Below are 109868 nucleotides of genomic sequence, written 5' to 3' on the forward strand. Positions count from 1 at the left end.
TGCCGAAGCGCCTCAGCGAGGTGGTGCTCACCTTCAGGGAGGCACCGGTGCATCTCTTTGATGCCGCCGGCGGAGGGCCAACCGCTAATCAATTGGTGTTGAGAATTCAGCCGGATGAAGGTGCTGAATTCCGTTTTGAAGTGAAGTCTCCAGGTTCCGGCATGCGCAGCCGACCTGTGGAGATGGAATTTTCCTACGACGAATCATTCGGAGAGCCATCCGATGAGGGCTATGTGCGTCTGCTAGCCGACGCCATGCTCGGCGATCCCACGCTGTTCACTCGCAGTGATGAAGTGGAAGCAGCCTGGCGTCTCTACACCCCTCTTCTGGAGCTGATTGAAGACAGCCCCTGGCAGCTGCCGATTCACCCCTATGAATCAAGAACCTGGGGACCTGCTGCATCCGATGCCCTCCTTGCCCGTGATGGCTTGCTCTGGCGACGTCCATGACCAGATCCGACTGACCACACCTGTCCCAATCAACCGGCTGCACCATGTCCCCCCAGCTCACACTTCAAACCCCTCTCGAACTGCCGCCCTCTGAGGTCCCCGGCTATCTCGAACAACTCTGGTCGCGGGATCAGCCCAACAACCTCGGTGCCCACACGTTCTGCCTGCTAATCTGGCAACCGGCCTGGGTTGAGCAACAGCTGGTGCGCACCGGCCGCCTGGATGGCCCGATCACTGGCGTGCAGAGATCGCAGCTGATTGCAGCAGGACGTCAGTCCGTCGTGGATGGAGATCTGCCCATCAGCACACCACCGCTCACTGAAGCAGTGGCGACGTGCCTCGGCCAGATGGACGGGGGACATACCAGTGAGGATCTGAGAGGCCAGCATGTTGATGCCGCTCTCAGCAATCTGCGCCCGCGGCGCCTGATCACCCTGGCGCCCAGCCTTGATTCCGAACAGCCGCTTGAAACGCTTGTGGCTGCCTACTGTCCGCTTCCGGAAGAAGGCGGTGGAACTGTTGCCTGCGGGGATGTGGTGGTGTTGCGTGGAGGCAAGCCTGCCCTTCAGGAGGGTCTCGCGATCCTCGATCCTCTGTTGCCAGAGGAACTGCCCGCCTGGGTGTGGTGGAACGGAGCCCTTGATGAAGCCCCGGAGCTCCTGCAACAACTTGCCAGCTCACCGCGCCGTCTGATTCTCGATTCCGCCCTGGGAGAACCTGGCTTCTGCCTCAACCTGTTGGCCTCCAGAATCGAAGCGGGGCAGGCAGTCAACGATCTGAATTGGCTGCGCCTTGGCAGCTGGCATCAGACCCTCGCCATGGTCTTCGATCCACCGCATCGCCGCGATGCCCTTGGCCATGTGGTTCAGCTCGACATTGATGTCGAAGGCGACCATCCAGTTCAGGGGCTGCTGCTCGGATCCTGGATCGCCGACCGCCTTGGATGGGAGCTGCAGCACACCCAGCGCAACCCTGACCAGAGCATCAGCGCGAACTTCAAGCGCACTGATGGAGCTGATGTTCAGATGCGCGTGTCGCCAGTGCCGATGGGGCAACCCAGCATTCATCCTGGTCAGATTGTGGGACTGCGCCTGATCTGCAAACCAGACAATCAGCCTCCGATCTGCGTGATTCTCTGCGCTGAGTCCGGGGGCTGCATGCGACTCGAAGCTGGTGGAATGGCCAGCATGGAGTTGATTGAAGAGGTCGTTCCAGTGCAGCATTCCCCAGTCGAGGCGGATGTGTCTCGCCAACTGGAAGGCGGCCATGACTCCACCAACCCTCTGCTGACTAGAGCGGCCCCGCTGGCTGCCAAGCTAATCAGCTAATCCCCCGCTGAGCGGGAGCTCTCCTGTCGCTCCGCTCCAACCCTCTCCGCTCACACCATGGCCTGCGTGATCGCTGCTCCGGCCAGCGGCAGCGGAAAAACCCTGCTCAGCCTCTGCCTGATTGCCTGGGCCCGCCAACTTGGGCACAGAATTCAGCCCTTCAAGGTCGGCCCCGACTATCTCGATCCGCAGCTGCTCTCGTTAGCGGCGAACCAGCCCTGCCGAAACCTTGACCTGCCTCTATGCGGCGAGGAGTGGGTTCAACTCAGCTTCAACGGTTATGGCGGGCGTTGTGACATGGCCCTGGTTGAAGGCGTGATGGGCCTGTTCGATGGCATTGGATCCAGCTCCGAGGGGAGTACTGCCGATGTAGCTGTGAGCCTGGGCCTTCCGGTGGTGCTGATAGTGGATGCTGGAGGTCAGGCCCGATCTCTCGGCGCACTGGTTCGAGGTTTTAGAGATCTTGATCCACGCCTCAATCTTGCTGGCGTTGTGCTGAATCGAGTGAGCAGTCCCAGGCATCGGGAGCTACTTGAGGAGGTGCTCACGGACATCGGTGTGCACTGCCTGGGCTGCCTGCCCGGGGATCCCAACCTGGAGCTAGCAAAACGACATCTCGGTCTTGCTCCCGCCCATGAGCTGAGCTCCCTACAACAGCGACTGGGGCGCTGGGCAGCTCTGGCGGAGCAGCACCTCAACATGGGAGTGTTGGCTCCTCTCCTGAAAGCACCAAGGCCTGGCCCGGACCCGATTCGGCATGTCCTGTCTCCAGCGCTGGAGACATCACAGCAACAATCATTGCCCGTGGCCGTCGCACAGGATGAGGCTTTCCACTTCCGCTACCCCGAGATGCAGGAGTGCCTGGAGCTTCTGGGGATGCCAGTGCTGCCCTGGAGTCCCTTAAGCGATACGACTCCACCAGCAGAAGCGACCGGCCTAATCCTGCCCGGGGGATTTCCAGAGCTGCATGCAGACCAGCTGAGTGAATGCAAAACAACCTTCTCAGCCCTGCACGCATGGATTCGCGACAAGCCGATCTACGCCGAATGCGGAGGGATGCTGCTGCTAGGTCGAGGCCTGGCCGATCCGGACGGAACACTGCATGCGATGGCTGGTCTCCTGCCGTTTGAAGCCAAACGAGGACGGCTGCAGGTGGGCTACCGACAGCTGGAGGCTCGAACCGACAGCCTGCTGCTGCGTCAGGGTGAAAGGCTTAGAGGCCATGAATTCCATCGCTGGCAACTGTGCCGTGAATCGGATGAAAGCGTTGGCAGCTTTGGGCCGCTGTGGCAGGTTGAAGGTTGGAAAGTTGAGCGAAGAGCTGAGGGATGGAACCTGCCCAATCTCCACGCAAGCTGGGTCCACCTCCACTGGGGCGGATCCTCGACGATCCCCTGCAGATGGCGCGCCGCGCTCGGCTTCGCAGCGAAGCGGAACGTCGCCGCTTTGTGACCCGCCACACCCGGCAGAGATCGGCCACTCTTCAGGAACGCTGGCGTTTTCTGGTGGAAGGAACCGTTCAAGGTGTTGGTTTTCGGCAGGCCTGTCGTCGACGGGCTCTTGAACTGGGCCTCAGCGGCTGGGTCCGCAACCTGGATGACGGCAGAGTGGAAGTGCAAGCCGAAGGTGATCAGCTCCCCCTCAACGAGCTGAGGCTTTGGTGTGAACAGGGTCCCAGCGAAGCGAGGGTTCGTCTTGTTCGGCCCTGCCAGATGCCGATCACCGGTGCCGACTGGTTCGAGATCCGCCACTGAGAACCTTTTGGCAAGAGGTTGCTTGCGAAGCCAAATCAACTCCTGATGGTCACAATCTCAGCAGAGACGGCTGTTTCCGGCCATGAGCAATCAACGCCAGCTCTGGCTACTTCGCCATGGAGCCACCGAGTGGGCTCGCACCGGACGTCACACAGGCAACACCGACATCCCTCTACTGCCAGAGGGAGAGGAGGAAGCCCGGCAACTGGCTCCTGTCTTAAGCCAACAGCATTTCGCGGCTGTCTTCAGCTCACCTCTTCAACGTGCTCGGCGAACCTGCGAACTGGCAGGGCTAGGCGCAAGCATGACCGTGATGAAGGAGTTGCTGGAATGGAATTACGGAGATTACGAAGGAATCACCACCTCTGACATTCAGCGCAAGGTGCCGGCGTGGAATGTGTTCACCCATGGCTGTCCGAATGGTGAAGACGCTGAAGCCGTGCAAGAACGCTGTGAAACCGCGATACGGCTTGCCATGGAATCGCCCGGAGATGGAGACGTTGCACTATTTGCCCATGGACATCTTCTACGGGCCTTGACCGGGACCTGGCTTGGCCTGGGAGCCGTGGGCGGCAAGCTGCTGATGTTGAGCACCGGAAGTCTCTGTCTGCTCGGTTTCGAGCATGGAAATCATGCGATCGTGCGCTGGAATGCGCCCGCTGACGGCCGGTTCTGATGAGCGACACAACCCTCTGGGCGGAACTGCTGGCCTATGGCACCGGCATTGGGCTGTCGCCGATTCATATCGCCGTTCTCTTGCTGCTACTCCTGGGCCCGAATCCCATCAAACGAGGCGGATGGTTCGTCGCAAGCTGGGTGATCACCACACTTCTTGCCGCCACGCTTCTGGTCACTGTCGGCCATTCCCTTGTGCTGGATATGAGTCATGGCTCCCATCACCGCACGGGCCTGGATCTGCTGGCAGGCGGAGCGCTGGTCGCCATCGGCGGACGGGAACTGATCAAATCCTTCACCGAAGGTTCGGAGCCGCCGGTCTGGACCAAAGGCATCGACCGTTTCCTGGCCATGCCGCTGCCGCTCCTGTTGTTGCTGGGTTCCGTCGGCGAAATCATTAGCCCCGACGACATCGTGCTGTTCGCCAAGTCAGCTGGAGTGGTTCTGTCCGCGCAGTTGCCCACCTGGCAGGAAGCAGTCGGTCTGATTGCTTTCACAATCGGAGCCAGCCTGTTTCTGCTCACTCCTTTGGTTGCCGTTGTGATCGGCCGCGACAAGGTCGTTCCACTTCTCGAGAAAGGGAAAGAGCTGCTGTTTGCCAGGGGAAGTCTTGTGGTTGGTGGGGTCAGCCTGGGGCTGGGGATCTACCTGGGATGGCAGGGCATAAGCGGACTAACAGCGATCTAATCCGCATCGCGAGCCTTTAAAAGGGTGGCCATCACCGATTAGCCAATCCCGCGTAAAGCCTTGCTCCAGGTGGCTGCATTGCGTTGGCTATCACCCACTAGGTACACCCCATGCCTGGCACGACTGACTGCCACATAAGCCAGCTGTTGATGGAACACCTGCCTCTCTGGTGCAAGACGTTCAAGGCTGCGAGGGAACACATCATCAGCAACAAAAACCTCACCAAAGCTGCTGCCCTGACTTCGATGCACCGTGAGCACTGCAGCAGGTCCAAGTGATGCAAAAGCATCCCTCACCAGGAAGTAACGGCGCCAAAGCGATCGCCCGCCACGTTTCCCGGCGTTCCTGGCTTCCTGAGCCAGACGCCTCAGCAGTGCATCCAGTTGCTCCCTCGCCTGACTGCCGATAGGAGGCTGAAGGCGCAGCTTGAGCTCAAGCTCGCCACTGCGAACCTTCGCATTGAGGGTCTCAATCACGGGCACGCCCAGTCCGGCCAACGACAGCTGCGCTTCACCAGCGACACCGAACTCCGCCAGATCGCAGCGTTCCGGAGACACGTCTTCAACCACGAGTTCTCGGTTGGAACCCAACACCAGATCGGGTTCCTCACCGGTCTCCCCTCCGTCACTGGAGGCCGGTGCCATCACCGCAGTGCGCGTGATCAACACCTCGCCTGGCAGCACAGCCATCTGATCAGCCATCTCTCCATGAATGGCCCTGCGGGCATGGGGCACCAACGCTTCCAGGCGGCGATTGGTGTAGCAGAGGATTCTCGCCGCATCGGGGTTATCGCAGGCCGCAGCACGGCGCAGACCCTCCTGAGCACGCGATAACCAGTCACCTCGACTCAGCACTCCCACCTGACCGAGATCCGAGCGAACAGGAGGCAACAGCGGTGGTACTTCGCAGGGCAAGCGACCATCGCGCAGACAACTGGCCAGTTGCAGGACAGGGCCCTGGTGACGAACAACCTCACGCAAGCAGGCGGAAACAGCACGATTCATGCCAAATACCGGGCTTTCGCTTTCACCCACTGGTGGCAACTGGGCTGGATCACCCACAAACACCAGTCGCGTTTTAAAAGGGTGGGCACACTGCAAGGCAATGGAAAGCAGGGAGCTGTCGACCATCGAGGCCTCATCGACCAGCACCAGTCCGAGATGCTCCAACGCTCCGGCCGTTTGTTCAGTGGATTCGCACAGCTCCCGATCACCCTGTCGCTTGAGCTTCAGACGCAACAAGCGATGAATGGTGGAGGGGTACCAAGTGGGCTGAAGGCCTTCGAGGTTGAGTGCCTGACGTAAAACCCCGACAGCCTTGTGGGTTGGAGCCACAACGGTCCAGCAGAGACCGCTGCTTTCCACTTGCCGCAGCAGGCGCATCGACAGGAAGGTCTTGCCACTGCCAGCAAAGCCACTGAGGACGAAGGGAAGACCAGCGTCCTGCTGTTGCAGCCAGTCGGAGAAAGCCTCTGCGGCCTGGTGTTGATCCTCGGTGAGGCTCAATTCAGCGTGAGGGAATGACGTCAACCCAGAGCGTTGGTGATCAGTTGCGTCAATTGAAGCGGCGATCCCAGAAAATTGAGGCCAAGCAAGGCAATCATCGGGCCGAGCAGGCTCCCAACCAGCACTTCCTTTCGGGAATGTCCAAGTCGTTCTTTGAGTGGTTTCTCAAAGGGTGTCTGCCAGAGAGATTCCGGTAGAGCATTGAGCCTTTCAGCGGTGAAACCGGCGGCACGCCTCACACCACTGGCGTCGTACATCACCACGAACGCCACAGTGGCGGCCAGGGCAAAAACGGATGATGCGAATCCCTCTTGCCAACCCACCGCCGCGGCCGTTCCGCTCACCAGTGCTGCATGGCTCGATGGCATACCACCGGTTTCAATCAGCACCGCAGGCCTCCAGCGGCGAAAGACGATGAGTTCAATCACCAACTTCGACAGCTGAGCCAGACCACAAGCTGCAAGACCCCAGGCCAGGACTCCATTATCAAGAATCTGCAGGGGGATACTGAGAGAGACGTCGTCCATCGTCAACGGTCCCGACTGGCCACGTAATCGGCCAAAGCCAGCAGAGGTTGAGCCTTATTTTTCCAGGGCTCCAGGGCAGCTTTAGCTTCTCCCACCAACTCGAGGGCGCGGGTTCTCGAAGGCTCCAGACCGATCAGCTTGGGATAAGTGGTCTTGTCTGCTAGAAGGTCCTTGCCCGCCGTCTTGCCCAGCACCTCACTGCTGGCAGTGACATCAAGAATGTCGTCCACAATCTGGAACGCAAGGCCGATGCCATTGGCATAGGTGCGCATGGCCTGAACTTGGGCATCACTGGCACCACCGATCAAGGCACCGGTCACCACGCAGGCCCTCAGCAAAGCAGCGGTCTTGTGCAGATGGATGTATTCCAACGTCTCCAGGTCGACCTGTTTGCCTTCGCATTCGAGATCAACCACCTGTCCCCCTACCAGACCAGGCGCTCCGGAGACCATGGCAAGTTCTCCTACCACCTTCACCAACCTCTCGGCAGGCACATCGGCACTGCGCACCGACACCATCTCAAAAGCACGACTGAGCAGCGCATCTCCGGCGAGGATCGCCATGGCATCGCCGTACACCTTGTGATTCGTCGGCCGACCTCGCCTGAGGTCGTCGTTGTCCATCGCCGGCAGATCGTCATGGATCAACGACATGGTGTGAATCATTTCGACCGCGACGGCCGTGGGCATGGCCTTTGAGGAATCTCCACCCACCAGCTCACAGGCCGCAAGACACAAAATCGGTCGTAATCGCTTTCCCCCCGCCAGCAGGGAGTAGCGCATCGCTTCCCTAAGAGATTCTGGCCGCTCAGGCCCCATCGAGGCGTCCAAAGCAGCTTCGACGCGCTCGCGAGACTGATTCAGATAAGCCTTGAAATCAAAGCTCTGCTGGGGCTCACCCGGCGGCGGAACGCCTTCAGGGCTAGTCGCCGTGGCGGTCATGGGGAGCGCAACGCTGGGCGAATTCTGTCAGGCCGGCGGGCACGCAAGCACCATCAGATGATCAAGTCAGCCAGATCGTGATCGACCCCGTGGCGACGGCACCAGGCCACAACAGTGTTAACCAGAAGCATCGTGACGGTCATGGGACCAACGCCTCCGGGCACGGGCGAAAGCGCGGCAGCAATGGGCTCCAACTCTGCTGCGATTACATCTCCACAGAGTCCGCCCTCAGGACGCCGATGGATCCCAACATCCACCACGACCGTGCCTGGGCTCACATGCTCTGCTCCAAGCATTTCCGGACGACCGGCCGCCACCACGAGAATCTCTGCCTGACGCGTCAGAGCAGCAAGATCTCTCGTTCGTGAGTGGGCAATGGTCACCGTTGCGTTCGCGGCCTGCAGCATCAGAGCCATGGGCTGCCCCACCAAAATGCTGCGGCCGACCACCACGGCACGACGGCCCGCAGGATCGATATCCGCACTGCGCAGCATCGCCATCACACCGGCAGGAGTACAGCTCCGGGGGCCCTGTTCGCCCTTGAGCAACCGGCCAAGATTCAGCGTATGCAGACCATCGGCATCCTTTTCAGGATCAATCGCAGCCAACAACGGTATTTCATCCAATCCCTGCGGGAGCGGAAGCTGCAACAGGATCCCGTCCACCCTGTGATCAGCATTTAATGCACGGATCGCCTGCAACACCTGATCAGGCGAGGCATCTGCTGGAAGGTGAGACCCATAGCTCTCAACACCGACACGGGCACAGGCCTTTTCCTTGTTGGCCACGTAGACCGCACTGGCAGGATCATCACCCACTCGCAAAACAGCCAAGCCCGGCGGGCGACCGGCAATCTGGATTGCAGATTGGACCTGAGACTGCAGCCGCAGCTCGAGTGTCTTGGCCAGGACCTTGCCATCCAACCTGAGGGCCATTGCCATCTGATGTATGTGAATCCAGCATGCCGCTCCGGCAGAGCTAGCGTTTGTGCTGAATGCTCCCGGCTGACTTGCGTTCGCATCGCCTTGCACGTCTCTGGAGGTCCTGGCTCAGGAGCGAATCACCTCGCCGCCCGGTGCTGCGCTGGAACAGGTTGCAGAAAGCCACGCTGCTGATCCTCTGTGTTCTGGTGGCGCTGGTGTCCAGCTGGCCCTGGCTGGTGGAACCCGACCTGCGACCAGGCCTGGCCGCTCCCTTTGATGCAGAGGCCCCCAAGGACGCCAGGGTTGTGGACAGCGAAGCCCTGGAGCAGAGGCGCTCAAGCCTGGGATCCAGCACCTTCGTGCAGGTTCTGGACCCTCAGGAAAACGAGCAGATCCGCATGAGGCTGGAGCGACACCTCAGCGAATTGGAACGGGTCGCGAACAGCATCGATGCCGAGCGAATCGGACCTGTGAACCTGTCTCTCAACGAGCAGCAATGGCTGGAGAAACGAACCCAGGATGAGCGTCGGGATTGGGATATGGCTCTTCGCCGAGCGCTCGACAGGATGCTCAGTCAGGGGCTTGTCAACACCCTGGCACTGGAACAGCTCCAACGGGCCAGCGATCTGCAGCTCGAAGACCTCAATCAAGGCACGCCAGCGGGCCGCAGTCTGGGCAGCAAGGTGCTGACCACAACGCTTCAGGGCGCCAGCAACCTTCAGACCGATCCACTGCGAAGCCAGAGACTGATCGAGGAGCTGATCACCCAACAAGGAATCCCCACCATTGAAGTCAATCGCGGCGATCTGATCACCCGCAAGGGCGAGTCGATCAGCTCACAGGCCTACGACGTTCTCGATTTCTTCGGAATGGTGAATCGCCGGCCGAAGCTGGGGATCTGGTTCACCCGTTTCACAGAAGCACTGGCCAGCTGTGGGGTTCTGCTGCTGGTCATGCGCCGCGAACGTCCCTGCCTGGAGGCACCCCATGGCCTGCTGGCCTTGGGTCTGTTGCTGCTGGGTCAGGCCTGCAAACTCTGGTTTGGTGCTTCGGTGAGCCCCCTGGCAGTGATCGTGCCGCCCACCCTTCTCCTGGCTCAGGGCCTTGGCACAACCAGTGCATTGGCCTGGATGGCTGTGGCCAGTCTTCTCTGGCCAACCCCAGTGACTGGCCTGGGGGAAGGGCGCCTGCTGATTGCCGCTGCCACAGCCACCGTCGCTGCATTGCAAGCAGGTCGCTTGCGCAGCAGAGCACAGTTGCTGCAACTTGCCGTCTTGCTGCCGCTGGGTGCATGGCTGGCCGAACTGGTGTTGATGAACCGAGAGGGCCAACCGCTTGCTGGGTCATGGATCCGCTTGCCATCCGATGCCGGGGAACTCGCCTCGGAAGCCTTGCTGCTTGGGCTGGCAATGATGCTGGCGATCCTGGTCATTCCTCTGCTGGAAAGCTCCTTCGGGTTGCTGACAAGAGCACGCTTGATGGAACTTGCTGATCAGGAACGCCCGTTGCTGCGGCGGCTGTCTTCAGAAGCCCCAGGCACCTTTGAGCACACCTTAATGATCTGCGGCCTGGCCGAGGAGGGTGCGCGCTCGATCGGCGCCGATATCGACCTGATCAGGACAGGATCTCTTTATCACGATGTGGGCAAGCTTCATGCTCCCAACTGGTTCATCGAAAATCAAACCAGTGGAGAAAACCCACATACTCGGCTCAACGACCCTTTGGCCAGTGCAGGAGTCCTCCAGGCCCATGTGGATGAGGGGTTGAAACTGGCACGACGACATCGGCTTCCTCGCCCGATTGCAGACTTCATTCCTGAGCATCAGGGCACCTTGCGAATGGGTTATTTCCTGCATCAGGCCCGGCAGCAGAATCCCGACATCTCCGAGAAACGCTTCCGCTATCACGGACCGACGCCGCGCTCTAAGGAGACCGGAATCATGATGCTGGCGGACGGCTGCGAGGCTGCATTGCGGTCACTGCCGCCGGACACGAGTGATCAGGAAGCTCGTGACACGGTCAAGCGGATTGTTGAGGCGCGCATCAGCGACGGACAACTCAGTCAGAGCAGCCTCAGTCGGGCCGAACTGGAACTGGTGATGCATTCGTTCGTCCGTGTGTGGCGAAGAATGCGTCATCGCCGCATTCCCTATCCCATTCCCGCAAAGCGCAGCTTCTCCGCTTGAGCCCATTCAGCCTGAGCCCAGTTCGGGAGTGCAGAACGCACACGCACCCGTCGCTGGTCATAAGGGTCCTGAAAACTCAGCGCGTAAGCATGCAGATGCATCGGCCCCTGAAGGTCGGAAGCGGTATAGATGCGATCAGCGCGGATAGGAGCCCCCACAGCAGCCAAATGCGCCCGCAACTGATGGGATCGGCCAGTCAGAGGGCGCAACCACAAACGTGTGCAATCGGTTGACTGCGTCCACTTGCGCCAAAGCGTGCAACAGGGCTTGCCCTCCGGATGCGGACCATACAAAGGCGGCTGGCGCTGCAGCCTGGCCAGGGGCAGATGAATGCTTCCCCGTCGTCCCAACAACGGGCTGACCACATCAGCGAGATAAAGCTTGTGAACTCTGCGGGCAGCAAACAGAGCACTGAGCGATCGCAGGCTGCCCTGATTTCTGGCCACAAGAACGAGTCCAGAGGTCTCCCGGTCGAGACGATGCACCAAGCGAAGCTCAGGGCAATCGTCCTGGAGTCTCGTGATCAAGGAATCACGTTGATGAGACCCCAGACCGGGCTGACTCAGCAGGCCGGCTGGCTTATCGACCACCAGATATTGAGGGTGCTCGAGCAAGAGAGCAAAGCCCGCGAGCTGAGGAACAGCTGCTGCCAAGGCTTCAAAGCCTGACGCCACGTCGATGGGCAGGGCGGCACCAATAGATCAGCGCCAGCACATTGATCAACCCGAGCACGACAGGACCCAATCCCATGGTCTGCGGCTCAAGCCCCAGGACCAGGCGAACAAGGCCATAGGGTATGGCCCCGGCAAGACTCATGGACAGGGCCACGATGGCCAGAATCACACCCCAGCGTCGCTGCGCCAGCAAGCCTGCTGAGGCCACGATGCCCACGATCGCAGCCGGCCAAGCCAGTGAGAAGGCGAGGCTGATGTTGGTGATAGCAATGCCGGAAGAGGATCCTTCTCGAAATGCCAGCAGACCGATCACAGGCAGAGCGATCAGGTTGGCCACCAGGCCGAGCCAGGTCATCAACCAATAGCCGTTGAGCCGCGGACCCATGGAGAGATGCCACACATCTGCACACCGTAATGTCCGTGCCCTATCCACCTAAACCAGTTCACTGCTCAGGGAGGAGAACCAAGAACATCAAGCGGTTGAGCAACCTTGCGATGACTCAGACGGTCAGCACAGAAACTGCGAAATAGGGCTTCTACCTCATCGGGGGGCATCCCTTGCACAAGCCGTGCCTCGATTTCATCCCGACGCTGCGACTGGTGATAGAGACGCAGCTCCTGGAAGGTTGTTTGGGATTGAGATTCGATGCGCGCGAGGGCATTGCCGACCTGGTGATCCGCGAGCAAAGGCCCGCCATGACAGTGCTGCATCACATGGGCCGACTCGTGGGCAAGAACGACCCAAACCTGCCTTGGATCGTCCTCGATGTTGTTGGCACATATCAGCAGGGCATTTCGGGGCGCATGAAAGGCACCCAGAAGGGCGGACGGACAATCTTTGGCCACAAGGGTGTGGGTTCCTGCCCGGCGGATCAGAGCGGCGTAGCTTCCGATGCGATCCCAGGTCTCAGCCTTTGACGATCCGGCGAAGAACGGAGCAAACAGAGTGAGGGCAAGCGCAGCGAAAGCACGCACTCGAGCCGACGGAGCCAGACCCAGCAAACCAACGTCTCCAGCTTCTGGTCTCATTCAAGACACACTGGATCAAATTGGCATCCCTTCTGCCTGAATTCAGGGCATCAGGCGATTCACACTGCCCACTTTGTCGCGAAATGACTGAACGCGATCAATCCGTGTATTGACGCGAAGCGTGGAGTGAATCCGCTGCACGCCCTCTTGATGCAAGCGCGCATGACAGGCCTTCACGCAAGTGAAGACGTCATCCCACTCTCCTTCGATGGCCGTGCCGTCGGGGCCGAGCTGATGCTCAAGCCCGGAAGCCTTGATCACCTCTTGACACAGAGCAATCGAAGGCCCTAGCGACACGCCGACCCCAAGCGGAACCAAACAAAGATCAACGCTTACCCGCATGAGTCAAACAGCCAGCTTCAGTCATGGTTGATCGAGATCAGGCCAGAGTGCAAACGCTGACAACCCTCTCAAAGCACCGAGGCTCCGCTTCACGATTCCAAAAGGCAGGCAATGGGGTAGCCAAGGGTGCGCCATTCCCCGCAACGGGTTTGCACCTCTAAAGCGATTCCTCGCTGAACCACCGACATCGAACGCCCCTGCCCAGCACACCAGCGACTGGCTGCCGCTTCCGCAGCAGCAATGGATTCATAGGGAGCGTCTAAAACCGGATGCGGCTGCCCGTCCAATGCCACAAGCCTGTAGAGAGGGCAGCCGAGCTCAGGCATCTGTCCACTTTTGCATCTGTCTACAGTGTTCCACGCCGTCGAGCGACGCGCCATCACGAAGTGTTTGCCCAGCCCTCCTTGCGCGATGCCAAGTCAAGCTCTCACTGACGCTTATGCAGAACTTCTGAGTCGCGCTCCTGCACCTCTGTTCGCCCGAGCAAGACAGCTCTATCTCAACAAATACTGCCTGGATGGGCGGAACAGCCAGAGTCCTTTGCGCCTTTTCGTGGTGCAAGAGACCCTCGATGAACGGGTGGAAGACGATGAGGAGGCAGGCCCTCTCGGCAGGGTTGTCACCCTTCAATCCAGCTCGACGCAGCTGGCGATCGTTCACTGGCAGCAGGACGAGCCCCCAGAGCAAACACTGATTGAGACCTACCTTCAGCAGAGCTGGCAACTCCAGCCCTCTCAGCTCTCTCCAGTTGAAGAACGCTGGTTCCGCAACGGTGGATATCAACTACGGATGACCTTGCAGGAACCACTGACATGGGTCCGGAGCAGCCGATATCAAGACACCGACCCTTAGTCCCGCAAAGGAAAACCCACGAAAAGCTGAAGTCACCGTCACCAGCTGCACAAAGCTGGCTAGGCAGAGTTCAGGACTCGCAGAGATTTTGATGAGATCATCACTCCTTGAGCGGTATGTTCTGCGCTATGCGAGCACGGGTCATTACCTGCGGGTCAACGACGAAAGCCAGGAAATTGAACGCAGCTCCAGCCCGGATTCAGCTTGGGAATTTCATACTCATGAAGGAGCCGTCACGCACGCACTCTGGATTGGAGAAGTGTTTGGTCAGACGCCCGACGTTGTGAAAATGATCTAAATGTGACTGAAAATAAGATCGAGACAAGATACGGCGACCTCACTCAGTCCGTCGCCTGAATGACTTATTCTAGACCAATTCAAGTGTCTTCAACACCGCGATTCAGAACAGCACGCATATATTTTGTGGGCAAAAATGAGACCGCAATCTTCTCTTCAGTCAACCCTGGATAAAATGCCTGAGGCGCCTTGACTCATCAGCCATACGCCTTTGCAGCTCCGCAGAGGGTGCAGCGGAATCTTCTCTTAACTGAGCGTTGATCACATCATCTTCGGTAATTGAAAGGCCGCGCTCACGGCCGAGCTCGATCAAGGTTTCAACAGACACTGGCTCTGAGAGGCGCTGCGCCAGCTCCTGCTCCTCAAGGCGTTGCTGGAGAAGGGTATCGAGATCCTGAAGAGACATGAACAGCAGCGTGCAGTGATCACAATCCCATTCCACCAGACCATTGCTAGACATCGCGAAGGACTTTTTTAAAGACCATGAGGACCATTCGTTTCACGATTGCTCTGCTCGGCCTCAGTGTTGGCCTGATCAGCCTTGAAGCCGGCTTATCAGCGGCACAGGCTGGTTGCAACTTCCTCCCCCCTGTCGGAGGCAATGGCAGCAGCAACATCGTTAAAAAACGGGTCAGCAGAGAGAAGCTGATCGGCCGCACCAACTGGAACACTGACTTTGCCGTCAATGCTCCTTACAGCAGCTTCAAGCTTTTCTTCACAGCCGACTCCACAGCCAGCGGAACTTATCCCGTGGAAGCATTCCTGAAATTCACTGACGGCAGCAATCTGCGCGTGGTGAAGGAATCCATGACTCCACCAATCGGCACAGGCAAGCAGTTCGGACCATTCACAGTTCCCCAGGGCAAACAGGTCAACCAGGTGAACTTCAAGATCGGTGCAGGCAGCGATCCCAACTCAACGGGATTCAGCTACCGCATTTCCGTTCAGGGCTGCAACTGAGCCATCCCAAAGAGCAATGCGCGATCGACTCTGGATCATCATCCCCGCAGCTGGATTTCCATTCCTGCTGGTGCTGTTCATTGTTCTCTGGCAGTCTCTGCAAAAACAAAATCGCACCGTTCAGGATCTGGTGAAGCAGCTCGAGGAAATCGAACGTTTCGAGCTGCGTGACAGAGAAGGAAACCGCGAGCTGATTGAACAGCAGCTTGGTGTTCTGCAGACTCGACAACAAACGCTGCAGAGACAGATCAGAAATCTGGAGAGCTGGCAGCGTGCTTCCGGTGATCGGGAGCGGGCCCTCTGGAACAGGCTCCAGGCACCGTTCCCAGCCAATCCGGATGTCGACCTTCCAGACAACCGGGACATTGAGCGAACAGCACCACCCGAACAGCCCTCATCGCAACAGCGAAGCATCAGCCCTTGACGGCATCACCGCTGGCGCTGGGGAGAATGAAGCGCTGCAAAAGGATGAACAGCAGCAGCACGGGAAGGATTGAAACCACGGATCCTGCGGCCACAATTCTCCAATCAAGGGAAAAACTGCTGGCCAGCTGCTGCAGACCCAGCGGCAGCGTGAACAGCTGAGGATCATCGAGGATCACAAGTGGCCAGAGGAAATCGCTCCAGGTTCCGATGAACACAAACATGGCCAGGGTGATCAGATCAGCTCGCGCAGCTGGGATCATCACGTTCCACCACTCGCCGAGCTTGCCGCAGCCATCCATGCGGGCAGCTTCCTCCAGCTCAGCTGGAACCCCGAGAAAGCTCTGACGAAGCAGATACAAGCCGAAAGCGGTTGCGGCCTGAGGAATCACGAGAGCCATCAGGGTGTTGCGCAAACCCAGCTGCACCATCAGCAGATAAAGGGGGATCATCACCACCTGAAACGGGATCAGGATGGTGGCGACAACCAGCCCCAGAACCAATCCACGCCCTGTGAAGCGCATGCGCGCTAGGGGATAAGCAGCCAGGGAGCAAAACAGCAGATTGGCCACCACAGCCAACAGGCTGACCACGGTGCTGTTTAAGAGATAACGCCCAAGAGGGTTGTCTCGAAACAGCCTTCCATAGGCGTCAAGACTGGGTTGCGAGGGCAGCAGGGCAGGGGGGCTGGTGAAAATATCCTCCGCAGGACCCTTCAGTGACGTGCTGACCAACCACAGAAGGGGCACGAGCACTAACAGTGCCAGCAGAATCAGCATCAGAAGCTGGAGCAAAGCCCCGGCACGAAGCCCAGCTTTGCTAGCTGGGTCTCGAGTGACGGAGGACTGCATCAGATCAGAGGGTGGGGCGGGCATCCAGAGGTGCGGTGTCCCTCTGGGGATGCAAGGCCGGTTGTGCAGACCCAGCAACCAGACGATTCAGAGCATTAACGAAGGCCTGAGCCGCAGCCACAACCACGTCCGTATCAGCGGAATGGCCTGAATACAACTCACCATCGCGGCGCAGCCTGATGGTCACCTCACCGATGGCATCAATGCCTTCGGTCACAGATTTCACGGAGAACTCCACCAGTTCGTTGGGCACACCGGCCAGACCGTTGAGTGCTTGACACACCGCATCGACTGGACCGGTGCCGATGGATGCCATGGTCTGTTCCTTGCCATCCTCATCCGCCAAGGTGACCGTGGCGGTAGGGCTGAGACTGCTGCCGCAACTCACCTGCACCAGCTTCAGCTGATAGCGAGCCTCCGGCTGCTGAACCTGCTCACTGACAATGGCTTCGAGGTCGCGATCGGTGATTTCGCGCTTGCGATCGGCAAGGTCCTTGAAACGAGCGAAGGCATCATCGAGATCCTCACGGCTGAGGTCGTAGCCCAACTCTTCCAGACGCGCTCGAACCGCACTGCGACCACTGAGCTTGCCAAGGGAAATGCGGTTATCACTGAGCCCGACCGTGCGAGCGTCGACAATTTCGTAAGTCAGCCGGTTCTTGAGAACACCGTCCTGGTGGATCCCCGATTCATGGGCAAAAGCATTCGCGCCCACGATCGCCTTATTGGGCTGCACCACCATGCCGGTGAGATTGGAAACCAGACGTGAGGTTTTGGTGATCTCCTCAGTGCGCACCGCCGTGAGTGGAGTCGGCGAGTCTGCATCTCGGCCAAAGAAGGGATTGAAATAACGGCGGCGCACATGCAACGCCATGACCAGTTCCTCAAGAGCAGCATTACCGGCTCGCTCACCAATGCCATTAATCGTGCATTCCAGCTGTCGCGCACCGTTCTTGACAGCCTCCAGAAAATTGGCGACGGCAAGACCAAGATCGTTGTGTCCATGAACGGACAACACCGCCTCGCCCATGTTGGGAACATGGCGATCAATGCCCGAGATCAGCTCTCCGAACTCGGTTGGAGTGGTGTAACCGACCGTATCAGGAATATTGATGGTGGTGGCGCCGGCAGCGATCGCTGCCTCAATGACTTCGTAAAGGAATTCAGGGTCACTGCGTCCTGCGTCTTCGCAGGAGAACTCAACGTCATCGACCAGGGAATGGGCGTAAGCCACCATGTCCGGGACGATGGCCAGCACCTCCTTGCGACTTTTGCGCAGCTTGTGCTCAAGGTGAATATCGCTGGTTGCAATAAACGTATGAATACGTCTCCGTGGTGCCGGAGCCACCGCTTCCGCGCAGGCCTTGATGTCGCCTTTCGACGCCCGCGACAGCCCGCAGATCACTGGCCCGTGTTCTCCACCGACCTGCTGGGCAATGCGCTGGACAGCTGCGAAGTCCCCAGGGCTCGCAAAGGGAAAACCCGCTTCAATCACATCGACGCCCAGTCTTGCCAGCTGCTGCGCGATCGCCAGTTTCTCCTCCAGGTTGAGACTGGCTCCCGGTGATTGTTCACCATCCCTGAGGGTGGTGTCGAAGATCAAAACGCGGCCTGGGTCGTGGGCCATGGCAAAAGCCTCGACGCGATTTAGTCGGAATGACTATGGGTAAACCCACTCTAAGCGAGTCAACCAGTGGCAATCTTGTAGAACCCGCCCGGAATCCCGGTACATTCACACGATTGATGGGACGGAAAAGTGGCCAACGGGGCACTGGCTCTTGTTCTGCACGCCCATCTGCCGTTCGTCCGCGGCGCGGAAGCTCACTCGCTTGAAGAGGACTGGTTCTTCCAGGCTCTGGTCGAGTGCTATCTGCCCCTGCTGGAGACGCTCGAGCGAGCTGCTGCCGATCCGAGGCAGAGCCCACAGCTGACAATGGGGCTGTCGCCGACGCTGCTGTCACTACTGGCGGATCCCACTCTCAGACAGCGTTTTCCCGCCTGGATTCAAGCGCGACTCAACCTGTTGCACCATGCCCCGGCTGACCGACGAGCAGCAGCGGAGCATCTGACCAGCAGCTTCCAGCGCCACCTCGCAGCCTGGCATCGCTGTGATGGCAACCTGATTCCGCGCTTCTCAGAACTCCAGCGCCAGGGCGTTCTCGATCTGCTCACCTGTGGGGCGACCCATGGGTATCTACCTCTACTGAGAGAGCACCCAGAGGTTGTGCGTGCTCAGTTGCGAACTGCCGTTAGAGAACACCACAGATTGCTGGGAGAAAGGCCTCTCGGCATCTGGCTGCCCGAATGCGCTTACTACGAAGGACTGGATCGCTGGATGCGCGATGCAGGACTGCGCTACGCCGTTCTCGATGGCCACGGACTTCTGCATGCCCAACCCCGCCCGCGTTATGGGGTGTATGCGCCGATTGTGAGCCGTCAGGGAGTGGCCTTCTTCGGTCGCGACAGTGATGCCACTCTTCCAGTCTGGTCAGCCAAGGATGGCTATCCAGGCGATCCCTGGTATCGGGAATTTCACCGAGATCTGGGTTGGGATTTGCCAGCAGAACAGATTGAAGCCATGGGTCTGCCAGCCCAGCGTCCGTTGGGACTGAAATTGCACCGCGTCAGCGATCCTGCAGGTGGCCTGGATGGCAAGCAGCCCTATCAGCCCGAACAGGCTCTAGGGCGCACCCGTGACCATGCCCAGCATTTTCTGGAGGGCCGTCGGCGGCAGCTCGACAAGCTCAGCGACGGGATGGCCATCGAACCTCTGCTCGTTGCTCCCTTTGATGCCGAGCTTTTCGGCCACTGGTGGTTTGAAGGTCCAGGGTTTTTGGCAGAACTGTTCCGACAGGCACCAGAAGAGAACATCCGATTCACCAGCCTGCGTGGTGTGTTGAACGCTCAACCGAATCTTCAGATGTGCGATCCCTGCCCCTCCAGCTGGGGTAGGGGTGGCTTTCACGATTATTGGCTCAACGAAACCAACGCCTGGATCATTCCTGAATGGAGCCGAGCAGGTCGAGTCATGGTGGATCGCTGCAGCCGCGGTGTGGGCAGCGAACTGGATCTTCGTCTATTGCATCAGGCCGGGCGGGAACTGCTGCTTGCTCAGTCGTCGGACTGGAGTTTCATTCTCAGGGCAGGCACCACAACGGAACTTGCCCGAGAGCGCATTGAGCGTCACCTCGAACGCTTCTGGCGCTTGATCGCCGCAATCGAGCGGCGGGAGCAACTACCGGAGGGATGGCTGGAAGAGCTGGAGGAGGAAGACGCACTTTTCCCATTGATTCAGCCGACTGACTGGAGCCGCCTTAACGCCTGAAGCCTGGAGCCTGCCGCTGCGCGGCTCCTAGCACAAGACCTCGCCTGAGTTCCCATGGGGACAGGGCAAACAGTCGCAACATCACGCCCATCAGGCGGGGCAGCGGCAGGGTGTTGGTCAGAAAGCCGAACCAGTCTTCTCTTTCCAGGGAGAAAAAAGTGGAGAAATGGGTCCGAAGCAGCCTTTCGTTGAATCCCATCAAACGACCGAGCCCGAATTGATACAGCTGATGGCGCAGCACCAGCTCCATTGGCCAGAGCCCCTGCCAGCCACGCCGCGCAAGATCGGCTGATCCCAGCGATGGATCCGCCAGAGCTGCTGTGAGGGCATCCGCCAATCCAGGGCCACGACGCAGCAACGCACCCACCATGTAGCCCGACGCCGGATGCACCATGCTCGCCGCACCACCAAAGGCCAGCACCGGCTGGCTGCGATCGGGCAGCGGCAGATTCATGGGGAAGAGGCAGAACTCCTCATGGATGACCTCAGTGATCTGAACTCCACGGTGATCAAGTCGTTGTTGCAGACGCTGCTTGAGAACGTCGTAGGGAACCGCCGGTGCCAAGGCGAGCGAAGTTTCCTCAACAAAAAACACGCCATCGCCCAGATCCATCGCATAGAGAAATGTGGGCGGCTCGAGGCGCTGCTCCTCACGGAGGTGTTCACAGCGGTAGTCCATCAGCACAAAGCGGCCCGGTTCAATCGGAGGCTTCGAGAAACGGCCCACCACGCCATAGGCCGCTTGACCCGCCACCGGCCCCTGATCAGGACGGCGAATGTGCGGACTGCTGGCACCGGATGCATCAATAACAATTCTGGCCTTGCGCACTTCGCCGGAGGCGCAGCTCACCAGGGTGTGCTCTGATCCTGCTTCGACCCGTTCGGCGGAGTCCTGATGCCAAGTCACCCCTTGAGCCCGATCGAGCCAATAGCGCTGTAAGGCAGCCCGATCGAACAAGCAGTAGTCGATGCCGTGAACCAGAGGTTGATCTTCAGCCTCCGAACCACCAGCTCCGAAGAAGCTGACCGTGTCGCTCCAGCGATGCTCAATCAGGTGCTCAAGGTCGAGGACCTTCAACTCATCCACCCAGATGCCGTAGGTGTTGGGCCATGCTGCATCCACGGGCTCGAGAGCAATGCCCTCCACAGCAACTCCGCGCTGGTGAAGCTCGGAAGCAATGCAGAGGGCGGCTGGAGCGCCGCCAATGACCAGCACATCAGCGCATCGAGCCAAGGTCAGCTATCCGCCGGCGCACTCTCAGAGTTGACGTCGACAGCCTCACTGGAATCAGAGTCGGCTGAGGCGTCATCAAGCTCATGCGTCTCGGCTTCCGGGGGAACAAGCACCACCTTGAGGAGGCGATCACCCTTGTCGAGCTTCTGAAGGCGAACGCCCGTGGCTGCTCGTGATTGCTGAGGAATGGCATCGGCACTGGTCCGGACGATCACCCCTTTTTCACTCACAAGCAGTAACTCTTCACCGGCTCCAAGAACGCTCAGACCCACCAGCTGATCGGCATCGGTGCGGAATTTCATGGCCCTTAGACCCATTCCAGCTCGCTTCTGCAGACGGAATTGGGTCACCGGCACTCTCTTGCCAAGGCCCGCTGCCGAGGCCACGAGGACCCAGGGACCCTCACTGGCTGGGGTGCCTTCGTCATCACCGTCGTCGGAGCTGGCAGCGATCTGATCGGCCAGCTCCACCGGCAGCACATCCATGCTCACCAGTTCATCTCCTGAGCGCAGATTCATCGAGCGAACACCTCGGGCGGTGCGGCCCAGAGGGCGCAGTTCATCGTCGCTGAGGCGGAAATGAATGGTCATTCCGGCTTTCGAGCCGATGAGCACGCTGTCGCCGGGCACGGAGAGCCGTACCCAGGTGAGCGCATCACCATCCTCAAGACCGATGGCGATCAGACCGTTGGAGCGAATGTTGCTGAAGGCCGACAAGCGGGTTCGTTTAATAAATCCCCCCTGGGTCAGCATCAACAGATCGGTGTCGTCATTGAACTCAGACACCGCCAGCAGCGAGGTGATCGCCTCCTCCCTGGGAATGGGCAGCAACTGCACTACAGGTGTTCCCTTTGCCGTTCGGCTGCACTGAGGGACGCGATAGGCCGGCAGGGCATACGACACACCTCGGTCGCTGAACAACAACAGGGTGTCGTGGTCGTTGCAGCCGATGAACAGCTTCACCGCATCTTCACCCTGGCTTCTGGTGCCGGCCTTCCCGCGGGTGCCCCGACTGGTAGCTTCAAATTCACTCACCGGCATCCGCTTGAGATAACCCGTTTCGGTCACCAGCACGACTGACCGCTCGTTTGCGATCAAATCGATGTCTTCGAGGCCGCCACCAAGGTCGAGAATCTCCGTGCGACGTGGCACGGCATGACGATCGTTGAGCTGATGGAGTTCGTCCTTGATCAGACCGAAGACCCGCTCCCGACGACCGAGAATGTCTTTGTAATCGGCGATCTTGGCGACCAGATCCTCATGCTCTAAGCGAATCTTGTCGGCTTCAAGAGCAGTGAGTCTCCGCAGCTGCATTTGCAGGATCGCGTCCGCCTGAACATCGCTCAAACCATGACGGTCCTGCAGCTGCTGACGCGCTGTAGCGGTATCGGAAGCAGCCCTGATCAGGGCGATGATCGGATCTAGCTGGTCGAGGGCCAGCAGCAGACCCAGCAGGATGTGATCGCGTTCCTCAGCCTTGCGCAGCAGGTAGCGGGTGCGACGCTCGATCGTCTCGACCCTGAAGTCGAGGAATACCTCGAGCATCTTGCGCAGTGTGAGCAGGATCGGCTCACCATTCACAAGGGCCAGCATGTAAGCGCTGAAGTTGCTCTGCAGAGGGGTGAGCTTGTAGAGATTGTTCAGCACCACCTGCGGGTAGGCATCGCGGCGAAGCTCAACAACGATGCGCATGCCGTCGCGATCGCTTTCATCACGGATATCGGAAATCCCCTCCAGTTTCTTGTCGTTGACCATCTCAGCGATGCGCTCAATCAGCGCTGCTTTGTTGGTCTGATAAGGGAGTTCGGTAATGATCACGGCATCGCGATCAGGACGGCCGGGCACCTCGAGAGTTTCGATACCGGCCACACCGCGCATCGTCACCGAACCCCGACCACTGAGATAGGTCTCTTTGATTCCAGTGCGACCCAGGATCTGGCCTCCGGTCGGAAAATCCGGGCCTGGGATCAGGGCCATCAGCTCCTGATCGCCGATCTCAGGATTCTCGATCAGGGCCAGAAGACCAGCGATCAGCTCTCCCAGGTTATGAGGAGGGATATTGGTCGCCATGCCCACGGCGATTCCTGCCGAGCCGTTAAGCAGCAGCTGAGGGATCCGTGATGGCAGAACCGTGGGCTCTTGCTGCGAACCGTCGAAGTTGTCAATGAAATCGACGGTCTCCGCCTCGATGTCTTCGAGCAGGGAGTCGGTGGTGAGTGCCTGCAACCGCGATTCGGTGTATCGCATAGCGGCTGGCGGATCATTGTCCACCGAGCCGAAATTGCCATGCCCGTCGATCAGGGGCATCGACATGGAGAAGCTCTGGGCCATCCGCACCAGTGCGTCGTAGACCGCCGTATCTCCATGGGGGTGATATTTGCCGAGCACTTCACCCACCACACGCGCGCACTTGCGGTAAGGACGGTCGCTGGTGAGACCCAGCTCATACATCGCATAGAGAATCCTGCGATGGACAGGCTTGAGACCATCACGGGCGTCAGGCAGAGCTCTGCCGACGATCACGCTCATCGCGTACTCGAGGTACGAGCGCGACATCTCGTTGCGCAGGTCGGTCTGGATGATCCGATCGTCGGAATCGCCGGGACCGCCGCTGCCGGGCCCCACTGAATCCGCCATACAAGACCTGTAGATCGCTTACCAGTTTATCGCGGATGTGCGATCGGATGACACCAGGTGCGTCACCTTTTGCTGTCTGTGTGGGATCAATCACGGATCAGGCCCTTACCCTTTGGCCTCGCCACATGGACTGAAGTTGATGTCGTCCGACAAGCCCTCCGAAAAGCAAGCTCCTGCCGAATCCATCAATCCGGATCTTTCAGCTCAGGGCGACATCACGGACCGAGGAGTCGAGCAGGAGCCCATCCCAGCTGTTGAGACAACTGCTGCTGAGGCAACTGCTGTTGAGAAAACTGCTGCTGAGGCAACTGCTGTTGAGAAAACTGCTGCTGAGACACCAGTTACTCCAGAACCAGCCGCACAACCCGTCACAGCGCCAGCCTCACCGTCGATCGCAGAACGCATCAGCGTTCCAGCTCAGGCATCTGCAGACAGCAGCGAAGAAGACGGCGGCGAATGGGATCTGCTGTCCAACCGAATCAAGCAGTTCTTTGAGGCCAACAACCTTCAAGATCAATGGCAGAGCCTCCGCCAGCCTCTCTTTCTGCTCGGCGGACTGATTGTCGTCATCTTGACGATGAGGATCTATGGAGGAATCCTCGACGCCATCGCCACAGTTCCACTGGCTCCTCGACTGTTTCAGCTGGTCGGCACCTTTTATGCCGTCTGGTTTGCAGCCACTCGCCTGATCCGCGCAGAAGAGCGGAAAAAGATTTCGGCCAACGTGAATGATCTCTGGACCAGCTTGCGCGGGGGCTCAAAGTCCTGACCCGAAGCATCACGAAGCGCGAAGCATCAATTGGTAGCTTGATCCGACTCTGTTAGCTCCTGCGGTGGACATTCAGCTCGGACGCTCCAAGGTTGTACGCCGGGCCTATGGCATCGATGAAATCGCACTGGTGCCTGGCGGTAAAACCGTGGATCCGGAGGTGACCAACACCTGCTGGTCGATAGGAGGAATCGAACGAGAGATCCCCATCATCGCCAGCGCCATGGATGGCGTCGTGGATGTGGATATGGCCGTCAATCTCTCCAGGCTGGGAGCGCTCGGTGTGATCAACCTGGAGGGAGTCCAGACCCGTTACGAAGACCCGAACAGCGTTCTCGATCGCATTGCATCCGTCGGTAAGGACGAGTTCGTTCCTCTGATGCAGGAGATCTACAGCCAGCCGGTGCAGGAGTCCTTGATCCGCAAGCGCATCCAGGCCATCAAGGCCCAGGGTGGTATCGCCGCTGTCAGCGGAACCCCGGTCGCAGCCCTGCGCTTCGGGAAAGCGATCGCCGAGGCAGAAGCAGATCTCTTTTTTGTGCAGGCCACTGTGGTGTCGACGAATCACATCGGACCGGAGGGCCAGGAGACACTCGACCTTGAAGCCCTTTGTCGAGACCTAGGCGTTCCCGTCGTGATTGGCAATTGCGTGACTTACGACGTCGCTCTTCAGCTGATGCGCGCCGGTGCCGCTGCCGTGATGGTTGGAATCGGCCCTGGAGCGGCCTGCACCTCTCGAGGTGTGCTGGGCGTTGGCATCCCACAGGCCACGGCAGTGGCGGACTGCGCCGCGGCCCGCGAGGACTACCAGAAAGAAAGCAATCGGTACGTTCCCATCGTCGCCGACGGCGGCATTGTGACCGGCGGAGACATCTGCAAATGCATCGCCTGTGGAGCTGATGCCGTGATGATCGGCTCACCGATCGCCCGCGCAGAGGAAGCCCCTGGCCGTGGTTTTCACTGGGGAATGGCCACACCGAGTCCGGTTCTACCCCGCGGCACCCGGATCAACGTCGGAAGCACAGGAAGCCTGGAACGCATTCTTTGTGGGCCGGCAAAACTGGATGACGGAACCCACAACCTGCTGGGCTGCCTGAAGACCTCCATGGGAACCCTTGGAGCACGCACCATCAAAGAGATGCAGCAAGTTGAAGTGGTCGTTGCTCCATCGCTGCTCACCGAGGGCAAGGTGTACCAGAAAGCCCAGCACCTCGGCATGGGCAAATAAACGCCTGTCTCGCGCCGAGACAGGCGTGATGCCGTTGAGACGTGAGTAAAATCAACCCGTGCGAGCCTTGGCTCACACACTCCTCACACCCCCTGGCCCGACGCGTTCGGGCTTTCTGTCTTTCGTTCATCCATCACAGTTCAGGCGAAGAGCTGGTTAATTGAGCAGCAACCTCAGAAACGGTTGCTAAATTTCGCCCAATTCGACCGATCCTGAATGTCCAGCGCTGCCGCTGTCACCGACGCCTCCTTCGAACAGGACGTCCTTCAGAGCGACGTCCCCGTGCTGGTCGATTTCTGGGCCCCCTGGTGTGGCCCATGTCGCATGGTGGCTCCAATTGTTGATGAAATTGCCAAGGAGTTCGAAGGCAAGATCAAGGTGTTCAAGCTCAACACCGATGAAAACCCCAACGTCGCCAGCCAGTTCGGCATTCGCAGCATTCCGACTCTGATGGTGTTCAAGGGCGGTCAGAAAGTCGACACCGTGGTTGGAGCCGTCCCCAAGGCAACTCTCTCTGGCACGATTGCCAAGTACCTCTGAGGCCACCACTGACCTCGTCAGCTGACCACGTCCCTGATAACTCATCCAAGTCGGTCCAGAGGATCGGCTTGATCGACTACGGGATGGGAAATCTCCATTCCGTTCAGACGAGTTTCCATCGATTGGGCCAACCTTTGGTTGAGGTACGGAATCCTCAGGATCTTGAGTGTTGTGATGCGCTAATTCTTCCGGGAGTCGGAGCTTTCGATCCGGCAATGGACAAGCTTCATTCCTCCGGACTGGTGCAACATCTGCGCAGCTGGCACAACAGCATGCGCCCCCTACTCGGAATTTGCCTGGGCCTGCAGCTGCTGTTCGAATGCAGCGATGAGGGCAGCGCCAAAGGCTTGGGACTCTTCGAGGGCGGCGTTCATCGCCTCCCGGATCGACAGGGCGAACGGATTCCTCACATGGGCTGGGGTCAACTGAAACCTCAACAGTCCTGCCCACTGCTTCCAGAAGGCAACGAGCAACCCTGGGTGTATTTCGTGCACTCGTATGCAGCGGTCCCCAACCAGACGTCTGATCTGGCGGCCACCGTGACCTTCGGGCAGGGGGAAGCCACGGCGATGGTCTGGAAGCACCGCACTGGAGCATGCCAGTTTCACCCTGAGAAATCAGCGAAAGCCGGCGCTCAGTTGCTGAAGCAATGGATCGGATGGCTTCAGTCCGGCGCTCAGCTGCCCCAGTGAAAGGTGGTCAGCTGCGCTTAATTGGTGGGCGTCGACTGCGTAGCCCTCAAGGCCAGGGAACTCGGCCGACTACGTCGCGCGTGCGTGAAGCCCTGATGAACATGTTGAGTTCCGAGATCAGAGGTTGCCACTGGCTAGACCTCTGCAGCGGCAGTGGAGTGATGGGATGTGAGGCGCTGATGAGAGGTGCATCCCACGTGGTTGCGGTGGAGAAGGATGCGCGCACTGCAGCGATCTGTCGAGAAAATCTCGAACTGGTGGCCTCCATCGATGCCGTTGATGCATCGGTAGACGTGATCAAGACAGATCTGCTCAGCTGGCTCAAGAAAGGTTGCCCTGACAGCGAGCGCAGATTCTCAGTCGTTTATTTCGATCCGCCCTATGCCTCAAGGCTGTACAAACCAGTCCTGGAAATGCTCGAGCGCGGTCATTGGGTAAAACACCGAGGCCTCGTGGTCTGTGAGTACGCCACGAAAGAGGTCTTCGAGGTTCCCTCAGGCTGGAGAGAGGTCGAAAGACGTCGTTACGGAACCAGCAGCCTGCTGATTCTCACCCCCCAAGAGCACTGCCGCGGCGATACTGATTCCACGCCGCGACAAACAAACCGAGAAGCGTGATCGGAATCAAACCAAGAACGATGCCACAAAGCAGAGGTTCGATCATGGCGTCGCGCCGAGTGGAAGGATTGACCACAATTGTTCCATGCACATGACGCAACTGTGACGACACCGTCATCAACTGCTGCAACGTCGGAGCGACGCCGTGGTTTGGTGACGGCGTTGACCGCCATGGCTGTGATCACAGCCATGGCCCTTGGGGCCTGGTTTTATCTCAGCACCCGCCTGGATCCATACAGCAAGGCGACCCTGGCGTTGAATGGCGATGTGCAACATGGCGCGCAGCTGTTCCGCATCAACTGCGCTGGCTGTCATGGCATTGCAGGCCAGGGACTGGTGGGTCCAACTCTTCAGTCCGTGAGCGAACGACGGCCGGACCGCTCGCTCATCCACCAGATCGTGAGCGGAGAAACCCCACCAATGCCACGCTTTGAGATTGAACCGGAAGGCATGGCCGACCTGCTCAGCTACCTGCACACCCTGAACTGATGCCCTCGTGAGCCTTGCCGTGGTGTTGGTGGAGCCGGCCGGTCCGCTCAACATTGGGAGCGTGGCTCGTCTCTGCGCAAATTTCGGAGTCGAGGATCTGAGGCTGGTCGCTCCACGTTGTGATCCAGCTGATCCGGATGCACAACGCATGGCTGTACATGGAGGAGAGGTACTGGGCTGTGCACGACGCTTCCCAACCCTTCCTGAAGCCTTGGCGGATTGTCAGCGCGTCGTGGCCAGCTGCGGACGGATCGAGCATGGCGAGATTCCTCTTCAAGCTCCCGAACACGTCATGCCCTGGGTGCAACAAGGCCTTGAATCAGCGGCGCAAGTCGCACTGGTCTTCGGCAGAGAAGACCGCGGACTCAGCAATGAGGAGCTTCTGCTCAGTCAACGCGTCGTACGGCTTCACTCCACCGAGTCCTATCCATCGCTGAATTTGTCCCATGCGGTTGCCGTGATGCTGCATGAGCTTGAGCGGGTTCGTCGAGGATCCTCAGAGCCGCTGAAAGCAACACTTCAGGACGCGGAAACAGCCGCACCAACCCAACTGATCGACTGCCTCAATGACGCGGAAGATTTGCTCTTGGAGGCGGGTTTCCTGCTGAAGCACACCGCCAGAGCACGAATGGCCAAAGTCAAAGGACTACTGCAACGATCGCTGGTGCGTCCAGAGGAATTGGCCATGCTGCGCGGCATGGTCCGACAACTTCGTTGGGCGATTCGTTGCCACCGCCCGTAATCTCTGGCTTTCTCGCGCAGTTCCTTGGCCTCCAGTCGATCCAGACGCCAAAACCCTGGCTGGGGACGTCCTCTGCGGCTTGTGCTGCGACTTGTTCTGATGGGGGTGGGCCTTGGCGTGATTACGGGGTCCTTGCTGAAATTGGCTGGCCCAGCCGTTGAGACAGGAGATCTTGCACTGCCTGCCTGGCTGCCGTTATCCGAGCAGAACCCTGAGGGCAAAGCCAAACCTGGAGCAACTGCCGACACCAGCGGAACCAGGTTCCTCAATCGCACCGAGTCCTTGGGCCGCTTCGAGACCCGCAATGAACTCAAACCTCTGAGTGAGCGCTGGCAGACCCTGGCTGCAGAACAGCCCGACCTGAAGGTCAGCGCCTTCATGCTCGTGCTGGATGACGGGCGCTACGCGCAGCTGGAGCCTGACACTGCGCTGCCGGCTGCCAGCTCCATCAAAACCCCGATCCTGCTCGTCACCCTTGAGGAGCTTGATGCGGGTCGCTTGAGCTGGAACGAACCTCTACAACTCAGCAAAACCGTTGTGGGCGGTGGTGCTGGCTGGATGGCATCGAAACCACTGGGCACCCGGTTCCCGACGCATGAAGTCGCTACTGAGATGATCCGGGTGAGCGACAACACCGCCACCAACCTTCTGATCGAACGCCTTGGAGGTCAGGAGGCACTGAATGCCCGGTTCAATGCTCTGGGGCTGAGCGCCACAAAAGTGAATAATTGGCTACCCGATCTCAAGGGCACCAACAGCACGAGTGCCAGAGACCTGGCTCGATCGATCGCGCTCGTTGACACCGGCGAAGCGCTCTCGATTCGCAGCCGTGATCTATTTCGGGAGGTGATGGGCACATCGATCACGAATACCCTTCTGCCGCGCGGACTGCTGCGTGGCCTTGGCGGTCGCCAGGGAGAGCCTGACAACAGCCTGATGGTGAAGGGCTACAGAGTGCTCAACAAAACCGGAGACATCGGGATCGCCTACGCCGACGCAGGCTTGATTGAGTTGCCGGATGGCAGCAGAGCCGTTGCCGCCTTCCTGGTAAAGGGACCGTTCAACGATCCCCGCTCGAAGGAGCTTATCCGCAAGCTGGCAGCGGCGATGGCGCCGGTTCTCAAACCCAAACCCGCCGTTGCACGTTCCACGGCAAGTGCTGCCAGCATCGAACCATGACACGTCTAAACCGCCTGCAGGCGCTGGCCGCTCTGACCATGACCGCAGCGTCCATGGCAACGGTACTTGCACCTCCTGAGCTTGCCGCGGACCAGCAAAAAACGGCCAACCCAACCCTCACTCGCCAAAGCCAGGTCCGTGCACTTCCAGGCCAGCTGGATGACGTGCTGATGGTGAATGACAACAACCCGGAACTGATCACCGGGGAAGGCATCCTTGTCTCGACATTCCCTCAGGAGCCTGGCCTGAATGTGACGCTGAACGGTCGCTTCGATCTGTTCAGCCATCACGTTTACGCCGGCCAGCCCGATCAGCTCGAGTCCACTCTCTGGCTCGCTGTTGTCGCCAAGCCCGCTGGAGACGCTCCGGTGACTCTGCAACTTCTGGGTGGCAGCACCTCCCTTTCACAGGCAACCCTGAAAGGCCAAACCGCATCACCATTTCTGCCGTTGCCCGCCCTGATGGCTGAATCGGGGACAGCGATTGCCTCCGGTCCTGGCAGCAAGGTGGCCGGCGACCTGCTGCGTGGAGACATCGCGGATGAACTCCAGCGGGAATGGCAGATTGCGCCTGGGTCGCTCAGCTCCCTGGTCGTTCTTCCAATCCCGGTCGCGGGACTGGACCCCCTTCTCAACGGTCGCAACCTGCAGCTGCGACTTCAAAGCTCAGGTCCGGTCCATATCGCAACCATCGCCGCCTATGGAAACGGTGACAAAGTTCCTGGCCAAGACAGGTGGAGGAAGCTGCTGAGTGAGGGGCGGCAGAGTCCCAAGGAGCACCAACCAACACCGCGCGGCGCTCGCGGCAGGATCGTTTACTCACGTGTTAGCGGTGTTCAGATCGGCAGCACCTGGAGGGCAACCCTGACCGATCCAGGGTCCAGCCACCTGAACGTTGAGGAAGCTCCTATTTCTTGGCCGATTAGCAGCCTGGAGCGCGGTGAGCTGAAAACAGGACAAATCCAGACAGCAGAGCTGAAAGCCTTTGATTCAGGCACCGCCTGGGCAGCACACGGCAACTACGGCGTTGAGTACGACCTGACGCTTCCCCTCCGCAATCAGGGATCGCAGCAGCGAACAGTGGCGATCAGCCTGGAATCACCTGACAAGAACAGAAGCGGCAACGGCCAACTGGCGTTCAGCAGCAGCCATAGGGGCCCAGTGATGTTCCGTGGCCCGATTGAGGTGAGCGGGCTGGATGGACAACAGGGGCGTCCCAGTGGACGTCGACGGTTTCACCTGGTGCTGCGACGGGGTCAAGAGGGCCCCCAACTTGGGGAGATCACGCTGGCCCCAGGGCAACAACGTTCGGTGCGCGTCCGCCTGATTTACCCGGCGGATGCCACCCCTCCCCAAGTGCTGTCTCTCCGACCTGTGAAACAATCCACAGGAGCACCAGTCGATCGTCCGTGAGTTCACCGCGCAAGCGCAGAGTTTTTCCCTTCACGGCCGTGATCGGTCAGGAGGAAATGAAACTTGCTCTGCTGCTCAACGTGATCGATCCCCGCATTGGCGGAGTGATGATCATGGGCGACAGGGGCACTGGAAAGTCCACCACGATCCGGGCACTGGCGGATCTACTGCCTGGCATTGAGGTTGTTGCCGGAGACCCTTACAACAGCTCACCAAGCGATCCTGATCTCCAAAGCAGCGATGTACGTCAGCGCCTCGAGCATGGGGAAACCCTGGCGACAGAAGACCGTCAGGTGCCCATGGTTGATCTGCCGCTAGGCGCAACCGAAGATCGTCTGTGCGGCACCATCGACATCGAGAAAGCCCTCAGCGAAGGCGTGCGGGCCTTCGAACCAGGCTTACTGGCTAAGGCAAACCGAGGCTTGCTTTATGTCGACGAAGTCAATCTCCTGGACGATCATCTGGTCGACGTTTTGCTTGATTCTGCGGCGTCAGGCTGGAACACGGTTGAGAGGGAAGGCGTGTCTGTGCGCCATCCAGCCCGCTTCGTGCTGATCGGTTCCGGCAACCCTGAGGAAGGCGAACTACGCCCGCAACTGCTCGACCGCTTCGGAATGAGTGTTGAGGTGCGCACAGTCAGAGACCCTGAGCTTCGTGTTCAGGTGGTGGAACAGCGCACAGCCTTTGACACTGACCCTGATGCCTTCAGCACCTCAGTTGAAGCTGGACAGAAGGCACTTCAGGAACGGGTCGTGGAAGCCCAGCAGAGGCTGGACCAGGTTGAAATCGACGATGACCTGAGATTGAGGATTTCCGCGGTGTGCGGCGAGTTGGATGTCGACGGCCTCCGGGGTGACATCGTCACCAACAGGGCTGCACGAGCACTGGCAGCTTTAGAGGGCCGAACTGAAGTCACGGAAGAGGATGTGGCCCGCGTGGCGTCCTGCTGCCTGCGGCACCGTCTCCGAAAGGACCCGCTGGAGCAGATCGATTCCGGTGATCGTGTGGTGAAGGTGTTCTGCAAAGTTTTCGAGCGCAGCGAGAGCAGCGATAAAGCCGAATTCGAACTGGCCCCGGCCGCCTGATGCATTTCGACCGCTAAGCGTGCGCATTCTCGGTATCGACCCCGGTCTCGCCCGTGTTGGTTACGGGGTGATTGACACCTCTGACGGTCAGCAGACCATGCTCGATTGCGGCATCATCCGCACCGATCCAGGCCATTCAGAAGGCACGCGGATGGTGGAGATTGCCCGAGACTTGCGTCAACTGATCAGGGCTTGGCGCCCGGAATTGGCATCCGTTGAAAAGTTTTTCTTTTACCGATCCAGCAACACCATCGCCGTAGTTCAAGCACGCGGTGTGGTGATCATGACCCTTAGCCGATTCGGACTGCCGATCGTCGAGTTTCCGCCGATGCAGATCAAGCAGGCTCTCACTGGCCATGGCCATGCTGACAAAGATGAAGTGCTTGAGGCCGTGATGCGCGAGCTCAACCTTGAGTCACCGCCAAGACCCGACGATGCTGCAGATGCGCTAGCCGTTGCATTGACGGGATGGTTTCAACGATAGAGACCTCAATACACACTCAAACAGCCACAATGAAGCGGTGGATTACTTATCAACATCTCTATAGGAATAGCTGATGGCAAGACAGCCTAATCATCAATTAAAACTTTATGAAAGCTTGATGAGAGTAGACTGAATGATTAGCACTTTTACACAAGTTGCTGTTGATAACTTTGCCAAACTGTGGAGAAACAGGCAAGAAGAAATCATTCCTGGCGATGAGTTTTAAATAATTCACTCAGGGTGGGCTCAAAGCGTCAAGACGTTGGCAGTCGGTCGAGATCAGAACAATGGCTTGCTAGCCATTAATACTGGCCTGGGAACTGTCGCTGGCCCTCTGGAAGATGGAGCAACGCTCAGTCTGAGCTGGACACCTGCACCGCTGGAGCCTCTTCCATGGCTTCTCCTTCTTCAGAACTTGCTGAAGGGAGCAAGCCCAACTGCGTTTCCACTGTTGCCCTGTACCGATTCAGATCGGTTTCCAATTCCTGGATGCGCACTTGCTGGGCATCGAAATCAGTGGATTGCTTAAAGCGATCCACGCTGTTCAGCATTCCACTCCATGCAGCAAACAGCCAGGCGGACGTTGCGCCAATCCCCGCAGACAACAGCAGCAATGCTGCAAGGGGCGTGGTGTACTTCAGACCCGGCAGCACATGAACGGTGGTTGCAGCCGTGTTTTCCAGCGTGAAGAACACCATGCTCAAACCGAACACGAAGATCAGAGTGAAATTGATCTGTCGCATAGTCCGAGTGGCTTGAGGACCAAAAACTACGTAACCAGTTGCGAGCTGGGAGCCAAAGGCAGTTGAAAGGATGAAGTTCGTTAAGCAGCGACAAGGTCGTTAACGAAACGAGGAAGGGTTGGACCATCCATCACCCACTCAAGGCGGAGCTCTTATGGATCGGGTGGCGTCATTCCTTGAGCCGATCCATCACGACTCTCGAGAAAGCTCTCTCCCTGGCCGCTGTGACAATGAGCGCTTTCGAAAGTTGCTTGAGAGCCTCCACGTCATTGCACTCATCGATCTTGCGACAGGCACGTTCGACGCGGAACTGCTGTTCGATGGTCAGGGGAATCTCAGAAGTCGACATGGCAACCACGCCTTTTGCTGAGGGGAATCTGGCGAGTGCAACCCCTCAGCCGTGGAAGCTGCGCCCTAAGAAAAAACAAAAAACCGGAGCGTTCTGTTCAACCCAACATCAAAAGGCAAGGCTGAGAAGCTTGAGAAGGAGAGTCCATGACCAAGAGACACGTTGAGAAAAGGACAACAGCAAAGAGCTGATCAACGAGAGACAAAGCGACATTCATTCTTGAAAAATAAGTGTGATATTGATCCATGGAACGACTTGCTAGCTTTCGATCAGCCAGCCAAAACAGGCATGAAATTACTCATCCCTATTTACGTAGTTTCAATTCTTCTAGGAACGAATGCTTTCGCGAACAATCAATCATCCACTGCAGAAGTGTTGATCAAGAGATATCGATCAATCGACTCATGTCGAAAGTTCCTCAGGGAGCAAACGTGACAGACACATCCTGCGAAGAGATTGGAACCGCTGGTTGTAACATCCGTTATCGCTGCACCATCAGATGGCAGTGAGTGGATGCCATCAATGAAGGGCCACCTGGGCCTTCACTCAGCTTCCACATCCACAACTGCATCTCCTGCATCGAAATCCTCTTCTCTCTTGATCTCTTGCATAGAAGACAAGAGCTTTTTCACCAGTCGGCTCATAAAATAAACCGTTGCAAGCAGCCAGATGATCTTGATCATGGCTTCATTATGCCGAAGTCGAAGCGTCCAGGTCAGATCGTCAGCATCAGCAGTAAGGGGAGATCAGAATCGTCGACTGGATCGCAGCCTGAATCAAAAGATTCTTGAGACAGTCGCCTGGCACTACAGCTCTGAAGGGAGCACAGGCTTTGGTCGATCAAAACGGACAACAAGTAATTTTTCCTTGGTCACACTGCCGTTCTGATCGAAAAGTTCCGGATGGGTAGTTTTGAGCCCGGTTCGATCTTTTGATTTGAAAGATAGACGCATCAATCGAACAGCCTGAACCACCACGAAGGCGAGAAATGCTGTGTAGGCAAGCGCATTAATAGCTGGAAACACTGACTTACAGGTGCATGACGCAACACTAGTGAAACCAGGCTTCCAGCCTTGGCAGCAATGTTTTCAGGGCCGTCATGCAAATGACACGGTGAGCTGTCTTTTGATTCAGCTCAAGAAACAGCACAGCTTCTGATCATTGGCGATGGCTTGGAGGCAACGTTGACGCATCAACTGGATGGCCGTCACCGCTGTCAATCCGGTGTAGGCAAGTGGGGCAGAGCAAGTGCCCTTTTCGCTTCCAGTAAGAGCGTTTAGAGCGCTCGATTGACTGCCCGCAGATCAGTCACTGAAACAGAGGCGACATGGAAGCCGCAGGCTCTTGAGAGGCCCAGGCTGCGAGAAGTAATGCCCTCAATCTGTTCACAACAGACCTTCCTGGTGAAGCAGCTGCTCCTGATCCCCGGCATCAATTCACTCTTCAACGAAGTCAGGCAAAAGCTGAAGCAGCTAAACACTGATCAGGACGTCAGAGCACATGGGGCATGAACTGTTGATAAGCCAGTCTGATTCTGATGGTTCCAATGTGATTCAGGAAGGAAAGAACAGAGCATCACTCACCTTTTCTGCCAACAATGTGTCGTCACTGGTCTCCTTGACTGACGACAAAGACAGGTCCTGTTCAGCAGCTGAACCAACAGTTCAGAACGAGACATCAGCAACAGATTCGAGCAAGGTGACAACTCCGCCAACACAAAGACCATGGGTCCGAGATCTCTGCTCGTGACGGGAGAAGAGATTCTGGAGAGGGTGCAGAATTAGATGGGTTGCAACGCTTGGTGGGGCTGTGACGGACCGAACCGAAAGCACAATCGATCTCACCCTCAATGCCGCTGGGCTGCGACTGCTTCTTGGTGCAGTGAGTCATCAGCTCGATCGATGGTCAGGCGGGGACCCTGGCGAGCAAAACAATCTGCAGGAGATGAAGACACTACTAACGGCTGCACTGCTGGAATGCACCTTTCAAGACAACTGAACATCAAGGCTTGATGCAGCTCCAGTGCAAAAGGGTTCAGAACCACCAGATCCTGAAACGCTGCTGATGCCAACGACCCATAAAGGCTGGTTTGATTCTGTGGCGATTGACTACGCGCGCTGCAGGCCCCGCTACCCGAAGGCCTTCTTCGCCTGGATGGCCGACCAGGCAAGAGCACTGGATTGTTGTTGGGATGCAGCCTGCGGTAGTGGCCAAGCCTCCATCGGGCTGAGCCGCTGGTTCGACCGTGTTGAAGCCACAGACCTCAGTCCCGAGCAGATTGCGGCAGCAGATCAACACCCCCGAATTAGCTACCGACAGGGAGCAGCTGAACAATCTCATTTGAGCAGCAACAGCGTTGATGCCGTGCTGATTGCTGCCGCGATTCACTGGCTGGATGTGGAGCAGTTCAATCGCGAAGTCCGTCGTGTGCTGCGACCGGGGGGGCTCCTGGTCTGGCTGGGCTATGAACCCATCCGAGACGCACCAGAGGAGTTACAAGCCTGGCTGAACAGCCTCTATCACGAGCGACTCAATCCGTTCTGGCCGCCTGAACGGATCCATGTCGACGCCTGCTATGCCGATCTGAAGTTCCCTGGCTGCGATCAACCGCTGCCCCAGGGGTTGAAGATCACCGAGCACTGGACGCAGAACGATCTTCTTGGCTTCATCAGCACCTGGTCAGCTCTCAGAAATGCAAGCCAGCAGGTTGATGACAATGACCAGGCCCGGTTCTTGATCAACAATCTGTCTCATGAGCTGAAGCAGGTCTGGCCCAAGGATTCAGACCAACTGACACTGCATTTACCGCTGATGGGTCGCTGGGGGTTCTTGCCCTGATGCAGGCGTTTGATGAAGCAAGTAAGGCCAATCTTCGACAGGTGTTCAGAACACGCAGGTTCCTGGCGCTCGAAGCTGAACCAACCTTGCAGGCCAGGATCAGAGATCAGGCCAGACAGGAACTCAGGCGGCGCCACCGAGACGATGACTTGCGCCATTCAGTCGGGCTTTATTGGCCACTGCCTGGAGAAGTGGACCTGACACCTCTGCGTCTTGAGCTTGTCAACGAACTCGGCCTGAGCACAGCGCTGCCTGCCGCTGATGGACACGGCAACATGACCTATCGAACCTGGAGCGCAGCCCCGCTGAAGAAGGACGGCTGCGGGATCCCGGCTCCTTTGGACCAACCAGCCCTGAGTGCTGAACAGATTTCTCTGTTGCTGGTGCCAGCTCTGGCTGTGGATCGGAAGGGCATTCGACTCGGCTACGGCGGTGGCTACTACGACCGCCTTCGCTGCCTGGAACGCTGGAGCGGAATCCCTGCACTCGTTGTGCTCCCCAGCGCCTGCGTGAGTGTTCAGGCACTGCCTTCAGACCCCTGGGACCAGCCGTTCCAGGGCTGGTTGAGCGAAAACGGTTTCCATCAGACGTTGCCTTGAGTCCAAGGAGACCTGGCTTGAAGAGATTCAGATCCGCCTAAATCAGGACTGGTTGAGTGCCGCAATCTCCCGCACGATGGGTTCCTCAATCACAGGTGCGCCATGGCAATTCCATCCCGTTTTGCACTGATGGCTATCACAGTACTGGGACTGGCTCTCACCCAGCCCCTGCAGGCTGAAGCCCATGGAGTGGAAAGCAGTCTCCGCTATCTCGACGGACAACTCGAACTCACCAGCAGCTTCTCAACCGGAGAACCCGTGGAAGGGGCAGTGGTGAGGATCCTGAAGGCCGATGGAACACCTGGTGAGGAACTCGGACGCATCGATGCGGGAGGCAGGCTGCAAATGACGCTTCCAGACCTAGGAGATGGCCTCGTAGACCTGCAGGTAGATGGAGGACCTGGCCACCGTGACTACCTCACCCTTCCTCTGCAAAAGGGACGGGTCAACCTGAATGAGGTCGTGATGAACCCTCGTCATCACAGAGGTCTGGACTGGGCCATAGCACCAGCCCTGGTCGGCGTGGTGGGCCTGATGGTTAGGGTGCGCAGCCTCCGTCAACGCTGACACTGCCATGGCTGAATCAGGCAGCTCCACCACTCGCTACGGCAGCCAGGCTCTAGATCAACTCACCGAGAGACTTAACAGCACATCAGATCCGCGCAAGCGCTACGAATATGTGCTCTGGCTTGCCAAAAAGCTGCCTTCCATGCCCCCCGAGCTGCAAACAGAAGAGCGCAAGGTCAAAGGGTGTGTATCCCAAGTGTTTATTGCATCGGAACTTGTGAATGGACGCCTGCAGTGGCAGGGAGATTCCGATGCCCTGATCACCAAGGGGCTGCTGGCGCTGCTGATCAAAGGACTCGGCGACCTCACCCCAGCACAGGTCATCGCCGTTGATCCAGGTTTTATCGCCGCTACAGGCCTTCAAGCCAGCCTCACTCCATCCCGCGCCAACGGCTTCCTCAACATCCTGCGGATGATGCAACAGCAGGCCAGTGCCCTGAACGAATCGGATTGAACAGAACCGGCGGACCGACCGCTGCCTAAAGTCGACCCCTCAGCGCAACTAATGGACCCGCTCCATGGCGACAAGGATCGGCATCGGCCTGCTTGGCCTCGGCACCGTCGGCGCAGGCGTGGCAAGCATCCTGAACAGTCCGGAAGGTCGCCATCCTCTGATCGCCGATCTTGAGCTGGCGAGGGTGGCGGTGCGTGATCTACAGCGCAGCCGCCCCGTCGCAATCCCCACCGATCGCCTCACCACGGATCCCAATGAGGTAGTGGACGACCCGAACGTGCATGTGGTTGTCGAGGTAATCGGCGGCATTGAGCCGGCTCGCACCCTGATTATGCGAGCAATTTCGGCCGGAAAATCCGTGGTCACTGCCAACAAGGCTGTGATTGCAAGACACGGTGAGGAAATCGCAGCAGCAGCAGCAGCAGCGGGTGTCTACGTGTTGATCGAAGCGGCCGTTGGCGGCGGCATTCCGATCATCGAACCGCTCAAGCAGTCGCTCGGGAGCAATCGCATCGAGCGGGTGAGCGGCATCATCAACGGCACCACCAACTACATCCTTAGTCGGATGGCCGATGAAGGGGCTGATTATCACGCCGTTCTCAAGGAGGCCCAGGAACTGGGCTATGCGGAAGCGGATCCAGCCGCTGATGTCGACGGACATGACGCCGCAGACAAGATCGCGATCCTTGCCGGCCTGGCTTTTGGCGGGCCGATCGAACGCAGCGCCGTTCCGACAACCGGCATCAGCAATCTGCAGGGGCGGGACGTGGATTACGCGACGCAACTGGGATACGGCGTGAAACTGCTTGCTGTTGCCGAACGCCTGGAAAGTGATGGGGATCCCATGGGATCCCTGCCTTTGGGCGTTCGTGTCCAGCCCACGCTGGTACCAAAGGATCACCCCCTTGCCGGCGTGAGTGGCGTCAACAACGCCATCCTTGTGGAAGGCGACCCAATCGGCCGGGTGATGTTTTATGGACCCGGTGCCGGGTCTGGACCAACAGCCTCCGCAGTGGTTGCCGACATCCTCAATATTGCCGGCATCCGACAGCTCAACAGCAGTGATGGTGGCCTTGATCCCCTGCTCGCCGCCAGCAGCTGGCGCTCCTGCCACCTGGTGGATTCCAGCCGGATCCGACAGCGCAACTACGTTCGTTTCAACACGGAAGATGCCCCCGGCGTGATCGGCAGGATTGGCAGCTGCTTTGGAGAACAGGGCGTGTCGATCCAATCCATCGTCCAATTCGATGCCTGCGACGAGGGCGCTGAAATCGTTGTGATCACTCACGAAGTGGGCAACGGAGCGATGCAAAACGCCCTGCAGGCCATTACTTCTCTACCTGGAGTTCGCTCTCTGGCGGCCCATTTCGGCTGCTTCTGAGTCCATCTGGAGGCCATTCGCAGATCAGCAGGTCTTTGCATCCCCTGGCGAACGCACCCCCGGATGAGGCAGAGTTGTAAGAACCATCACAGCTTCGGTTCGCATTCGCGGATTCATGCTGCAAAACGTTCATGCCGAACGATCTCTCTGTTCTTCAGGGGCAACGCTGCAATAAGTCGGAATCCCGATCCGTCATGAGGCTCCATCAGGGGGACTGCATCACATTGCGGAGTGATGCCGGTCTGTTTCAGGTCATCGGCATTGATGGCGACCACGACCGCTGCTGGGTCCGACAGTGGCCCCTGAAACCCCAGGGCTCCCCGGTCTTCGAGGTCCCTCTCGACCAGATCACGTCGCCCTCTGGTTCCGATTAAGACTTGGGGCCTTTGAATGGCTGCGTCTGAGCTCAGTGACGTGATCGATCAACCCAGACAGTCACGCCTGGCCTCGCCGAAACGACGCTGCAAACAGCTGCAGCCACTCAGCACAGCCTTTTCACTCAGCACAGTCCTGACTGTCTGCATCAGTCTGATCGCGTGTCAGCCAGGCAGACGCAGTGATCGAATCACAGTGGCTAGTGCAGGCCGCATCACTTCTCTGGACCCTGCTCAGGCCAGCACGTTCGGAGCTCTGCAACTGCTCAGCGCTCTCGGAGACACGCTCTACAAGAGAACAGCGGATGGGGAACTGACCCCGTCTCTGGCGTCAGCGCTGCCGGAGATCAGCGATGAGGGCCGCACCGTGACGATCCCGCTGCGTGAGGACGTGCTCTTCCATGACGGCACTCGCTTTGATGCGGAAGCGATGGCCTTCAGCCTGCGTCGTTTTCTGGAGATCGGCACGCTCAGCTACGTGGTCGGTGATCGCATCACCGCAGTTGAAGCCCCCCAGACCTATCAATTACGACTGCGTTTGAGCCGCCCCTCCAGCTCGCTTGAGAATCTCCTCACCGCCACCAACCTGACCCCTGTATCCCCCCTGGCTTATCAGGATCATCGGGATCGTTTTCTCAACGACCGCTTCATCGGAACGGGCGCTTACAAACTGACCAACTTCCGAGCTGTGCAGCAACGCTTGGAGCCCTTTAAGCAGTACTGGGGAGCCTCGCCCAGCAACGCAGGGCTGGATCTGATTTACCTCAGCAATTCCACCGCCCTGTTCGGCGCGATGCGCAGCGGCGAAGTGGATGTTCTGCTCTCTGACTCCATCGACGAGGATCAGCGCCTGGCTCTGAATCGCATGGCCGCTGAGGGGCGTTTGCGTGAAGGGCAGGGTCCTGCCCTGGTGATTGGTTACATCACGCTGCTCAGCAACACACCACCCCTTCAGAATCCAGTCCTGCGACAGGCCCTGGCACTGAGCCTCGATCGAGACCTGATCAACAAGAGAGTCAGCCACGGATTGCGCCCTCCGCTTTTTTCGTTGGTTCCGCCGGGACTGCCGGGAGGAAATCTCAAGCCCTGGCCAAGGCACGATGCCGCCCGTGCAAGAGACCTGTTCATTCAGGCGGGGTACTGCAATGGAAAGGTCTTCAATCTGCCATTCACCTACCGGTCGAATGTGCCCGCAGACCGTCTGATGGCACTCACCTGGCAAGCCCAAATCCAACGCGACCTGGCCGATTGTCTGTCGCTCAAACTCGACGGCGTGGAATCAACGACTGTGTATCGACAGCTGGGCGAGGGAGCTTTCCAGGCCGTGATGCTCGACTGGCGAGGCGCCTATCCAGACCCAGAGGCCTACCTGGCACCTCTGCTCAGCTGCAAGGAATCGCAGGGATCCATTTGCACGCGAGGGGAAGCCGCCATCAGCGGAAGTTTCTGGACAGCGCCAGGCCTGGAAACAACATTGCAGCAGTCGGACCGCAGCCGCGGTGATGCACGACAGCGTGATCTGGAGAGCGTGGAGCAGATGGCCGCTGAAGGCGCCGCCTACATTCCGGTCTGGCTCGTCACGCCCAGGGCCTGGAGCAGTACCGACCTGGCCACTCCGGAGTTCGATGGCAATGGTCAGGTGGTGCTGGCCCGATTGCAGGAGCAGCGCTGATGGGACGCAGTCGAGAGCTGCTTCGCTACACGGGGACGCGGCTGGCCCTAGCTCCTGTGATGCTCTGGCTGATCGCAACCCTGGTGTTTCTTTTGCTGCGGGTTGCTCCTGGCGACCCAGTGGATGCAGTGCTCGGCAGCCGCGCTCCGGAAGCAGCCAAAGCCGCACTCAGGGCGCGTTTGGGGTTGGATCAATCACTGGGGCAGCAATACCTGGATTTTCTCGGCGGGCTGCTGCATGGCGACCTCGGCCAGGCGCTGATCAATCAAGAGCCGGTCAGTCAAATCATCCGAGAGGCGCTTCCGGCAAGCCTGGAATTGAGCGTGACCGCCCTGCTGCTGGCAGCGGTGAGCGGACTGGCGGTTGGTTTCACAGCGATTGCCCGATCCGAGGGGAAGATTGATCTGGCAGGACGCTTTTACGGCATCGGCACCTACGCCTTACCTCCCTTCTGGGTTGCCATGCTGGCCCAGCTTCTGTTTGCCGTCACCCTGGGCTGGATGCCTGTTGGAGGTCGTTTCCCCCCAGGCATGATTGCGCCTGATGGCAGCGGTTTTCTGATTGCCGACAGTGTGATCAGCGGTAACTGGGCTGCACTGCAGGGTGCTCTGCGCCACTTGGTGCTGCCGGCATGCACACTCGGATTGCTCTTGAGCGGGGTCTTCACCAATGCCCTGCGCCTGAATCTGAATCGCAGTCTTCGCTCGGATTATGTGGAGGCAGCCCGAAGCAGGGGACTGAGCGAAACCCAAGTGATTCTTCGGCATGCACTGCCTAATGCACTTCTGCCAGTGCTGACGATTGCCGGAATCACCGTCGCCTCGTTGATTGGCGGTGCATTGCTGATTGAGGTGACCTTTTCCTGGCCGGGCATTGCACTACGCCTGCAGGAAAGCATCAACCAGCGCGACTACCCAGTGGTGCAGGGCATTGTGGTGGTGATCGCCGCTTTAGTAGTGATCGTCAGCGTGGCTGTGGATCTTCTCGTCGCCGTTCTGGATCCAAGAGTCCGGTACTGAACTGCATCGTTGAGGCCATCTCCAGGGAGCTTCAATCCAGGAAACGCTCTGCACCGCTCTGATTCAGACGGTGCACATGCAGATCCCCCACCTGCAGGTGTTCAACACCGCCCTGCACGATCCCGGGCACACGATCAAGCTCTAGATCAAGAAGAAAGCGCACGATTTCTCTCTCCAGCTGAGCCTGAACCCGCAGCGGCTGAACCCCAACCAGCTCTTCGCCGAGTTGGAAGACATCCTCACCCTGACCACCACCGCTTTGCCCCTCCACGCGCACAGGGGAGAAGTGGCTGGCCCCTTCAACCAACACAGCACGGGTTGCAGGATTGGCGGGCAATGACCTGAGCAGGCCCAACTGCTCACTCAGCGGAGGGGTAATCAGATCCAGCGTTCCGCCGCTCAGAAAGACAGCAACGTCCCGCGGCAGGGGAATCTTTTGAGGCCAGAGCAGGCTGCCGAAACTGTTCAGACCAACCACAGCAGCCAGCTGCTTGGGCGGACGCACGGCGGGCAGAGGCACCTCCTCGATCTGACACTGAAGAAGTCGCGACAGGTTGCTAATTGGAAGGTCATCCAGATCCTGGCCGCAACGTCGACCAAGGCCCGGCTCCGGCCCAGCACCTGCTGCGAGCAGAGCCGTGAGTGCTCCAAGAGAATGTCCACCCAGCACCAGTCGGGTGCCAGGAAGCTTGAAAAAACCTCTCTGGTGTGCAGCCAGAACCGCATCCAGATCTCTCAGGCGATCGGGCAACACCTCAGCATCTGGCGGCGGAAGCCGCCCCTCCAAAAGGGCCTGCACGGCAATCGCATCACTGCCTGGATGTTCAAGCAAAAGAACCGGCCATCCCTGCCGACTGAGGGCCCGTCCCAGCCAGCGGAAATGATCCGGGCTACCCCCCAGGCCTGGCATCAGCACGAGCCAATGACTGCGCTCGCGACCGTCTGCAGTCAGCGGTCGCCAGAGCTGAATCTGCAGCGGCTGAGCCCGATGCTCCACCGGCAATGTCAATCGCTGAAGCGTGCGATCAGAAGCACTCTCAGACTGATCAGCGGGATCCGCCCTCTGAGTAATCGACGACACCGGGAGTTGGTTGAGGGTTTTGACCAGAGCCTGCTGCCGTTGCAACTGACGCCGCCAGCTGCTGGCAACTGGGAGCAGGGCATCGAGATCGAGGCGGATACGCTTCGCTGGCAGGGCCTCAAGCAGATCGAGAGTCGTGACCTGTGCGCGCTTGTCGAGGAGTGACTCGAGTGTCACCTGAACGGTTTGGCCTGTCGCATCGTCGTCAACCATCACCAGATCACTGACCTGATCAAGCAAACGCCGGCCTGCCCAGCTGTTAAGAATCTGCCGGGCCATGCTGCGGTCATTGATCAGCGGAGCCTTGAGCAGATCAATCACTCCCTGACGGCTTTCTTCCTCGAGCAAATTCAGCCAAACACTCAGCTCCGAGGAGCCGCGTTCTTCACCACGCAGCCATCCCCCCAGATCGTTGATCGATAAGGGCAGATCCATCCCATCCAGACGAACGACCAACTCGGAGGCTGTACGAGCAGGTCGCGGTGACAGGGCACCGAGCATCAGACTGCACACCAGTCCTACGGCAAACCGTTGTCCTGTTGAGCGTCTTCGCAAGGCCTAGGCCAGTTCATTGGTGGAACCAGTTTCCCGCACCTTTGCAGGAAGTGGCTTCAATCAGGCTCCTGGCTTCGCTGGGAGCCGGCGGCGTCATCTACATGACGCCTATCGTGTTCCACCAGGCCAGCTTCACGGCGACTCAGGTTGGTCAGGGCCTAGCGGCTGCCGCCCTGATTGGAACGGCTGCCCGTCTGCTGAGTGGTGTCTTGCTGGATCGGGGCCTTTGCTGCTCCTGGCCGGTGCGTGCTGCGGCAGTGCTTGCCTTCATCGCCGATTTCATCCTGCTGCAAGCGCAAGGTTTTGGTGGTTACCTCACCGGACAACTGCTGATCGGTCTAGCAGCAGGGCTTTATTTCCCGGCGATTGAGCTTGCGGTGCCGCTCAGCTGTGCTGGCTTCAAGTCCAGCCGGGGCTATGCACTGGCTCGCAGCGCTGATGCACTGGGTGTTGCCTTGGGCGCACTGATCGGCGCGGTTGTCACAGCTCTCGGACTGATCCGTGCTGTTTATCTGGTGGAAGCGGCGGCCGTTGTGGTGATGCTGTTGGTGCTGAACTGGCGACCTCTGCCAGATGGGCGCGCCGCTCTGTTGCGTCTCGACGACGTCGATCAAGAACACTCCACGGCCAAGACCCCTTCGGCCGAAGGATGGCGCTGGTTGACGCCTCTACTGCCGGTGCTGGCCATCAGCATTGTTGCCACAGGAATGATTGCACTGAGGCAAAGCGCCCTGCCTCTGGATCTGGTGCGTGGAGGTCTTTCGCGGCCAGCAGTGAGTGAAGCAGGCAGCGGTGCCCTGATCGCGCTGCAACTCGCTCTATTGGTTGTTCTGCAGTGGCCCGTGGGCAACTGGGTGGCCACGCGCAGCCTCCGCTTTGGGCTAGGGATGGGACTGGTTGGCTTTGTGATCGGCTGCCTGCTCTTAGCGAGCTCAGCACTCTGGAGCGGCGGCATGCTTCTGATCTCACTGGCCATGCTGCCCTTGGCCTTTGGAGAAGCGGCGTTCCTTCCCAGTGCCGCCGAAGCCATGGTGGAAGAGACCCCTCTGAAACACAGGGGCCTGTCCATGGCGCTGTTCTCCCAATGTTTCGCCATCAGTGCCACCGGTGCACCCTTGCTGGCCGGAACCTTGCTTGACCAGCAAGGACATGGTGTGCAGCTCTGGTTGCTGATGGCTGTCGTCTGCCTGGCTGTGATGCCGCTGCTCAAAACCGTGCGACCTCGCTATACAGCAGGTCTGGATGGAACCCCACTGGAGAACGACGAGGATGTCCCGAGCCCGCGAGTTGCTTCGCTCCGTTAGAAACCTGTCGGTTCTGCGAGAACTGGCCAAAACCAATGGTGGCCTCAACAGCGTCGGCGACCTAGTCGACAACTTCATCGACAGCGAAGCAATGGAGGTCTGCCTCCAACGCTTCAAGGCTCTGCCCGGTGGCAAAGAGATGGTGGAGCAGCGCTATCCGCCCTTCCAGCCTGATATCCCTGCTTTGGAAAAGCTGCCGGAGGGAACGCTGGGTCGGGCTTACGCGGGAATGATCCGCCGACTCAACTACGACGCTGATTTTTTCCGACCAAGAGACACCAGCACTGAAGCGTTCTGGCTGACGCAGCGAATCGCCTCAACCCACGATCTGCATCACGTGATAGGTGGATTCAACACCGAAACGGCTGGTGAGTCGGGAGTGCTATCAATCACCGCAACCCAGATCGGCTTTCCTGCCTATGTGTTGTTGAACACGCTGGCTGGGTTCCGCGCATTTCGCTTCCAGCCGGATGAGTTTGAAAAGATCAGCCGAGCGATCGCCGTAGGCTGTCGCATTGGCCTGGAGGCGACGCCTCTTGTGCTGCAGCGCTGGGAGGAAGGCTGGGAAAAACCACTCCATCTCTGGCGCGAAGAGCTAGGAGTCAAAGCCGCTGTAGGAGAACAGTTTGGGGCTGAGTATTAGCGCTCACCTTTGTTGAGGTGGTGGCGAATTTTCTTCTGCAACACGAACAATGCGGGGATCAAGGTGAGTCCATTGGCAAGGATCACAGGCCCATTCCCACTGAGCAGACCAAACGCTGCCCAGATGGCAACGCCGGCGGTGAACATGCAATACATCGACAGGGAAATGGAGCGCGTGTCATCGGTGCGCAACGTCTTGATGGCCTGCGGGAAAAAGCTCAAGGTGGTCAGCGCCGCGGCCACGTAACCGATTGCATCCACATCCATAGTGAACATCACTGGAGCGGAAGCACTCCATAAACTGCCGCCAGTCTTGCTGCAGTCATGGCAATCGGTGTCAACGCCAGCGCTGGGTTCCTGCGGAGCTATTCACGCAGCTGGCAACTGGGCTGGCGCTCAGCCTTGATGCTCAGCGCACTTCTGGGAGCGCTGCAGGCACCGGTTCAGGCCAACGAAACAGAAACGCGTCATGCCATGGCAGCCATGGCTGCTTTTGCAGAATGCAAAATCATGCACGCCGGCTACAGCCGAGACAGAGCCCAGAACATCCTGAAAACCTGGATCAAAAACAAAGGGTTGGAGCAACAAGCTGAATGGCTGCAGTCGCCTCAAGCCATTCGCGTTGTCGCTCTGACCAGTGAAGCGATGAACAAAAGCTGCAATGACTTTGATCAGAACAGTCCACAGTTCATTCCCGCCATGAAGGCAATCGACGCTATCTGAACCTGCTGAAACACTGCAGAAGACCACGCCTTCAGCCTTGACGGCCTAAGAACAAATACTCATCCCAGGGCAAACGGGAATGGTTAAACCGTTAGGGAAGTTGCCAAACCGACTGCGCCCAAACATGTCAAACCCCACCCACGTTCCTGACGCCACATTTCAAACACGGGTCAGAGACGAATCCATCGCTGGAGACAATCCATTCCGGTGGCAGGAGCTGACCAGCAAAGACATTTTTGGGGGCAAAAAAGTTGTCCTTTTTGCACTTCCTGGAGCGTTCACGCCAACTTGCTCATCCAACCATCTTCCCCGCTACGACGAACTCTTTGACGAATTCAAAAGCCACGGCGTTGATCAAATCATCTGCCTTTCGGTGAACGATGCATTTGTGATGTTCCAATGGAGCAAGCACCTTGGAACCAAGAACATTTTCATGCTTCCTGATGGCAACGGTGAGTTCACCAGAAAGATGGGAATGCTCGTCGAGAAGTCAAACCTTGGCTTTGGAATGCGTTCCTGGCGTTATTCGATGCTCGTGAACAATATGGTCATTGAAAAAATGTTTGTCGAGCCTGAATTCGCAGACAACTGTCCAACAGATCCTTTCCAATCCTCTGATGCCGACACAATGATCGCATTTCTGAAAGGAGGCACATCATCAGGAATTGCCAAGCCGCATTCGTTCATCGGCTAACTGAATTACAAATGGCTCTCACCCGGTGCGACGTTAAAAGCAAAGGCCTGTTGATCAAAGAAAGGCCTTTTTTGCTTCAGGAGACAATCAAGCGCTCATGATGAACAAACACCTACAACTCCATCAATGGCGGGCATCAAAGGGGTTCGAGACAAAACATGAACAGAGGCGACCTCGTCAGCAAGATTCTGATCTCTTGCTTTCTCTCGGCTGCTACACCGGCAACAGCCATTCCCTTGCCTCTTGTCTGTGAGTTGACCAGCGAAGAGAGTTCTGCAGTGAGGATTCGACTGACTGAACGAACAACCGGATCACTCAAAGGTGAGTTAATACAAAACGACAAAAGACTCGGTGTTTTTCAATCTGGAAAACCAAAGCGAGGCAAGGATCCCTGGTGGTCTTTTCAGCAAGACGACCACAGCTCCACAGGCATTTCAATTTTTTTCAAGAACACAGAACTCTGGAACCCCTATCGACGTTTACCGCTTCCACAAGACAGCAACCGAGTGCTGTTTGCTGGACTAGGGCCTGCACTTTGGAATTGGACATCAGCTCAAAAGCGGCACGTTTTCCGGGGTAACAGCGATTTACTGAAGGCCGCTGGAGGGCTCTGGTCAATTTCTAGCCAGTGCGTTGGCGGAAGAATTGTTGACGGATAGTCCTGATTAAGAGGACCACCGCTGATGCAGAAGGGGCGAGGGCGCACCTGTCAACGCTGAAGACTTGTCGTCAGAGCCACTGTGGTTCTTTCAATTTTCGCAGAACCATGTGTCGGTGGCTTGTTCTCAGCCTTGACAGCTGGGAGGCCGCAAACCTTGAGGCGTACATCCCCCAAGTATAGAAATCGTATTAACAGCTGCTTCAAGCAAAACTCATGCAAGAATCGACGACAGAAGCAACTTTAAACTGAGCACAGAGTGGCAGTTTTTTTTTTACAAGAGGTTAAAGCAGAGCCGCCATGTGGTCTTTTGATGTTTACGACACATGCCTGACCAGAAACTACGTATACCCCAAAGATGTCTTCAGACAAGTTGCTGTTAATAATTCAAGCGAACTTGAACGCCAATTAGGCGAGGGCTGGATTGAAATCTTTTCAGACACCAGGCACCAAGCCCAATCACTAGCTAGCGAAGCAAAGCGAGGAGGCGAGCCAAGCCTGATTGAAATTTATAAGCAGGTAGAGAAGGCACTACCATTTATACAATCCACGAACTACATCGCTAGCGAGTTACAAATAGAACAAGAAAGCCTACGCCCGTGCAGCAAAACAAAAGAATTAGTAATACTTGCAAGGGAGAAATATGGAAGAGTCGTATTCATATCGGATATGTATCTGCCCCATGAATTTATCAAAGATGCTCTAATAAAGCACTCTTTTTTCTGCGAAAATGACATCCTCTACGTATCAAGCTCTTACCCACAAGAAAGCAAGTCGAATGGAAGATTATTTAAAAGAGTGCTCCATGATTTAAATCTGAGGCCACATGAGTTGACCCATCATGGTGACAATAGTTGGTCAGATATTGCACAAGCTCGCTATCTATCTATCAAGCCAAAACACATAAAGACTTGCAATCTTTCAAGGCAAGAGCAAGCAATATTCAAATCAACATCCATAATTTCCGAGCTTTTGGCATCAAGACTAATTGGCCATATCCGAACTCAACGGATTGGATCCCAAAAGAAGCCAATAAAAAGTGTTTATGACGATGTTACCAATAATTTCTCTGGGCCGGCTTTATGGCTTTTTGCTGAGTGGGTCATACTTAAGTCAGTAAGAAACAAATCTCGAGAAATTTATCTTTGCTCAAGAGACTGCCTTGGGCTGATGGTCATCTTAGAAAGACTGATTAAGCTTAAGTCTATTAATCTAAAGCTGCGCTATTTTGCCACATCGAGACAAGCACTAGTTCTATCGACAATCAGGAAAGGTAACACAAGTCTAAACCTTGAAGACCTACAAGAGGCCCTTAACGGCCTCAAGATAAAAGAAATCCTAAGAAAAACAGGTATCGATCGAACCCGATACCTTAAATTCATGCGAACAAAAAACCTTGAATCAATAAACTTAGAGAATAAACTCGACGAAGAAAGTAAGTGGAACATGTTTTGGGAATGTCTTGAAGAGCCAGTGATCAGAAGCGAACTCAACGAGCTTGCAGCTCGAGAACAAGACTCAGCAGTTAAATATTTCCAAGAAATTGGACTGTTAACAAGATCAAGAAAAACGATCGTCGACTTTGGATGGAGGCAAAATTGTCAATCAATGATCATGGGTTTGTTCAAGAATGCGATTAATACCGATGAGGTGATTTTTCTTTATCTTGGCCTTAAAGATCGTCGTAATTTAAGAGCAATCCCCTCGAGGAATGAGGCACTATTTTATGGAAGTGATTCACAGAATGGTGACTACATCAGCAATCAAATTTCAAGACTTGTCGAAAAAACCCAACTAATTGAAGTCTTAATGAGCTGCGATCCATCCGATTCCATAAGATCGTACCGCTCAGATCATCCAAACTGTCGATATGAGCTAACTGGCGAACTAAAGCTCCGGAAAGAAATGAATATGTCAATACAAAGGTTTTCAGAGTCTATCCACAAAAGCCTTCCATCTAATGAATATGCCCTACGTCTGACGACCATCAAGCTCATGGATTATTGGCTTGAGAATCCCAAGAAGCAATGGCGATCACTATTCAAAGAGGTCGAGACAATAAAAGAGGCATTTCGCGGCTCAGACACAATAATCGCAGAACCACTTCATTTTCACTATAAACACCTAAACAGAAGTAGATTTTTTCCTATTGTCAACGGGGAAAGGGCATCAGGTTCAAGAGCCTGGCAAAAACTAGCGCTTAGTAATACATCCTTAATTGGATATTTACTGTTTTTACCCGCTTTGATGACAACAAGAATCGTTTTTCTTTATTCACGTCGGCTAAGTCTTTCAGAATACAGCAGCCTACCTCTTGCGAGGATCAAGAATCGATTTTTCACTTCTACATTCAGACTCAAAAAAGCAATTTCAGATACAACCAGATCCATCATATTTATTTTAAGAAAAAACAAGAATTAATGTCTACTCCTAATTCATGCATGCAATTGACTAATCCATTGATGCACATCGAACTCATACATTGAAAAGGAACTCCATTACATCACCTTCTTTCACTTCATAATCCTTACCCTCACTGCGTAGCCAACCTTTGTTGCGGGCTTCTACCAGCGATCCTGCCTCCAGCAATTTCTCACAACCGATGGTCTGAGCACGAATAAATCCTCGTTCGAAATCGGTATGGATCACTCCTGCCGCTTGGGGGGCAGTCATCCCAGCCTTGAATGTCCAGGCACGTGTTTCCTTTTCACCGGTCGTGAAATAGGTGCGCAATCCTAATAAACGGTAAGTGGCACGAATCAGACTTTTCAGGCCACCTTCACTGACTCCAAGTCCATCGAGATAATCCTTTCGTTCGTCTTCGCCAAGCTCAACCAGTTCCGCTTCAACCTGAGCAGAGATGCGCACGGTTTCAGCACCCTCCTTCGCTGAAAGAGCCACCACCTCCTCGCAGAAACCATTGCCTACTGCGAGATCGTCTTCGCTCACATTGGTGGCGTAAATGATTGGCTTGGCCGTTAGAAGTCCCAGTGGTTTGATCATCAGCGCTTCTTCATCGCTGAGCTCAACGCTGCGCGCAGCACCACCTTCCTCGAGCACAGCCTGAATCCGCTCGAGCGCCGCATCCTCTGTCTGCGCCTCCTTGCTTGTTCGCATCTGCTTCTTCAGGCGCTCGCGACGTTTTTCAATCTGCGCCAGATCTGAAAGTCCGAGTTCAAGGTTGATCACCTCGGCATCGCGAACCGGTCCAACAGAACCGGACACATGGATGACATCGTCATCCTCGAAGCAACGAACGACATGAACAATGGCGTCCACTTCACGAATATTGGCCAGGAACTTGTTGCCGAGTCCTTCACCCTGACTCGCTCCCTTGACCAGGCCGGCGATATCGACAAACTCCATCCGTGTGGGAATGGTGTCGGCGCTTTTGCTCAGATCCGTCAGCTGCTCCAACCGCCCATCCGGAACGGAAACGGTGCCAACATTCGGTTCGATGGTGCAGAACGGGAAATTGGCTGCCTGGGCCTGGGCATTGGCCACTAGGGCATTGAAGAGAGTGGATTTACCCACATTGGGTAATCCAACGATTCCGGCTTTGAGCATGGCGGAAATCTATCGGCAGGTGCGTCTTTGCCACCATCCTTCGGAACACGATTGGGCCATTCACGGGCGAGAATGGTTACGAAAGATGTTGAAGGGGCCATGGGCAGCCAAAAAAGCCAGTCCCCAACTGGGGCCACACCCGAAGCCCTGCGTACATTGAGCCGCCTGAGTGGTCTGAAACGCAGGCGACGTCGCTTGATCGGCGCAGGCGCAGCCGCTGTTCTGTTGACAGCAGGTGGTGTGATCTGGAGCCAAGGTCCCGGATCCGATCGTTCGCGTCAGCTGAGTGAGTTCACCGTGGCGGCGGAGCGAGGATCTCTGCCTGGCGTGATTACGGCCAGTGGCGAGCTGGAAGCGATACGAAGGGTGAACGTGAGCCCGAAGCGGGCTGGAGTTGTGGAGGAGCTTTACGTCGATGAAGGCGATGTTGTGACCAAAGGTCAGGTGTTGGCCCGAATGGACACCGGTGATCTCGAGGACCGAATGGATGAATTTGCCGCACTCGAACGGCAGGCCAAGGCGGACTATGAAGCCAAGCGGGCCGAATACTTACGCAACCGGCAGCTGGTAGATGTCGGCGCGATCAGCGCATCAGACCTGGATGGCTTCCGAGCGGCCTTCATCAGCAGCAAGGAAGCTCTGAACGCTGCTCGCGAGCGCATTGAACAACGCAACGTTGAAGGCAATGACCTGCTGATCCGCGCTCCTTTCAGCGGGCTCATTACCGAACGCTTCGCCGAACCTGGATCATTTGTGACTCCAACCACAGCCGCTTCAACCAATGCCGGCGCTACCAGCTCATCACTTGTGGAGCTGTCTGAAGGCCTGGAAGCGGCCGCCAAGGTTCCTGAAAGCGACATCGGTCGCATTCGTATTGGCCAGGACGCCACTGTTCGCGTGGATGCATTCCCTGATCAGCTTTTTCCGGCAAGGGTGCGAGACATCGCGCCGCGTGCACTCAAAACCGACAACGTGATCTCATTCGAGGTGGAGCTCACACTCATCGATCCTCCACCAACCCTTCGCATCGGCATGACCGCAGATGTGAACTTCCAGACCGGACGCACCGCCCCCAGCACACTGGTGCCAACCGTGGCAATCGTGACTGAGCAAGGGCAATCAGGCGTTCTGCTGGTCGGCAAAGACGATGAGCCCACATTCCAGCCTGTGCAACTCGGTGCCAGCAGCGGCGACAAGAGTGCCATTCTCTCCGGTGTGCAGCCCGGTACACGCGTGTTCATTGACCTGCCGCCCTGGGCGAAACAGCGCGACTGACCGAGCCAGAACCTGCCTTCATCCATGCCACAAACCAAGGAGAAACCGCTGCTGCTGCTGGTGGATGGCCATTCCCTGGCCTTCCGCAGTTTTTATGCCTTCAGCAAAGGCGGCGAAGGTGGGTTGGCCACGAAGGACGGACGTCCAACCAGCGTGACCTATGGATTTCTCAAGGCCCTGCTGGATAACTGCAAGGGGCTGAAACCTCAGGGTGTGGCGATCGCCTTTGACACCGCCGAGCCCACCTTCCGCCACAAGGCTGATCCCAATTACAAGGCTCACCGGGATGTAGCTCCGGATGTGTTCTTTCAGGACCTTGACCAACTGCAGTTAATACTGCGCAATCAGCTACAGCTGCCCCTCTGTCTGGCGCCTGGCTTCGAAGCGGATGACGTGCTCGGAACCCTGGCCAACCGAGCGGCATCCTCGGGATGGAGGGTGAGAATTCTCAGCGGCGACCGCGACCTGTTTCAGCTGGTGGACGACCAGCGGGACATTGCAGTGATGTACATGGGTGGCGGCCCCTATGCCAAAAGCAGCGGACCCACCCTGATTGATGAGGCAGGTGTCCAATTCAAGCTCGGAGTCATGCCCGACAAGGTGGTGGACCTGAAGGCGCTGACTGGAGACAGCTCGGACAACATCCCTGGAGTGAAAGGAGTTGGCCCGAAAACCGCCATCAATCTGCTCAAAGAGAATGTGGACCTCGATGGCGTCTACAAGGTGCTTGCCGAAGTCGAGGCGGAAGGCCCCAAGGCCAGAAGAGGTGCTGTGAAAGGTGCTCTGAAGGGCAAGCTCAGCGCCGACCGGGACAACGCCTATCTATCAAGACAACTGGCCGAAATCCTGGTCGACATCCCCCTGCCTGAGGAGCCCATTCTCGAACTTGGGCCCGTGGACGGCGATGGTCTGGAAGTTCAGCTCAAGGACCTGGAGCTCAACAGCCTGGTGCGACAGGTTCCTGGTTTCATCGCCACCTTCTCCACCGGTGGTCTGGCAGCGAACGCCCACCTGCTTGAGACCAAGGTTTCCAAGGACTCCGCTCAAGCCGACAGGTCGAAGGATGCTGCAACTCAGCAGCAGGACGCCCCTGATGCTTTCAGCCAGGACTCCACTGCTTCATCCCAACCGAATCTGAAGCCACAGCTGATCTGCAGCGACGCAGCACTCCATGACCTGATGCAACGTTTGCAGTCCTGCACAGATGCCACGGCTCCGGTTGCGCTCGACACAGAGACCACCGATCTCAACCCCTTCAAAGCGCAGCTGGTTGGCATCGGCGTGTGCTGGGGTCCAGGTGATGCCGATCTCGCTTACATCCCTGTGGGTCATCGTGCAGCGACGGAAGCAACGCTGGAACCAGACCGCCCACTTGTGCAGCTTCCACTCGAGACGGTGTTTGAACAGATGGCTCCCTGGCTGGCCAGCCCTGAGCACCCCAAGGCACTGCAGAACGCGAAATATGACCGCCTGATCCTCTTGCGCCATGGCTTGCCGTTGGCGGGCGTGGCCATGGACACCCTGCTGGCCGATTACCTGAGAGATGCCGCGGCCAAGCACGGCCTGGATGCCATGGCAACACGGATGTATGGAATCACTCCCACCCTTTTCAGTGATCTGGTGGGCAAGCCCAAGGACGGCAAGGCAAGTTGCTTCGCAGAAGTGGACCTTGACCAGGCAGCGCTGTACTGCGGCATGGACGTCCATCTGACTCGCCGACTGGCCATCGATCTACGCCAACAGCTGCAGGCAACAGGAGAAAGTCTCCCCAGCCTTCTGGACAACGTGGAACTGCCGCTGGAACCGGTTCTGGCCTTGATGGAAGCAACCGGCATCCGCATTGACATGCCTTATCTCAGTGCACTGTCAACAGAAATGGGTGACATCTTGCAGCGGCTGGAGAAGGAGGCCAAAGAGGCAGCAGGAACCGACTTCAACCTCGCCTCGCCCAAGCAACTTGGCGAGCTGCTGTTCAACACCCTCGGCCTCGACCGCAAGAAATCCCGCAGAACCAAGACTGGCTACAGCACCGATGCCACTGTTCTGGAGAAACTGGAGGCTGATCACCCCGTTGTGCCGCTGGTTCTCGAGCACCGCGTACTGAGCAAGCTCAAGAGCACTTATGTGGATGCCCTTCCGCAACTGGTGGAAGCGGAAACCGGCAGAGTGCACACCGATTTCAATCAAGCGGTCACCGCCACCGGTCGACTGAGCAGCAGTAATCCCAACCTCCAGAACATTCCCGTCCGCACGGACTACAGCCGCCGCATCCGCAAGGCCTTCCTGCCCCAGGAGAACTGGACGCTACTCAGCGCCGATTATTCCCAGATTGAGTTGAGGATCCTCACCCATCTCTCCGGCGAGGAGGTGCTGCAACAGGCCTACCGAGAAGGAGACGATGTGCATGCTCTGACAGCAAGGCTGCTGCTCGATAAGGCCGAGGTGAATAGCGACGAACGACGCCTGGGCAAAACGATCAACTTTGGCGTGATCTACGGAATGGGTGCCCAACGCTTCGCGCGGGAAACAGGCGTTAACCAGGCAGAGGCCAAGGATTTTCTGCTGCGTTACCGCGAGCGGTATCCCAAAGTCTTCTCCTTTTTGGAACTGCAGGAACGACTCGCCCTCAGTCGCGGTTATGTGGAAACGATCATGGGCAGGCGACGCCCTTTCCACTTCGATCGCAACGGACTTGGCCGCCTGCTGGGCAAGGAACCGATGGAGATCGATTTGGATGTCGCTCGTCGCGGTGGAATGGAGGCTCAGCAATTGCGAGCTGCGGCCAACGCGCCGATTCAGGGATCCAGCGCCGACATCATCAAACTGGCCATGATTCAGCTGCAGGCTGCCATCGAACAGCAGGGACTACCGGCACGACTACTGCTTCAGGTGCACGATGAACTGGTGCTTGAAGTGGATCCAGATGCTCTGGAGTCGATTCAAAAGCTTGTCGTCAACACCATGGAAAATGCTGTGACACTGAGCGTGCCCTTGGTGGCTGAAACCGGCCTCGGTGCCAACTGGATGGACGCAAAGTGAGATTTGCTCTGATCAATTGCAGTGACTGACTTAAAGCTTGCCTGAACCCATATCGATACCTCACAGTAAATCTCACATGATTCCTCACCAAGTCACTGAAGGCCACCATGCAGCCTCAGCGATGGTCCAGCAGCAACTCATGGGGTGTAACCACAGAACAACAGCTTCCTTGTGTTTCATCTCCTGTCGGGGCTGAAGCAGCGCGGGTTGACAGCCGGGCATCGATGTCCGTGACCAACCATCAACCGCACTGAGAAAGAAGCAGAACAGATCGCGAACGGCACACCCCTGGATCAGCAGGCACGAAAGGGGACGAGGGGGTTATTCAGCGTCCGTGCAGGTGCGTATAGGACCTCGGAAATTTCTGCTGGGATGCAGGCGGTAAAGGTCCACAGCGGCAACAAGACACTGCTCTTGGTTTACGTAGGTGGGAAGCAGATCGCTGATCTCTGCACTGAATACGGATGGTTTCACCTGCCGCCGATTAACGGCAGGAAGTAAAAATCAAACCTCTTAAACTCAAACAAGGCGACAACAGCGTGTGGGTCGTTGATGCCCTGATCAACGTCAACTTCCCTGACCGTGAGGGCGATAGCAGCATCATGAACACCATCGTTGCTGGCACCACCATCTCCACCTCATCACGCCTTGGCTATCGCTGGCTCAAAAGCGACCGCATTGCGTAAACAACCGGAATAGGTTTCCCCATCTGGGATTTACCGAGTCCGCAAGCTCCACTAGGCGCATTAGCTCCGCTTCAGCAACACCTTCAAACACGGTTTATCACACAGAAATTTCGTGCTTAGGCGTTGGCTCCTTTACCGCGAGTAGTGAAAGAAGAAACAGGATTGTTGTCAGAAAAAGAGACGCGAATCAAGATATGGGACAAGAACGCAATTGCCCCCAAGCCAGCGATGCGCAACCTTCAAGCGATTTATTGGACCACAGGCATGGTCGGCCTGGCAGCAAGCATCTCACTCGTTGAGATCCCAATTCCAGCAAAAGCAAGCCAAAAGCCAACAATCGAATCACCTAGTAACAGTACACAAGGCAAAATTGGTGGATGGTGGAGAGGAAACAATGACCATCTCTACGGAATCTATCAAAGGCGGCGCTCACGCAATATCAATGGAACCATCTATACAAATAATGGAACTCCCTTCGAGACATTTAGTGGGACCATTAATGGTAATGACATCACGGTGAACTGGAGAAATCTATGCACAAGTTCCCGTGGCACACGCACCGGCCTTTACAACGACAACACTATTCAATGGACCAGCGGAGATCTGCGTGACACAGAACTTCGCAAAGTGAATAACGCACCAACCGTGCAGCGCGGTACAGCATGTGCTCAACCTCAGGACACAAGCATGAACGGCTGGTGGACAACACAAGGTCGTAGCACCTGGTGGCTAGGCAAACAAAGAGGCAACAAAATCACACTGACAAAATTTGTTGATGGGAACGACGGAAAACCGGTGACGCAATTCGCAGGGAGAATCAATAACGACGGCAACAGCGCGGGAAGACTGAGACAGTGTGGTCAACAATCGGGGACAAGTTACTCACTACAACGTCGAACCAATAACCTTTATTATTTCGGAGGCAACAATCGAACATTAAGTAGATCTCAAACAGCACCACCATTTAGCGCCAATATTGGAGAAACATGCGCCCGAGAAAATATCAATGGCTGGTGGAGAGACCAACAAAGCCGCTTTTGGAAAGCAGAGCAGAACAATTCTCAGGTCACAATCACACGCTACAGAGCGAGTGACGGCAAACCTTTTAGCATTTTCACAGGGACAAGACGCAACCGAAGCGGGACAGACCTCTATAGCTATGGCACTCTCAAAAATTGCTTCTCATTCAGAAACAGACCTCGCTCATTTAGCCTAATCAATGGGCAACTGAGAAGTGATAATGATTCGACAGTTCTTACTCGGTACCAAAGCAGAATCCCATTTACTCCCCAGACTGGATGCGACCCGGCCACAGCAGAAACAGCCGCACAAAGACAATTAATAACTCTTCAAAAAACAGTCAGACTTACAGACTATGAAATCACTGTCTATCACGAGAGAAAAACAAAAACATTTAATCCGAAACAAATTACTGTCAGCAGGCCTTCAGGGTTAAGCACAACCAATTCCAAATTCGTAGCCAGAGGAGAGGGATGTAGAACCCATGGGTTCTATGTTGACGAAGTAACCTACGACGAATGGGATCAAGTACGAGTAGACAGCCAAGGTGTTGCAGCTTTATACAACAATGTTGCTTTGCGTGAAAGGGATGCAACACCAGGATCTGGATGCCCCCTCCTAGCAACAGTTAAAGGTCGTTATTACACTATTCCTGACGGCGAAGGAGCCGCGCCATCCTTCTTGGATCGAATCTCACAAGGCACCTACAACAACTCAGTCAGAAGAGGGCCATTCATATCTGTCAGCCCTGGGGAAACAAAGACGAAAACATTGACCATCAACAAACCAGAAGGACGCATCGAAATCACCTATCGGCTGAGCAATGAGACTCAACGCCTTCGCCCCAGAGACAACTAGAAACAAAACAAAATTTTCAAATCATCAGTAACTCAAGAGAGATAGAACCAAGCTCGGTGACATCTCTCTTGCACGTAAAGCTCGACACAATCCACTGCAGCGTCACCACCACCAATCAGTTGCATGCAGCGCCTGTGTGCAGCCGTGTCAGGGAATCACGTGGGTGACCAGGTCAGCATTGACCCAGCGGATCACTCCTGAATCCACATCAGCGATCTGAAAGAGGTTGTGCACCTCGGCGACTCAGGGGTTGGAGTGAAGCCTTCTTGGCTCAATGACCTATCGAAAGACCTTTGTTTGTGAGGAGGAGCCCAAGCATTAAGCCTGGCTCTCCTCTCCTTCATGACTGTCCAGACCGACAGCAGAGGTGCAAATTAAGAGCAGGTGGTGCAGTGAGATGACCAAAGCAGAGCAGTTCTGGGTGTTTGTCTGCCTCATAGGTCTTGGCTCTGGTTTTTATCTGGTGGGCAGTGCTTGGACCACATGGAATAGGGAGACGAATGAGCTGCCTGGACTGGTTGCAGCAGAGCGGAAGAGGCTGAGACCTACTCCTGAATTCAGCAGCCAGGAAGAGGCCTCCAAGGCGTGCCTGGAGCACATCAAGAGTCTTCCCTCTGATAGCGAGTACTACTGCGACGTCGTAGACACAGCTACTTCCCTTGGCTCTGATCTCAGCAGCTACCCCCAATTCCTGAAGAAAACGACAGGGGAGCCCTGGCACATCTACGAGGAGTACGGAACTGTCTACTCAGACTCACCTTTTCGGGACAGGTATTTCCCCGAGCGGGAATTCATCTTCAGCAAGTAATCACCATGGGTTGCACTCTTATTGACTTGCTGGATGGACGCGAAATGACCCTGCAGAGATCAGCCCGCAAGACTCAGGACATGATCAAACGCGACGCTTGAGGATCGAATGCCCTTCGCGATAGCCAATCACAGTGACTGAGACGATGATTGTTAATAGAGCAATGACGCCCATCCAGTCTGGATGCATCATCCACCTGATCCCAGGACTCAACAAAGCCACTCTATAGACAGATGAACAATCGACACAAGTGCCTGGGTAGGATCTCTTTTTTAATCGACATAACTTTGGGAAAACAATAAAAATGAACGTTCAACAGGCTTCTTGGAGAACAAACAATGAACAAACAATTTGGAGTCATTCACCAAGACTCTTCACCGAGCAAGTAAAGAGCCCATCTCAGAAGCCATAAGAACGCCATGACCCGCAGAGCTTTTCATGGGCTGCACCTACAGCCCACTGGCGCACCATCTTGTTTTTCGTTCGTCACCTACACACCGCAGAGCAAAGAACAGATGGTGGCGTGCGGAGATCTAGGAGAAGAAGAGGAATATATCAACCCAGTCATCTGCGACTTTCTTCTATTTATTGCTGATTGGATCCTCAAAGTTCCACTCAACAACGACTTCCCTTTTAGCTATGACGACGTGACCGTGATCTGCTCAAGGCAGCGAGGAAATGGGAGCCAGCACGAATACCTGATGCAAATCAGCAAGCTCGAAGACAATGACCTCAAAAGATCAGTTCTTGAAAGGCTACTGAAAATCTTGCATCGACAATCGTGGAACGGTTTCAAGCCAACATAAGAATCAAAGGCAATCACAACCTTCACTAACAAGCCATGCATGCAGCCCCTCAAGCTGCTATCAACAGCAGGGGGCAAGCTGCTGGCCAGCGAAATCGAGTGGAAGCGATCAGAGCCAGCGAAGACAACAGATCGGTAACAACTCGGAAGCAACCAGGCGATTCAAGGGCGTTCAAGGACTGAACGGGCCGTAACCTCCTTGGAGAGCCTGATCAGACCTTTGCCACTGCGCCTCACAAACAGCCTGAGCAATCGCACCGAAGACTTTCAACCGCTGGAGGCCGGCAAGGCAACGATCTATTGCTGTGGAGTAACGGTTTACGACCTCTGCCACCTTGGGCATGCGCGCAGTTACATTAACTGGGACGTGTTACGGCGCTATCTGATCTGGCGCGATTACGACGTCACCTTCGTTCAAAACTACACAGATATTGACGACAAAATATTAAACAAGGCCAACTCGGAAGGATCAACAATGGAGGAGGTCAGTGAAAAGAACATCAAAGCCTTTGAAATCGATATGGCTCGTCTACATATTCTGCCCGCGGACAAAATGCCACGTGCAACATGCTGCATCCCAGGCATTCAAACTCTGATTGGCGAACTGGAAAACAAGGGAGCCGCATACAGTTCGGATGGCGATGTGTATTTTGATATTTCCAAAGCAAAGAACTATGGCCAGCTGAGTGGTCGAGACCCGAATGAGCAGCAACAGGGAGCAAGTGGCCGCACCAATGAAGGAGAAGAAGAACGCAAGCGACACCCATTTGACTTCGCGCTTTGGAAAAAAACCAAAGATGGAGAACCAGGCTGGGAATCACCCTGGGGGCGCGGCCGGCCCGGTTGGCACATCGAATGTTCTGCCATGGTTCGCGCAGAATTCGGCAAAACAATTGACATTCATCTCGGCGGCGGAGATCTTGTCTTCCCGCACCATGAAAATGAAATTGCGCAGTCAGAAACAGCCAATGAAGCTCAGTTAGCCCGCGTTTGGATGCACAACGGCATGGTGAATGTCGGCGGCACAAAAATGTCGAAGTCGCTGGGCAACTTCACCACAATCCGCGCACTACTCGACAGCGGCATTTCAGCGATGACCCTGCGGTTGTTTGTGCTCCAGGCGCACTATCGCAAGCCACTCGATTTCACAGCAGACGCTCTTGAGGCGGCAAGCACCGGATGGAAAGGGCTGAATGCTGCTCTCAGCCTTGGCAGTCAATGTTCGGAAAAGCTGGGCTGGCCTGGAGCAGTAGCTTTGCCATCCGGTGCCATGCAGGCACAGAACTTGTCTTTGGATGAGGTGTTACAGGCTGCTCGCGACCGCTTTACCGAGGCCATGGATCAGGACCTGAACAGCTCTGGAGGCCTTGCAGTGCTGTTTGAGCTGGCCAAACCACTGAGGTCGCTGGCCAACCGACTGGAACGGGGAGAACAGGTTGAAGACCAGGTTCCACTGAATGCCCTGCATCAACGCTGGCTGTTGCTGCGTGAGCTCGCCGCAGTGCTCGGACTACGTCATGAGCCTCAGCAAGCAATGGAATCCTCCAACGCAGCGTCGGAAGAAAGCAGCGCCATTGACGCCGCGATTTCTGCGCGCAAGGCCGCCAAGCAGGCCAAGGATTTTGCTGAAGCCGACCGAATCCGAACAGAACTATCGAATCAGGGGATCGAACTGATTGACAAACCAGGCGGCGTTACCGAATGGCGCCGCTGTTGATCAAGGCTTTTTCGAAGTCATCATCGCCTCGATCTTGCGGATCCGCGCCAAGGTGGTAGTCCAGACCTCAAGCCTGAAGCGCTGCTCGGCGAGGTTGGGTTCTGAGGGATCGGCGGCATCGATCCAGCCCTGGAGTTGCTCCAACTTGGCCTCAGGGTCCTGCTTGGCCTCGAAGGCATCCCAGAGCTCCCGTTCAAGCCTGGCCCTCTCAATGAAATTCCAGCGCTTGAGCCAGAGCATCGTGTTGGCGTGCATCAAGGCACCTGTCTACCGGATTTCCGTTGCATGAGTCCTAGGGTTCGCCTAGGACCGGCGTGATGCCAATGGAACCCGAGAGCCTGTCCAAAGCCATTCAGCTTTCAGTCGCTCCTGTGTTTCTGCTGGCAGGCATCGGAGCATTGATGAACGTGATCTCCGGTCGCCTCGCCAGGATTGTCGACAACGCACGTAAGACCAAGGCGGCTCTTGATGCGGGCGAAACAGTCGATGAACGGGAGCAGGTGGTCTACCGCAAGCGCATGCAGCTCACGATCCGCGCCATCGAGCTGCTCACCGCCGCAACCCTGCTGATCTCGACCGTGGTCGCTGTGATGTTCTTCAGCGTGATCAGCCGCATTCACCTCACGCTTGTGGTGGTTCCTCTCTTCATCACAGCGATGCTGCTGGTGATGCTGGCTTCGATCTGTTTCCTGCGAGAGGTGCGAATGGCCTCAGCCCACATCAATCGGCTGTTTTGAACATTGGCTTTGGTTCAGCCTTGCCCGGTCCAGTTTCGGATCAGATCCACCACACTGATCAACAGGCCGGCAGCGATCACCACCGGTGAGACCCAGCGCAGGAAGAACAGGATCAGACCACTGGTGGATGGTTGAGTGACGGTGCTGTCCTTGAGATCAGCCAGGAAGATCCGGGGCACAACCCATCCCATCAGCACGGCAATCAACAGTCCGCCAGCAATCAACAGCACGCCGCCGAACAGAGCATCCATCGCCCCAAGCACCTGCAGATTCATGGCAGCGGGGAGGCCGATAACAAAAATCACCGCCGCGCAGATCCAGGTCGCCTTGGTGCGGCTCCAGTTCCAGCGATCCATCAGCGATGCCACCGGGACCTCTAACAGCGACACCGACGACGTAATTGCAGCGAGATAGGCCAGGAAGAAAAAGGCCACAGCCACAATTCGTCCGGTCGAGCCGATGGAGGCCAGCCCTGTTGGCAGCGCCAGAAAGATCGTGCCGATCGTGGACTCACTCACGGCATCCCCCAGCCCGAAGCTGATCACTACGGGGAAGGTGAGCATGCCCGCCAGCAGACCCACCGCGGTATCCAGGCCCACCACCGCGACCGCTTCTTGAGGAACGGGAGCCTTGCGGTTGAGATAAGCCGAATACGCCATGATCGAACCGATGCCGGTGCCGATCGAGAAGAAGGCCTGGCTGAACGCATTCCGGATGGTGGTGATATTCATCAATTCCCTGCCGTCCCAGCGCAGCAGGAAGGTCTTGTAACCATCGATCGCTCCAGGCAGCGTGCTGGCCCAGATCGCCAGGGCCACCAAAAGCAGGAAGAGCAGCGGTAGCGCCCAGCGCGACAGCCGTTCAATTCCAGCCTGCACTCCTGCCGACACCACCAGAGCGGTCAGCAGCAGGCTGATGGCCTGCCCTGCCAACGCGCTATTACCTCGACTGATGCCGTCGAAAAACAGCTGGGCATCCTCCATGGTTTGAGGAAGACCCACATTGAGGGCATGGATCAGGGTCTGAGCGGTCCAGCCCATTAGCACGGCATAGAAGGCCAGGATTCCGCAGGCGGCGACCACAAACAACCAACCCATCGGTTTCCAGTCGCGGCCAGCCGCCTGGGCCGGAGCCAGCAGGGGGCTGCGACCGGTGTTGCGACCCAGCACCATCTCAGCCACCAGCACCGGCAGGCAGATGAATGCAACGATCAGCACGTAAAGGAGAACGAAACTGCCTCCTCCGCCCTGGGAGGCCCTGTAGGCAAATCCCCAGAGATTGCCCAGACCCACTGCACTGCCCGCTGCCGCCAGGACAAATCCCAACCCCGATCCCCAGTGCTCCTTCTGCGCTGCCGCCATGACGTGAAGACTGTGCGTTGGCCGAAGTTTGCCAGGGACTGGAATTGAAGTGGGAGGATGGCTGCAACCGCCAGGATCCGCGTGAAAGCCATCAGCGTGCTGGGCTCCACCGGCTCAATCGGCACTCAGACTCTCGAAATCGTTCAGGAATTCCCTGAACAGTTCCGGGTGGTGGCTCTAACAGCTGGTCGCAACCTGGGCCTGCTCGTGGAGCAGATCCAACGACACAGCCCCGAGGTGGTAGCCCTCGCTGATGAATCTCTTCTTAAGGAACTGGAGGAACGGCTTGCCTCGCTGCCAGCGGATCAAAAGCCTCAACGGCAACCTGAACTGGTGGGAGGTCCCGGCGGACTGAACATTGCGGCCTCCTGGGACACGGCAGACCTCGTGGTGACCGGCATTGTTGGCTGTGCAGGCCTGCTGCCAACCCTGGCGGCCATCCAGGCCGGCAAGGATCTGGCGCTGGCCAACAAGGAAACCTTGATTGCAGCGGGTCCGGTTGTGCTGCCGGAACTCAGGAAAAGCGGCAGCCGCCTTCTACCGGCTGATTCCGAGCACTCCGCCATCTTCCAGTGCCTGCAGGGCACACCCTGGGCTGACAATGCCCGACTCTCCACGGGTGTTCCCACTCCGGGCCTGCGCCGGATCCAGCTCACGGCTTCAGGTGGTGCTTTCCGTGATTGGGCAACCGCCGATCTGGAGAAAGCCACCGTGGCCGATGCCACCTCCCATCCCAACTGGAGCATGGGCCGAAAGATCACCGTGGACTCAGCTTCGCTGATGAACAAAGGGCTGGAGGTGATCGAAGCCCACTATCTGTTTGGCCTCGACTACGACCACATCGAAATCGTCATTCACCCGCAGAGCATCATTCACTCGATGATCGAGCTGGCTGACTCCTCGGTCCTGGCGCAGCTGGGGTGGCCAGACATGAAGCTGCCAATCCTTTACTGCATGAGTTGGCCCTCGCGCCTGGAGACACCCTGGCGTCGCCTGAATCTCACCGAGGTCGGGCAACTCACCTTCAACAAACCCGATCCCGCCAAATACCCCTGCATGGAACTGGCCTACGCCGCTGGCAGGGCCGGTGGCACCATGCCGGCTGTGCTCAATGCCGCCAATGAAGAGGCGGTGGCCCAGTTCCTGGAGGAACGGATTCATTTCCTCGACATTCCCGACCTGATCGAAACAGCCTGCGAGCGCCACAAATCCGACCGGGTTGACCAGCCGCAATTGGATGACGTGCTGGCCGTCGATCAGTGGGCCCGTACCGCCGTGCGCGAACAGGTTGACCGGGGCACACGACGCCTTCCGCTCACTGCCATGGCGGCGTGATCAGTCATCACCTGCTGCTCTGTGCAACGGCCACCAAAGCGAAATGCTGTGATCCTGCCCTTGGCGCAGCCAGCTGGGAGGCTCTGAAGCTTGGAGTGAGGGAGCTGGCACTGGAGCGTCCGGACCGGCCAGGCGGGGTGGTCCTCCGCAGCAAAGCTGACTGCCTACGGGTTTGTGATCAGGGCCCGGTGTTGCTGATCTGGCCTGATGGCATCTGGTACGGAGGAGTCACGCCGGAACGGATTCGACGCATCCTCGAAGAGCATGTGATCGGTGGACGTCCCTGCGAAGACTGGGTGATCCGCCGCAGCCCTTTCAGCGTGACCCTTCAGAGTTGAGTTGGCTCAACCAGGCAGAGGCCACACGATCAGACCAGCATCCGCTCTCCAGGCTGTCGCCTGGAGCATGGAAGCCATTGTGACCGCCTCTCTCCGTGAGAAGAACCGACACAGGGTCAGGCTGAGCAGCAGGCTGCGAAGTGAGGGCTGAGAGCAAACGCTTGGCTCCAGCCGCTGGCACCCAGGGATCATCGATAGCCTGAAGCAGCAGGGTGGGCGGCAACGAGCGCCGATCATTGAGCAGAAATGGCAAAGGAGATGCCCTGGAGTAATAGGCATCGACAGAATCGAACCCCCAGCGAGGAGCGGTGACAGCTGCATCAAAAGCGCGGATTGAGCGCGGAGGAGTTTGGGTCAGCGATTCATTCTCCTGCGAGCTCACACCAAAGGGGTCGGCCAGTGTTTGTCGGACCAGGCGTTGCAGCAACCATCGCTGATACACCCGGTTGCGCGGTCGTTCGATCGAGGCGCTGCAGGCTGCCAGATCCAGTGGGCTGCTGGCGCAAAACAACCCATCGAGCACCAACTGGTCGGGGGGAAGTCCGGCCGTGGCCCTGTCCTGCGCGCTGGACAGACAACCGTTCAAAAGCATCGTGCCACCAAGAGAAACCCCTGCACCGAAGAGGGGCAAAACGGAACTGGATGGGGCCAGCTGCCGACAAAGCTCACGGGCACGCACGATCACTGGCAGCAGATCGCTGTTGCAGGCGGCGGCGTAGGTGCCACCGGCCAGATCTCTTCCGGGGTCAGCTCCCCGCAGATTGAGCCTCAGCACCGCAAACCCCCGCCTCTGCAGAGTGAGGACCAGACGCCGGAGACCCTCCCGACGGCTGGAACCCCCAAGACCATGAAGAGCCAGAACAAGCGCTCTTGGGGGTACGGGATCACCTGCGGGCGTGGGCAGGGGACGATCCAGAAAAGCCAGCAACTCGCCAGCTGCTGCTGCACCACTGGCCAGAGCAGGCACAGCAATCCGAATCTGCTCTCCGTGGTCCTCGGGCAAAGGAACCGGCCGAATCGTGTCGCGCAGAGTTTGCAAGTCGCCGCCGATCCAAGGCCAGCGTTGTTGATAAGTGACAACCCCCAGTTGCCCGAGCAACTGGGGGTTGTGCTGAAGGCGGGAATGGGAACCCATCAAAGGCCGATCAGACCGATCTGATCACTTCTTACCAACACCAAGCTCCTTCAGCTCACTGAGCAGATCACCCAGAACTTTCTTGGCATCGCCGAACACCATGGACGTGTTGGCAAGCTCAAAGAGGTCGTTCTTGATTCCTGAATAACCAGCGCTCATGCCGCGTTTCACGACAAAGACCGTGCGTGCCTGCTGAACATCAAGCACGGGCATGCCGTAGAGGGGTGATTCTGGGTCGTTTTTGGCCTGGGGATTGACGACATCATTCGCGCCCAGCACCAGAACCACGTCCGTGGCAGGGAAATCAGGATTAATGATGTCCATTTCCTTGAGCTGCTCGTAGGGCACATCGGCTTCCGCGAGCAGCACATTCATGTGACCCGGCATGCGCCCAGCCACAGGATGAATGGCGTAATCAACCTGAATACCAGCAGCTTCCAGGGAACGGGTGACCTCCCGGAGGGTGTGCTGAGCCTGGGCTACAGCAAGGCCGTAACCAGGGACAATCACCACCCGCTCAGCCGCTTCAAGGGTGAGGGCACACTCCTCAACGCTGCAGCTGGTGATGTTGGTGTATTCACCGCCGCCCCCGCCGCCGGAAGAGCCAGCTCCCAGGGCTCCACCAAACAGCACCGAAACCAGTGAGCGGTTCATGCCGTTGCACATCACCTGAGTCAGGATCAGGCCCGCAGCGCCGACCATGGCACCCGCCACGATCAGAAGCTGGCTGCCGACCACAAAACCAGCTGCAGCAGCTGCCACACCGGAATAGCTGTTGAGCAGCGAAATCACCACAGGCATGTCTGCGCCGCCGATCGGCAGGGTGACGCCGATGCCCAGCAGGCCGGAAGAGATCACGAGCAACCACAACCCAGCCTGACTGCTGCCATCGGAAGCGATCAAGTTGATCGCTGCCACCAGACAAACAACAGCCAGAGCGATATTGACCAGATGCCGGATCTTGCTCTGCATCCAGGGAGGCGTTGAGAGCCAGCCCTGAAGCTTGGCCATCGCCACGATCGACCCTGTGAAGGTGATCGAGCCAACGAAGACGGAGATCACAATCGATACAACCGCCACGAGCGTGCCGTCATCGAGGGTTCCGGGGAATAGTGCCGCTGCAAGGGCCACCAACAGCGATGACATGCCGCCACAGCCGTTGAACAGCGCCACGGTTTCGGGCATGGAGGTCATGGGAACCCGCTGGGCCGTGATCGCACCCAGCACTCCGCCGACAAGTGTGCCGACGATGATCCATGTCCAGGCCTGCCCATCGAAGCTTGGTGTGCCCAGATAACTGATCAGCAGACCAATCACAGCGAGGGCCATGGCCACAGCGGCCAGCTGATTGGCACTGCGCGCAGAGCGCACTTTGGAGAGACCTTTGATGCCGAGTGCCAGCAGCAGAACGGCGACAAGATCGATGGCGTAGTTCAGGAACTCCATCAGCTGTTCTCCTTGCGAGCGGGCTTGCGGCTGAACATGGCGAGCATGCGGTCAGTGACCAGGAAGCCGCCGATCACGTTGAAGAGAGCGAAGCCAAGGGAGACCGAGCCAAGAACCAGCAGAGGAGTGCTGCCATCGGCTTTGATGATCGCGGTGAGAGCTGCCAGCATCGTGATGCCGGAGATGGCATTGGCACCACTCATCAATGGCGTGTGCAGCGTGGGGGGAACCTTGCCGATCAGCTCGAAGCCGAGCAGGCTTCCGAGCAACAGCACCCAGAGGGCATTCACCAGAGGTGGTGTTTGGGAGGCCGTGGCCGCACCCATGAGAAAAAGGGAATCCATTAATTGGCTCCTGGGGTGAGAACATCTCCGCGGCGGATGGTGCCGTCCTGACTGATCAGGCATCCGGCAATCAGCTCGTCTTTGCTGTCGAGAGTGAGCTGACCATCCTTCAGGGTCGGTTGAAGTAAGGCCAGCAGATTGCGGGCATACATCGCACTGGCGTGATTGGGAACCGTGCAGGGCAGATCGTTGGCACCGATCAGCTTCACGCCATTGCGGTCCACGGTCTTCGAGGCGACGGTGTCGGCGCAGTTACCTCCCTGGGCAACCGCCAGATCCACAACCACAGCTCCTGGGCGCATGCGATCCAGCATGTCCTCACTTATCAGCCGTGGAGCACGACGACCTGGAACCTGAGCTGTGCATATGGCCACATCAGCCTCGGCCAACTGGTCTGAAAGCTGCTGGCGTTGCGCTGCGAGGAAAGCATCAGAGGCCTGCTTGGCATAGCCACCAGACTCAGCGGGCTTGTCCTCCATCTCAGGAGGATCAATAAAACGGGCACCCAGCGATTCCACCTGTTCCTTCACCGCAGGGCGAATGTCGCTGACGTAGACAACGGCGCCGAGCCGGCGTGCCGTGGCGACCGCCTGCAGGCCAGCTACTCCAGCACCCAGAATCACAACGCGGGCCGGTTGAACAGTGCCGGCCGCCGTCATCAACATCGGGAAATAACGGTCAAGTGCCGCAGAGGCCAGGAGCACCGACTTGTAGCCGGCGATATTGGCCTGCGACGACAGCGCATCTGCGGACTGAGCACGGCTGATGCGTGGAAGCAGCTCAAGGGCCATGGCCGACAGACCTGCCTGTTGCAGACCCGCAGCCAGCTCTACGTTCGCATAGGGAGAGAGAAGACCCACCACCAGAGCCCCGCGACGAAGCTGACTGAGGGCCTGCGTCGAGGGTGACTGAACACAGAGCAACAAATCAGCCTGAGACCAGGCCGAGCTGTCCCCGCGGGTCACAAGTTCCGCTCCGGCCTCGGCATACGCCTGATCCAGATAGCCGGAAGGCTGACCAGCACCCTGCTCGAGGACGACCCTGCAGCCGAGTGCAGTGAATTTCTTGACGGTTTCCGGAGAGGCCGCAACGCGGGTTTCGCCCGCTGCGGTCTCCACCGGGATCAACAGTATGGGCAAGATCGTGATGCCGCCGACCCAGCTGAGATTACGAGGTCATGGGGTAAGGAGGCCTGCATCTTTTCTGAAGAAGAGGGTTTGACCCTGAAGCCTGTAGCTAGGGAGAGGATCCTGTCTGCAAAAGCATGGGACTCACCGCAATCGAATGCCCTGATGGCGTCTGCCACAGCCACCACGGCGGTCATGCCGTGGACCGCATCACCATGGAGCACCTTCTGGCTGAACACGGCCGTGAATGGTGCGAGCGCCTCGCGGAAAGGATTTATGAAATGTCGGTGGACACTTTCTCCCAAACCGTGATGCCAAGCCTGCATGCAGCGGGCTGGCAGCGACGTCATCTCGACTGGGAGTTCAAGCTTAGGGATCTGGATTCCGAACCGGATCGCACCCTGGTGGATGGAATCATCAACGCCACTGAGAGCTTTCTGCGCAGCAGTGAGGTGCATCGCCTCTTCATCCAGGAGCTTGTCCAAGGAACATTTGATGAAGCCTCTGACGACCACCTGCGCGCTGAAGCCGTGCGGAACTTGATCGAAAAGGAAATCCTGACGCTTCTGGAACAGAACAGAGCTGAACTGATGGAGCGACTGACCTCAAGAATTCTGGAACCAGCAGGCGGCCAGGTTGATCGCGCTCAGAAGGCCGCTTCAGAGGGATTGATGGAAGTGGAACGATTGCTCTGCAATCACACCGAATCGCTCTGAAATCTGGAGCAGTCTGTGAGCAAGGAGCTTCAGAACATCGGCTGAAGCTCCTCCTCCACCGCTAACGCCTGCGGGCGACGGCCCTGGCCGTGGAGAAGCCGCGCGCGAAGAATCAGCGGGTCAAGGTCGCACTCCAATGGCCAGCAACGCTCAAGACAACGGCGAGACTCTGGACTGGACGAGTAACGGAGAAGGCTTCTGGCCATAGCGGCAGGGGGCCGAACCCCAGGGGCTGATGGTCGGAAGTTAAGGGTGGCGCATACGATTGGAATGGTTAGAAAGACCTATCTTTCAACGTCGCCATCTACACACCGTCCTTCGCTCTTGGTGCCGAGCCTCCGTCGCGGGCGATTCGGCCCAGGCAATGGCAGCAGCAGCTCATTCAACTGCTGCGCAGGCGGTTGGAACCAGGCACGACTGCAGCACGTGATGTACTGATTCATGCCGGTCCAGGCGCTGGCAAAACTCTTGGCGCTTTGCTGTCCTTTCAGGTGATGCAGTCGGAGGGCAAGCTTCAACGCGCTGTGATCTTCTGCCATCGCACCTCGATCCTCAGCCAGTGGCAGAGTGCTGCGGGCCAGCTGGGTCTGCAGCTTGATCTCTGGAACGGGCCTAACAGCGCCTCAGACGCCGCGGACGGATGGTTGCTCAGCTACCAGGGTGCAGGACGCCAGCAGGAGACCCTGAAAGCCGAGCTCAGCCGCTGGAACCAGGACCTTCTGCTGGCCATCGCCGACGAAGCGCATCATCTTGGAGTGGACCCCGATGAACCTGACGGCCCGGTTTGGGGACGAACGTTTCTGGAGCTCAGCAGCCATGCCCGGTTGCGTCTTGGTTTGACTGGAACACCGTTTCGCGCCGACAACCTGGCGTTCTGCGCCGCCCGGCGGGTGCGGGTGGAGGAAGCCGGCCAGCTGGTGGAACAGATCCATCCCGATCTTTCTGTCGAACCCCGAGAATTGATCGATGCTGGTGATGTTCGTCCCCTCGAATTTCGTTTTCAAGACGGCTGGGTGGAACACGCCCAGGAAGGGCTGACGGACCGAGAGGTTTCGCCACTGTCAGCTGAACAGAGAGAAAGCTGGAGAGCCAGGAATCTGCGCCGCGCCATTCGTCTTTCCGACAGCAGCAGCATTGCCCAGCTTCTGCTGCTGAGAGCTCGCACCAAGCTCGAAAGCGTTCGCAAACGTCACCCGCGAGCAGGCGGACTGGTGATCGCCCGCGACATTGAGCATGCCCGCAGCATCACCTTGCTGCTGGAAGAGGAAGGTGATCGGGTCGATCTGGTGCATTCCCAGGACCCAGGAGCTCCTGAACGCCTCAATGCCTTTCAGAGCGGTGATGCCGACTGGCTAGTGAGCATTGATATGTGCGCCGAAGGGTTCGATGCCTCACGGCTGAGGGTGGTCGCTTACCTGACCACGGTGGTGACGCGAAGTCGTTTCGTTCAGGGAATCACCAGAGCCGTGCGCATGTGCAGTGAAAGAGCCTCGCTGGAAGCGGTTCCGCGCGAACCCTCCTACGTGTTCGCTCCAGCGGATCCATTGCTGATGCAATACGCCCGCAGCTGGTCTCTGTCTGAGCCTTATCGCATCGCAGCCCCGCAAAGCGCCGAAGACAACGACAACAATCTGGGAGGTGACTGGCGAGGTCCGTCGCTGCCGATGGAAGCGATTGAGGACGGTGCAGGCGCTGTGATCAGGATGCGCACTCCGCAGTTACCCAGATTTTTGCAGCGTTGAAAACATTCTTTCCCAAGAAAAAATGCGACATTCTGCGAAATCCGGCCTGATTTGGTCCCATCAACCATCAGCCTGGTCGCCATCTGGGAGACAGACATGGACGCAGCAATTGAACGTCGAGTCAACGTTGCCACCTGCTGGGCAAGAACCCGGATTGCCGTTCTGGACAGTGCTGAGCGCTACGAAGACAGCTATGCACTTACTCAGGAATTCAGAGAATGGATTACCTGCTTAGGGGAGCATCCTGAACTTCTTGAGGACTCTGTGTTGAGTGTTCAGCGAACACAAGTGAAACGCCATCACCTGGAACTTGACGGAGCAACAGACGGAGCGGTTGAAATCTAAAGAAAGGCTGAAATTTGTATCGAAACCTTGAGGCATTTCGGTCCAATTTGTACATCTGGGCGAAGCAAATTTCACCCAGGCCGACCATTCGAATCCTTCTGGCGTTGCCGCTGACGAGACGTCGCGGAGATTAAAGTCATCTCATAGTCATTCCGGATAAGCATGGCGGTTGAGAATTTGGTGATTGTGGGGTCCGGCCCAGCCGGCTACACCGCTGCCATCTATGCCGCCCGCGCCAATCTCAATCCCCTTCTCATCACTGGGTTTCAGAGGGGAGGCATCCCCGGTGGCCAGCTGATGACCACCACCCATGTTGAAAACTTCCCCGGATTTCCTGACGGCGTTCTCGGTCCAGACCTGATGGACTTGATGAAAGCCCAGGCCACGCGCTGGGGAGCAAGGCTGCTTGAAGCTGATGCCGACCGCATTGATCTCAGCCAGCGTCCTTACCGAATTGAAGTCGACGGGCAGATCGTTGAATCCCAAGCGGTGATCATCGCCACAGGGGCCAGCGCTAATCGGCTCGGAGTACCGAATGAAAAGCGCTTCTGGAGCAAGGGCATCAGCGCCTGTGCCATCTGCGATGGCGCCACACCTCAGTTTCGCAACGAAGAATTAGCCGTGGTCGGCGGTGGCGATTCAGCTTGCGAAGAGGCGGTCTACCTCACCAAATACGGCAGCCATGTCCATCTGCTGGTGCGTTCAGACCGTCTGCGCGCCAGTGCGGCAATGAGTGACCGCGTTCAGGCCAATCCACAGATCAGCGTGCACTGGAACACTCAGGTAAGCGACGTTCAAGGCGATGACTGGTTAAGCAGCCTCAACCTGCATCGACGTGACAGCGGTCTCGACGAGGAGCTGGCTGTTCGGGGCATGTTTTATGCCATCGGACACACGCCCAACACAGAGCTCGTTCGCGACCAGCTCGACTGCGATCCCATCGGTTACCTGGTCACCCAACCGGGTCGACCGGAGACCTCCATGGAAGGTGTGTTCGCAGCAGGTGATGTCGCCGATGGAGAATGGCGTCAGGGCGTCACCGCCGCTGGCAGCGGCTGTCAGGCCGCTCTCGCCGCCGAACGATGGCTCTCTCATCACAATCTGGCAACGCTGGTCAGCAGGGATCAGGCCGAGCCAGCCAAAGCAGAACCACCACAGACCACAGCCGAGACCACTGAAGCCACCTACGACTCAAACGCCCTGTGGCAGAAAGGCAGCTATGCCCTGCGGAAGCTGTATCACGACAGCACTCGGCCCCTGCTTGTGGTCTATACATCGCCAAGCTGCGGGCCCTGCCACGTGCTCAAACCCCAGCTGAAGCGAGTGCTTGATGAGCTGCACGGGGAAGCCCAGGGAATTGAAATCGATATCGAAGCCGACCAAGAGATCGCTCAGCAGGCCGGAGTCAATGGCACCCCAACTGTTCAGCTGTTTTTCGACAAGCAACTGAAGCAGCAGTGGCGTGGGGTGAAGCAGCGGAGTGAGTTCATGGACTCAATCCGCTCGGTTCTCAGCAAAGCCTGAGCCTCAACGGCGACGAGGTCCACCCGGACGGTTACCACCAGGTCGGCCACCGGGGGCACCGGCGTTGCGTTCTCTGTAGGTGATCCGGCCACGCGTCAGGTCATAGGGACTGATCTCGACCAGCACCTTGTCTCCGGCCAACAGCTTGATTCTGAACTTGGTGAGTTTCCCCGCGGCACGGCAAAGGCATTGATGACCTGCGGGCTGCTCCAGGGTCACCAGGTAAAACCCGTTGCCCTGTTCCTTCTCGATCACACCCGAGGTTTCAATCATGCGCCGGCATTGACCCGCAAAACGTTCCTCCATTTTAGGAGGCCGCCTGCTGTCTGAGCAGCCCCAAGACAGATGAGCTCTCCCTAAGGTCAGCTGATCCTGTAACGAGCCGATGATTCTCCCTCCCCTCTCCATGGATCTGGGGCTGCTAATGATTTCCATCGGTGCTGTGAACCTGTGGCGTGCCCGCCAGAAATCCACCTAACCTTCTGAATTGCCCAAAAAGTCCGCTCTCGCCTCTTTCGTCAACCTGACTCGGTCTGATTCCCAGGTTCGCGATCAGGTGCGTCAGGCAGCGACTCCCATGCATTTGGTGAACATGGCCAAGGAAAAGGGTCTCGTCTTGACCCAGGCCACCATGATGAAAATGCAGGCCGAAAAAATGAAGCATCTGCACGATGATCACATCAACGACGCCTCCACCTGGGGCGAAGCACTTTTGATCTGCTTCGGCGAACACTCCTGACACTTCTGCTTCACAAACCATACGGAGTCCTCAGCCAGTTCACACCGGAACCGGGCAGCCGATGGGGCTGCCTTGCCGACTGGGTGAATATTCCTGATGTTTATGCGGCAGGTCGTCTGGACGCCGACAGCGAAGGGCTGCTCCTCCTCACCGCCAACGGCCGCCTGCAACAACGATTCACAGACCCCCGCTTTGGCCATTGGCGCACTTACTGGGTACAGGTTGAGGGCAGTGCTGATCAACGCCAGCTGGATGCCCTTTGCGATGGGGTAATGGTCAAACAGCAGCTCACCAGGCCTGCAAGGGCAAAACGTCTTGCTGCTGAACACGAACAGACACTCACGGCACGCAACCCGCCAATCCGCACCAGGCTCAGCATTCCCACCACTTGGCTGCAACTCAGCCTGAGGGAAGGGCGCAACCGCCAGGTGCGTCGCATGACAGCGGCCGTGGGGCTTCCAACGCTGCGACTGATCCGCCACAGCATTGATCTGATGGATGGAGGGCCACCTCTCAACCTCAGCGGCCTCGCCTCAGGCCAATGGCGTGAGATCACGTCGGACGAGCATCAACGCCTTAGAGCCCTGCTCAACCAGCAGCCAAAACGCCGGTGAGCGTGACAGAACGGAATTCGATGCCTTCTACAACACGCCATGGCTGCTCGGAGCGGTCGGCATAGCTCACATCCTCAAAGCCGAGTGCACGGAAATCGGCGAGGAAGGCGTCCTCCTCCCAAGCACCACTGATGCAACCGCTCCAGAGATCTGGATCTTGTTGGAGATGCTGAGGAACAGGGCGATCACACACAATATCGCTGATGGCGACGCGGCCTGAGGGTCGCAACACTCTGCGGATGTTGGCGAGTAGAGCCGAACGCGCTGAAGGATTCACCAGATTGAGCACACAATTGCTCAGCACCACATCCACACTGGCTGAGGGAATCAGCAGCTCACCCGTTGGGGTTGGCGCATCAAGAGCTTCGATTGCCCCCTCCAGAAAGCGAACGTTGCTGTAACCGATTCGCTCGGCCACCACTGGAGCTGCAACGCAGGCAAGCTCCAACATGTCGGCATTGCGGTCCACGCCAATCACAGCGCCATCGCCACCCACGACCTGGGCACAGATAAAGGCATTTTTGCCGCTGCCACTACCCAGATCCAGCACGGTGTCACCCGAACGAACCCAGCGCGTCGGGTCGCCGCAGCCGTAATCACGCTCCACCACCTCCTCGGGGATGACCTTGAGCAAGGAGGCGTCAAAGGCGACTGGAGTACAGAGACAGGCTTCCTGCTCCAGCGCTGCAGCTCCATAGCGCTGTTCAACGGCCTGGGTCTGATCGAGAGCCGGTCCACAACATCCTTCGCTCATCAGCCGAGGGCCTCCAGCAATTCACGCACAGTCGACCACTGACCGTAGTAGTAATTCGCGCTCGCTCGGCGGTCGCTGTCCTCAAGGCTGTCGAAGGCATCGAACCCCACATTGCGCCAAAGATCATGACCACAGGCGCGGTCAAGCTCCGTCTCGGCTTCACGGGCAAGATTGTCGAGACGTCGCTGCAGATTCTTGACTTGAGCGGCAGACATCTTGAGGAAAGGCAGATGAATTCAATGTATCGAAAAGACTAGTACGCATCAACTAGTCGACTGAAGTTTGGCTTCGATCAGAACGGCAGTTTCTTCTTTGCGTCCTTATCCAGATCAGCCTCCATCGCCCGGAGTCTCTTGAGGATTGAGTCGTAGTACTCCTTGACGTAGTCCTCAAGGTGAGTGATCTCGCCGGGATCAATGCCGAAGCTCTGGTAGGTCTCCTCCATCGGTGCATCCATCGAGACACCACCTCCTGAAACCTCGGCGAATGCCAGACGTTCAGCCACGTTCACGGCAGGTTCAAAGAAGGAACACATCGCTTCGGTGAATCGCATGATGAAGGAGGGCACTCGAAACACCCTCGCTGACTTGTCAGCAGCACGTTCGCAGAGCTGAACAACCTCACCGCTGTTCCAGGCCTTGGGCCCAACAACGGGAAATGTCTTGCGCACCGTCTCCTCATGGTCGAGAGCAGCCACGGCGAAACGAGCCATGTCCTGCGTGTTCATGTAGGCAATCGATGTGGGGCTGCCGCTCACCCAAACGGTCTGGCTCTCCAGAACAGGAATGGCGAACTGGCTGACCACGCCCTGCATGAACGCCACACCTTGGAGGATGGTGTAGTCGAGCTCTGATTCCTTCAGAAGTTTTTCAGTGCAGTATTTGATGTCCATCAACGGCACATCTCGGTGCTGTTCAGCATTCAGAATCGAGAGGAACACGAAACGATTCACACCGGCGCGTTCACAGGCTCGGAGAAGGTTGAGCTTGCCGTCCCAATCTGTTTGATAGATGCTCTTGGGATCATCGGGGCGGCTGGTGGCCGCATCGATCACGGCATCAACTCCTTCGAGGGCGTAATCGAGGCTGGCTGGATTGAGCAAATCACCGCGTGTGAGTTCGCAACCCCACTCCTGAAGGAAGGACGCTTTCCTTGGGATTCGCACCATGCAGCGAACGTCATGACCTTGATCAAGAGCCCTGCGGGCGATCTGCCTGCCCAAGGTTCCTGTTCCACCGACCACAAGAACCTGCATAGGGCTTTCAAAGTCCAGCGAGGAGCTTAGTTGGCGTTCCCTCGCACTGCGGAGATCAGTCCTTCTGCAGCTTGAGCAGCAAGGCTCCACCTGCCAGGCCCACGGGAATCAGCACCCAAAACACAGCTGCAATCCCGAAAATCTCCGAAGCCATCGAACAGTGCTCTGAATCAGCTTCTATTTAACGATCTCCAGCAATGTGTTGAACGCATTGTTGTAATAACTCAGCCATCGGCGCATCGGTGCGCAGCTGGCCGTTCATGACTGCGCTTGGGCATGCCTGGTGACCTGCACTCAGCAGCGCCTGAACCAGCTCCTCCAGCGGAGGTGGTTCAGCAAGAGAGAGCCGGCTTGCAAGCTCAGCAGTGGACCAGCAGCAGACCGGCAATCCGCAGTCCCTCTGCAGACGTTGCAGCAGACGCCGACCAGCAGCTGAAAGAGTGTCTGGCTGTGGATCGGCAAGCTTGAGCAACTGAGCCAGAACTGCAGGCATCTGCAAAGGCCCGATCCAGAGCGGCCCTGTCACCGCCCATCGGCCCTGGCCATCCGTGCAGCGACAGGATCTCCAGCCCAAGAGCTTCAACAGCGGTTGAACCGCTTGATCACCACAGCGCTCGCAACGTGCCAGCAGGCCTAGCTGCGATTCCTCATCAGCGGCCAAGCGCTGGCGCAATCGCACAACAAGCCGGAATGTGCGTCCTTCACTGAAACTGGCAACGGGTTCAAGCCCCCGGCCTAATTGCCAGGCTTCTCTTGCTAGCACTGCCAGCTGAAGCCGCAGAGCCAGCTCCCAACTGGCGGGATGGGCTCGCGCTGCTGCCCCGAAATGACGCACCGCCGCACGGCGGTCATGGCCGGTTGGCGAACGTCCATCCGTGCTGGCGAGAACAAGTAGGCCGTCGAAGCGCAGCACCGCCAAGGCCGACTGAAGTAGGGCATTGGGACAACCGAAGGCATCAAGATCAATCAGATCGAAGAAGGTCTGATCGAGGTAGGCCTGGCGCAGAAGACGCTCCGCCGCCCAACTGGTTGTTGCCAACGACACACCACGCATACCCTGCAGAAGCTGAAGGTTCGATTCCAGCAACGAGCTGCGATCTGGATCGGCATCGTTCAACCAAAGCTCCAGATCGGGTCTGGATTCGGGACAGGCTTCGAGCCCCCAGCGCAGACCGCGGATGCCACAACCGGCCATCAGGTCAAGCCAGCGCAGTGGCCGTTGCGCCTCTGACGCTTGGTGGGCCGCCAGCAGAACCGAAAGATCCCTCGAGGGTCGCGAATCCTTGCGGAAAAAGCCTGATCCCGTCTGCAGACAGACAGCTCCTTCGCGATAGTGAGAAACCGGCGCTTCCAGGTGCGTGCACGCAACCGCTCTCCAGCCTGCCTCCACCGGTGCCGACTGGGGAGAAGCCAGCACATGGCACTGGCTGGATCTCAAGTGTCACTGGCGGGTTCTCGGGCAACCCTCGGCTCCGCCAATCGTGCTAATTCACGGCTTTGGCGCCAGCAGCAGTCACTGGAGGCATAACGCCGGAGTCCTTGCCGCAGCGGGCTATCGGGTGTTCAGCCTCGACCTGATCGGCTTCGGGCGCTCCGACCAGCCCGGACTGAATCGGCACTTCTCACTCGACAACAGATTGTGGTCCAGGCAACTGGCCGCCTTTCTCGAAGAAGTGGTGCAGCAACCGGCGGTGCTTGTGGGCAACTCACTGGGGGGCCTCACCGTTCTGACCACCGCTGCGTTGCGACCCAAACTGGTGAAAGCAGCCGTTGCAGCACCTCTACCGGACCCCACCCTGCTGCGCCCCCTGCCACAACAGCAGTCCCGCTGGCTGGAGCGGTTACGACGCACCACGGTGACAGCAATCTGCTGCCTACTGCCCCTGGAATTGATCGTGCCGCTGATCGCGCGAACTCCTCTGCTGCGGGCTGGGCTTCAGGGTGCTTATCAACGATCAATCCGAACCGACCGGGAGCTGCAGGCCCTGATCGCTCAGCCTGCCCTCAGGGGGACAGCTGCCAGAAGCCTTCGTGCGATGAGCGTGGGCATGGCTCTCCGTCCCAGAAACGCCACCGCCCCAGTGCTGCTGCAAAGACTGAAGACCATGCGAAACGCTCCTCCGATTCTGTTGATTTGGGGGCGCCAGGACCGATTCGTGCCGTTGATGATCGGCGAATGGGTCCGATCTCAGCACCCATGGGTGGAGCTCAAGGTGATCGAAAACGCCGGCCATTGCCCCCACGACGAAACACCCGATCGCTTTCACCTGGAGTTGCTGCACTGGCTGGACCGTAATTTGGGAAGCACAAGCGCACCAGGGATCGGTCACCCCGCATGAAGCACACTCTGTCGGTTCTGGTGGAGGACGAATCAGGCGCCCTAAGCCGAATAGCCGGCCTGTTCGCACGCCGTGGCTTCAACATCGACAGCCTTGCGGTTGGTCCTGCTGAGGCTGTTGGTCGCTCAAGGCTGACCATGGTGGTCGAAGGCGACGAGCACACCCTTCAACAGATGAGCAAACAGCTCGACAAGCTTGTCAACGTGCTGCAGGTTCTCGACCTCTCCCAGCGTCCTGCAGTCGAACGTGAGTTGATGCTGATGAAAGTCTCCGCACCGGCGGCTCAACGCAGCGCAATCCTTGAGTTAGTTCAGGTGTTCAGAGCCAAGGTGGTCGACGTCGCAGACGATGCTCTGACCCTGGAGGTTGTGGGCGATCCAGGGAAGCTGGTTGCGCTGGAACGGCTGATGGCGCCCTACGGCATCGAGGAAATCGCTCGAACCGGCAAGGTAGCTCTCGAAAGAGCTTCTGGAGTGAACACTGAAATGCTCAAGGCTTCAAGCTCAGGCGGGCGAGTGCCCGCCTGAGCTTCTCGTTGATCAGAGACCGGGTGTCAACACCACGGCCTTCTCGATGGTGTCGTCCTGACGGATGGCATCCACAACATCAAGACCTTGAGTCACGCGGCCGAAGACGGCGTAGCGACCATCGAGTTCTGGCAGCGGCTTGAGTGCGATGTAGAACTGGGCGCTGGCGGAATCTGGAGCCTGGGAGCGAGCCATAGCCAGGGCGCCGCGTTCATGGCTGAGTTTGAGCTGCACAAGCTCAGTGGGGTTACTTACAACGCGGCCATAACGGGGCTGGTCTTCGCCGTTAAAGGACAGCTCAAGAGGCACAAAACGTGCCTGTCCGGAGGTCGGATCAACGAAGCTCCCCGTTCCGTACTGCGACTTTGGAGTCGCGGGATCACTAGAGGAGGGATCACCGCCCTGCACCACAAATGGAACCGGGTCCCTCACCACTCGATGAAAAACAGTGCCGTTGTAGGCACCCCTTTGAACCAGATCAAGAAAATTCCCAGCCGTCACAGGAGCGGCATCGCCGTTGAGTTCCAGGGTGATCGAGCCCTGGCTGGTTGTGAGCTCAACGCTGGCCTTGCCCTGAAGGCAAGGACTGCTGGCCTGCTCGCAGCCAACCGGTATCGAAGCCGTTGTGCTGGACGCACAGCTCACCAAAAGAGGCAGACACAAGGCAAGTGCCATCAGTGTCTTGATGGATTGACGAATCATGATCATTCAGAGCCCTTCCAAGTTCACATTCAAAAAGCGTGCAAGTTCAGCTCCGTCCTGCTCGAGCTGGGCGAGAGGTAGAGGCTCACCCACTCGAGTGAGGGGCATGTCGCGTCGACCCTGCACACGCAAAGACACACGTCGGCGAGTGTTGAAGCCGTCACGGACTTCAACCTTGACAGCCTTGATGTCTTTGATCGGTATCTCAACACTGATGGGCTTGCGAAAACCTCGGCGAGAAATAGTCACGACCCCTGAGGATTTATCGAAACGATTCATGCCGGCGCCCACATCGATGGCGATCACCGTCCAGAGATAGGAGGCAAGAAGGGCTGCAGCGATGCTGTAAAGCCCCATCACCAGGCCCTGGGGGACGAATACAAGTCCTGCAGGGTGGCCTAAGGGAAGAAGATCACGCCCCAAATAACTGGAGAGCGAGGCGAACAGAAAGCCGACGCCACCAATGGTGACCATGGCGGCGACCAGGACATTGGAAAGCCGCCGAGAACCGACGACAGGTTGTTCAAGCAGATCAGCGGCCATCACAGCCCGGGAGCAGCGCCCATTGTGACCGCCGAAGCGGCATCGATGGCGACGTTCGGCGGCTCTGCCACAAAGGCTGAAACCAAAGCGGAAGAAACCCCGAAGAAATGTTCCGATACAAGGGGTTTCAGGTGAAGGGATTCGCACCCGCAACCCTCGCTGAAATTGTTAAGGTCGCCGGGTATCCCACAGCCTGCGGCTATCCGCACCCGTTCTCACTCATGACGATCGCTGTAGGACGCGCGCCACAGCGGGGATGGTTTGACGTCCTCGATGACTGGCTCAAGCGCGACCGCTTCGTTTTTGTCGGCTGGTCCGGCATTCTTCTCTTCCCAACGGCCTACTTGGCCATCGGTGGCTGGCTCACAGGCACCACCTTTGTCACCTCTTGGTACACCCACGGCATCGCCTCCTCGTACCTGGAAGGTTGCAACTTCCTGACTGCAGCTGTGTCCACCCCCGCTGATGCGATGGGTCACAGCCTTCTGTTGCTCTGGGGCCCTGAAGCCCAGGGTGATTTCGTTCGCTGGTGTCAGCTCGGCGGCCTCTGGGCCTTCGTTGCACTGCACGGTGCTTTCGCACTGATCGGCTTCATGCTGCGTCAGTTCGAGATTGCCCGTCTGGTCGGCATCCGTCCTTACAACGCCATTGCCTTCTCCGGTCCGATTGCGGTGTTCGTCAGTGTCTTCCTGATGTACCCCCTCGGCCAGAGCAGCTGGTTCTTCGCGCCCTCCTTCGGTGTGGCAGCGATCTTCCGATTCCTCCTCTTCCTGCAGGGCTTCCACAACTGGACCCTCAACCCCTTCCACATGATGGGCGTCGCCGGCATCCTCGGCGGTGCTCTGCTTTGCGCAATTCACGGTGCAACGGTGGAAAACACCTTGTTTGAGGATGGTGAGCAGGCCAACACCTTCAAGGCGTTCGAGCCCACCCAGGAAGAAGAGACCTATTCGATGGTCACCGCCAACCGCTTCTGGAGTCAGATCTTCGGTATCGCCTTCTCCAACAAGCGCTGGCTGCACTTCTTCATGTTGTTCGTGCCTGTGATGGGTCTGTGGACCAGCTCCATCGGCATCATCGGCTTGGCCCTCAACTTGCGCGCCTATGACTTCGTGTCACAGGAAATCCGCGCTGCAGAAGATCCCGAATTTGAGACCTTCTACACCAAGAACATCCTTCTGAATGAAGGTCTGCGTGCCTGGATGGCACCGGCTGACCAGCCGCACGAAAACTTCGTCTTCCCTGAAGAGGTTCTGCCCCGTGGAAACGCCCTTTAATTCCGGTCTTATCGCCACTGGCGGTAAAGACCTCGACTCCACCGGCTATGCCTGGTGGGCTGGCAATGCCCGTCTGATCAACCTTTCAGGCCGTCTGCTCGGTGCCCACGTGGCCCACGCAGGTCTGATGGTGTTCTGGGCCGGCGCCATGATGCTGTTCGAGGTGAGTCACTTCACCTTCGACAAGCCCATGTATGAGCAGGGTCTGATCCTGTTCCCCCACGTCGCCACACTCGGTTATGGCGTGGGCCCCGGTGGCGAAGTCACCGATCTCTATCCCTTCTTTGTAGTCGGTGTTCTGCACCTGATCAGTTCCGCTGTGCTTGGTCTCGGCGGTCTGTATCACGCCATTCGTGGACCAGAAATCCTGGAGAACTACTCCACGTTCTTCTCCCAGGATTGGCGCGATAAGAATCAGATGACCAACATCATTGGTTATCACCTGATTCTCTTGGGCGTTGGCTGTTTGCTCCTGGTCTTCAAGGCCATGTTCTTCGGTGGCGTGTACGACACCTGGGCACCGGGCGGCGGCGATGTTCGTCTGATCACCAATCCGACTCTCGATCCGGGTGTGGTCTTCGGCTATCTGTTCCGCGCTCCCTTCGGTGGCGAAGGCTGGATCATCGGTGTGAACTCCATGGAGGACATCATCGGTGGCCACATCTGGCTGGGTCTGATCTGCATCTTCGGAGGCATCTGGCACGTCACCACCAAGCCGTTCGGCTGGGTGCGTCGCGCCTTCATCTGGAACGGTGAGGCTTACCTCAGCTACAGCCTCGGTGCGCTGAGCTTTATGAGCTTCATTGCCTCGGCCTTCATCTGGTTCAACAACACCGCCTACCCCTCGGAGTTCTACGGCCCCACCAACGCCGAATCCTCCCAGGCACAGAGCTTCACCTTCCTGGTGAGAGACCAGCGTCTCGGTGCCAACATCGGTTCAGCCATGGGCCCCACCGGTCTTGGTAAGTACCTGATGCGTTCACCAACCGGTGAAATCATCTTCGGTGGTGAAACGATGCGTTTCTGGGATTTCCGCGGTCCTTGGCTTGAGCCGCTGCGTGGACCCAACGGCCTGAGTCTCGACAAGCTGCAGAACGACATCCAGCCCTGGCAGGTTCGTCGTGCTGCTGAGTACATGACTCACGCCCCCAACGCATCACTGAATTCAGTTGGCGGCATTATCACCGAGCCCAACTCGGTGAACTTCGTGAACATCCGTCAATGGTTGTCTGCGACCCAGTTCGTGCTCGCCTTCTTCTTCCTGGTGGGTCACCTCTGGCATGCAGGACGCGCGCGTGCTGCTGCTGCAGGTTTCGAGAAGGGTATTGACCGATCGGCAGAGCCTTCACTGGCCATGCCAGACCTCGACTGATCACTACGATCAGACCCAATCGAGATCACACATTTCGATCGTCATCCAGCCCCACTTCACAGTGGGGCTTTTTTAATGGACGACATCAATGATCGATCACAACACTCGGCCAAGGCAGCAGAGCGGAGTCAGAAGTCCAGATCGAGAAAGGTATGGCCTTTAGGAGGCTGATGCCGCTCCTGACCTGCGGCGGGAAGCTCAACCCGCTGGACCGAACGACTCCATTCATCAATGGATTCCGTGAAATAAGCCTGCTCAGCATGGAGGCTCAATGAAGCATTGCCTTGATCGGTGGCACTCACCGACAACGGCTCCATCGCCGATGCACTGAAGGCAAGCGTTGCTGAAAACAGAGTTGTGCCGAGTCCAGGAAGGAGAAAACGAAGCATGGCCAAGGGTGTGAAGAGGGCCTGACTTCGCATTAGCTAGGGCGAAAGAAAAATGGCAACGTTCCCCCTTGCCATCTATAAAACCTGCGATAGCCAACGTCGCAACAGCGGCAAGCTGAGGCCGATCACATTCGAATAACAGCCATCGAGACGCTCCACAAAGGAGCCTCCAAGACCCTCCAGCGCAAAGCCTCCTGCACAGCGAAGCGGTTCGCCGCTGGCGACATACGCTTCGATCTCCTGATCGCTGAGATCAGCAAACATCACCCTGGTGGTCACACACTCAATCAGCGGCTCTTGCGATGTCAAACCAAGGCCTGACATCAGGCAGTGGCCAGTGTGCAAATCACCCCAGGCACCACGCATGCGTTGCCAACGTTGCGCAGCCTGAGCCGAGTCAGCTGGCTTTCCGTACACCTCTCCAGCAAAAACAAACAACGAATCACATCCGAGCACGGCTGTGATGGCAGCGTCTTTGAGCTGACTGCGAACGGCCAGCGCCTTGGCCTGAGCCAGACGCCTGACCAGTGCGATCGGATCGGGATCCTGAATGGCCTCTTCATCAACACCGCTGATCTCGACACGATGGGGAATAGCCGCCTGCTCGAGGAGACGACTTCTTGCCGGGGACGCTGAAGCCAGCAGCAACATTGGTATCTCAGTGAGCGACGCTGAGAACGAGAATGGCATCGACAGCACATCACGTGTGACTCTTCAGGACCCCAGCGAACTCACACGGCATGCCATGAGGCGAGCACGCCAAGCGGTTTGCTGCCTTCCTTTGCAACGCAGCTTTTACCGCAACGTTGAACAGGCAGCCCTGAGCAGCAAAGAACTGGTGGCAAGACCAGATTGGCCTGCACAGACCAGGCGACGATTAAATGCCAGCGAGACAGAGGATCTGCTCATCTGGTTGATTCAACTGGGGGTTCTACGCCGGGAAGTTGACGGACAGGGGTTGACCGAACGGGTGCGCCTGACCCCTCTTGGCCGGGAGGTGCTGATCCCCTGGCCTGAAACGATCCCCTCAGCAGGCATTGGAAGCCGTCTGGTGCACTGGTGTCGTCGACACCGCCCCCGCTGGTGAGTGAGCACAGGATGACTGACAAGCCAGCAGAATTCATGCGAAGTCGAGCACAAATCACTGCAATGCCGCAGCTTGCGACTCTCGGCGAAGCGCAGTGAGCAAAACCTCCCGACCCACCCCGCTGATGGTGCTCGGCACCAGTAGTGGAGCAGGAAAATCGTTGATGTCAGCAGCACTCTGCAGAGTGCTGAAACGGCGTGGCGAAACACCGCTGCCCTTCAAGGGGCAGAACATGAGTAACAACGCTTGGGTGGATCAGAACGGCGGCGAAATGGCCTACTCCCAGGCCCTGCAGGCCTGGGCCGCCGGGCTGGAGCCAGTGCATGCCATGAACCCAGTGCTGCTCAAACCGCAAGGCGATTCGACCAGCGAGGTGATTCATCTTGGGAGCTCCGCCGGCACCTGCAGGGCAGAGCACTACTACCGGGACTGGTTCGACTCCGGCTGGGCTGCCATCCGCCAGGGTCTCGAGGATCTGCAGGCCAATCATCAAGGCGGAAGACTTGTGCTTGAGGGGGCTGGCAGCCCGGTCGAGGTCAACCTGCAGGCACGCGATCTCACCAACCTGCGTCTTGCCAAGTACCTGCAAGCCAATTGCCTGCTGGTTGCCGATATTGAACGCGGAGGCGTGTTCGCCCAGATCATCGGCACTCTCCAGTTGATGAAACCTGATGAACGGCGACTGATCCGCGGGCTGCTGGTCAATCGATTCCGAGGCAGACGAGAACTTTTCGATGAAGGTCGACGCTGGCTCGATACCAATACAGGCATTCCGGTTCTTGGAGTGATGCCATGGCTTGACGAGCTCTTTCCGCCTGAAGACTCCCTCGACCTGCTGGAGAGGAGAGGCCGCAAGCGCAGCGCTGAGCTTGAAATTGCCGTGGTGAAACTACCCTCACTCAGCAACTTTTCTGATCTCGACCCCCTGGAGGCGGAGCCAACCGTTGAGCTGCGCTGGATCGCACCGGGCGAAGCGCTTGGGTCTCCCGATGCCGTCGTGATCCCGGGAAGTAAACAGACCCTGCGCGATCTTGCTTCCCTGCGCAATAGCGGACTAGACGCTGAACTGATTCGTTATGCCAACAACGGCGGTGAGCTATTCGGCATCTGTGGCGGCATGCAGTTGCTCGGTGCGGAATTGCACGATCCCGATGGACTGGAGGGCGAAGAGCTACCAGGACAATCAGGCAGCGACGTCGCCGGCCTTGGCCTGCTCCCCCTGCGAACCGTATTCGGCGGCGAAAAGGCTCTGCATCAGCGCCAAGCTCTTGTGCTTTGGCCTGATCAGCAACCCCAGCTGAAGGTGGAGGGATTCGAACTGCATCGGGGAAGCAGCGAAGCCATCGACGACTGCGACGCATTCAGTGCAGATCAAGGTCTGGGCTGGATCCGTGCGACCACCGCAGGAACCTATCTGCATGGAATCTTCGAGAACGGGCCCTGGCGACGACGCTGGCTGAACCGGCTTCGACGCAGACGCGGACTGGCGGATCTCAGTGAGCAGCAACCGAACCACAGTCTTCAGAGAGACGCGCTGCTCGACCGCTTGGCCGATGCCTTTGAACAACATGTGAATCTGGAACCACTGCTGGACACATCCACGTGACCTCTGGGCACAAAAGGGTGGAAATCGTGTGGCCTGACGGTCAGCGCAGCGTCAGCTACAAAGGCGAAGACTGGTTAGCGGCAGCGCGGCAGGCCGGCGTGCATGTACCCACTGGCTGCATGGGAGGCAGTTGCGGCGCGTGCGAGATCGATGTTGATGGAACCACAGTGAGGGCCTGCATCAGCAGCGTGCCTGCGTCAGCATCGGGTCAACTCAAGGTGGAGTTGGCCACCGACCCCTACTGGTGATCCATCCGCCACCAACACCAGCTCGCAGTCTGCTGGTCGGAACTGCACGTGCCCTACTGGCTGGAGCCGCAGGAGGCGGACTGGCAGCGCTGGTGGTGAGTAGCACGCTCATGCTCCAGACCTGGATTTGGGGTGCATCGGTCGCGCGCGGTTTACCCAGCGATCGCTCCTTGCTGTGGTGTCTGGCCTGGTCGGGAACGATCGGCATCGCTCTGAGCCTGCTGCAACGGCGACGCTCAGGCAGTGAGCTCCCAGAAATGTCGGAGACGCTCGCTGAACTACGGCAACCGGAAGGATTGGACACGCATCAAGGCCTCAGGCAAGTCATCGGAGGCATGCTGGCTCTCGCTGGTGGGGGAACTCTCGGCCCGGAGGCATTGATGACCCGCCTCGTCGCCGTCGCCAGCCACGCCATCTGGAAAGGCGCGGATAGTGACTTGTTAGCGGCTGCAATGGCGGGATCTCTGGGATTGTTCCGCTCACCCCTGGTGGGCGGCGCAGCATTAGCAGGACATCAATGGCAGCTGATTTGGCGCTGGCTGCCAGGAACCCTTGGAGGATTGGCCGGTTTTGTGGCCTTCTATGGCTTAAGCGACCTGGGCGAAGGCATGCGAGGCGTGCCCTATGCCTGGCCCTCTGATCCCTCTCAACGCATCAGTGCGTTGCTGGCGGCCATGCTCGCTGGCCTGGCGGGTTGGCTCGCCGGACAGGTCATCAAGCGCTGGCGGCATTGGCTCCAACAGTTGCGGCTACTGGAACGCTTCTGGTGGATCCCGATCGGTACAGGTTTGCTGATTGGGCTCTGTCTCTGGGGATTACCACTGGCTGGCTTCTCCGGGGAGAACCAGTTGAAACCCCTCGTCCTGCAGGAATGGAGGCTGGGGACAAGCGTCTTGGTGCTGTCAGCCCTGGTCAAATTATTGATGGTCGGACTGTGTCTGGAGACCGGATGGAGAGGCGGCCAGTTTTTTCCAGTGATCCTCGCCAGCAGCGCACTGGGGATGGGACTGCACGAATGGATTCCCTGGATTGGCAGCATCGACACCTGGAGTGCGGGTGTTGTCGGGGGGTGCCTTGCGGTGCTGCTCAACTCGCCGCTACTCGGACTTGTGCTCGGCCTCACGCTGTTGCAGGGCCATGGAGCCGGAGCGCTGGTGATCGGCCTGCTGGTGGGTCTGATCCTGCAGCGAAGGCACTAAGTGGGAATTCTGGCCGGATTGGTTGCAGCACTGGCATGGACCCTGGCGAGCAGTCTGTGGCGAGGTCTCTTCACCTCTCTCAGCGCGGTTCAACTCAATGGGCTGAAGAATCTGATCGCCTGCGCAGCATTGCTGCCGGTGCTGGTCACACTCCCCTGGAACGGAGAAGGGAAGAGCCTGATGCTGCTGCTGATCAGTGGTGGTCTGGGAATTTCACTGGGAGACAGCTTTTATCTCGCCGCACTGAGACGTCTCGGGACACGCAGAACACTCACCCTCGAGTCGCTCGCACCCGTCGCAGCCGCTGCTGGAGGCTGGTTCGCCATGAGAGAGCAGCTCTCTGTTCAGGGCTGGGCTGGGGCACTGCTGGTCACGATTTCCGTGGTGTTAGTTGCCGTGCAGCAACCTCCTGACGCCACACGACTGCTCGACCGAAGCCGCCATGTGCAGGCGCACGGCTTGGTGCTGGGCTTGCTGGCTGTGGTCTGCGGTGTGGCAGGCGCCGCCGTCTCGCGCACTGTTCTGATCAACAGTGAGCTGACACCTCTGCAAAGTGCTGCCTGCCGTCTGCTGGGCGGCCTGCTGCTGCTGCTTCCCTGGCTGCGCTTGGCAGCCAGGTTTCCGCAACCACGCCCACGCAGTGTGCGTTGGCCGCGGGTGCTGGCTGCAACAGTGCTGGGAACCGTTCTGGGGATCCTGCTGCAACAGGTTGTGCTGCAGAGGTTGCCTCTGGGCATTGGCATCACGGTGCTGAGCACGGCACCGGTGATGGCCCTGCTGGTGGCCCGTGCCGAGGGGGATCAGCTGAAACCGTCCGTGCTGTTGGCCTCAACACTGGCCGTAACAGGCGTTGGTCTGGCAGTGCTGAGTTGAGCGGGGAAGCGCTCAGCTGAACCGGCGCATTGACTAGCGTCGCTGCGGAGAGATTGATCGGCAATGACAGACACAGCCACCTATCTCGGAGCCAATGGCTGGCTGCTGACCATATCTGGACTGAGGGTGCTGTTGGACCCATGGCTCAGTGGTCCACTGGTGTTTCCACCGGGTGCCTGGTTGCTGAAAGGTGAGATGCCAGAACTGATGCCCATTCCGGATCAGCTTGATTTGCTTCTGCTCACGCAGGGACTTCCAGATCATGCCCATCCAGAAACGCTGCAGACCCTGTCAAAACAGATCCCCGTGGTGGCATCGGCAGCCGCCGCGCGTGTGGTGCAGCGACTGGGATTTGAGACCATCACCGAGCTTCGACCCGGCGACACCACCACAATCGCTGGCCTGAAGATCCAGGCCACTGCAGGAGCAGCAGTCCCGGCAGTGGAGAACGGCTACCTGCTCGACTGGCCCGAGGGTTCCCTCTATCTCGAACCGCATGGTGTCTTGGATCCTGCGATTGATCAGCGCAGCGTCGACACCCTGATCACCCCCGTGGTGGATCTGGGCTTGCCGATGCTGGGAGCCTTCATCACAGGCGCTCGCGTGATGCCGGATCTGATCAGCCGTTTCCAGCCCAAGACCGTGCTGGCCAGCACCACAGGAGGCGATGTGAAATTCAGCGGGATGATCAGCAACCTGCTGAACGCCGCTGACGCCTCGACAGATTGCGCTGATCTTCCCGAAGACTGCACGCTGATCACACCCACAGTGGGGCGAGAGATCCCATTGCCATCAGGGTCGCGCTAAAAAAAGAGCAACGGGGCCCATTGCATGGCGTTGGATCAGCTGCTGACGCAACTGGAGATCAAAACGCGCGGACCTGGTTTCACCCCCCTGAACCAGCAACTGAATCAGTGCGTGCACCAAGCCGGACTGATCACCGGGGTGATGCATCTCACCTGCCTACACACCAGCTGCAGCCTCACCATCAATGAGAATGCCGATCCACGGGTCCTGAAAGATCTGGCGGCCTGGATGAATACCATGGTGCCTCAGGACGGAGCTGGGCCTAGCGGACCAGACGGTAGACGTCGCCGTTACCTGCACGACGACGAAGGTGATGACGACATGCCAGCCCATATCCGCACAGCGCTCACCACCCAGACCATGAGCTTGAGTGTTGATAACGGCCGACTGCTCCTGGGCACCTGGCAGGCGGTCTATCTCTGGGAGCATCGTTCATCACCGCATCACCGACGACTCGCCTGTCATCTGATCGGAAACATGAAAGATTCATCCAGCGATCGCGATCAGCTCTCGGCATCAGCCAGAAACACCACGGCAAACCTGCTGGCTCGCCGAAACGGACAACGACTGAACGATGTCGTTCAAGCGCGCCACATCCCGAATCCATGGGCTGAAGACGGTGGAATTGAGACAAACGTGGATCTGCTGATTGACAGGTTGCATGAGATCTCCTGTCAACAACAGTGACACCTCCGCAATGGCAACTCCGCAATGATCGCGACACGATGAGCACGCAGCCCAGCGCCAAGAGCACCAGCCGTGTGCTATTGGCAGGCCTGATCGGCAACGTCATGGAGTGGTACGACTTCGCTCTCTACGGCTACTTCGCGACCACCATCGGCAGGGAGTTCTTCCCCTCCAGTGACCCAGCCTCCTCAATGATCGGAGCGTTCGGGGCCTTTGCCGCCGGATTTCTTGTGCGACCGCTTGGGGGGATGGTGTTCGGTCGAATCGGTGATCTGGCCGGACGGAAACGAGCTTTGCAACTTTCCGTGATGGTGATGGCCTTGCCCACCGTCCTCATGGGTCTACTCCCCACGCATCAACAGATCGGCATCGCCGCCCCGATTGCGGTTGTCCTGCTGCGCATTATTCAAGGCTTGTCAGTGGGGGGCGAATACACCAGCTCAGTGATTTTTTTAAGCGAAAACGCCCCGGACCGCCAGCGTGGTTTTTATGCGATCTGGGGGCTATGGGGATCCGTGCTGGGCATGTTGATCGGCTCTGGATTCGGTGATCTGCTGGCCCACACGCTCAACCCAGACCAACTGGGGAGCTGGGGATGGCGACTGCCATTTTTGCTGGGAGCACTGGTTGCCACCTGCGGCGTTGTGATCCGCAGAGGCATTGGTGCCGAGATCATCGAACCGCATGCGAAGTCGCCGATTCGCGAAACCTTTGGTCGCTATCGCCTGCAGGTGCTGCGTGTCATGGCGCTGAACATCGCGAGCAGCGTCGGGTATTACGCCGTATTCGTCTACGCAGTGAGCTACTTGGAAGACATCGATCACCTCAGCACGGCAACATCCCTGAGCCTGAACACCGGCGTCCTGGCCATGCTGCTGATGCTGTATCCGATTTCAGCCTGGCTTTCCGACCGTATCGGTCGCAAACCGATGCTGATCAGCGGATCATCACTACTTTGCTTCGGTGCATGGCCGTTGTTCAACCTGATGCACAGCGGTGACCCTCAACAAGTGATTTGGGGAGAACTGGGTCTCACGTTGGCTGTCGCTCTGCTTGCAGGCGGAAAGAACCCCGCCAACGTGGAACTGATGCCTGCCGCGGTTCGCTGCACCGGCCTGGCCGTGGCATTCAACATTGCAGAAGGTTATTTCGGCGGAACAACCCCCTTGATTGCAACCTGGTTGATTGCACAAACCGGTGATCCGGTGTTGCCAGGGGCATGGGTCGCCTTCAGCGGACTGTGCACCCTGATCACGGCATGCGCCTTCACACGCGAAACCGCATTTCGTCCGCTGTCGACCAAGACAGTTTGAAAGCAGCTTGCTACAAGAAGGCAGAAGCCAATCTGCTGCCATGAGTCCAGAAGGGGAAATCTGGCCTGCCGTGGTGGGTGCGGGCTGATGTGTCTTCTTGCAGCGCTTGGACTGATCACACCCCGCCTCATTTTGGTTCTGTTGTGGCTGTTCAGTCCTGATGTTGTCCTTGGTCCCTTCTCAGCCCTGGCAATCCCCAATCCGATCCTTCCGGTTTTGGGTCTTGTGTTATTGCCAACCACGACACTTGGCGTGTGCTGGGCAACGATGTCGTTCGGAGGAGTGCAATCGTTCAGTGGACTGCTGATTGTTGTGATCGGCCTATTGATTGATGCAGGCCTAATTGGCAACGGCAGAGGCATGGCCAGACGTTGACGATCAGCTGTCCTGCTCGTCATCCATCGAGCGGCGCACGAAATATTGCGTCAGCAGGAGAAGCGCTAAGAAACCACCGGTCACAAGCAGAAGCAGCACGCCAAAAGATCAGGAACGTTGCTGCAGAAGCCTATTGAGGCGCCCACGCATCCGATTGACCTGTGAACGTTCCTTCTCGGATCGGTCGACCTGGCGAAATGACACGACAAAAACGGTTGCCGTAGAAGCGACTCCAAGAGCGAACAAGCTCAACGACAGGCAATCGAAGGTTTCCATGAGACGACAATGGACTCCTCAAACAAGATTAAATGAGGCCAACACTGCAATGCCTGCCTCCAATTCAAACCGGTTTCAACAGAATGGTTGGAGTTGGCTCAGACCATGACCTGTGAACGCTCCCTCTACGGTCAGACCTTGAATCTGAAAGCAGCGAGCGATGCCAGAGTCGCGGAGAGAGTGGCACAACATCTTCAAAGGCGGATCAAGGAAGATGACTGGCGTCCCTACAAATCCAAAGAGGAAGCACTGCGTGCCTGGAGTCGGCTCGGCGGGATACGTCTGCAAGTCATGCAGGCACTAGGCCTGCTGAACGATTCAAGTGATGGATCAATGGGTGAGCGCTGACGAACAAGACGTGACAACAGCACCCCAGTGATGCCATGACAAGGAAAGCTGCCGTTGCATGGCTTGAACTCAACACAGGTGCTGATCCAACAACCCAAAGAAGACACCTTGATCGATGCCTTAAGAGGCTGCAGGAACGTGACTGAGCTGAGGGCACTGGAGCAACGACTGGCCAACACGGACTCGATGCCACTCTTCGACTGGATCTGCGATCTGCTCGTGCAGCGGCGGATTTCCAGGGGTTTGGCGGCAAGGCTGTTAGGCCAGCTTCATAACAAGTGATTGCGGCCCACAGGATGGCCTGCAACACGACAACAAACAAAACAGGCAGACATCCTGAGACATACCCCAACTGCCATGCGCATCACGCTCATGTGCCTTTTGAAGCAGCGAGCATCGGACTGCGTTGCAAAAATACATGAAGTTACGTAAACATCATGTCGGATCAGCAGCCTGGCACCAAGACAGCAATGGAAGAGACTTTTGGAATGCAAACCTGGGTTGACGGCGAAACCTGGAATGGTCGACTAGCCATGATCGGCTTTGTCGTGGCAATCGCTATCGAAGTCGCAGCCGGACAGTCACTACTGCCACAAATCTGGTGACCGTCAACAAATACAGGCGAGCACAACCGATCTGCTGAACCAAGCCAAGAGCTGAAGAACTTTGTGAGGGTAGTTTCTCGAAAGACCAACTTGTATTCATCAAGTTGGTCATGTCACACCTGACTGTTACTTCGGCTCAACCGACACAACAAGCGCACAAACGACGAACTGCGGTGGATCGACTCGTTGATTTGAATCAAACTCACTTGTCCAATAGCCGTTGAAAGAGCGGAGACGTCACGAGCCATCTGCTCGAAGACGTGAAAAATCGATTAAATCACGCCACCAAAACATTACGTTCGAAAACAAGCTCAGCTCGAGCATCAAGATGCAACTTGAAGCGTGATCAACGGACTGACAATATATGTCGAGGAGATATGATTGTGGAAAAACAGAACGATGGAAAGCGAACTAAGCAAGCATCTGGCGAAAATACTCCATTCTTCCGAAGAATACTCCAGTGATGAATGCAATGGAGGAGCCGTCATTGAGCTTATTTTTGATTTACAAATCATGAATATCGAATCTCTTGACGACTTCAAGAAAAGGCAGTCAGAAGAAGCTGTCAAAAACTTAATTCAGGAATACCTCGATCGATAGACCCAGCGCTGACGATCAGTGCGTTGCCGCCAACCTAAAGCCCTGATCACACTCATTTTGATGCCCGGAGAACCGAAGGAGTGGCACGAAAACCCCAAGCCTCAATGGATCATTCCAATACACGGAAAGTGGGGCGTGGAAACAATAGATGGAGTCATTGTTGAAATGGGGCCAGGGAAGATCAATTCGGAGGAGATCAAGGAACACACAAACAGCAAGGTCACCGCTCATGGGCAATCGGAGAAACACCGGCTGAGCTGCTGTTGATTCAGGTGTCGGAACCACCACCTTGGAGTCCATGCAACTGAACGGTTCGAACACCTGCTAATGACAGAGTGAAATCGTCAGAATGGGTAAAACCAACATTTATCAAAGCACTGAGCCTATTAACAGTGATGAGTCAATACCCCACGGAATGGCATCTCGACGAAGCTGCTCTTGAATGGCTAGATCAGCTTCTCGACCAAAAATACCGCGATGGTGTGAGCAGCACTGATCTCTCCGCACATGCACGTGCAAGAGAAATGGTTGACTTATGGCGTGCACAGATGGGATCAAGACGTCACCAAGTCGACCCTTAACCGATTGACTTTAATCAAAACGTGCCTGAAAACAAAACACTCAGACAGTGCAACATGCACTAAGAAGCAAAAAATCATGAATCAATTAATGCACTAAAAACACCATCAAACCAGATTGTCCTGACAGCATTTAGCGTGGCCAGAGCATGATGACCAAAACCCCGAAAAGAGCAATACCAGCTCCTATCAAATCGCCAAGATCAAGCAAGTAACCATCAAGCTGACGTGCCCAGGCAAACGCTAAAACAATGAAGAATCCTCCATAAACAGCATAAACTCGCCCAAAATCCGAAGTTGGCTGCAAACAAGGTACAAACCCATAACCAATCAGTGCCACAATTCCTGCAGCTGCGAAAGTCCAATTTTTAGTCTCTCTGACGGTTTGCCAAACTAGCCATCCACCTCCGACTTCAAGCAGACCAGCTGCAATAAATAGAAGGATCGATAGCGCAATCGTCTGGGGAGTCCAGACGATTGATGGCTTCAAGACTGTTGAGCTCACTGCATCACTTACAGATGAATTACCTGGACCATCAAGTTCATCACTTGTCACTGGTTTACTAGATCTCTACATTCTATGTAGCCATAGATCTTCAAGCTGTCAGCACAAAATAATACATTGAAAGCAAATCATGAAAGCGATCACCAATGACCAGACCGATCAAATCACAACATTATTGCTAGAAAATCTTGTTTTGGTGTGAGCCATGGAAGTGACCCAAATTAAGTCATCCAATTAATTACATAGTTTATGACATTACACACGGAAGTTGTTGCAAATACAGCACCATCAACCGTGTTTGTTGCCTGTGGCGATTCAAGCCTAGATTTTTATGTGAAATTCTTCACTCACGATGTGAAGGGAGGCATTTGGGTTACAAGCGATATCAATCTGATGATTTGGAAGATATAGAAAGACAACTCGGTAGAAATACCATTTCCCCAGCGCACCCTTGATATCCCAGACTCGATTGACATCAGATACAACGATTCTGAGCAAGATTCATCATCATAAACTTTCTGCAAATCAACAATATTCTTTCAACTAAAAAAATCGAATCATTGACAGGTTTTCGTTATTTGATCAGATCGTACGGGTCGAGCTGCAAGCAGCAAACAGAGCTTCCTTAACACTTTGATCATCAAGGCATCGGTCACCTCAGCGCAGGCTAAGGCTGATCCAACAGGTCATCAGCAGCCTGATTGTCACCACCAGTCCACATGTTGACCTCCGGACCACCGGTCAATGCGGATGGCCTCGAACTGCTGTCATAAGCCAAGACTCCAATTTGGATGTCTTGGCTGAGTTCAGAGGGAGTGACAGGCCCATCGACAGCAACCATCAAAAGGGCAATCGACAGAAGGGTTTCCATCTGTGATTTGGCGTATCACCCTTCATAGCTCGAAAGAGGAGCGGATTCGATCGATCAAGCGAGAGCAGAATCCAAGATCGACTTTGACGACACTTGATCCCCAACGTGCTGAGTTGGTGACATTCAATGACAGCTGAGAAGCAAACAAAGTCAGACTCTTGCTCATGTTGATCAGCTGTCCAAGCCCGTTTGAAGCATTTGACAAGCCTCAAGGGGAAGGCTGGCTTGTGAACGGCGACCAACAACTGGTTGTGCAGTTCAAGCCCGATGCATCGACAACCCATGGACAGTGGGTGGAATTAAGAACATACAAATGGATTCGCCCACAACCGCCGGTTCCTGAGTCCAGAAGAAGACTCACCAAACCAAGCGCTAGTGAGGCCTGGAAGCATATGGTCAAGGTCGGATGGCGTCGATGTGCTCCGCCAGTGCGCTGACGAACTCATCAGAATACAAGTGCTGACTCCCTCCTGGATTGGGAATAACTCCAAGAGCAGTTCGATCCCCAATTGTTCAAACCCATACAGGCTGAGTAATCAAAGGAGAGCGTTGATGTTCAGGTGCTGGTGATCATCTGAATAACACCAAAAACAAACAAAGCCAAAACAATCGATGCAATAAAGGGCTTGCCTCGATTTGCAATACTAGCTTGAATCATTTGAAACATGTGTTCCTTATCACCTAGGTCAACCCATGTAAATATCAGCAAACTTTTCATTAATTTGCTATGAATTCGAGCGATTCATCAGACACAAAAGATACCCAGACAGTTGCCATTGCAATGAGACAGGTGGCGGCTGAGCCTGCATCGAGTGGAAATGATTCATGGGGGAGGGGGTAGGGGGGCCAAGCATGAGTCTTGATGCACTGCTGAAGCAACGACTCTCTGGGAGCCAAGTGGTTCTAGTCCCGCCAACGCATCGCCATCGCTCCAGCTCCGCATCACGCAGCAGGCATCTCCAGAAGGCCCTGCTGCCCCAAAAACTCAGGCCATCACACCACACAAACGAAACTGATTCTCATCAGCAGATTTGCACTCCTGACTGTGATTCTCAAGTGCATATTTACGACTACTGAATGTGATTCTCAAAAGCATATTTTGATCCCTTAATGTTCGGTTTTTACCCTTATCTTTCGCTCTTTTGTGATGTAGAACTGATTCATCCCTCCAAGAGGTTCGACATGACAAATTCAGCTGCCGCTCAAGCCACCATCACTATTCCCGTCGGTCCTGCAGGACGGGCCATGGCCGAGCCCATGTCCTCCGAGATGCTCGATCTCATGCAGGCTCACCTCAACCTGGAGCGTCAGTCCGCTGCTGCCTATTTCGCTGCTGCCATCTGGTTTGCTGAACGCGAGCTGGTCGGCTTTGCCGAGCATCTCCGCGATGAGGCCAAACAGGAAGAGCAACACGCTGCCAAGTTCGCCGATTACCTGATCTCCAGAGGTCAACGGCCTGTTCTCGACACCGTTGAACCGCCTCGTCAGCAATGGCCTGATGTCGAGCAGGTGATCGCCAATGTCTTCCGCATGGAAGCGGATGTCACAGCTTCCGTTCTGCAGCTCTACGGCACCGCTGAGCAGGATCTCGACCGCCGCACCTCGGTGTTCCTTGATCCCATCGTTGATGATCAGCGCCTTTCTGAGCACGAAGCCGCTTATCTGCTGGGTCGCGTCAAGTTCGCCGCAGGCAACCCTGCTGCCGTGATGATCATCGACGCCGAGCTCAGAGAAGGTGACGCCAAGCCCGCCAAGCTCGAAGCCTGATCCAACTCACAACAACCCAAAGCCCCGCCCAACGCGGGGCTTTGCTGTGCGCTGGCCAGGGTCGTCAACAAAAAACATCCTGAAATGAGCAACAACTTGCTGTTGTCAAACAGTGCACACGCTCATGATGAGACTTCTTCCAGTCGATCGCGATGACCTGGACCTATCTCGTCTGCCTGATCGCAGGCGGAATCTTAATCACATTGTCGATCGCTGGTGAATCAGACAGCGTGCTTGATGGAGAAGTTGCCACTGGGATTGCTGAAGGTGGCAACCCGGCGGTTTTGTTCAGCACATCGTTCTGGTCGTTTTCGTTGGCCGGGTTTGGTCTCTGCGGTCTACTGCTGCAACTGTTTGAAGGAACAGCCTCCTCCCGCTTCAATCTGCCCATTGCGCTGATGCTGGGAGTCAGTCTGGGATGGTGTGCTTCGCTTGCGTTGCGCTTTCTGGCCAGACGTGACGCCAACACAGTCGTGCTCGCAGGAGATCTGATCGGACTGGAAGCCAAAGTGACCTTGCCACTCAGCGAGAGTCAACGGGGCTTTGTGGAGACATCGGTGCGCGGCAGCTTGGTGCGACGAGCAGCACGCAGTGTCTGCGGTCATTTGGACCGGGGCCAGAACGTGGTGATTTTGCGTTGTGAGGGCACCACATTGATTGTCGATGCTCTGGACATGGTCAGCTGAATCAGGCGTGGCTAGGGAAGGACAATCGCCATCCCATGCATGCACCACAGCCTGGCAACAGAACCGGCGCCGGTTCTTGCCCAACGACAACCCAGCAGCAACCCAGCCGCGGCAGTGGTGACGATCGGTTCCAGCGTCTTTGTGGTGATCGTTGCACTCACCCTGATCAGCCGCTGGATGATTCGCATCTGCAGGCCCAATGAAATGCTGGTGGTGACCGGCTCCAAATCCAATCAGGGCAATCAGGGCATCAAGGGCTACCGCGTTGTTGCCAATGGCGGTTGCACCTTTGTGAAACCGATTCTTGAAACAGCCCGGCGGATGGACGTGACCTTGCTACCCGTGCTGGTTGAGGTGAACAACGCTTACTCCAAGGGCGGGACTCCTCTCAATATTCAGGCGATCGCCAATGTGAAAGTCAGCACTGATCCAGAGGTCCGTAACAACGCCATCGAACGTTTTCTCGGGCGTGATAACAAGGAGATCGTGCAGGTCGCTAAAGAGAATCTGGAAGGCAACCTACGCAGTGTGTTGGCGCAGCTCACCCCGGAGCAGGTGAATGAAGACCGTCTGCGTTTTGCTGAACAAATCGCTGATGATGTCGGCGAAGACCTGCGCAGGCTGGGGCTGCAGCTCGACACCCTGAAAATTCAGAGTGTCTACGACGACGTCGACTATCTCAATTCGATCAGCCGAAGGCGCGTGGCCCAGATCGTGCGAGACGCTGAAATCGCTGAAGCAGAGGCTATCGGTCAGGCCGAACGCATTGAAGCCGAGATGGAGGAAGTGGCTGAGGTGGTGCGCACTGAGGCCGACACCGTGGTCCTTGAGAAGGACAACGACGTTCGAACCCAAGTGGCCCAAATGGAAAAACAGGCCCGCTCGGAGGAAGAGCGGACTGAAGCCGCTGAACTGGAAGCCAGAGCTCGTGCCGAACAGCAATTGCAGAAGGTGCGTGCTGAACTCGAGCGTTTGCGCCTGAAAGCTGAGGCGATCCTTCCATCCAAGGCTCAACAAAAAGCTAAGGAGCTGCGGGCTCGTGGTCAGGCCGCAGCCACGGCAGAGGATGTCAAAGCCAGCGCCCTTGTCAACGACATGCTGACTCAGGTCTGGGAAGAAGCGGGCAGCACAGCTGAGCTTGTCTTCCTGCTGCAACAGATCGAGATGGTGCTTGCGCAAGCAACCCGGCTGCCTGCGCAGCTGCAGCTCAAACGCATCACTGCTCTCGATGGCAATGACGCATCGAGCCTGGCCAGCCTGGTGGCCTTGAACCACAAAGTGGTTCGTCAATTCTTCGAGCAAGTCAAGGACATCCTTGGCGTTGATCTGCTCGGCACCTTGTCCTCAACTGGAGTGAAGTGATGTTTTTTGCAGTTGGTCTGACTGGAGCCGCAGGCCTGTGGGCCTTTGTCGTGCTTCTGCGTCAGCTCTATTACATCTGTCAACCCAGCGAGGTACTGATCTTTGCTGGCTTAGGCAAAACAACCGGAGATGGGCGCAAGGTGGGCTATCGCACCGTGCGAGGCGGCAGTGCTCTACGCATCCCTGTTCTGGAAGAGGTGATGCGACTCGACCTCAGCAACATGATCATCGAGTTGCGCGTGGAAAACGCCTACTCCAAAGGAGGGATCCCACTGAATGTCGCCGGAGTGGCCAACATCAAAATTTCCGGTGATGAGCCTGGAATCCATAACGCGATTGAACGTCTGATCGGTAAAAGTCAGGATGACATTCGCCACATTGCCAAGGAAACCCTGGAAGGGAATCTGCGAGGTGTGATGGCGAGCCTGACTCCAGAGCAACTCAACGAAGACAAGATCACCTTTGCCAGAACCTTGCTGGAGGAGGCCGAGGATGATCTCCAGAAGCTAGGCCTCGTCCTCGACACACTCCAGATCCAGAACATCTCAGATGATGTGCGCTACCTGGATTCAATTGGCCGCAAACAATTGGTGGAGCTGAAGCGAGACTCCCGAATTGCGGAAGCGGAGGCCACGTCTCAATCGGCGGTCAAGCAAGCTGAAAATGCACGCATCACCTCACTGCGTCGTCTCGACAAAGAACTCGCCATCGCCACAGCCAATGCCCAGAAACGCATTAAAGATGCTTTAACTCGCCGCGATGCTCTGGTCGCCGAAGTGGATGCACAGGTTGGTGCGGAACTGGCTCGAGCCGAAGCTGAATTGCCGGTGCAGGAAGAACGGATCAAACAGGTGATGCAGCAGCTCGAAGCCGATGTCATTGCACCGGCAGAATCCGAATGCGAAACGATGATCGCGGATGCCAAAGGTGCAGCAGCTTCCATCGTTGAACAAGGACGATCGCAAGCCGAAGGTCTTCAGGAACTTGTGACCTCACTCAAACGGTCTGGCTCCGATGCCAAACGTCTGTTTTTGCTGCAGAAGCTGGAGCCACTGCTGACCATGCTGAGCGACACGGTGCAGCCCATCGAAGTGGAGGAAGTTTCCCTGATTGGAGAACGCGATGGACAGATGAACCTCTCGATCGCCACCTTGCTGCGCCAACTTCAGGACAGCACAGGCCTACGCCTGCCGAATGCCATCGAGAAGGCATCCATGGATCAGCCTTCCGCAACAGGATCAGACCCAACGTCCAGCTGATCAGTTAGGGCATCGCCAAGATCCAATGTGATGAAGGTCAAACGAAACCAGCCAACCACGAGGCGTTGTCCTGCACCAACTGAACAGAAGACTGATCAATCCAATAGCGAGAGAGAATGACTAATGGTCATTACAAGTTTGATCGCGAGATTCCTCATTGAGCACCGTGAATCAAAAACTGGTGAAACTCAATGGGGATCATTGGTGGCTTGATCTCCTTGGGGGATGCTTCGGAATTGCCATCGCGCTTGGCCTGGTCCGATTTGATTTTGGCATCATCGGCAGCCTGATGGCAGATGCAGAATGGATCGCTGTTGAAGACATTGGCAAGCTCGCTGCCATCAATATGTTCGGCTACCTCGCCGGCTGCATTCAACAGGCATACACGAAAAGTCGTGAAGCATCGATCAGATCAATACGCATCGCAATCGTCGTGATCATCGCTTCCATTGTTCTGGAAGGACGATTGATTCATTTCACCAGTCAATCCATCCTCAGGCTGCTTTGTGGATGGGGGGCTGCGCATCTTGTCTCTGGCCTGCCGACGCTCGCACTAGAACGGGTCCCCTACCAGTGGAGGAGAAAAGCAACTGGACTGATCATGTGTGGAGGCGGCATTGGATCGTTACTCGGAGCCATTGCAATCGGTTTATTCTCACCAACATCAGCACCCTCAGCCTGGAATATTCTTGCAATGTTGACCATGGCGCTCAGCCTGCCAACGTTTAAGTTAGTGGCAAGGAATAAACGATTCCTACCAACCGATTCGACGCCTGAGGCAGAAAGCCAACAAGATGATCGTCGACGCACAAGTCGCCAAAAACTGAATTTACTCATACCGATCATTATCTTTGGCTTTGCACTGATGCAAGTGGGGCAAGTGCCTGCCATTCTTTACGAGCCCTTGGTCGCAATCAAAAAAATCGGTCTAACCCCGATGATGTCAAGCAGCGTGGACAGCCTATTTGGGATCGGATTGATCATCGGCGGATTAATTCCGACATTGGCGTCTTCAAAACTCACAACCAGGCTATTCCTGCCTGTCATCTCAAGCGTTGGACTCTTGGGTGTAATTCTTTTTGGACTATCGGAAGATGTCTTAATGCTATCGAGCTCTATTTTCCTGATTGGAGTCTGGGATATGATGACGGGGACGCTTACACTCGACAGGCTCGGGCAACTTTGCGACGAAGATGCACAACGTCGCGCATGGTCCGCTGCTACATCAATCGGCGCCCTAGGCTTCATCATCTTCTCGTCTGCGACAGCACAGCTCTCAAGACAAAATCTCGAGCTTATTCTGATCCTCGGAATTGCAGCGGTAGCTGTTCAGTTTTTTCTGGAATCAATCCAATATTCAATGTCCTCAAAGCAAGCATCTCTATTGATTTCTGATTGAAACGCTGAAAACCATTGTCAACTATCGTTGGGTAGCAGAAGTTGATTTAAAGGATCTTCTGGGTTTGACTGAGCAATGAATCAAGCGCGACGCTAAAAAACTCTGGTTTCTGCTACGAAGGACTGTCTTTGCGTCCAACTCGTGCAGCACTATCTGATTGTCTGGAACTTCCCAACAGTTGCGGGCTCATGGGAGGCTTGCCCCTCGTTTGCTGAGTACATCAATGCAGGAGGTCCAGGCGACAAATTTGAAGGTTTTGAACTGAGGTATCGCGTGTGTGATCCCATCGCTGGCAGAGGAATGGCCATTGCGGTGGCGAGTGACATCAGCAAAGTCTGGGCCCATCTGGCGCCTTGGATCAAAGGCTTCGGGATCAAATTTGAGGTCACACCAGTTGTCTCCGACTCAGAGTTTGCGGCAATGTGGCCAGGAATCCAAGCATCTGCGAACGCTGAATAAGCGAAGGTTGTGATCAAGAGGCTATGCAGAGTTTCTACCTATTGAAAGTTCTCCTAGTTGCGTTTCAAAGGGGTCGGGTCAACTTCTATCGATGCCTCTGATGAGTCAACAACAAGAACCAACCTGTCCGATGCCTCAGCCTCAGCCCGTCTGCCCGATGAAAAGCAGAAGTTCACGGGAGTAATCCTTGTCAACAGAGGGGTTAAGGCCGGAGAAATCCGGCCTTTTTTGATTACGGACATTCAGGCACCCTTGAAAAAGTTTCATCGGTGACGGATTCATTGTGAATCAACTGACATCGTCACCGGGTTCAGGCAAAGCTCCATGGAACCTCTTGTCTTGCTTGCATTCCTCTTCGTTGCATTTTATTTGTCGACAAAAGATTATTAATCAAGTCGCAATATCGCCAAGATCGAATGTATTACAGTCATGCCCAGGTCAGCCAGCATGGAGCCAGCCAATGGCTGAGGTTTTGCCTTGACGAAGTCTTTTCAAATTTGAATAGTACGCATATTCATCAGACTATGAGTCTGCATGATTGGTTAGCTAAGACCGATTTCTCGCCAAGTAGTGGTCACTGAAGACCGCGTCTCGTGCACCAATAGATCCTTGGCAAGAATCGTGAGTGCAATTCCCATCAGGGCAAGACCAGTTCCACTATCTTTGTCTGCAGCATTCGATACGATCCTTGACAATTCTAGATGTTTTTGCCAGGAGAGATGCATTGAAATCAGTGGGAATAACCATTTTTAAGTGATTCAGCAGATCGAATGGCAGTCATTAGCTGATTCAGGCAACGCTTTGTAATCAACACAATGTATTCACTCGAGCATCAATCCGTCGAAATGGTTGCAATGACTACGTTTGTGATTTGCTGTTCAGAAACATCTGGGGTAACTTCTGCATGCCAAGCCAAAAGCTCTTATGGAACCAATTGCTTTGACTCTGGGCCAAAAGTTTGAAATCGAAAAATTCTCCAGAGAGATCGACAACTCCAAAGATGTACAGCAGCTTCGTTCGATTGCCAAAGATCTTTTAATGGCTTGGCAGCAACAGCAAGCAGCAAGTGCATGGGCAATTCGGCAATCACAGGGGCTTTAGTAGCGCCAATGAGAGGCAGTCGTCACAGAAAGCTGCCTCTGCAATTTGACTTGCCACGAGGAACTTGAACGGAAGCTGAAAGAGCGCAGAAGACGTTCTGATCCAACCATCAGCCTTTGCCTTGAGCTCTGTCACTGATTGGATAGCACTTCAGCATCAGCGTTAGAACAGCGGGTGGCATGATCAATTGATCGATTCAACCGAGCTGGCGTCGTACCAGGCCAGTGATAACAGGGAGACTGTTCTCAAAGAATGTGGAGAAGCATCCAGTTGGCAGCCACAAAGTGACCATCTTTTGATGGCCTCTCGCACAGAGCTTCAACTCACTTGATGGAACTTGGATCGATGATCCCAACAAGAAGCTGTGAATTTCACCTATTTGCATCGTTGGCAGCAAAGATGAATCATCTGCCGAAGATTCATGTATACCATCGAGCGATTGAACGACACATCTTCTGAGAGGGAAGTTTGGGTCCCAGAAATTCAATACAAAACAGAGTTCAAAGCTTTTGTCAGTGCCCGCACAAAGTGCATGGCTACAGGCAAAACATACCGAGTGTTCAATACACAGTCAAAAGATGTTCAATGCATCATCACTTTACGCGACTGTAGGAAAATGTTTAATCTTTAAAGCGGCGACGCATCAACCCCTAACGAGCAGGTCAATCTTCGATGATCTGAACATTGTCACAACAGATAATCCCAACCCTCATACTTGCAACCTCGAAGTCGAAAGGCCGACTGCTCGAATATCGACAGTTGCTAGAACGAAGAATATCTACCCGCACTTCATGGAAAAGTCAGAGAAAAGCGCACTGGTCAAAATCGCTTTGCTGGCTTTTGGTTGGCCTCTGGCTCTCAATCATTTCTATGAGGGAAACCCTGGAATGGGCTTGACAGCACTCTTAGGAACCTGGGTTGCCTGGGGCACGATTTTCGGAATCGTCGTCTGGATCTTTCCCTACTTCAATGCTCTTTTCAAAGCCTTGCGAGAGTTTGAAGGCAAACCTCAGCAACATGAGGAAAGGCCATCCTTAGATCCAAAACGCCAATGATCTTGTCGTCCTGACTCATTGAACTTGAGAAAAGGTTCTGAAATCGAAGTGCAGCGATCAAGCAATCAGCTCCAACGCAGAGGAGCACATGGCAGCCAAGATGTTCCAAGACGAGAAATTGACGATCAACAGCTGATCAACCGCCGAGTTGAGCTCACATGAGTCCTTCCTCGCACACGGATCAAACCGGATGAGCGCCAGACTCCACTGATGCCGAATCGCTATCGCGCCACTCATGAATCTCCACCGAAACCCGGAGGGGAAGGCTGGCTGGTGAATGGTGATGCACAGCTACTGGCGAGGTTCAGCAATGACAACCCCACTGCTAATGGCCAGTGGGTCATCTTGAGCACGTATCGCTGGGTGAGGCCGAATCCTCCGATTCCGCAGAGCCAGAGACGCATGCTCCGGCACAACGCCGTAGAGGCCTGGGAAAACATGCAAATGTTGGGTTGGCGCAGGTGCCAGCCACCGGTGCGTTGACTGGCTGTACCCCTGAGTGATGGCCAGAATTGGCTCAACCGATGCATTCCCATGGCCCGGACTGAACGTCACCCAGACGACATCACCCATCAACTCTTACGAGCCATTGGCCTGCTGCTGATGCTGAGTGTGGCCGGTGTATTGGCACTGGTGGTGGTAAAACCAGCTTCCTACTGGGAAGGAGTGGCTGGAGGTGCGGAACGAGCCCCCGCGCCTTGTGTGAAAGACACCTCGATGGAGATATGAACCTCCAGCACTTGCCTGGATGTCCAGAGCTCGACGCTGGCCCTGATCAACAGTGGATCAGATCGATGGAGGAGCCTCATCGTCAGAGCATGTATAAAATAACACACAGATAACCGGTGTCGCTGGAGGAGGGCTGATGGCCGCCGATCCGAAGGAGGAGCTGATCGAAGGCCTGAAGCATTGCCTGTGGTTTAGAGGTCCGGTCCTCATGGATCACCTCATGACCCTGCGGCATGACGTGAATCAACTCAATGCACCACCAAGACCAGCCACGAAAAGAGTCGACGACGAAGACTCCTTCAATCCTTAAGGCTGAGGCCAGAGCACCAGAGAGGGGACCATGGAATGGAACGATGAATTCATCACTCATGCACAGCATGAGCTGAAAGCAATGGTGAACGACTGGAAATACGACTACGGGGCCGACGACAGAGCCTGTGTCGCGATGCTGCTATGGATGGTTCTCAAACTGAATCCAGAAGCTGACATTGATCCTGAGTTTTTCTGAGGTCAACAAGCTGCGGGGATCCACGATTGCATTGCAAAACGGCCATTGCGCTGCCCAACAGCAATGGAACTGACAACATGGCCACGACACGAGACAAGAACTACTCAAACTCACGACATTTTGAACAGAACAACTTCCAGGGCTTCAATGCAGCGACTTAGCCTTTGATTGGGATCGACCGCTTTGCTGATCACGAAAGTGCAGAGCGCGCGGAGCGATGCCATGAACTATCAATGCTTCGACAGGGAGACTCGTCGCCCTATCGCGGAGAGTTTGATCGACCTCAGTACATCTGAGGTGAGTTGTGAACGGATCACCCCGACAGAAACCAGGAGCACATCGCCCGATCCGGGCATCAGCAGTGGGCCAAGCCCATACGCTGAAAGGTCTACCGATCCAGACGTCGTGAATCGATGTATTCGCAACGATCCATTTGCCGCACGACGAGCAATCAATCTTGCAAGAGGTGCTGCGACCAGAAGAAATGGCGGCCTAAGAATTTATCGCTCTGGTATCTGCATGTAAGAAAGTACATCGAATAATCCCTACCTGGTCAACGCTGGGCCTGAAGGGTTTGAATTCAAGATTCCTGGCGGCGCTCCTGGTTGGGAACAGTCCTCCGGTTCGCCTGCCGTGATGACAAGAATTCTTGTAGCTGCAGACGGACCTTCAGTTCTGCAGATCGACCAGACGCTGTTGAGCGAGCCTGCAACATCCAACTAAACATCGAACGCGCAGAGGAGCTCAGAGACCTGGACTTTGCCTTAGCCGAGCAGCCAAGCTCAAACTCACTCAGTCGTCATACAGCCTGCTCCTTCCCCTGAGCGGTTTGCAATCACTGGGAGGCAATTGACGCGCTGCACAAGCTTCTTGCATCACCTCAATGCGCTGTTCCCTGGTAGTAGCACCACGACGATTGAGAAGCTCGTAAACGGCCGGACTGATCAGTCGCTCTTGCAAGAGTCGTTCATTCGTTTGAGCAAATGTATGAAGCCCTTGCAGCGATAAGACGGCTAGGGAGCAGCAAAGTGAAAAAAGATGGAGACGAGTCATTCCTACAAGTTAGAGCTCTTGATGACTACGGATGACAACGCAATACTCCATCGACTGAATCACTGACCGATATGGCAACCCCAAGTCAAGACAATTGCGCTGTCTTAAGCGAGGAGTTCTTCTGCTTCAGCCTGAATTTTGCAATCGCTCCTCGGGTAAGCGACACAAAGAAGGCTGAAGCCCTTCTCCATCTGCTCGTCATCGAGAAAGCTCTGATCACTTTGATCGAGAGTGCCCTCTGCAATCTTGCCTGCACAGGTTGAACATGCGCCTGCCTTACATGAGTAAGGAAGATCAACGCCTGCCTCCTCTGCAGCATCGAGGATGTATTGATCGTCATCACAGGCGAAGGCATGCTGACCTGCATCCGTGATCATCGTCACTCTGAATGTAGCCATTTGATACTGATGGGCTGCTTGAAGCATCTGCCAACTCGACCCATCCATCAACAAAAATCTGGATTTATTTTGGGATCAAATACACCAATGATGACATTGCCCAACCAGCGAACGACACTCACCCCTTACATCAATCATTGGCTTTAGTATCAACTGCGACTAAAATCTCACTCAATAAGGTACGAGGAAATACATAACATGCTTGCTTTTTAAATTGAATTAAGTGTGTCTTTACCACGGTTTCGTCCTATTTATTTTTCAAGAAGAAGCACGCCTTTTCATGACAAGACAATCAGCAGCCAGTCTTCGCAAGTTAAATAGCCACCTTGTGCAACTTGCTCAAGAAGTTGAAGCGAAAGTCAACAGTTCTCGCAAAGAGCGTGAGCTCGATCTGATCCTTGATCGACAGAATCAACACGTGCAAACGCTTGAACCCTCATAAGTTTTGTAGCAGAAAGCACGAAGGTGCCGCCTCAAGCTGTTGCCATATGGCATTGACTATCCAGCTATTGCGCTTGGTCTGCCGACCAGTCTGATCGCTACTGGTGTCATGAGCCCCAGCACTCATTGAGATGCCGGTCATTACGACCTGAAAATGTCACAGAGACGTCGACCGGTTACCCAGCATTGGGTTGAGTGAGACACCCAATGGATCAAGCTGAAATCAACAACTGGAAAGCCATCGCTGAGAAGATGGAAACGAATGGAGACACCAGCAGCTGGTTTTACCTGCGTGCCCGAGCCATTGCTGATGGCAAGCCAGATCCGATGCCCAATGTCTCAGAGTTGATGCCAGAGTCCCTTTGAACCCAACAATGACCATTCAATTGAACATGTGTTGCTCAGCGGACCTGGCTTCTTGTTGTGATTCTGATAAGCCTGATGAGATCAACAGAACCATTGAGGACAACGCGGATCAACCTTGATCGTCAAGACTATGATGCCAGTTGGGGCTCCAGTTGCGGCAACCTTTCTCTCATGTTTCTTTGACGATTCCTGCAGAAGGTGTGACTGATCATCAATCTATTACAAAATCACAAGGTTTAGATATTCCTGCGAATACTGCTCTACTGGTCGGCCTGCCCTCCTTCGAAGCTCCTATTATCAAAGGCGATCCTGCTGGTAGCCAATTTGTTCCGTTGACAGTTGCGGCATGGAGAGATGATCAAATCACTTGTATAGCTTATTGG

Annotated in this window: 130 protein-coding genes and 3 pseudogenes (2 of these 133 running past the window's edge); 87 read left to right on the forward strand and 46 right to left on the reverse strand. The window is 56.7% G+C overall.

Annotated features, from left to right (window positions below; all coding sequences use genetic code 11):
• The 6 genes from zwf to SIB42_RS12045 form a co-directional block, all read left to right on the forward strand.
• A protein-coding gene (gene zwf, locus SIB42_RS12020) for a glucose-6-phosphate dehydrogenase (protein ID WP_067097807.1) crosses the window boundary here: on the forward strand, positions 1-449 show its 3' portion. Its footprint begins 1075 nt before the window's first position; 449 of the gene's 1524 nt are visible here — the last part of the coding sequence; its start codon lies off the left edge, out of view; the stop codon is at positions 447-449.
• A 44-nt stretch (positions 450-493) separates the two neighbouring features.
• A complete protein-coding gene (locus SIB42_RS12025) occupies positions 494-1777 on the forward strand; it encodes a glucose-6-phosphate dehydrogenase assembly protein OpcA (protein WP_067097804.1) in 1284 nt (427 codons plus the stop codon).
• A gap of 57 nt (positions 1778-1834) precedes the next feature.
• The gene (locus tag SIB42_RS12030) at positions 1835-3229 is read left to right on the forward strand and encodes a cobyrinate a,c-diamide synthase (protein ID WP_067097801.1); all 1395 of its coding nucleotides are present in this window, start codon (positions 1835-1837) and stop codon (positions 3227-3229) included.
• Positions 3178-3531 (forward strand): acylphosphatase, encoded by a 354-nt coding sequence (locus SIB42_RS12035; protein ID WP_067097798.1) that lies wholly within the window; start codon positions 3178-3180, stop codon positions 3529-3531. Before SIB42_RS12030 ends, SIB42_RS12035 begins: the two co-directional genes overlap by 52 nt.
• An 82-nt stretch (positions 3532-3613) precedes the next feature.
• Complete coding sequence (locus SIB42_RS12040; RefSeq protein ID WP_067097795.1) at positions 3614-4207, forward strand: histidine phosphatase family protein; 594 nt, start codon at positions 3614-3616, stop codon at positions 4205-4207.
• A complete protein-coding gene (locus tag SIB42_RS12045) occupies positions 4207-4893 on the forward strand; it encodes a GAP family protein (RefSeq protein WP_067097792.1) in 687 nt (228 codons plus the stop codon). The genes SIB42_RS12040 and SIB42_RS12045 overlap by 1 nt, the downstream gene beginning before the upstream one ends.
• Before the next feature lie 38 nt (positions 4894-4931).
• Here SIB42_RS12045 and SIB42_RS12050 read toward each other — a convergent pair whose 3' ends face one another.
• From SIB42_RS12050 to folD, 4 genes are read right to left on the reverse strand one after another with little or no spacing between them, the layout of a single operon-like run.
• On the reverse strand, positions 4932-6422 hold the full coding sequence (locus SIB42_RS12050; protein WP_067097789.1) for an ATP-dependent DNA helicase: 1491 nt from the start codon (positions 6420-6422) through the stop codon (positions 4932-4934).
• Positions 6419-6925 (reverse strand): divergent PAP2 family protein, encoded by a 507-nt coding sequence (locus SIB42_RS12055; RefSeq protein WP_067097787.1) that lies wholly within the window; start codon positions 6923-6925, stop codon positions 6419-6421. The genes SIB42_RS12050 and SIB42_RS12055 overlap by 4 nt, the downstream gene beginning before the upstream one ends.
• A gap of 2 nt (positions 6926-6927) precedes the next feature.
• Positions 6928-7866 carry a geranylgeranyl diphosphate synthase CrtE gene (crtE, locus tag SIB42_RS12060; protein WP_067097783.1) on the reverse strand — a complete coding sequence of 313 codons (939 nt, stop codon included), beginning with the start codon at positions 7864-7866 and terminating at the stop codon, positions 6928-6930.
• A gap of 53 nt (positions 7867-7919) precedes the next feature.
• The gene (gene folD / locus SIB42_RS12065; RefSeq protein ID WP_067097780.1) at positions 7920-8801 is read right to left on the reverse strand and encodes a bifunctional methylenetetrahydrofolate dehydrogenase/methenyltetrahydrofolate cyclohydrolase FolD; all 882 of its coding nucleotides are present in this window, start codon (positions 8799-8801) and stop codon (positions 7920-7922) included.
• Positions 8802-8860: 59 nt separating this feature from the next.
• Here folD and SIB42_RS12070 point away from each other — a divergent pair, with 59 nt between their 5' ends.
• Complete coding sequence (locus tag SIB42_RS12070; protein ID WP_067097776.1) at positions 8861-10975, forward strand: HDIG domain-containing metalloprotein; 2115 nt, start codon at positions 8861-8863, stop codon at positions 10973-10975.
• On the opposite strand, the gene SIB42_RS12075 is transcribed toward SIB42_RS12070, so the two are convergent.
• The 5 genes from SIB42_RS12075 to SIB42_RS12095 form a co-directional block, all read right to left on the reverse strand.
• A complete protein-coding gene (locus SIB42_RS12075) occupies positions 10939-11649 on the reverse strand; it encodes an RluA family pseudouridine synthase (RefSeq protein WP_231856482.1) in 711 nt (236 codons plus the stop codon). The two genes, SIB42_RS12070 and SIB42_RS12075, sit on opposite strands and share 37 nt — an antisense overlap.
• On the reverse strand, positions 11633-12034 hold the full coding sequence (locus SIB42_RS12080; protein ID WP_067097773.1) for a hypothetical protein: 402 nt from the start codon (positions 12032-12034) through the stop codon (positions 11633-11635). The genes SIB42_RS12075 and SIB42_RS12080 overlap by 17 nt, the downstream gene beginning before the upstream one ends.
• 65 nt (positions 12035-12099) lie before the next feature.
• The gene (locus SIB42_RS12085) at positions 12100-12678 is read right to left on the reverse strand and encodes a hypothetical protein (protein WP_231856481.1); all 579 of its coding nucleotides are present in this window, start codon (positions 12676-12678) and stop codon (positions 12100-12102) included.
• Positions 12679-12720: 42 nt separating this feature from the next.
• Positions 12721-13020, reverse strand: coding sequence for an MTH1187 family thiamine-binding protein (locus SIB42_RS12090; protein ID WP_067097770.1), 300 nt, complete (start codon positions 13018-13020; stop codon positions 12721-12723).
• Between the two features lie 89 nt (positions 13021-13109).
• A complete protein-coding gene (locus SIB42_RS12095; protein ID WP_067097767.1) occupies positions 13110-13346 on the reverse strand; it encodes a hypothetical protein in 237 nt (78 codons plus the stop codon).
• 85 nt (positions 13347-13431) lie between these two features.
• On the opposite strand from SIB42_RS12095, the gene SIB42_RS12100 reads away from it, so the two are divergent.
• Positions 13432-13872 (forward strand): hypothetical protein, encoded by a 441-nt coding sequence (locus SIB42_RS12100; protein WP_067097764.1) that lies wholly within the window; start codon positions 13432-13434, stop codon positions 13870-13872.
• 91 nt (positions 13873-13963) lie between these two features.
• The gene (locus SIB42_RS12105; protein WP_067097761.1) at positions 13964-14170 is read left to right on the forward strand and encodes a hypothetical protein; all 207 of its coding nucleotides are present in this window, start codon (positions 13964-13966) and stop codon (positions 14168-14170) included.
• A gap of 159 nt (positions 14171-14329) precedes the next feature.
• On the opposite strand, the gene SIB42_RS12110 is transcribed toward SIB42_RS12105, so the two are convergent.
• Entirely contained in the window at positions 14330-14629 is a 300-nt protein-coding gene (locus tag SIB42_RS12110; protein WP_369818473.1) for a Nif11-like leader peptide family natural product precursor, read from the reverse strand.
• Positions 14630-14652: 23 nt separating this feature from the next.
• Between SIB42_RS12110 and SIB42_RS12115 the strand changes: the two genes are divergently transcribed.
• Complete coding sequence (locus SIB42_RS12115) at positions 14653-15129, forward strand: hypothetical protein (RefSeq protein WP_067097758.1); 477 nt, start codon at positions 14653-14655, stop codon at positions 15127-15129.
• A 16-nt stretch (positions 15130-15145) separates the two neighbouring features.
• Positions 15146-15553, forward strand: coding sequence for a hypothetical protein (locus SIB42_RS12120; protein ID WP_067097755.1), 408 nt, complete (start codon positions 15146-15148; stop codon positions 15551-15553).
• Here the strand turns inward: SIB42_RS12120 and SIB42_RS12125 are convergent.
• On the reverse strand, positions 15543-16403 hold the full coding sequence (locus SIB42_RS12125) for a carbohydrate ABC transporter permease (RefSeq protein WP_067097899.1): 861 nt from the start codon (positions 16401-16403) through the stop codon (positions 15543-15545). The genes SIB42_RS12120 and SIB42_RS12125 overlap by 11 nt on opposite strands.
• 4 nt (positions 16404-16407) lie before the next feature.
• Complete coding sequence (locus SIB42_RS12130; protein ID WP_067097752.1) at positions 16408-18030, reverse strand: 2-isopropylmalate synthase; 1623 nt, start codon at positions 18028-18030, stop codon at positions 16408-16410.
• 129 nt (positions 18031-18159) lie between these two features.
• On the opposite strand from SIB42_RS12130, the gene SIB42_RS12135 reads away from it, so the two are divergent.
• The gene (locus SIB42_RS12135) at positions 18160-19728 is read left to right on the forward strand and encodes a glycoside hydrolase family 57 protein (RefSeq protein ID WP_067097749.1); all 1569 of its coding nucleotides are present in this window, start codon (positions 18160-18162) and stop codon (positions 19726-19728) included.
• On the opposite strand, the gene crtL is transcribed toward SIB42_RS12135, so the two are convergent.
• Both crtL and gyrA read right to left on the reverse strand, forming a co-directional pair.
• Complete coding sequence (gene crtL, locus SIB42_RS12140; protein ID WP_067097746.1) at positions 19718-20962, reverse strand: lycopene beta cyclase; 1245 nt, start codon at positions 20960-20962, stop codon at positions 19718-19720. The genes SIB42_RS12135 and crtL overlap by 11 nt on opposite strands.
• A 2-nt stretch (positions 20963-20964) precedes the next feature.
• On the reverse strand, positions 20965-23598 hold the full coding sequence (gene gyrA, locus SIB42_RS12145) for a DNA gyrase subunit A (RefSeq protein WP_067097743.1): 2634 nt from the start codon (positions 23596-23598) through the stop codon (positions 20965-20967).
• Positions 23599-23737: 139 nt separating this feature from the next.
• Here gyrA and SIB42_RS12150 point away from each other — a divergent pair, with 139 nt between their 5' ends.
• The 5 genes and pseudogenes from SIB42_RS12150 to rsmD all read left to right on the forward strand — a co-directional run.
• The gene (locus SIB42_RS12150; protein ID WP_082825104.1) at positions 23738-24367 is read left to right on the forward strand and encodes a CAAD domain-containing protein; all 630 of its coding nucleotides are present in this window, start codon (positions 23738-23740) and stop codon (positions 24365-24367) included.
• A 64-nt stretch (positions 24368-24431) separates the two neighbouring features.
• Entirely contained in the window at positions 24432-25595 is a 1164-nt protein-coding gene (locus SIB42_RS12155) for a GuaB3 family IMP dehydrogenase-related protein (RefSeq protein ID WP_067097740.1), read from the forward strand.
• A 216-nt stretch (positions 25596-25811) separates the two neighbouring features.
• Positions 25812-26135 (forward strand): thioredoxin, encoded by a 324-nt coding sequence (gene trxA, locus SIB42_RS12160; protein WP_066909933.1) that lies wholly within the window; start codon positions 25812-25814, stop codon positions 26133-26135.
• Between the two features lie 62 nt (positions 26136-26197).
• Positions 26198-26827 carry an imidazole glycerol phosphate synthase subunit HisH gene (hisH, locus tag SIB42_RS12165; RefSeq protein ID WP_255359918.1) on the forward strand — a complete coding sequence of 210 codons (630 nt, stop codon included), beginning with the start codon at positions 26198-26200 and terminating at the stop codon, positions 26825-26827.
• A pseudogene (rsmD, locus tag SIB42_RS12170) lies at positions 26794-27363 on the forward strand (16S rRNA (guanine(966)-N(2))-methyltransferase RsmD); the annotation flags it as partial. The gene hisH and the pseudogene rsmD, both read left to right, overlap by 34 nt.
• 13 nt (positions 27364-27376) lie before the next feature.
• On the opposite strand, the gene petG reads toward rsmD, so the two are convergent.
• Positions 27377-27490, reverse strand: coding sequence for a cytochrome b6-f complex subunit V (gene petG, locus SIB42_RS12175; protein WP_074160777.1), 114 nt, complete (start codon positions 27488-27490; stop codon positions 27377-27379).
• Between the two features lie 32 nt (positions 27491-27522).
• Between petG and SIB42_RS12180 the strand changes: the two genes are divergently transcribed.
• Genes SIB42_RS12180 through ruvC form a run of 6 tightly spaced genes read left to right on the forward strand, consistent with a single transcriptional unit; the run spans position 27523 to position 32835 of the window.
• Positions 27523-27933 carry a c-type cytochrome gene (locus SIB42_RS12180; RefSeq protein ID WP_413328060.1) on the forward strand — a complete coding sequence of 137 codons (411 nt, stop codon included), beginning with the start codon at positions 27523-27525 and terminating at the stop codon, positions 27931-27933.
• A 7-nt stretch (positions 27934-27940) separates the two neighbouring features.
• Complete coding sequence (locus SIB42_RS12185) at positions 27941-28675, forward strand: RNA methyltransferase (RefSeq protein WP_067097731.1); 735 nt, start codon at positions 27941-27943, stop codon at positions 28673-28675.
• A 24-nt stretch (positions 28676-28699) separates the two neighbouring features.
• Positions 28700-29854, forward strand: a complete 1155-nt coding sequence (locus SIB42_RS12190; RefSeq protein WP_067097728.1) for a serine hydrolase — start codon at positions 28700-28702, stop codon at positions 29852-29854.
• On the forward strand, positions 29851-31266 hold the full coding sequence (locus tag SIB42_RS12195; protein WP_067097725.1) for a DUF3370 domain-containing protein: 1416 nt from the start codon (positions 29851-29853) through the stop codon (positions 31264-31266). Before SIB42_RS12190 ends, SIB42_RS12195 begins: the two co-directional genes overlap by 4 nt.
• Positions 31263-32351 (forward strand): magnesium chelatase ATPase subunit I, encoded by a 1089-nt coding sequence (gene bchI / locus SIB42_RS12200; protein ID WP_067097721.1) that lies wholly within the window; start codon positions 31263-31265, stop codon positions 32349-32351. The genes SIB42_RS12195 and bchI overlap by 4 nt, the downstream gene beginning before the upstream one ends.
• A 19-nt stretch (positions 32352-32370) precedes the next feature.
• Positions 32371-32835, forward strand: coding sequence for a crossover junction endodeoxyribonuclease RuvC (ruvC, locus tag SIB42_RS12205; RefSeq protein ID WP_067097718.1), 465 nt, complete (start codon positions 32371-32373; stop codon positions 32833-32835).
• Between the two features lie 353 nt (positions 32836-33188).
• On the opposite strand, the gene SIB42_RS12210 is transcribed toward ruvC, so the two are convergent.
• The 4 genes from SIB42_RS12210 to SIB42_RS12225 form a co-directional block, all read right to left on the reverse strand.
• A complete protein-coding gene (locus SIB42_RS12210) occupies positions 33189-33578 on the reverse strand; it encodes a lipopolysaccharide assembly protein LapA domain-containing protein (protein WP_067097716.1) in 390 nt (129 codons plus the stop codon).
• Between the two features lie 169 nt (positions 33579-33747).
• Complete coding sequence (locus tag SIB42_RS12215; RefSeq protein ID WP_067097713.1) at positions 33748-33927, reverse strand: hypothetical protein; 180 nt, start codon at positions 33925-33927, stop codon at positions 33748-33750.
• Between the two features lie 542 nt (positions 33928-34469).
• Positions 34470-34610, reverse strand: coding sequence for a hypothetical protein (locus SIB42_RS12220; RefSeq protein ID WP_156485261.1), 141 nt, complete (start codon positions 34608-34610; stop codon positions 34470-34472).
• Positions 34611-34733: 123 nt separating this feature from the next.
• Positions 34734-34880 carry a DUF2973 domain-containing protein gene (locus tag SIB42_RS12225; RefSeq protein ID WP_115125485.1) on the reverse strand — a complete coding sequence of 49 codons (147 nt, stop codon included), beginning with the start codon at positions 34878-34880 and terminating at the stop codon, positions 34734-34736.
• Positions 34881-35736: 856 nt separating this feature from the next.
• On the opposite strand from SIB42_RS12225, the gene SIB42_RS12230 reads away from it, so the two are divergent.
• The 9 genes from SIB42_RS12230 (at position 35737) to SIB42_RS12270 (ending at position 42831) form a co-directional block, all read left to right on the forward strand.
• Entirely contained in the window at positions 35737-35925 is a 189-nt protein-coding gene (locus SIB42_RS12230; protein WP_067097703.1) for a hypothetical protein, read from the forward strand.
• Between the two features lie 66 nt (positions 35926-35991).
• Positions 35992-36765, forward strand: coding sequence for a class I SAM-dependent methyltransferase (locus SIB42_RS12235; RefSeq protein WP_067097889.1), 774 nt, complete (start codon positions 35992-35994; stop codon positions 36763-36765).
• Positions 36765-37364, forward strand: coding sequence for a 5-formyltetrahydrofolate cyclo-ligase (locus SIB42_RS12240; protein WP_067097700.1), 600 nt, complete (start codon positions 36765-36767; stop codon positions 37362-37364). Before SIB42_RS12235 ends, SIB42_RS12240 begins: the two co-directional genes overlap by 1 nt.
• 129 nt (positions 37365-37493) lie before the next feature.
• Positions 37494-37931 (forward strand): hypothetical protein, encoded by a 438-nt coding sequence (locus SIB42_RS12245; RefSeq protein ID WP_413328065.1) that lies wholly within the window; start codon positions 37494-37496, stop codon positions 37929-37931.
• Between the two features lie 7 nt (positions 37932-37938).
• Complete coding sequence (locus SIB42_RS12250; protein WP_067097694.1) at positions 37939-38385, forward strand: SufE family protein; 447 nt, start codon at positions 37939-37941, stop codon at positions 38383-38385.
• 64 nt (positions 38386-38449) lie between these two features.
• A complete protein-coding gene (locus SIB42_RS12255) occupies positions 38450-39766 on the forward strand; it encodes a homoserine dehydrogenase (protein WP_067097691.1) in 1317 nt (438 codons plus the stop codon).
• A gap of 131 nt (positions 39767-39897) precedes the next feature.
• On the forward strand, positions 39898-40140 hold the full coding sequence (locus SIB42_RS12260) for a hypothetical protein (protein WP_067097689.1): 243 nt from the start codon (positions 39898-39900) through the stop codon (positions 40138-40140).
• A gap of 16 nt (positions 40141-40156) precedes the next feature.
• Complete coding sequence (locus tag SIB42_RS12265; protein ID WP_082825097.1) at positions 40157-41812, forward strand: ABC transporter substrate-binding protein; 1656 nt, start codon at positions 40157-40159, stop codon at positions 41810-41812.
• The gene (locus tag SIB42_RS12270; protein ID WP_067097686.1) at positions 41812-42831 is read left to right on the forward strand and encodes an ABC transporter permease; all 1020 of its coding nucleotides are present in this window, start codon (positions 41812-41814) and stop codon (positions 42829-42831) included. The genes SIB42_RS12265 and SIB42_RS12270 overlap by 1 nt, the downstream gene beginning before the upstream one ends.
• A 31-nt stretch (positions 42832-42862) precedes the next feature.
• On the opposite strand, the gene SIB42_RS12275 is transcribed toward SIB42_RS12270, so the two are convergent.
• Complete coding sequence (locus tag SIB42_RS12275) at positions 42863-44467, reverse strand: alpha/beta hydrolase (RefSeq protein ID WP_231856480.1); 1605 nt, start codon at positions 44465-44467, stop codon at positions 42863-42865.
• A gap of 101 nt (positions 44468-44568) precedes the next feature.
• On the opposite strand from SIB42_RS12275, the gene SIB42_RS12280 reads away from it, so the two are divergent.
• Both SIB42_RS12280 and SIB42_RS12285 read left to right on the forward strand, forming a co-directional pair.
• On the forward strand, positions 44569-45771 hold the full coding sequence (locus SIB42_RS12280) for an MFS transporter (RefSeq protein WP_156485267.1): 1203 nt from the start codon (positions 44569-44571) through the stop codon (positions 45769-45771).
• Complete coding sequence (locus tag SIB42_RS12285) at positions 45737-46414, forward strand: Coq4 family protein (protein WP_197459924.1); 678 nt, start codon at positions 45737-45739, stop codon at positions 46412-46414. Before SIB42_RS12280 ends, SIB42_RS12285 begins: the two co-directional genes overlap by 35 nt.
• On the opposite strand, the gene SIB42_RS12290 is transcribed toward SIB42_RS12285, so the two are convergent.
• Positions 46411-46689 carry a SemiSWEET family sugar transporter gene (locus tag SIB42_RS12290; protein WP_369818472.1) on the reverse strand — a complete coding sequence of 93 codons (279 nt, stop codon included), beginning with the start codon at positions 46687-46689 and terminating at the stop codon, positions 46411-46413. The two genes, SIB42_RS12285 and SIB42_RS12290, sit on opposite strands and share 4 nt — an antisense overlap.
• 48 nt (positions 46690-46737) lie before the next feature.
• Here SIB42_RS12290 and SIB42_RS12295 point away from each other — a divergent pair, with 48 nt between their 5' ends.
• The 3 genes from SIB42_RS12295 (at position 46738) to SIB42_RS12305 (ending at position 50909) form a co-directional block, all read left to right on the forward strand.
• Positions 46738-47136 (forward strand): hypothetical protein, encoded by a 399-nt coding sequence (locus tag SIB42_RS12295; protein ID WP_082825096.1) that lies wholly within the window; start codon positions 46738-46740, stop codon positions 47134-47136.
• A gap of 124 nt (positions 47137-47260) precedes the next feature.
• Positions 47261-47830 carry a peroxiredoxin gene (locus SIB42_RS12300; protein WP_067097678.1) on the forward strand — a complete coding sequence of 190 codons (570 nt, stop codon included), beginning with the start codon at positions 47261-47263 and terminating at the stop codon, positions 47828-47830.
• A gap of 958 nt (positions 47831-48788) precedes the next feature.
• Positions 48789-50909, forward strand: a complete 2121-nt coding sequence (locus tag SIB42_RS12305; RefSeq protein WP_067097672.1) for a hypothetical protein — start codon at positions 48789-48791, stop codon at positions 50907-50909.
• Between the two features lie 54 nt (positions 50910-50963).
• Here the strand turns inward: SIB42_RS12305 and ychF are convergent, their stop codons facing one another.
• Positions 50964-52055, reverse strand: coding sequence for a redox-regulated ATPase YchF (gene ychF / locus SIB42_RS12310; RefSeq protein WP_067097670.1), 1092 nt, complete (start codon positions 52053-52055; stop codon positions 50964-50966).
• Positions 52056-52154: 99 nt separating this feature from the next.
• Between ychF and SIB42_RS12315 the strand changes: the two genes are divergently transcribed.
• Both SIB42_RS12315 and polA read left to right on the forward strand, forming a co-directional pair.
• Complete coding sequence (locus SIB42_RS12315) at positions 52155-53330, forward strand: efflux RND transporter periplasmic adaptor subunit (RefSeq protein ID WP_067097667.1); 1176 nt, start codon at positions 52155-52157, stop codon at positions 53328-53330.
• Between the two features lie 24 nt (positions 53331-53354).
• The gene (gene polA / locus SIB42_RS12320) at positions 53355-56369 is read left to right on the forward strand and encodes a DNA polymerase I (protein WP_067097664.1); all 3015 of its coding nucleotides are present in this window, start codon (positions 53355-53357) and stop codon (positions 56367-56369) included.
• 321 nt (positions 56370-56690) lie between these two features.
• On the opposite strand, the gene SIB42_RS12325 is transcribed toward polA, so the two are convergent.
• Positions 56691-56843, reverse strand: coding sequence for a hypothetical protein (locus SIB42_RS12325; RefSeq protein ID WP_156485260.1), 153 nt, complete (start codon positions 56841-56843; stop codon positions 56691-56693).
• Between the two features lie 38 nt (positions 56844-56881).
• Between SIB42_RS12325 and SIB42_RS12330 the strand changes: the two are divergent.
• Positions 56882-57046 (forward strand): annotated as a pseudogene (locus SIB42_RS12330) (carbamoyl-phosphate synthase); the annotation flags it as partial.
• A gap of 153 nt (positions 57047-57199) precedes the next feature.
• Positions 57200-58933, forward strand: a complete 1734-nt coding sequence (locus SIB42_RS12335) for a hypothetical protein (RefSeq protein ID WP_156485259.1) — start codon at positions 57200-57202, stop codon at positions 58931-58933.
• Between the two features lie 147 nt (positions 58934-59080).
• Here the strand turns inward: SIB42_RS12335 and SIB42_RS12340 are convergent.
• Positions 59081-59170 (reverse strand): annotated as a pseudogene (locus SIB42_RS12340) (DUF3104 domain-containing protein); the annotation flags it as partial.
• A 160-nt stretch (positions 59171-59330) separates the two neighbouring features.
• Between SIB42_RS12340 and SIB42_RS12345 the strand changes: the two are divergent.
• From SIB42_RS12345 to cysS, 3 genes are all read left to right on the forward strand, one after another.
• A complete protein-coding gene (locus SIB42_RS12345) occupies positions 59331-59741 on the forward strand; it encodes a hypothetical protein (RefSeq protein WP_156485258.1) in 411 nt (136 codons plus the stop codon).
• Positions 59742-60160: 419 nt separating this feature from the next.
• Positions 60161-60547, forward strand: a complete 387-nt coding sequence (locus tag SIB42_RS12350; protein WP_067097657.1) for a hypothetical protein — start codon at positions 60161-60163, stop codon at positions 60545-60547.
• Positions 60548-60766: 219 nt separating this feature from the next.
• A complete protein-coding gene (cysS, locus tag SIB42_RS12355) occupies positions 60767-62263 on the forward strand; it encodes a cysteine--tRNA ligase (RefSeq protein ID WP_067097868.1) in 1497 nt (498 codons plus the stop codon).
• Here cysS and SIB42_RS12360 read toward each other — a convergent pair whose 3' ends face one another.
• A complete protein-coding gene (locus tag SIB42_RS12360; protein WP_067097871.1) occupies positions 62264-62503 on the reverse strand; it encodes a hypothetical protein in 240 nt (79 codons plus the stop codon). It abuts the gene before it with no gap.
• Positions 62504-62586: 83 nt separating this feature from the next.
• On the opposite strand from SIB42_RS12360, the gene SIB42_RS12365 reads away from it, so the two are divergent.
• Complete coding sequence (locus SIB42_RS12365; protein ID WP_067097654.1) at positions 62587-63000, forward strand: DUF2721 domain-containing protein; 414 nt, start codon at positions 62587-62589, stop codon at positions 62998-63000.
• Positions 63001-63014: 14 nt separating this feature from the next.
• Here the strand turns inward: SIB42_RS12365 and SIB42_RS12370 are convergent, their stop codons facing one another.
• Positions 63015-64361, reverse strand: a complete 1347-nt coding sequence (locus SIB42_RS12370) for a sodium-dependent transporter (protein WP_067097651.1) — start codon at positions 64359-64361, stop codon at positions 63015-63017.
• A gap of 81 nt (positions 64362-64442) precedes the next feature.
• Here SIB42_RS12370 and SIB42_RS12375 point away from each other — a divergent pair, with 81 nt between their 5' ends.
• Both SIB42_RS12375 and SIB42_RS12380 read left to right on the forward strand, forming a co-directional pair.
• Entirely contained in the window at positions 64443-65696 is a 1254-nt protein-coding gene (locus SIB42_RS12375; RefSeq protein WP_067097864.1) for a 1-deoxy-D-xylulose-5-phosphate reductoisomerase, read from the forward strand.
• Positions 65693-66034, forward strand: coding sequence for a (2Fe-2S) ferredoxin domain-containing protein (locus SIB42_RS12380; protein ID WP_067097648.1), 342 nt, complete (start codon positions 65693-65695; stop codon positions 66032-66034). Before SIB42_RS12375 ends, SIB42_RS12380 begins: the two co-directional genes overlap by 4 nt.
• On the opposite strand, the gene SIB42_RS12385 is transcribed toward SIB42_RS12380, so the two are convergent.
• From SIB42_RS12385 to SIB42_RS12400, 4 genes are read right to left on the reverse strand one after another with little or no spacing between them, the layout of a single operon-like run.
• Complete coding sequence (locus SIB42_RS12385) at positions 66012-67169, reverse strand: YheT family hydrolase (RefSeq protein WP_067097641.1); 1158 nt, start codon at positions 67167-67169, stop codon at positions 66012-66014. The genes SIB42_RS12380 and SIB42_RS12385 overlap by 23 nt on opposite strands.
• 24 nt (positions 67170-67193) lie before the next feature.
• Positions 67194-68615 carry an NAD(P)(+) transhydrogenase (Re/Si-specific) subunit beta gene (locus SIB42_RS12390; RefSeq protein WP_067097637.1) on the reverse strand — a complete coding sequence of 474 codons (1422 nt, stop codon included), beginning with the start codon at positions 68613-68615 and terminating at the stop codon, positions 67194-67196.
• Positions 68615-68959, reverse strand: a complete 345-nt coding sequence (locus SIB42_RS12395; protein WP_369813443.1) for an NAD(P) transhydrogenase subunit alpha — start codon at positions 68957-68959, stop codon at positions 68615-68617. The genes SIB42_RS12390 and SIB42_RS12395 overlap by 1 nt, the downstream gene beginning before the upstream one ends.
• A complete protein-coding gene (locus SIB42_RS12400) occupies positions 68959-70077 on the reverse strand; it encodes an NAD(P) transhydrogenase subunit alpha (RefSeq protein ID WP_067097862.1) in 1119 nt (372 codons plus the stop codon). Before SIB42_RS12400 ends, SIB42_RS12395 begins: the two co-directional genes overlap by 1 nt.
• Positions 70078-70223: 146 nt before the next feature.
• Here SIB42_RS12400 and SIB42_RS12405 point away from each other — a divergent pair, with 146 nt between their 5' ends.
• Positions 70224-70802 (forward strand): EF-1 guanine nucleotide exchange domain-containing protein, encoded by a 579-nt coding sequence (locus SIB42_RS12405; protein WP_067097636.1) that lies wholly within the window; start codon positions 70224-70226, stop codon positions 70800-70802.
• Positions 70803-70831: 29 nt separating this feature from the next.
• Here SIB42_RS12405 and SIB42_RS12410 read toward each other — a convergent pair whose 3' ends face one another.
• A complete protein-coding gene (locus SIB42_RS12410) occupies positions 70832-71008 on the reverse strand; it encodes a hypothetical protein (RefSeq protein WP_186990955.1) in 177 nt (58 codons plus the stop codon).
• A 195-nt stretch (positions 71009-71203) separates the two neighbouring features.
• On the opposite strand from SIB42_RS12410, the gene SIB42_RS12415 reads away from it, so the two are divergent.
• From SIB42_RS12415 to trxB, 3 genes are all read left to right on the forward strand, one after another.
• Positions 71204-72544, forward strand: a complete 1341-nt coding sequence (locus tag SIB42_RS12415) for a DEAD/DEAH box helicase (protein WP_231856479.1) — start codon at positions 71204-71206, stop codon at positions 72542-72544.
• Between the two features lie 96 nt (positions 72545-72640).
• Positions 72641-72889 carry a hypothetical protein gene (locus SIB42_RS12420; RefSeq protein WP_067097859.1) on the forward strand — a complete coding sequence of 83 codons (249 nt, stop codon included), beginning with the start codon at positions 72641-72643 and terminating at the stop codon, positions 72887-72889.
• 162 nt (positions 72890-73051) lie between these two features.
• Positions 73052-74413 (forward strand): thioredoxin-disulfide reductase, encoded by a 1362-nt coding sequence (trxB, locus tag SIB42_RS12425; RefSeq protein ID WP_067097630.1) that lies wholly within the window; start codon positions 73052-73054, stop codon positions 74411-74413.
• A 3-nt stretch (positions 74414-74416) separates the two neighbouring features.
• Here the strand turns inward: trxB and infA are convergent, their stop codons facing one another.
• On the reverse strand, positions 74417-74686 hold the full coding sequence (gene infA / locus SIB42_RS12430; protein WP_006041809.1) for a translation initiation factor IF-1: 270 nt from the start codon (positions 74684-74686) through the stop codon (positions 74417-74419).
• A gap of 319 nt (positions 74687-75005) precedes the next feature.
• On the opposite strand from infA, the gene SIB42_RS12435 reads away from it, so the two are divergent.
• Both SIB42_RS12435 and SIB42_RS12440 read left to right on the forward strand, forming a co-directional pair.
• Positions 75006-75152, forward strand: a complete 147-nt coding sequence (locus tag SIB42_RS12435) for a hypothetical protein (RefSeq protein WP_413328078.1) — start codon at positions 75006-75008, stop codon at positions 75150-75152.
• A complete protein-coding gene (locus SIB42_RS12440) occupies positions 75131-75766 on the forward strand; it encodes a pseudouridine synthase (RefSeq protein ID WP_074160775.1) in 636 nt (211 codons plus the stop codon). Before SIB42_RS12435 ends, SIB42_RS12440 begins: the two co-directional genes overlap by 22 nt.
• Here SIB42_RS12440 and SIB42_RS12445 read toward each other — a convergent pair.
• The 5 genes from SIB42_RS12445 to SIB42_RS12465 all read right to left on the reverse strand — a co-directional run bounded on the left by SIB42_RS12445 (position 75741) and on the right by SIB42_RS12465 (position 79165).
• Entirely contained in the window at positions 75741-76520 is a 780-nt protein-coding gene (locus tag SIB42_RS12445) for a methyltransferase domain-containing protein (RefSeq protein WP_067097625.1), read from the reverse strand. The two genes, SIB42_RS12440 and SIB42_RS12445, sit on opposite strands and share 26 nt — an antisense overlap.
• A complete protein-coding gene (locus SIB42_RS12450; protein WP_067097622.1) occupies positions 76520-76735 on the reverse strand; it encodes a hypothetical protein in 216 nt (71 codons plus the stop codon). Before SIB42_RS12450 ends, SIB42_RS12445 begins: the two co-directional genes overlap by 1 nt.
• 77 nt (positions 76736-76812) lie before the next feature.
• Positions 76813-77775 carry an NAD(P)H-binding protein gene (locus tag SIB42_RS12455; RefSeq protein WP_067097619.1) on the reverse strand — a complete coding sequence of 321 codons (963 nt, stop codon included), beginning with the start codon at positions 77773-77775 and terminating at the stop codon, positions 76813-76815.
• A gap of 55 nt (positions 77776-77830) precedes the next feature.
• Positions 77831-77929 carry a cytochrome b6-f complex subunit PetM gene (gene petM / locus SIB42_RS12460; protein WP_011933540.1) on the reverse strand — a complete coding sequence of 33 codons (99 nt, stop codon included), beginning with the start codon at positions 77927-77929 and terminating at the stop codon, positions 77831-77833.
• 27 nt (positions 77930-77956) lie between these two features.
• Positions 77957-79165 carry a N2,N2-dimethylguanosine tRNA methyltransferase gene (locus SIB42_RS12465; protein ID WP_067097616.1) on the reverse strand — a complete coding sequence of 403 codons (1209 nt, stop codon included), beginning with the start codon at positions 79163-79165 and terminating at the stop codon, positions 77957-77959.
• On the opposite strand from SIB42_RS12465, the gene SIB42_RS12470 reads away from it, so the two are divergent.
• Both SIB42_RS12470 and ilvN read left to right on the forward strand, forming a co-directional pair.
• On the forward strand, positions 79134-80114 hold the full coding sequence (locus tag SIB42_RS12470) for an alpha/beta fold hydrolase (RefSeq protein WP_067097613.1): 981 nt from the start codon (positions 79134-79136) through the stop codon (positions 80112-80114). The genes SIB42_RS12465 and SIB42_RS12470 overlap by 32 nt on opposite strands.
• Complete coding sequence (gene ilvN / locus SIB42_RS12475; RefSeq protein ID WP_067097610.1) at positions 80111-80641, forward strand: acetolactate synthase small subunit; 531 nt, start codon at positions 80111-80113, stop codon at positions 80639-80641. Before SIB42_RS12470 ends, ilvN begins: the two co-directional genes overlap by 4 nt.
• 12 nt (positions 80642-80653) lie before the next feature.
• Here the strand turns inward: ilvN and SIB42_RS12480 are convergent, their stop codons facing one another.
• Complete coding sequence (locus SIB42_RS12480; protein ID WP_067097853.1) at positions 80654-81343, reverse strand: peptidylprolyl isomerase; 690 nt, start codon at positions 81341-81343, stop codon at positions 80654-80656.
• Between the two features lie 6 nt (positions 81344-81349).
• Positions 81350-81886 carry a photosystem I assembly protein Ycf4 gene (locus tag SIB42_RS12485; RefSeq protein WP_067097850.1) on the reverse strand — a complete coding sequence of 179 codons (537 nt, stop codon included), beginning with the start codon at positions 81884-81886 and terminating at the stop codon, positions 81350-81352.
• A 221-nt stretch (positions 81887-82107) separates the two neighbouring features.
• Here SIB42_RS12485 and psbD point away from each other — a divergent pair, with 221 nt between their 5' ends.
• Together psbD and psbC are read left to right on the forward strand one after the other, a co-directional pair.
• The gene (gene psbD, locus SIB42_RS12490; protein WP_006041823.1) at positions 82108-83163 is read left to right on the forward strand and encodes a photosystem II D2 protein (photosystem q(a) protein); all 1056 of its coding nucleotides are present in this window, start codon (positions 82108-82110) and stop codon (positions 83161-83163) included.
• The gene (psbC, locus tag SIB42_RS12495; protein WP_067099108.1) at positions 83147-84535 is read left to right on the forward strand and encodes a photosystem II reaction center protein CP43; all 1389 of its coding nucleotides are present in this window, start codon (positions 83147-83149) and stop codon (positions 84533-84535) included. The genes psbD and psbC overlap by 17 nt, the downstream gene beginning before the upstream one ends.
• Before the next feature lie 128 nt (positions 84536-84663).
• Here the strand turns inward: psbC and SIB42_RS12500 are convergent, their stop codons facing one another.
• Both SIB42_RS12500 and SIB42_RS12505 read right to left on the reverse strand, forming a co-directional pair.
• A complete protein-coding gene (locus SIB42_RS12500) occupies positions 84664-84924 on the reverse strand; it encodes a hypothetical protein (protein ID WP_067099126.1) in 261 nt (86 codons plus the stop codon).
• Positions 84925-84999: 75 nt separating this feature from the next.
• Positions 85000-85575 (reverse strand): Maf family protein, encoded by a 576-nt coding sequence (locus SIB42_RS12505; protein ID WP_067099106.1) that lies wholly within the window; start codon positions 85573-85575, stop codon positions 85000-85002.
• Between the two features lie 10 nt (positions 85576-85585).
• On the opposite strand from SIB42_RS12505, the gene SIB42_RS12510 reads away from it, so the two are divergent.
• On the forward strand, positions 85586-86011 hold the full coding sequence (locus SIB42_RS12510) for an Npun_F0494 family protein (protein ID WP_231856523.1): 426 nt from the start codon (positions 85586-85588) through the stop codon (positions 86009-86011).
• A 54-nt stretch (positions 86012-86065) separates the two neighbouring features.
• On the opposite strand, the gene SIB42_RS12515 is transcribed toward SIB42_RS12510, so the two are convergent.
• On the reverse strand, positions 86066-86245 hold the full coding sequence (locus SIB42_RS12515) for a hypothetical protein (RefSeq protein ID WP_413328701.1): 180 nt from the start codon (positions 86243-86245) through the stop codon (positions 86066-86068).
• Between SIB42_RS12515 and SIB42_RS12520 the strand changes: the two genes are divergently transcribed.
• The 13 genes from SIB42_RS12520 to SIB42_RS12580 all read left to right on the forward strand — a co-directional run bounded on the left by SIB42_RS12520 (position 86175) and on the right by SIB42_RS12580 (position 95529).
• Positions 86175-87617, forward strand: a complete 1443-nt coding sequence (locus SIB42_RS12520; protein WP_413328690.1) for a cobyric acid synthase — start codon at positions 86175-86177, stop codon at positions 87615-87617. The genes SIB42_RS12515 and SIB42_RS12520 overlap by 71 nt on opposite strands.
• Complete coding sequence (locus SIB42_RS12525; protein WP_067099100.1) at positions 87614-87865, forward strand: 2Fe-2S iron-sulfur cluster-binding protein; 252 nt, start codon at positions 87614-87616, stop codon at positions 87863-87865. The genes SIB42_RS12520 and SIB42_RS12525 overlap by 4 nt, the downstream gene beginning before the upstream one ends.
• Positions 87862-89064 (forward strand): chloride channel protein, encoded by a 1203-nt coding sequence (locus SIB42_RS12530; RefSeq protein ID WP_082825131.1) that lies wholly within the window; start codon positions 87862-87864, stop codon positions 89062-89064. The genes SIB42_RS12525 and SIB42_RS12530 overlap by 4 nt, the downstream gene beginning before the upstream one ends.
• Positions 89065-89937, forward strand: coding sequence for a DMT family transporter (locus SIB42_RS12535; protein WP_067099097.1), 873 nt, complete (start codon positions 89065-89067; stop codon positions 89935-89937). It abuts the gene before it with no gap.
• A 63-nt stretch (positions 89938-90000) separates the two neighbouring features.
• Positions 90001-90744: an MBL fold metallo-hydrolase gene (locus tag SIB42_RS12540; protein WP_067099094.1), complete on the forward strand. Its 744-nt coding sequence runs from the start codon at positions 90001-90003 to the stop codon at positions 90742-90744.
• Positions 90745-90768: 24 nt separating this feature from the next.
• Positions 90769-91431, forward strand: coding sequence for a secondary thiamine-phosphate synthase enzyme YjbQ (locus SIB42_RS12545; RefSeq protein WP_067099091.1), 663 nt, complete (start codon positions 90769-90771; stop codon positions 91429-91431).
• Positions 91432-91469: 38 nt separating this feature from the next.
• Positions 91470-92744, forward strand: coding sequence for an MFS transporter (locus SIB42_RS12550; RefSeq protein WP_067099117.1), 1275 nt, complete (start codon positions 91470-91472; stop codon positions 92742-92744).
• A gap of 87 nt (positions 92745-92831) precedes the next feature.
• A complete protein-coding gene (locus SIB42_RS12555) occupies positions 92832-93119 on the forward strand; it encodes a hypothetical protein (protein ID WP_067099088.1) in 288 nt (95 codons plus the stop codon).
• A 381-nt stretch (positions 93120-93500) separates the two neighbouring features.
• Positions 93501-93743 carry a hypothetical protein gene (locus SIB42_RS12560; RefSeq protein ID WP_067099114.1) on the forward strand — a complete coding sequence of 81 codons (243 nt, stop codon included), beginning with the start codon at positions 93501-93503 and terminating at the stop codon, positions 93741-93743.
• Positions 93744-93806: 63 nt separating this feature from the next.
• Complete coding sequence (locus SIB42_RS12565) at positions 93807-94025, forward strand: hypothetical protein (RefSeq protein ID WP_197459957.1); 219 nt, start codon at positions 93807-93809, stop codon at positions 94023-94025.
• 155 nt (positions 94026-94180) lie between these two features.
• Positions 94181-94348: a high light inducible protein gene (locus tag SIB42_RS12570; protein WP_369818488.1), complete on the forward strand. Its 168-nt coding sequence runs from the start codon at positions 94181-94183 to the stop codon at positions 94346-94348.
• A 399-nt stretch (positions 94349-94747) separates the two neighbouring features.
• Positions 94748-94948 carry a hypothetical protein gene (locus SIB42_RS12575; RefSeq protein WP_156485333.1) on the forward strand — a complete coding sequence of 67 codons (201 nt, stop codon included), beginning with the start codon at positions 94748-94750 and terminating at the stop codon, positions 94946-94948.
• A gap of 395 nt (positions 94949-95343) precedes the next feature.
• Entirely contained in the window at positions 95344-95529 is a 186-nt protein-coding gene (locus SIB42_RS12580) for a hypothetical protein (RefSeq protein ID WP_067099069.1), read from the forward strand.
• Positions 95530-95659: 130 nt separating this feature from the next.
• Here the strand turns inward: SIB42_RS12580 and SIB42_RS12585 are convergent, their stop codons facing one another.
• A complete protein-coding gene (locus SIB42_RS12585) occupies positions 95660-96082 on the reverse strand; it encodes a YnfA family protein (protein WP_231856522.1) in 423 nt (140 codons plus the stop codon).
• Positions 96083-96280: 198 nt separating this feature from the next.
• On the opposite strand from SIB42_RS12585, the gene SIB42_RS12590 reads away from it, so the two are divergent.
• The gene (locus tag SIB42_RS12590; RefSeq protein WP_369818487.1) at positions 96281-96442 is read left to right on the forward strand and encodes a hypothetical protein; all 162 of its coding nucleotides are present in this window, start codon (positions 96281-96283) and stop codon (positions 96440-96442) included.
• A 256-nt stretch (positions 96443-96698) separates the two neighbouring features.
• Here SIB42_RS12590 and SIB42_RS12595 read toward each other — a convergent pair whose 3' ends face one another.
• On the reverse strand, positions 96699-96902 hold the full coding sequence (locus tag SIB42_RS12595) for a hypothetical protein (protein ID WP_067099066.1): 204 nt from the start codon (positions 96900-96902) through the stop codon (positions 96699-96701).
• A gap of 164 nt (positions 96903-97066) precedes the next feature.
• Here SIB42_RS12595 and SIB42_RS12600 point away from each other — a divergent pair, with 164 nt between their 5' ends.
• A complete protein-coding gene (locus SIB42_RS12600) occupies positions 97067-97339 on the forward strand; it encodes a DUF1651 domain-containing protein (RefSeq protein WP_067099063.1) in 273 nt (90 codons plus the stop codon).
• A 119-nt stretch (positions 97340-97458) separates the two neighbouring features.
• Here SIB42_RS12600 and SIB42_RS12605 read toward each other — a convergent pair whose 3' ends face one another.
• Positions 97459-97620, reverse strand: coding sequence for a hypothetical protein (locus tag SIB42_RS12605; RefSeq protein ID WP_156485332.1), 162 nt, complete (start codon positions 97618-97620; stop codon positions 97459-97461).
• 464 nt (positions 97621-98084) lie between these two features.
• Between SIB42_RS12605 and SIB42_RS12610 the strand changes: the two genes are divergently transcribed.
• The 12 genes from SIB42_RS12610 (at position 98085) to SIB42_RS12665 (ending at position 107227) form a co-directional block, all read left to right on the forward strand.
• Positions 98085-98669: a ferritin gene (locus SIB42_RS12610; RefSeq protein WP_413327797.1), complete on the forward strand. Its 585-nt coding sequence runs from the start codon at positions 98085-98087 to the stop codon at positions 98667-98669.
• A gap of 152 nt (positions 98670-98821) precedes the next feature.
• Entirely contained in the window at positions 98822-99355 is a 534-nt protein-coding gene (locus tag SIB42_RS12615; RefSeq protein ID WP_067098951.1) for an NfeD family protein, read from the forward strand.
• Positions 99356-99394: 39 nt separating this feature from the next.
• Entirely contained in the window at positions 99395-100717 is a 1323-nt protein-coding gene (locus SIB42_RS12620) for a flotillin family protein (RefSeq protein ID WP_067098953.1), read from the forward strand.
• A complete protein-coding gene (locus SIB42_RS12625; RefSeq protein ID WP_067098955.1) occupies positions 100717-101976 on the forward strand; it encodes a flotillin family protein in 1260 nt (419 codons plus the stop codon). The genes SIB42_RS12620 and SIB42_RS12625 overlap by 1 nt, the downstream gene beginning before the upstream one ends.
• A gap of 166 nt (positions 101977-102142) precedes the next feature.
• Complete coding sequence (locus SIB42_RS12630) at positions 102143-103375, forward strand: YbfB/YjiJ family MFS transporter (protein ID WP_074160798.1); 1233 nt, start codon at positions 102143-102145, stop codon at positions 103373-103375.
• Positions 103376-103516: 141 nt separating this feature from the next.
• Complete coding sequence (locus SIB42_RS12635; protein ID WP_067098965.1) at positions 103517-103834, forward strand: DUF3303 domain-containing protein; 318 nt, start codon at positions 103517-103519, stop codon at positions 103832-103834.
• A gap of 924 nt (positions 103835-104758) precedes the next feature.
• Positions 104759-104935 (forward strand): hypothetical protein, encoded by a 177-nt coding sequence (locus tag SIB42_RS12640; RefSeq protein ID WP_170951766.1) that lies wholly within the window; start codon positions 104759-104761, stop codon positions 104933-104935.
• A 578-nt stretch (positions 104936-105513) separates the two neighbouring features.
• Complete coding sequence (locus SIB42_RS12645) at positions 105514-105990, forward strand: hypothetical protein (protein WP_156485316.1); 477 nt, start codon at positions 105514-105516, stop codon at positions 105988-105990.
• A 210-nt stretch (positions 105991-106200) separates the two neighbouring features.
• Positions 106201-106473, forward strand: a complete 273-nt coding sequence (locus tag SIB42_RS12650; protein WP_067098971.1) for a DUF1651 domain-containing protein — start codon at positions 106201-106203, stop codon at positions 106471-106473.
• Positions 106474-106524: 51 nt separating this feature from the next.
• On the forward strand, positions 106525-106719 hold the full coding sequence (locus tag SIB42_RS12655; RefSeq protein ID WP_067098974.1) for a hypothetical protein: 195 nt from the start codon (positions 106525-106527) through the stop codon (positions 106717-106719).
• A gap of 136 nt (positions 106720-106855) precedes the next feature.
• Entirely contained in the window at positions 106856-107029 is a 174-nt protein-coding gene (locus SIB42_RS12660; RefSeq protein ID WP_156485317.1) for a hypothetical protein, read from the forward strand.
• Between the two features lie 30 nt (positions 107030-107059).
• Positions 107060-107227 (forward strand): hypothetical protein, encoded by a 168-nt coding sequence (locus SIB42_RS12665; protein WP_197459947.1) that lies wholly within the window; start codon positions 107060-107062, stop codon positions 107225-107227.
• Between the two features lie 1157 nt (positions 107228-108384).
• On the opposite strand, the gene SIB42_RS12670 is transcribed toward SIB42_RS12665, so the two are convergent.
• Positions 108385-108678, reverse strand: a complete 294-nt coding sequence (locus SIB42_RS12670) for a ferredoxin (protein WP_067098999.1) — start codon at positions 108676-108678, stop codon at positions 108385-108387.
• A 648-nt stretch (positions 108679-109326) separates the two neighbouring features.
• Between SIB42_RS12670 and SIB42_RS12675 the strand changes: the two genes are divergently transcribed.
• Together SIB42_RS12675 and SIB42_RS12680 are read left to right on the forward strand one after the other, a co-directional pair.
• Positions 109327-109485: a hypothetical protein gene (locus tag SIB42_RS12675; RefSeq protein ID WP_197459948.1), complete on the forward strand. Its 159-nt coding sequence runs from the start codon at positions 109327-109329 to the stop codon at positions 109483-109485.
• A gap of 179 nt (positions 109486-109664) precedes the next feature.
• Positions 109665-109868, forward strand: the 5' portion of a protein-coding gene (locus SIB42_RS12680) for a DUF302 domain-containing protein (protein ID WP_197459949.1). 27 nt of this gene lie beyond the right edge of the window; 204 of the gene's 231 nt are visible here — the first part of the coding sequence; it begins with the start codon at positions 109665-109667; the stop codon falls past the right edge of the window.

Origin of the sequence: Synechococcus sp. MIT S9508 (genome assembly GCF_047303045.1) — a bacterium.
Classification (GTDB): Bacteria; Cyanobacteriota; Cyanobacteriia; order PCC-6307; family Cyanobiaceae; genus Synechococcus_C.

What these genes read in the sequence shown, in the direction of transcription:
- SIB42_RS12025 (WP_067097804.1), top strand. Translation starts at nt 494, where the DNA reads ATGTCCCCCCAGCTCACACTTCAAACCCCTCTCGAACTGCCGCCCTCT.
- SIB42_RS12030 (WP_067097801.1), top strand. Translation starts at nt 1,835, where the DNA reads ATGGCCTGCGTGATCGCTGCTCCGGCCAGCGGCAGCGGAAAAACCCTG.
- SIB42_RS12035 (WP_067097798.1), top strand. Translation starts at nt 3,178, where the DNA reads ATGGCGCGCCGCGCTCGGCTTCGCAGCGAAGCGGAACGTCGCCGCTTT.
- SIB42_RS12040 (WP_067097795.1), top strand. Translation starts at nt 3,614, where the DNA reads ATGAGCAATCAACGCCAGCTCTGGCTACTTCGCCATGGAGCCACCGAG.
- SIB42_RS12045 (WP_067097792.1), top strand. Translation starts at nt 4,207, where the DNA reads ATGAGCGACACAACCCTCTGGGCGGAACTGCTGGCCTATGGCACCGGC.
- SIB42_RS12055 (WP_067097787.1), bottom strand. Translation starts at nt 6,925, where the DNA reads ATGGACGACGTCTCTCTCAGTATCCCCCTGCAGATTCTTGATAATGGA.
- crtE (WP_067097783.1), bottom strand. Translation starts at nt 7,866, where the DNA reads ATGACCGCCACGGCGACTAGCCCTGAAGGCGTTCCGCCGCCGGGTGAG.
- folD (WP_067097780.1), bottom strand. Translation starts at nt 8,801, where the DNA reads ATGGCCCTCAGGTTGGATGGCAAGGTCCTGGCCAAGACACTCGAGCTG.
- SIB42_RS12070 (WP_067097776.1), top strand. Translation starts at nt 8,861, where the DNA reads ATGCTCCCGGCTGACTTGCGTTCGCATCGCCTTGCACGTCTCTGGAGG.
- SIB42_RS12080 (WP_067097773.1), bottom strand. Translation starts at nt 12,034, where the DNA reads ATGGGTCCGCGGCTCAACGGCTATTGGTTGATGACCTGGCTCGGCCTG.
- SIB42_RS12085 (WP_231856481.1), bottom strand. Translation starts at nt 12,678, where the DNA reads ATGAGACCAGAAGCTGGAGACGTTGGTTTGCTGGGTCTGGCTCCGTCG.
- SIB42_RS12090 (WP_067097770.1), bottom strand. Translation starts at nt 13,020, where the DNA reads ATGCGGGTAAGCGTTGATCTTTGTTTGGTTCCGCTTGGGGTCGGCGTG.
- SIB42_RS12095 (WP_067097767.1), bottom strand. Translation starts at nt 13,346, where the DNA reads ATGCCTGAGCTCGGCTGCCCTCTCTACAGGCTTGTGGCATTGGACGGG.
- SIB42_RS12100 (WP_067097764.1), top strand. Translation starts at nt 13,432, where the DNA reads ATGCCAAGTCAAGCTCTCACTGACGCTTATGCAGAACTTCTGAGTCGC.
- SIB42_RS12105 (WP_067097761.1), top strand. Translation starts at nt 13,964, where the DNA reads ATGAGATCATCACTCCTTGAGCGGTATGTTCTGCGCTATGCGAGCACG.
- SIB42_RS12110 (WP_369818473.1), bottom strand. Translation starts at nt 14,629, where the DNA reads ATGTCTAGCAATGGTCTGGTGGAATGGGATTGTGATCACTGCACGCTG.
- SIB42_RS12115 (WP_067097758.1), top strand. Translation starts at nt 14,653, where the DNA reads ATGAGGACCATTCGTTTCACGATTGCTCTGCTCGGCCTCAGTGTTGGC.
- SIB42_RS12120 (WP_067097755.1), top strand. Translation starts at nt 15,146, where the DNA reads ATGCGCGATCGACTCTGGATCATCATCCCCGCAGCTGGATTTCCATTC.
- SIB42_RS12125 (WP_067097899.1), bottom strand. Translation starts at nt 16,403, where the DNA reads ATGCAGTCCTCCGTCACTCGAGACCCAGCTAGCAAAGCTGGGCTTCGT.
- SIB42_RS12130 (WP_067097752.1), bottom strand. Translation starts at nt 18,030, where the DNA reads ATGGCCCACGACCCAGGCCGCGTTTTGATCTTCGACACCACCCTCAGG.
- gyrA (WP_067097743.1), bottom strand. Translation starts at nt 23,598, where the DNA reads ATGGCGGATTCAGTGGGGCCCGGCAGCGGCGGTCCCGGCGATTCCGAC.
- SIB42_RS12150 (WP_082825104.1), top strand. Translation starts at nt 23,738, where the DNA reads ATGTCGTCCGACAAGCCCTCCGAAAAGCAAGCTCCTGCCGAATCCATC.
- trxA (WP_066909933.1), top strand. Translation starts at nt 25,812, where the DNA reads ATGTCCAGCGCTGCCGCTGTCACCGACGCCTCCTTCGAACAGGACGTC.
- petG (WP_074160777.1), bottom strand. Translation starts at nt 27,490, where the DNA reads ATGATCGAACCTCTGCTTTGTGGCATCGTTCTTGGTTTGATTCCGATC.
- SIB42_RS12195 (WP_067097725.1), top strand. Translation starts at nt 29,851, where the DNA reads ATGACACGTCTAAACCGCCTGCAGGCGCTGGCCGCTCTGACCATGACC.
- SIB42_RS12210 (WP_067097716.1), bottom strand. Translation starts at nt 33,578, where the DNA reads ATGCGACAGATCAATTTCACTCTGATCTTCGTGTTCGGTTTGAGCATG.
- SIB42_RS12215 (WP_067097713.1), bottom strand. Translation starts at nt 33,927, where the DNA reads ATGTCGACTTCTGAGATTCCCCTGACCATCGAACAGCAGTTCCGCGTC.
- SIB42_RS12220 (WP_156485261.1), bottom strand. Translation starts at nt 34,610, where the DNA reads ATGATCAAGATCATCTGGCTGCTTGCAACGGTTTATTTTATGAGCCGA.
- SIB42_RS12225 (WP_115125485.1), bottom strand. Translation starts at nt 34,880, where the DNA reads ATGCGTCTATCTTTCAAATCAAAAGATCGAACCGGGCTCAAAACTACC.
- SIB42_RS12235 (WP_067097889.1), top strand. Translation starts at nt 35,992, where the DNA reads ATGCCAACGACCCATAAAGGCTGGTTTGATTCTGTGGCGATTGACTAC.
- SIB42_RS12240 (WP_067097700.1), top strand. Translation starts at nt 36,765, where the DNA reads ATGCAGGCGTTTGATGAAGCAAGTAAGGCCAATCTTCGACAGGTGTTC.
- SIB42_RS12245 (WP_413328065.1), top strand. Translation starts at nt 37,494, where the DNA reads ATGGCTATCACAGTACTGGGACTGGCTCTCACCCAGCCCCTGCAGGCT.
- SIB42_RS12250 (WP_067097694.1), top strand. Translation starts at nt 37,939, where the DNA reads ATGGCTGAATCAGGCAGCTCCACCACTCGCTACGGCAGCCAGGCTCTA.
- SIB42_RS12255 (WP_067097691.1), top strand. Translation starts at nt 38,450, where the DNA reads ATGGCGACAAGGATCGGCATCGGCCTGCTTGGCCTCGGCACCGTCGGC.
- SIB42_RS12260 (WP_067097689.1), top strand. Translation starts at nt 39,898, where the DNA reads ATGCCGAACGATCTCTCTGTTCTTCAGGGGCAACGCTGCAATAAGTCG.
- SIB42_RS12265 (WP_082825097.1), top strand. Translation starts at nt 40,157, where the DNA reads ATGGCTGCGTCTGAGCTCAGTGACGTGATCGATCAACCCAGACAGTCA.
- SIB42_RS12270 (WP_067097686.1), top strand. Translation starts at nt 41,812, where the DNA reads ATGGGACGCAGTCGAGAGCTGCTTCGCTACACGGGGACGCGGCTGGCC.
- SIB42_RS12280 (WP_156485267.1), top strand. Translation starts at nt 44,569, where the DNA reads ATGACGCCTATCGTGTTCCACCAGGCCAGCTTCACGGCGACTCAGGTT.
- SIB42_RS12285 (WP_197459924.1), top strand. Translation starts at nt 45,737, where the DNA reads ATGTCCCGAGCCCGCGAGTTGCTTCGCTCCGTTAGAAACCTGTCGGTT.
- SIB42_RS12290 (WP_369818472.1), bottom strand. Translation starts at nt 46,689, where the DNA reads ATGTTCACTATGGATGTGGATGCAATCGGTTACGTGGCCGCGGCGCTG.
- SIB42_RS12295 (WP_082825096.1), top strand. Translation starts at nt 46,738, where the DNA reads ATGGCAATCGGTGTCAACGCCAGCGCTGGGTTCCTGCGGAGCTATTCA.
- SIB42_RS12300 (WP_067097678.1), top strand. Translation starts at nt 47,261, where the DNA reads ATGTCAAACCCCACCCACGTTCCTGACGCCACATTTCAAACACGGGTC.
- SIB42_RS12305 (WP_067097672.1), top strand. Translation starts at nt 48,789, where the DNA reads ATGTGGTCTTTTGATGTTTACGACACATGCCTGACCAGAAACTACGTA.
- ychF (WP_067097670.1), bottom strand. Translation starts at nt 52,055, where the DNA reads ATGCTCAAAGCCGGAATCGTTGGATTACCCAATGTGGGTAAATCCACT.
- SIB42_RS12315 (WP_067097667.1), top strand. Translation starts at nt 52,155, where the DNA reads ATGGGCAGCCAAAAAAGCCAGTCCCCAACTGGGGCCACACCCGAAGCC.
- polA (WP_067097664.1), top strand. Translation starts at nt 53,355, where the DNA reads ATGCCACAAACCAAGGAGAAACCGCTGCTGCTGCTGGTGGATGGCCAT.
- SIB42_RS12345 (WP_156485258.1), top strand. Translation starts at nt 59,331, where the DNA reads ATGACCAAAGCAGAGCAGTTCTGGGTGTTTGTCTGCCTCATAGGTCTT.
- SIB42_RS12350 (WP_067097657.1), top strand. Translation starts at nt 60,161, where the DNA reads ATGACCCGCAGAGCTTTTCATGGGCTGCACCTACAGCCCACTGGCGCA.
- SIB42_RS12360 (WP_067097871.1), bottom strand. Translation starts at nt 62,503, where the DNA reads ATGCTCTGGCTCAAGCGCTGGAATTTCATTGAGAGGGCCAGGCTTGAA.
- SIB42_RS12365 (WP_067097654.1), top strand. Translation starts at nt 62,587, where the DNA reads ATGGAACCCGAGAGCCTGTCCAAAGCCATTCAGCTTTCAGTCGCTCCT.
- SIB42_RS12370 (WP_067097651.1), bottom strand. Translation starts at nt 64,361, where the DNA reads ATGGCGGCAGCGCAGAAGGAGCACTGGGGATCGGGGTTGGGATTTGTC.
- SIB42_RS12385 (WP_067097641.1), bottom strand. Translation starts at nt 67,169, where the DNA reads ATGGGTTCCCATTCCCGCCTTCAGCACAACCCCCAGTTGCTCGGGCAA.
- SIB42_RS12390 (WP_067097637.1), bottom strand. Translation starts at nt 68,615, where the DNA reads ATGGAGTTCCTGAACTACGCCATCGATCTTGTCGCCGTTCTGCTGCTG.
- SIB42_RS12395 (WP_369813443.1), bottom strand. Translation starts at nt 68,959, where the DNA reads ATGGATTCCCTTTTTCTCATGGGTGCGGCCACGGCCTCCCAAACACCA.
- SIB42_RS12405 (WP_067097636.1), top strand. Translation starts at nt 70,224, where the DNA reads ATGGGACTCACCGCAATCGAATGCCCTGATGGCGTCTGCCACAGCCAC.
- SIB42_RS12410 (WP_186990955.1), bottom strand. Translation starts at nt 71,008, where the DNA reads ATGGCCAGAAGCCTTCTCCGTTACTCGTCCAGTCCAGAGTCTCGCCGT.
- SIB42_RS12420 (WP_067097859.1), top strand. Translation starts at nt 72,641, where the DNA reads ATGGACGCAGCAATTGAACGTCGAGTCAACGTTGCCACCTGCTGGGCA.
- trxB (WP_067097630.1), top strand. Translation starts at nt 73,052, where the DNA reads ATGGCGGTTGAGAATTTGGTGATTGTGGGGTCCGGCCCAGCCGGCTAC.
- infA (WP_006041809.1), bottom strand. Translation starts at nt 74,686, where the DNA reads ATGATTGAAACCTCGGGTGTGATCGAGAAGGAACAGGGCAACGGGTTT.
- SIB42_RS12435 (WP_413328078.1), top strand. Translation starts at nt 75,006, where the DNA reads ATGGCCAAGGAAAAGGGTCTCGTCTTGACCCAGGCCACCATGATGAAA.
- SIB42_RS12445 (WP_067097625.1), bottom strand. Translation starts at nt 76,520, where the DNA reads ATGAGCGAAGGATGTTGTGGACCGGCTCTCGATCAGACCCAGGCCGTT.
- SIB42_RS12450 (WP_067097622.1), bottom strand. Translation starts at nt 76,735, where the DNA reads ATGTCTGCCGCTCAAGTCAAGAATCTGCAGCGACGTCTCGACAATCTT.
- SIB42_RS12455 (WP_067097619.1), bottom strand. Translation starts at nt 77,775, where the DNA reads ATGCAGGTTCTTGTGGTCGGTGGAACAGGAACCTTGGGCAGGCAGATC.
- petM (WP_011933540.1), bottom strand. Translation starts at nt 77,929, where the DNA reads ATGGCTTCGGAGATTTTCGGGATTGCAGCTGTGTTTTGGGTGCTGATT.
- ilvN (WP_067097610.1), top strand. Translation starts at nt 80,111, where the DNA reads ATGAAGCACACTCTGTCGGTTCTGGTGGAGGACGAATCAGGCGCCCTA.
- SIB42_RS12480 (WP_067097853.1), bottom strand. Translation starts at nt 81,343, where the DNA reads ATGATTCGTCAATCCATCAAGACACTGATGGCACTTGCCTTGTGTCTG.
- SIB42_RS12485 (WP_067097850.1), bottom strand. Translation starts at nt 81,886, where the DNA reads ATGGCCGCTGATCTGCTTGAACAACCTGTCGTCGGTTCTCGGCGGCTT.
- psbD (WP_006041823.1), top strand. Translation starts at nt 82,108, where the DNA reads ATGACGATCGCTGTAGGACGCGCGCCACAGCGGGGATGGTTTGACGTC.
- SIB42_RS12500 (WP_067099126.1), bottom strand. Translation starts at nt 84,924, where the DNA reads ATGCTTCGTTTTCTCCTTCCTGGACTCGGCACAACTCTGTTTTCAGCA.
- SIB42_RS12505 (WP_067099106.1), bottom strand. Translation starts at nt 85,575, where the DNA reads ATGTTGCTGCTGGCTTCAGCGTCCCCGGCAAGAAGTCGTCTCCTCGAG.
- SIB42_RS12520 (WP_413328690.1), top strand. Translation starts at nt 86,175, where the DNA reads ATGTCAGCAGCACTCTGCAGAGTGCTGAAACGGCGTGGCGAAACACCG.
- SIB42_RS12515 (WP_413328701.1), bottom strand. Translation starts at nt 86,245, where the DNA reads ATGTTCTGCCCCTTGAAGGGCAGCGGTGTTTCGCCACGCCGTTTCAGC.
- SIB42_RS12540 (WP_067099094.1), top strand. Translation starts at nt 90,001, where the DNA reads ATGACAGACACAGCCACCTATCTCGGAGCCAATGGCTGGCTGCTGACC.
- SIB42_RS12545 (WP_067099091.1), top strand. Translation starts at nt 90,769, where the DNA reads ATGGCGTTGGATCAGCTGCTGACGCAACTGGAGATCAAAACGCGCGGA.
- SIB42_RS12550 (WP_067099117.1), top strand. Translation starts at nt 91,470, where the DNA reads ATGAGCACGCAGCCCAGCGCCAAGAGCACCAGCCGTGTGCTATTGGCA.
- SIB42_RS12555 (WP_067099088.1), top strand. Translation starts at nt 92,832, where the DNA reads ATGTGTCTTCTTGCAGCGCTTGGACTGATCACACCCCGCCTCATTTTG.
- SIB42_RS12560 (WP_067099114.1), top strand. Translation starts at nt 93,501, where the DNA reads ATGACCTGTGAACGCTCCCTCTACGGTCAGACCTTGAATCTGAAAGCA.
- SIB42_RS12570 (WP_369818488.1), top strand. Translation starts at nt 94,181, where the DNA reads ATGTCGGATCAGCAGCCTGGCACCAAGACAGCAATGGAAGAGACTTTT.
- SIB42_RS12575 (WP_156485333.1), top strand. Translation starts at nt 94,748, where the DNA reads ATGGAAAGCGAACTAAGCAAGCATCTGGCGAAAATACTCCATTCTTCC.
- SIB42_RS12580 (WP_067099069.1), top strand. Translation starts at nt 95,344, where the DNA reads ATGAGTCAATACCCCACGGAATGGCATCTCGACGAAGCTGCTCTTGAA.
- SIB42_RS12590 (WP_369818487.1), top strand. Translation starts at nt 96,281, where the DNA reads ATGACATTACACACGGAAGTTGTTGCAAATACAGCACCATCAACCGTG.
- SIB42_RS12595 (WP_067099066.1), bottom strand. Translation starts at nt 96,902, where the DNA reads ATGGAAACCCTTCTGTCGATTGCCCTTTTGATGGTTGCTGTCGATGGG.
- SIB42_RS12600 (WP_067099063.1), top strand. Translation starts at nt 97,067, where the DNA reads ATGTTGATCAGCTGTCCAAGCCCGTTTGAAGCATTTGACAAGCCTCAA.
- SIB42_RS12605 (WP_156485332.1), bottom strand. Translation starts at nt 97,620, where the DNA reads ATGAAAAGTTTGCTGATATTTACATGGGTTGACCTAGGTGATAAGGAA.
- SIB42_RS12610 (WP_413327797.1), top strand. Translation starts at nt 98,085, where the DNA reads ATGACAAATTCAGCTGCCGCTCAAGCCACCATCACTATTCCCGTCGGT.
- SIB42_RS12615 (WP_067098951.1), top strand. Translation starts at nt 98,822, where the DNA reads ATGACCTGGACCTATCTCGTCTGCCTGATCGCAGGCGGAATCTTAATC.
- SIB42_RS12620 (WP_067098953.1), top strand. Translation starts at nt 99,395, where the DNA reads ATGCACCACAGCCTGGCAACAGAACCGGCGCCGGTTCTTGCCCAACGA.
- SIB42_RS12625 (WP_067098955.1), top strand. Translation starts at nt 100,717, where the DNA reads ATGTTTTTTGCAGTTGGTCTGACTGGAGCCGCAGGCCTGTGGGCCTTT.
- SIB42_RS12640 (WP_170951766.1), top strand. Translation starts at nt 104,759, where the DNA reads ATGGAACCAATTGCTTTGACTCTGGGCCAAAAGTTTGAAATCGAAAAA.
- SIB42_RS12645 (WP_156485316.1), top strand. Translation starts at nt 105,514, where the DNA reads ATGTTCAATGCATCATCACTTTACGCGACTGTAGGAAAATGTTTAATC.
- SIB42_RS12650 (WP_067098971.1), top strand. Translation starts at nt 106,201, where the DNA reads ATGCCGAATCGCTATCGCGCCACTCATGAATCTCCACCGAAACCCGGA.
- SIB42_RS12655 (WP_067098974.1), top strand. Translation starts at nt 106,525, where the DNA reads ATGGCCCGGACTGAACGTCACCCAGACGACATCACCCATCAACTCTTA.
- SIB42_RS12660 (WP_156485317.1), top strand. Translation starts at nt 106,856, where the DNA reads ATGGCCGCCGATCCGAAGGAGGAGCTGATCGAAGGCCTGAAGCATTGC.
- SIB42_RS12665 (WP_197459947.1), top strand. Translation starts at nt 107,060, where the DNA reads ATGGAATGGAACGATGAATTCATCACTCATGCACAGCATGAGCTGAAA.
- SIB42_RS12670 (WP_067098999.1), bottom strand. Translation starts at nt 108,678, where the DNA reads ATGGCTACATTCAGAGTGACGATGATCACGGATGCAGGTCAGCATGCC.
- SIB42_RS12675 (WP_197459948.1), top strand. Translation starts at nt 109,327, where the DNA reads ATGGATCAAGCTGAAATCAACAACTGGAAAGCCATCGCTGAGAAGATG.